This is a genomic window from Janthinobacterium violaceinigrum (genome assembly GCF_009208555.1).
Classification (GTDB): Bacteria; Pseudomonadota; Gammaproteobacteria; order Burkholderiales; family Burkholderiaceae_D; genus Janthinobacterium; species Janthinobacterium violaceinigrum.
In genome coordinates, this window is the sequence record NZ_WFLI01000003.1 from 165831 (window position 1) to 279797 (window position 113967).

The window sequence follows — 113967 nt, forward strand, 5'->3', positions numbered from 1 at the left end:
TACCGCCTTGCACAGCAATACCTCCGCGCCGCAAACCGAGACAGCCATGCCGGAAACGGGCAAGTGGCGCCTGGCGGCCGAGGACAAGTCCATCCTGACAGGGCTGGCGGACTTCAGCGCCTCCGTGTCGCAGGCCGTCAAGTTCAGCAATCCCATGCGGGGTACGGAAAAGGATGGCTTCAACTATGAAGTGTCGCAGAAGACGGCGCAGACCGGTGCCAGCCAGGACGCGCGCTCGATCCGCCAACAGCAGCAATCAAAGCTGAGCGCCAGCTTCCACCAGTCGCTGGTGGCCGGCGTGCCGCTGCGCCTGACGGACAACACGGAATCGCAGAACTATACCTACCACCAGATCGAGGATACGGCCAGCAGCGATGCGCAGGTCACGTACAAGGACGGCAAGCTGGTGCAGGCGAGCCTGCGGCAGGAAGCCAACCAGTCCACGCAGGTCAAGAAGTACTTCCTGGGCAAGCTGGAATCGGACAAGACCACGCCGGGCAATTATTCCGTGCTGCGCGACCTGCTGCCCGTGCTGGGATCGTACAAGTCGGGCGACAAGGACGCGACGTCCGAAGCGCGCATCGAGCAGCGCAAGCAGGCGCTGCTGGCCCTGAACGACGACGTGCTGCTGCAGTCGTATCCGGGCCAGACGATCAGCCTGTGGCAGGCCGATGTGCTGCCAGGGGAGGCGGTCAGTTAATTACCCGCGGCCTGATATCAAAAAAGCCCGTCTTCCTGCGAAGACGGGCTTTTTGTTTGATGCAGAGCAAACAGCTTATGCCTTGGCCTTGTTTTGTTTGATCCAGTAGCCGAGGCCCAGCGCAGCGAGCCACACGGGAATCAGGTAGACGGAGATGCGCAGGCCCGGCGTCAGGTACATGATCACCAGGATGCCGGCCAGGAAGACCAGGCACAGGTAGTTGGTGAACGGGTAGCCCAGGCTCTGGAACAAGGTCGTCTTGCCCTCGGCCTTCTTCTGTGCGCGGAAGCGCAGGTGGATCCAGCTGATCATGGCCCAGTTGATGATCAGCGCCGACACCACGAGTCCCATCAGCACTTCGAAGGCTTCGCCCGGCATGAAGTAATTGACCACCACGCAGGCGCCCGTGGCCAGGGCCGACACGCCCAGGGCCACCAGCGGCACGCCGCGGCGGTTCAGGTGCAGCAGCGCGCGCGGCGCATTGCCTTGCTTGGCCAGGCCGAACAGCATGCGCGTGTTGCAGTACACGCCGCTGTTGTAGACGGACAGGGCGGCCGTCAGCACCACCACGTTCAGGGCCGTGGCCACCAGGTTGCTGTCGAGCGCATGGAAGATCAGCACGAACGGGCTGCCGCCGGTGACGACGTTCTGCCACGGATACAGCGACAGCAGGATGCCCAGCGCGCCGATGTAAAAGATCAGGATGCGGTAGATGGCCTGGTTGGTGGCGCGCGGGATCGTCGTGCTCGGGTCATCCGCCTCGGCCGCCGTGATGCCCACCAGTTCCAGGCCGCCGAACGAAAACATGATGACGGCCATGGCCATCACCAGTCCCTGCCAGCCATTCGGGAAGAAGCCGCCGTGCTGCCACAGGTTGGCCACGGAGGCTTGCGGGCCCGCGTCGCCGGAGGCCAGCAGGTATGCGCCGAAGACGATCATGCCGATGATGGCGACCACCTTGATGATGGCGAACCAGAATTCCATTTCGCCGAAGGCTTTGACATTCAGCAAGCTGATGGCGTTGATGGCGCAAAAGAAGACGAGGGCCGAGACCCAGGTGGGCACGCCGGGCCACCAGTACTGCACGTAGATGCCGACGGCCGTCAGTTCGGCCATGCTGACGAGCACATACAGGACCCAGTAATTCCAGCCCGACAGGAAGCCGGGCAGGTGGCCGCAGTATTTGTCGGCAAAATAGCTGAAGGAGCCGGCGACGGGTTCGTCGACCACCATCTCGCCCAACTGGCGCATGATCATAAAGGCGATGACGCCGGCGATGCCATAGCCCAGCAGCACGGAGGGGCCGGCCATCTTGATGGTTTGCGCGATGCCCAGAAACAGGCCGGTGCCGATGGCGCCGCCCAGGGCGATGAGCTGGATGTGGCGGCTTTTCAGGCCGCGCTTGAGCTCTTGTGGTTCGGTATTCCCGACTGCCGTCATATGTTTTGTCCTGTTTTTACGGGGCTGAGGTCGCTGATTCTAAAGCATGGGCGCGCAAATCAGGAGCGAAATGCATGTTGCACTGCGGGGGCGCAAGAAAAGCACGGTATCTTCGCTGAACGGCGTGCAAAACCCCTGCCGTCCGCGGCGCCTGCTTGGTATGATGGCGGCAAATTTCAAGGAGAACGTATGAATGTTGCGCAGCGCAGCCGCTTGCAGGGCATCAGCCTGGGCTTTTTGGCCGGCTATGTCGATACCCTGGGCTTTGTCGCCCTGTTTGGCCTGTTCACGGCCCATGTGACGGGCAACTTCGTGCTGATCGGCGCGGCGCTGGCCAACGCCACGCATGCCTCGATCGCCCTCAAGCTGCTGGCGTTTCCCGCGTTTATCGTGGGCGTGGCGGCGGCGCGGCTGCTCAGCGTGGCGGCCGAACGCCGCGGCGGACCGGCGCTGCGCCTGACGCTGCTGCTGGAACTGGTGCTGCTGCTCGGTTTCATGGTGTTTGGCGTGCTGGCCGAACCGCTGGGGCCCGAGCCGGGCGCGCTGGCCATGGCGGCCGGCCTGTTCGGCGCGGCGGCCATGGGCGCGCACAGCGCCATCAGCCGGCTGCTGCTGGCCCACCTGGCGCCCACGTCCATGATGACGGGCAATGTCACGCAAGTGGTGATCGATACGGTCGACGTGCTGCGCGGCGCGGCCGACGGCGCCACGCGCGAACGCTGCGTCAAATTCTTCTGGCCCCTGCTGGGCTTTGCCGTGGGCGCCATCCTGGCCGCCTTTGCCTACCTGGCCGTGGGCTTCGCCGCGCTGGCCGTGCCGCTGGTGATCCTGCTGGCGCTGATCGCGCTGGAACCGGCGCGCCTGTCGGCCTAGTCCTGCGCCGGCTGACGTGCCGCGACGATGGCCGGTTCGTACACGGCCAGAAATTCCGCCGGCAAGCGGCGCGCGCGTCCGCTGCTCAATTCGATGCAGATCAATTCCCAGCGTCCGCGCACGACGGTGGCGCCGTCGCTGTCGCGGATCAGCTGGAAGCGCCGTTCCATGCTCGAGCGGCCGTCGCTGGCGCACAGCCAGGTGGCCAGGGTCAGCGCTTCGCCGGCCCGCGTGGGCAGCAGGTAGTCGTACTCGCCGCGGCGTATCGCCATGGCCCGGTCCAGGCGCCGGTAATCGTCCAGATCCAGTCCCAGGGTGGCCGAATGGTGCCAGCCGATATGCTCGCACCAGCGCACGTAGACGGCGTTGTTGGTGTGCTGCAAGCCATCGATGTCGGCCTCTTCGGGCGTGACGGGCAGGGTGTAGGCGTGCGGATAATCCCAGTTCAAGTGCGGTCCTTTCGATGCGGTGGCTGCCGATTGTACGTTCTTGCGGCGTTTCCTGCCTCCCGCGCACGCGGAGAAAAACGCTGTTTTTTGCATTGATGTATGATGCATCATAATTTATCGATTCTCAAGCCACCCATGAACCCATCCCTGGACAGCCTGGTGCACCTCAACCTGGGCAAGTCCGTGTACGCGACGCTGCGCGATGCGCTGGCGGCCGGACGCTTCCAGCCGAACGACCGGCTGCGCATCCGCGAGCTGGCGCTGCAGCTGGGCACCAGCGTGACCCCCGTGCGCGACGCCATGCTGCAGCTGGTGCAGGAAGAGGCGCTCGTGCTGCGCTCGCCGCGCGACTTCCGCGTGCCCGTGCTGAGCGTGGCGCGCTACCTGGAAATCCGCGCGCTGCGCCTGGAACTGGAAGGGCTGGGCGCGTTTGAAGCGGCGCAGCGCATCGACGACGCCACCCTGGCCGACCTGGAGCGCCTGCTGCAGGCGAACGAAGACGCCATCGCGCGGCACGACCTGGCGGCGGCCCTGCAATGCAACCAGGCGTTTCACCTGGGCCTGGCGCAGGCGGCCGGCATGCCGACCCTGAAGCGCTTCGTCGACCACTTGTGGATGCAGACGGCGCCCCTGATCGCCGCCGGCTACGCCAGCTTTTCGCCCGACATGCGGGTGGGCCACCACCATGCCATCCTCGTCGCTCTGCGCCAGCGCGACGGCGCGGCCGCGCGGCGCGCCATCGAGCAGGACATTCTCGACGGCGGGACGCAGATGCTGGCCTACGTGATGCGCCAGGAGCGCCTGCACGGCGCGGGTGGCGCGGAACAACATGCAGAACAGGACAAGGAAGAATATGACAAACACTGAACACGCGACCGAATTAAAAACCGCCATCGTCACGGGGGCCAGCCGCGGCATCGGCCATGCCGTGGCGGAACGCTTCCGCAGCCTGGGCTGGAGGGTCATCACCGTGTCGCGCAGCCCGATTCCGGGCGGCTGCCCGCGCAGCCAGGAGCACAACACGCATGTGTGCATGGATTTGTCGGACCTGAGCCAGATCGGCCAGATGGTCGATACCCTGCGCCCCATGCTGGGCGACTCCAAACTGCATGCGCTGGTGAACAATGCGGGCGTGTCGCCGAAGGGGCCGGGCGGTTCGCGCGTCAATTCGCTGACGACGGACATGCAGACCTGGCAGGAAATGTACAACACGAATTTCTTTGCGCCGCTGGCGCTGACGCGCGGCTTCGCGCAGGAATTGTCGAACGCGCACGGCTCCGTGGTGAACCTGTGCTCGATCGCCGGCTACCGCGTGCACCCGTTCGCCGGTTCCGCCTACGCCAGTTCGAAGGCGGCACTGGCCTCGCTGACGCGCGAAATGGCCAACGACATGGCGCCGCTGAACGTGCGCGTGAACGCCATCGCGCCGGGCGAAATCGACACGGCCATCCTGTCGCCCGGCACCTCGCACATCGTCGACACGCAAATCCCGCTGCGCCGCCTGGGCACGACGGCCGAAGTGGCCGACCTGGTGGAATTCCTGTGCAGCGAGCGCGCCTCGTACATCACGGGCGCGGAAATTCCCATCGATGGCGGCCAGCGCATTTGATTGAAAAGGAAGATCGCATGACTCGACATATCGGTATCGTCGGCTGCTCGGCCGAAGGTGCGGCCCTGTGCTACCGCACGATTTGCGAAGAGGGCGCGCATGCGCTGGGCGCGTATGAACATCCGGAAGTGACGCTGCACACGCCGCCGCTGGCGCGCTATGTGGAGTGCCTGGACGCGGGCGACCTGGCCGGTGTGGCCGAACTGATGCTGGCGTCGGCGCGCAAGCTGGCCGCCGCCGGCGCCGACTTCCTGATCTGCCCCGACAACACCATCCACCAGGCATTCGAGCTGATGGCGCCCCGTTCGCCGCTGCCCTGGCTGCATATCGCGGACGTCGTGGCCAGCGAGGCGGCCGCCCGCGCTTACCAACGCGTCGGCCTGACGGGCACGCGCTGGCTGGTCGACAGCGCCGTGTATCCGGACAGGCTGGCCGCGCGCGGCATCGCCTGCGTGCGGCCCGGCGAGGACGAACGCAGCGAGATCAACCGCATCATCATGGAGGAGCTGGTGCCGGGGATCGTCAAACAGGACAGCGTGGCGCGCTTCCAGGCCATCATCGCCGGCCTGCGCGAGCAGGGCTGCGACGCCGTCATCCTCGGCTGCACGGAAATCCCGCTGATCATCAGCGACGCCAATTCGCCGCTGCCGACTCTCGATTCCACGCGCTTGCTGGCGCGCGCCGCCCTGCGCCAGGCGCTGGCCGCCTGATTATTTGTCGAGTTGAGTATCGAGCTGCGCCTGCAGCGCGGCCACCACCAGCGCGTGGTCGTCCGCCTGGGCCAGACCGGACACGGTGACCGTGCCGACCAGTCCCACGCCCCGTATCAGCAGGGGAAAGGCGCCGCCATGGCCCGCGTACTCGATGTCGTCGAGGTATTTCACGTCTTCGAAGGTGCTGCCGCGGCTCTTATACGAAATGCCCATGTAGTAGGAACTGCGGCAAAAGCGCTGCACCGTGTTGTTCTTGCGGCGTATCCAGTCCGCCTGGTCCGCCGTGGCGCCCGTCATGGCGTGATGGAACAGGACGTGGCCGTTGCGCGTGATGTTGACGGTGACGGCCTTGCCCCGCTTGCGCACTTCCTCGACGATCCACAGGCCCACGGCCAGCGCCGCGTCGTTGTCGAAGCGTTCGAATTGCAGGGATTCTTCCTGTTGCGCCAGGGTTTGCAGCAAATCGGCGTAATGATCCATCGTGGCAGTCGGTGGTAGTGGCTGGAAGCGCTACTGTAGCGCACCCTGGGGCCGGCGCGCGCGCTTTTTCTGCGCGGCGGCTAAAATAGGCGGCATGAACCTGTCCCTGTTTGCCGATGACGATTACGCCCCGCTGGGGCCGGCGCCGCTGGCGCCCGGCGCGACGGCATCGGTGCTGCTGCGCGGTTTTGCCCTGCCATATCTGGACGAGATGCTGCCGGCGCTGGACGCCATCGTGCTGGCGGCGCCCCTGCGCCACATGGCCACGCCGGGCGGCTTGCGCATGTCCGTTGCCATGAGCAATTGCGGCGCGCTGGGTTGGGTCACGGACGCGCGCGGCTACCGCTATGCGGGCCTCGATCCCGTCAGCGGTCAGCCCTGGCCGCCCATGCCGCCGGTGTTCCTGCGCCTGGCGCAGGAGGTGGCGCTGGCGGCCGGCTATCCCGGTTTCACGCCCGACGCCTGCCTCGTCAACCGCTACGCGCCCGGTGCGCGCATGGCCCTGCACCAGGACCGCGACGAATGCGATTTCACGGCGCCCATCGTGTCCGTCTCGCTGGGCCTGCCCGCCACTTTTCTATTCGGCGGGGCGCAGCGGGCCGACAAGGCGGCGCGCATCGCGCTGCTGCACGGCGACGTGGTGGCGTGGGGCGGCGCCGACCGCCTGCGCTTCCACGGCGTGGCGCCCCTGAAGGAGGGCGAGCATGCGCTGCTGGGCGCGCAGCGCATCAATCTGACGTTTCGCAAGGCTGCCTGAGCTGGCGCCAGGCCGTTCCCCGCTTGAGTAGATAGTGCGCATGCACGTAGCGCCACGGAATGGCCAGGTAGACCAGCACCACGAACGCACATTCGAACGCCGTTGCCGCGGTGGCGGGATCGAGCTGGCCGTTCAGCCACTGGGGCAGCGGCACGAGCAGCAGCCAGAGGGTCTTCCACAGCGCTTCCCACAGCAGCACGGGCAGCATCTGCAGCGGATACCGCAGGCCCAGCAGGCATAGCAGCGAGAACGCGGCCAGCATGCAGTTCACCGTGCCACGCGCCAGTTCCCACGGCTGGTGCGGCGTGACGATGCCGGGCCACAGTACGCTCCCGAGACCCAGCACGACCAGCAGATACATGGCGCGCAGCGCATACAGGCGGGCGGTCGAGACGGTATTCATGGTGGACATGGTGCGTTCTCCTGCTTGTGGGGGGATGGCGAAAGGGGCTTACTCGACTTCCTTGAGGATTTTCTCCAGGCCGTCCAGGCGCGCCTGGATCTGCGCCGTGGCAGCGCTCAGCGCGGCCAGCGCCGCTGCCGTTGCCGCCTGCGAGGCAGCCATGGACCGGGCCAGTTCCTGGTAGGCGCCGTCCTGCGCCAGCCGGGCGCGCGCCTGCACGATGCCGGACGCATATTTGAAGGCGAAGATGATGACGGCGGCCGTGCAAGGGAAGAAGAAGGCGGCGAAAAAGATGTTTTCAGACATGATGACCTCTACAGTTCAGGATGGATCCGGGTTGGGAGTGAGCGTAGACGCGGCCGCGGCGATGCTGGCCGGCGTCAGCAGCAATTCGAAGGGACTGGCTTCGAAGTAATTGAGGGCCTTGCCGTCGTGCGACAGCTCCAGCTGGCTGGTGACCAGGCCCGCGTGTTCCAGCTTTTGCAAGTGCAGATGCAGCAGGGGACGGCTGATGCCCAGGTCGCGCGCCAGCTGGCTGATGTAGTTGCGCCCGCCGCTGGCCAGCGCCGCGATGATGCGCAGCCGGTGCGGATTGTCGAGCGCCGCCAGCATGGCCAGCAAGCGGTCGCCAGTGGGGGAGGTATGTGTATCTGTCATGTGTCAACATTATCTGACATGTGACAGGTCGTCAAGCGAAATTGCGATGCCGGTTTAATGCAAGGCACTTGCAAATGTGGTGATTTTTCTCCATGATATGCAACTTGTTTGCATATGGAGTGTCCAGCATGAAGCGCGATCCCCTTTCCTTATCCCTGCCCGATGTGGCGGCCGGTCCCCATCTGGGCAATCCCTTGCCGCTCGAGTGGGTGGGCATGCAGGGCATCGCCTTGCCGCTGTGGCTGGAAGAGGGCGGGCAGGCCCAGCAAGTGCATGCCTGGGCCGACGTGCAGGTCGATTTGCCCGACCCGCACATCAGGGGCATCCACATGTCGCGCCTGTATTTGCTGCTCGATGCGTTTGCCGCCGCCCAGCCGCTCGACGCGGGCGCGCTGGCCGCCGTGCTGCGGCGCATGGTGGACAGCCACGCCGATTGCGGCAGCACGCAGGCGCGCCTGGCGCTGGCTTTTCCCCTGCTGCGGCGCCAGCCGGCGTTGTTGACGGCAGGGCTGGCCGGCTGGAAATCCTATCCCGTGCGCCTGCAGGCCAGCTGCTCGCCGCAGGGGTTCGCCCTGTCGCTGACGGTGGAGGTCGGCTATTCGTCGACCTGTCCGTGCTCGGCGGCGCTGGCGCGGCAACTGCTGGCCGACGCCTTTGCGGCGCAGTTCGGCACTGGCCCCATCGACGGCGCCGCCGCCCGCCAGTGGCTGCAGGAACACGCGAGCCTGGCCACGCCGCACAGCCAGCGCAGCACGGCGACGGTCACCGTGCCATTGACGGAGCAGGCGGAGCTGGACCTGTTTCCCCTGATCGACCGGGTCGAGGCCGCGCTGGCGACGCCGCTGCAGACGGCCGTGAAACGGGCCGACGAACAGGCGTTCGCGCGCTTGAATGGTGCTAACCTGATGTACGTGGAAGACGCGGCCCGCCGCGTGCAGGCGGCGCTGGCGCCGCTTGGGCCGCATTATGGGCAGGCGTGTGTTACCGTGCGGCATATGGAAAGCTTGCATCCGCACGATGCCGTGGCGCAGGCGGGCAAGCTTGCCTGAACTTTTCAGTCAACCAGGGTGGAGGACGACAGCATGCCGGAGAAAATCGCGCACGAGCCTGACGAAGGCGACGTGGAAGAGGAGCTGGAGCGCGAACGGCGCGAACATGCGCTGATCGACGAGGAAAAGCTGGGAATGGACGAGCTGGAAGAGGAGCATTTGAAGCGGGAACGCCCGCCGGGCGGGCCGGCAGGGCGCTAGCCTGCGACGGGCGCGTTTCAGCGCTGGCATCGCGCCGCGCCGCCCGGTACAATTTCGCTTTTTCCTACTCTCCCCCAACCCCGGAGGCCCATGAAATATCGCGCATTCTTCCAGTTCCTCGCCGGCTTGGCGGGCGCCACGCTGGCCGCCTCGCATGTCCAGGCTGCCACCATCTGCACCGCTATGGCCGACGCCAAAACGGGCGCCGTCCTGCTGCAAGAGGGTAATTGCATCGACCGCGTCACTCCCGCATCCACGTTCAAGATCGCGCTCAGCCTGATGGGCTACGACGCGGGCTTCCTCAAGGATGAGCACAAGCCGCTCTTGCCCTACCGCCAGGGTTATGTGGACTGGGGCGGCGAAGCGTGGCGCCAGGATACGGACCCGTCGCGCTGGATGCAGTATTCCGTCGTCTGGTATTCGCAGCAGATCACGCAGGCGCTGGGCACCGAGCGTTTCCAGAAGTACACGCGGGCGCTCGGCTACGGCAACGCCGATGTGTCGGGCGACAAGGGCAAGGACAATAGCCTGGAGCGCTCGTGGATCAGTTCTTCGCTGAAGATATCGCCGCTGGAACAGCTGGGCTTTTTGCGCAAGCTGGTCAATTACCAGCTGCCCGTGACGAAACAGGCGATGCAGGAAACGCAGCGCCTGACGCGCCTGGCCGATGTGGGCGGCTGGCAAGTGCATGGCAAGACGGGCGCGGCCTTCCCGCGCAAGGCGGACGGCAGCTTTGACGAAGCGCATGGCTATGGCTGGTTCGTGGGCTGGGCCAGCAAGGGGGAAAAGTCGATCGTCTTCGCGCGCCTGGTGCAGGACGAACAGAAGGGCCAGCAGTCGGCGGGCTTGCGCACGCGCGACGCCATGCTGAAGGAATTGCCAGCCCTGCTGGAGCAGGCGCAGAAGTGACGCACTCGGTCGTCACGGCCACCTTCATCGCGACCGAGGGCGACTACCTGGAAGCCGTCATCGACGTGGACGGCCAGCGCCTGCACGTGATGGACGAGTTCGGCGGCGCGCAACTGGCCGTCGGCACGCAAGTGCGGCTCGCACTGTGGCCGCAAGCCAGCGAGCTGGACGATTGGGACGCGATGTTCAAGGCCAATCCCGGCCGGGAAAAAGGCGTATTGCGCCTCGATGGCTGGCGCTACCTGGCGCTGGGCGTCGTGGTCCAGATCGATCCCGTCGTCTGCGACTGCGGCTGGCTGCAAGTGGCCGACCCTTTCCACACGCGCGATGAACGCTGCGTGGGCGCGTACGTTGGCGTCACGCTGGCCCGCCTGGATGCTTGCCTGCCGTAAATTCCAGCCCGCTTTGTTGCCCGCCCTATATACTTGCTGAAACGGATCATCCGGCATCAGACAAGGTTACAAGCATGGCATCAGGCATGGAGCAGTTTCAGGAAAAAGCACGGCAGGCATGGACATGGGCGCGCGCGCAGGCATTGCGCGTGGCGGGTGTGGCGTGGGTGAGGGCGGTGGCGCTGTACCGGCGCGGCCATGCGCACTTGATGACCTTGCCGCCCGTGCGGCGCGCGCTGGTGCTGGGCCTGTGGTCGTTTCTGGCCCTGCTGGCGCTGCTGATCCTGTACATGCTGCTGCTGATCCCCCTGACGCCCAGCATCCACGACTTGCGCCAGGCGCGCGCGGCTGCGCCCAGCACCATGGTCAGCGCGGATGGCAAGGAACTGGCCCGTTTCGACCAGGGCTTGCAGGAACGCGTGACGCTGCAGCAGATTTCGCCGAACGTGATCAGCGCCCTGATCTCGACGGAAGACCACCGTTTCTATGAACATCACGGCGTCGATTTCACCCGCACGGCGGGCGCCATCGTGCATACGGCGGGCGGCAACCCGCAGGGCGGTTCCACCATCACGCAGCAGCTGGCGCGCAATATGTTCCCCGAGGAAATCGGCCGTTCGCGCAGCCTGAACCGCAAGCTGAAGGAGCTGATCACGGCCCTGAAGATCGAGGCCACCTACAGCAAGACGGAAATCCTGGAAGCGTATCTGAATACGGTACCGTTCCTGTACAACACCTACGGCATTGAAATGGCGGCCCGCACCTATTTCGACAAGCCCGCCTCGCGCCTCGATATCCTGGAAAGCGCCACCCTGGTCGGCATGCTCAAGGGCACGAATTACTACAATCCGGTCGGCAATCCCGAACGCTCCCTGCAGCGCCGCAATGTGGTGCTGGGCCAGATGCGCAAGCATGACGTCATCGACGAGGCGCGCTACAGGCAGCTGATCAAGCGTCCGCTGCGCCTGCATTTCGAGCGCCAGAGCGAGCGGGCGCAGTCGGACAGCCATTTCACGGCCTATGTGCGCAAATGGCTGATCGACTGGGCCGACGAGAACGATTACAACCTGGAACTGGACGCGCTGGTGGTGCACACCACGCTCGACTACGATTTGCAGCAGGGGGCCGAGCGCGCCGTCGAGCGCCAGGCAAATGCCTTGCAGGCGATTGCCGACGTGGAATGGAGCCGCGCAGGCGTGCCGTCGTCCACCTCGACGGGCATGTATGCGGGCATGCAGGCCGGCAGCGTGGCGTTCGATTATTTCTGGAAGTCGCATCCGGCCCTGCTGGACGCCTTCGTGCGCGAGTCGGCCGACTACCGCAAGCTGACGGCCGCCGGCAGCACGCCCGAGGCGGCGCTGGCCCAGCTGAAGGGCGACCGCGCCTTCATGGCCGCCCTGCGCAAGTCGAAGACGCGGCTGGAGGCGGGCTTTGCCGCCATGGACCCGGCCACGGGCGCCGTGCGCGCCTGGGTGGGCAGCCGCGACTTTGCGCGCGAACAATTCGACCACGTCTCGCAGGCGGCGCGCCAGCCCGGCTCCACCTTCAAGCCCATCGTGTATGGCGCGGCGCTGGAAAAGGGGCTCAGCCCCGACCACGTGTACCGCGACGCCGTGATGGATATCAAGGCGTCCGACGGCACGATATGGCGCCCGACGGACATGAGCGGCACGACGGGGCGCGACATGACTATGCGCGACGGCCTCGTGTACTCGAAAAACACGATCACGGCGCAGGTGATGCAGGACGTGGGCTTGCCGCCGATCATCAAGCTGGCACGGGCACTGGGCATCCGCGACAGCAAGCTGGAAAAAGTGCCGTCGCTGGCGCTGGGCACCAGTCCCGTCACCTTGCTGGAAATGGTCAACGCCTACGCCAGCATCGCGGCCCAGGGCGAGGCGCGCCTGCCGTTCGTCGTCACGCACATCACTGACCGCGAAGGCAAGATCATCGCCCGCTTCGGCGACGACAAGCCCAGGCGCGCCATGCAGGCCGCATCGGCGGCCACCCTGACGGACATGATGCGGGGCGTGATCGACCGCGGCACGGGCACGGCCATCCGCAGCCGCTTCGGCATCCGCTCCGACGTGGCCGGCAAGAGCGGCACCACGCAAAACAATGCGGACGGCTGGTTCATCCTGATGCACCCGGAACTGGTGGGCGGCGCCTGGGTCGGCTTCAACGATGCGCGCGTCACTATGCGCAGCAATTACTGGGGCCAGGGCGGCCACAACGCCGTGCTGGTGGTGGGCGACTTCTTCAAGACGGCGCTGGACACTGGCAAGCTGTCGCGCGACGCCATCTTCCCCGGCGGCAAGCCGCCGCCACCGCTGCGCCACGTGGAACCCGTCGAGGAACCGCAGGATGAGCCGGTGGAAGAGCCGGGCGACTTGCTGCAGGAGGGCGCACCGGCCGCGCCGCTGGCCATGCCGGCCGAAGCGGCCGATGGACAGGAGTCGCATGGCAAGGCGGTGCCGGAGGCGGCGCCTGCGCCTGTTCCGCAGCCTGCGCCCGTGCCCGTGCCGCAGGGTTAAAAGGACCCAAGGGAGCATTCCATGCTTAAAAAACTGCTGCCGTTGATGCTGTGTTGCGCGCTTGATTCCTCTGCGGAAGAATTGATCCAGGTCGGTTCGCCAACGGGCTATATTGAGCTAGCTCAAGTCGTCGAGAGCTCTTCCCTGGTGGCGCGGGTGACGGTCGTGTCCGCGACGGTGGTGCCGCACGAGGATGCTATGGATGGGAAACTCTGTGGCATTGTCTACCGGGCAAAAGTCGTGCAGGCATTGAAGGGCAGCCAGAACGGTGATGTGCAGTTTTTCCTGCCTGTGGAGACTTCTCCTCTCCAAGCGGGTCTCAAGTACCTGGTGTTCCTGGAACATCGAAGCGAGCGCCAGGCCAGAGACCTCTTTGCGTCCCTGAACGTGGCCTTGCCTTATGCAGAAAGCACGCGTTTGAAGTGTAAATTTCCAGCGGGATATTACGTTTCCCTGCATGCGGCCCCCCTGGCATTTGATGCAGATGCCGGGAGACAATTTGGTGGTGAGTGGCTGAGCCTGGGAAGAGGCGGGGTGCCATCGGGCCTCGTGCTTTGCGAAGTACCTGTAACCAATAGCGCTAACGTGGAAAGCCGGCACCATCGACAAAAAAAATCCGGCGGCGCGGTGGTCAGCTGGATGGAAATGGCCCGCCTGATCAAAAGGGCCGATAGCGTGTTGAGCTTCTTGAACAGGGGACTCGATGCGTGCGGCAAGTAAGCCGTGCCGCCGCCCGTTCCAGTCTCGGATTTAGGGCGTATTGCGCCTCAACCCCGCCTGCCGCACAAACACCTGCAGCGCGGGCATGGTCTGCTCGTGCAGCGCTTGCAGTTCCGCTTCCAGTGCTGGCGTGACGGCCAGGCTGCCATCCGCCTGCCGGCGCACGGGCAGGCCCAGCGCTTGCGCCATTTCTACCGGGTAATTCGTGAAGTTGCCATACGGCCGCTTGCCGTCCACGGACGGGGTGGGCCAATAGCCTTCGGCCAGGTAATCCTCCGCACTGCCCATGCCCAGCATTTCCACCGTCAGCCACGACTGCTGGCGCAGCAGCGTCAGATGCTGTGCCGTCAGGACGAACGGCGCCTTGCCGTGGGCATAGCTGCCCGGCTTCAGGTCGGCCATCTGCACGAAGCGGGGCAGCAGCTGCGCCGCTTCCATCAGGCGCTGCGCGGCCAGTGCCGCATCGCCGCTGGCGATCGCCTGCATGGCCAGTGTCAGGGTGTCGCCCGTGCCCAGCGGGTGGGCCGGATTGAGCATGGGCGCGCCGCTTTCCACGGGCGACCAGCCGATGTCGAAGCGCCGTATCAGCGCCAGGTGGTGCACATTGAGGATTTTCGGCAGGGGCGCGTCGAGGGTAGCCACGATGCGCTGGCGCACGGCGCGGGGCAGGCCGCCGCCGGCCGCGCGCGCCAGCACGGGTGAGCACAGCAGGGCGCCGGCAAGGCGCAGCAGCTGGCGCCGCATGGGCTGGATACGGCCCGGCATCACGGCGTCGTCACGTCCTGGCGCTGGAATTCGATGCGGTTTTCCTGGTAATCCCACTTCGTGTAGGGCCCGAACACGCGCCGGTTTTCCTTGCTGTCGGCATTCGATTGCTCGCGCTTCATGCGCCGCACCAGGGCGGGGTCCGTGAGCGGGGCGGTCGTCGTGCCGAACACTTCGTGCCGCACGCTTTGCTTGGCATCGGCGCCGCGCGAGATGATGGTGAGCTTGCGCGAGGCGGGATCGAAGTACAGGCGCATGGCAAACGTATTCATGTCCTGCAGATACAGGCCGTCGTCGCGCCACTGGGCATAGAAATAGTCGCCGCAGACGGCCTTCGGCTCGCGCTTCCATTCGCAGGCGAGCAGGATCAGCAAATGATGGTCATCGAGCTGCTTGATGGACACACGGGCCTTGGAATAGCCCCAGGTGCTGGGCGGCACGGTCGTCGACGAGAGCAGGTTGTATTCGCCCACGAGCTTGGGCATGGGTGCTTGCGCAAAGGCGCCGGTGCACAGGGCAAGGGCGGCTGCCGCGGCGGCGCCGCGTATCGGGAAAAAGGGTGTCATGATGGCCATAAAGAAAAGTTGCCACATTATAGATGGCAACTTGCCAAGATGGCCGCGCGCTTGAACGCGCTGCCGGCCGTTACTTCAGCTTGCTCAACTCCGCCACGTCGATCTTGACGACCTTGCCGTCCGTGGCGGCCACCAGGGTCAGGAAATGGGGCGTCGCGTAGTGCGCCGTCAGGGCCGCCTCGCCGGTCCATTCTTCCAGCATGATGAAGCGTGTGGGAATCTTGTTGTCGAGGTGCAGCTCGTAGCGCAGGCAGCCGCTTTCGGCACGGCTGGGCGGCACGACGGCTTCCAGGGCGGCGCGCACGGCGTCGATATGGTCGGCTTGGGCATCGATGGTGGCGACGACGGTCAGGGTCATGGTGGTCCTTGTAAAGTGATGGGGCGGATGCAGCTTAGCGCATCCTGGACGTTCATGCCGGCCATGTCCAGTCTGGCTGCGCCGAAACAGTTTCCGCCGCAGCCAGAAAATCCGCCGCCCCTTACGCGGCCTGCAGCGCCCCGATCTGCTCGAACGCGGCCGTCAATGCCTGCGCCCTGGCAGCATCGCTGACCTTGACGCCTTCGGCGCGCACGATATCGATTTGCGTGACGCCGAGGAAGCCGAGGAAGGCGCGCAGATGGCTTTCCTGGTGCTCCAGGCTGGCCATCGGCGTGTCGGCGCCGTAATAGCCGCCGCGCGTCGAGGCGATGATCACGCGCTTGCTACCCAGCAAGCCTTCCGGGCCGTTGGCGCCGTACTGGAAAGTCTTGCCCGGCACGGCCAGCGCGTCCAGCCACGATTTGAGCTGGCTGGGGAGGGCGAAGTTGTACATGGGGGCGCCGACGACGATGACGTCGGCCGCCAGCACCTGCTCCAGCGCGCCGGCCAGCGCTGCGCCGTCGCTGGCACTGGGCGCCGCCGTGAATTGCGGCAACGGCTGGGCCGCCAGGTCGCGGTAGTGGACGGCGGCGCCGGGCGCGGCCGCCTGCAGGCGGGCCACGATGGCGGCGGACAGCTGGCGGCTGATGGAATGCTCGCCGAGGATGCTGGAATCGATGTGCAGGATGTTCATGGGTGCCTTCTTGGGTGGTATGATCGGGTGGTATGTTTTTGTAACCGAGTTAAATATAGTGACTATCAAATGAACGCACAAGAAGGCACTTTTTCCACACTGGGGCACACGGATGTGACTATTGGTGATGCCGCCGCGCAAGGGGCCGAGCTGGAACGGCGCATGCGCGACGAGGGAGGCCATGCGGGCGTGGCCGATTCCTGCCGCCCCATCACGGACATCCTCACGCGCGTGGGCGACAAATGGAGCGTGATGGTGGTGATTTTGCTGGGCAATGGCACCAAGCGCTTCAACGAGATGCGCCGCCTGATCGGCGGCATCTCCCAGCGCATGCTGACCCTGACCCTGCGCGGGCTGGAACGCGACGGCCTCGTGACGCGCACCGTGTTTCCCACTGTGCCGCCGCGCGTCGACTACGCGTTGACGGACCTGGGCCGCTCGCTCCTCGTCCCCATCAGCGCGCTGGGCGCCTGGGCCCATGGCCACCGCGACGCCATCGATGCGGCGCGGCTGGCGTTCGATGCCAAGGCAGGGAACCAGCTCCCCGCGGACGATTAAGCTATGTCGATGATGGCCAGCATGTCACAGCCATCGGCATCCATGCCTGTTTCCACGAAACCCATGCTGGCATAGAATCGCTGCGCGTTGGTATTGCCCGGTTTGTAGCAAATCTTGATGCTGCGCGCATCGGGCCGGGCGCGGATTTCCGCCAGCGCCAGGCCGAGGGCAGCCCTGCCATGGCCTTGTCCCTGGCGCCGGTGGTCGACCATGAAACGCCAGATCTGGTAGTGGCCGGGCGGGTCTTCCTCGTCCGGCGAAACGAACATCAGGAAACCGATCACCTCTTCATCGCAATATACGGCGCGCGTATGCATGGTAGCGGGGTAAAAGCTGGCCTGCGCGATGGAGTAGTCGTTGCTGGCCCGATAATCGCGTTGCTGTGGCAGCAGGGGCAATTCGCTGATGATGTCAAAATTGTCGGCGGTGACGGCGCGCAGGCTGATGGTCATGGTCGAAGGTGATGAAAAGTCGGGTGTGGAAGTATGGGGAAAAGTTGCGCAACTGGCAATACCGTGCCATCGCTCGGCGCAGCCAGCGCTTCGATCATCGTCATGGCAGGGCCTGTGTCTGAACGAATTCCGATGAACTGCCTTGCACGTCGTGCCGGTAGCGCGCCGGCGGCAGTTCGAACTGGGTCTTGAAGAAGCGGGTGAACGCGCTTTGCGAGGAAAAGCCCAGGCGGTCGCCGATTTCCGCCACGCTCATGCTCGTTTCGCGCAGCAGCCGGCGCGATTCGCGGCTCTTGGCGCGCAGTTCCAGCGCGCGGAACGAGGTCTGCTCCTGCTGCAGCTGGCGCTGCAAGGTCCAGCGGTTCATCGCCAGGCCGTCGCACAGGGCCGGCAGCAGCGCGGCGCCGTCGGCGTCCGCCTGCCGGCTCAATAAATCGATGATGGCTTGCTCCACGCGGGCCGAAAACAGCTGCGCCCCCTGCAGCTGCTGCAATTGCCCCTGCGCGTGGCGCAGCGCGTGCGGCGCCAGCATGGCGTTGAACTGGGCAAAAGGCCGGTCCAGCGCCGGCGCGTCAAACGTCAGCGTGTTGCGTCCCTGGCCAAAGGTGGCGGCGGCGCCGAAGCACTCGGCAATGGCGGGCGCGAACCACGGCGCCTTGCCCTGGAAGCCGGCATGGAAGGCGGTGGCCGCGCCATCGTCGTAGGCGCGCGCCACCAGCGACAGCATGCGGAAATTGGCCAGCGCCTGCATGGCGCCGCCCACGGGGCAGAATTCGGACAGGTATTCGATCTCGATGCGCGTGCCGCTTTCGCTCATCAGCATGAAATCGAATTCGCCGATCAAGCCACGCAAATGCAGCAGTTCGTGCAGCGCGCTGCGCAGGGTGGGGCGGTTGAAGCAGACGTGGGCGATGCCGGAAAAATGGGCGAACCAGTGCGTCACGTCGATGTCGAGAATGGCCCGGTGCTGCGGCAGCTGCTGGGCGTAGGCCGTCATGCGGCGGTGCCGCTCGGCGTTGATGCGGCCGCCCGGTTCGTCCAGCTGCGCCGGCGTGATGCCGGTCTGCCGGAAGAAGTCGGCGGGGTCGTGGCCATCGGCCTGCAAGGCGCGCGCGCATTGCTGCGCAATCCGGTTCGAAACCGTGCGCGTGTCGGGTTTGTGCAAGGGTGTCTCCTGCTTGTTGTAGTAATTTTTCACAAATATTAGCACTTTGTAGGAAATTGTTGGTTGTCGTGCCGCCTAACCAAAAATTGTTTTCGCGGGTATAAAACGCGTGCTGCGCGGTCAAGAAACTCACGCATTCTCACGCTATATTGTTTTCGGCCGGCCTTGCTGCCGCGCCTTGATACCTACAAAAACAGTCTTGGAGATAATGATGAATTGCACTTTGAAACCGATGGCCCGCGTGGTCGCCGGCTGCGTCGCCACGCTTGCCCTGGCCGCCTGCGGCAACGACACCGGCAGCGAGGGATATACGCAGCCCGTGTTCGGCGCCACCACCTACGCCCAGCTCAAGTCCGACGGCTATACCTTCAAGGACATGAACCGCAACGGCAAGGTCGATCCGTACGAAGACTGGCGCCTGCCGGCCGAGGCGCGGGCCGACGACCTGCTGTCGCGCATGAGCCTTGATGAAAAGGCCGGCTTGATGATGCATGGCACGGCGCCCACCGTGTCCGACCCTTCCGGCATCGGCCTGGGCGGCGCGTATGACCTGGCGGCGCTGCAGGACCTGGTCGTCAAGCAGTACGTCAACACCTTCATTACCCGCATGGCGGGCGACACGGCAAATATGGCGGCCCAGTACAACAAGCTGCAGGCGCTGAGCGAAACGTCGCGCCACGGCATTCCTGTGTCCATCAGCACGGACCCGCGCCACCATTTCCAGTACACGGTGGGCGCCAGCGCCGGTACCAAGGGTTTCTCGCAGTGGCCGGAAACCCTGGGCCTGGCCGCCATCGGCGACGATGCGCTGGTGCGCCGCTTCGGCGACATCGCGCGCCAGGAATACCTGGCCGTGGGCATCACGCAAGCGCTGTCGCCGCAGGCGGACCTGGCCACGGAGCCGCGCTGGTCGCGCATCAACGGCACGTTCGGCGAAGATGCGGACCTGGCCAAGCGCATGGTGCAGCACTATATCGAGGGCTTCCAGGATGGCAATACGGGCCTGCATGACGGCAGCGTGGTGGCCGTCGTCAAGCACTGGGTCGGCTACGGCGCCACGAAAGAGGGCTTCGACGGCCATAATTACTATGGCCGCTACATGACTTACCCGGGCAATAATTTTGCCTACCACGTCAAGCCGTTCGAGGGCGCCTTCACGGCCAAGGCGGCCTCCGTCATGCCCACCTATGCGCTGCCGGACGGCAATATCACCATCGACGGTATCACGCTGGAGCAGGTAGCGGCCGGCTTCAGCAAGACCATGCTGACGGATCTGCTGCGCGGCAAATACGGCTTCGAAGGCGTGATCCTGTCCGACTGGGGCATCACTTCCGACTGCGACGCCAACTGCCGCAACGGCACGCCGCCTGGCGTGGCGCCGTCGTTCATCGGCTTCGGCACGCCGTGGGGCATGGAAGACGCCACCAAGGCCGAGCGCTACGTGAAAGCCGTCACGGCGGGGATGGACCAGTTTGGCGGCGTGACGGAAGCGCCGTATCTGACGCAAGCCGTGCAGCGGGGCCAGTTGACGGAAGCGCGCATCAACGCGTCGGCGCGGCGCATCCTGGTGCAGAAATTCAAGCAGGGCCTGTTCGAGCATCCGTTCGTCGATGCTGCCAAGGCGGCCACCACGGTGGGCAAGGCGGACTTCATCGAGGCGGGCCTGGAAGCCCAGCGCCGTTCGCTGGTCCTGCTGGAAAACAAGGACAAGACCTTGCCGCTGGCGGCCACCGTCAAGAAGGTTTACCTGTACGGCATCGACGCGGCCGTGGCGAAGCAGTATGGCTACACGGTGGTCGCCACGCCGCAGGAAGCGGACGTGGCCCTGCTGCGCGTGGCCGCGCCGTATGAAACCCTGCACCCGAACTACATCTTCGGCAGCATGCAGCACGAAGGGCGCCTGAACTATGTCGATGGCGACGCCGACTACGAGGCCATCAAGAACGCGGCCAAATATGCGCCGAAGACGGTGGTGACGGTGTACCTGGACCGCCCGGCCATCCTTGGCAACGTGCAGGACAAGGCCAGCGCCATACTCGCCAACTTCGGCGTGAGCGACGGCGCGCTGTTCGATGTCCTGACGGGCAAGGCCAAGCCGCAAGGCAAGCTGCCGTTCGAACTGCCATCGTCGATGGCCGAAGTGCAGGTGCAGAAATCGGACGTGCCGTATGACACGGCCCATCCGCTGTACAAGTTCGGTTACGGCCTGGGGTACTGACAACGCTCCTGCTGTCAGCGCACGGTAATCCAGCTGCGCTCCTGCACGGAGCGCAGCGCGGCGTCGACCAGCCGGTCCACCTCGTAGCCGTCGCGGAAGGTGGGCCAGACTGGCTCGCCGCCGGCGATCGCCTGCAGAAAATCGCGCGCCTCGATGACGATTTGCTCGTTGTAGCCCGTGCCGTGCCCGGCTCCCTGGCTGAATGCCAGGTAGTCGGGGTGGGCGGGGCCCATCAGCAGGCGCTGGAAACCCTGGCGCTGCGCGGGGCGGCTGGCGTCGTACAGCCACAGCTCGTTCTGGTTTTCCTGATCAAAGGCGATCGCGCCTTTCGTTCCCGTGATGCGGTAGGTATAGCCCATCTTGCGCCCGGCCGCCACGCGGCTGAAGGTCAGCGCGCCCAGCGCGCCGCTGGCAAAGCGCAGCATCACATTCCCCTGATCGTCGTTGTCCACCGCTTCCATGCCGTGCGGGCCGTCGCGCCGCGCATGCACGGTATTCATGTCGGCCACCAGCGAGTCGACGGGACCGCCCAGGCGCAGGGCCAGGTTGAGCAGGTGCGACCCCACGTCGGCCAGCGCGCCGGCACGCGTTGCCGTGGCCTCCCGCGTGCGCCACGAGGCGGGCGCGCGCGGGTCGTGCAGGTAGTCTTCCACGTGCTCGGCGGCGACGTGGATGATGTCGCCGATTTCTCCGGACGCGATGATCTGGCGCGCCAGCTGGCTGGCGGGCGTGCGGATGTAGTTGTAGCCGACCATGTTGGCCACGCCCGCGTCTTCCGCCGCCTGCGCCAGCTGCAGCGATTCGGCGGCGGAAAATCCCAGCGGCTTTTCGCAGAACACGGGCTTGCCCAGGGCCAGCGCCGCCAGCACGATGTCCTTGTGCGTGGCGGGCGGCGTGGCGACGACGATGGCGTCGATGGCGGGGTCATTGACCAGCGTGCGCCAGTCGCCCGTGGAGCTGTTCCAGCCCAGTTCCCGCGCGCTGCGGGCCGCGCCTTCTTCGCTGCTGGTGGCGATGCATGCGCAGACGGGGTTGCGGGACGTGGGAAAGATGCTGCGCACGGTCTTGTAGGCGATGGTGTGGGCCTTGCCCATGTAGCCGGCGCCGATCAGGCCGATGTGGATGTCTTGCATAGGGAGTCTCCGAGGTGGCGTGTATGGGATTCAGGCTTGCTGGCGCCAGGCATGGCCGTCCAGGGCGTCGAGCAAGCGGGCTGCTGGCCAGTCCTGCGCCAGCGCTTCGCGCATGAGCTGTTGCTGCGTGGGCGGCGCCATGCCATCGATGGGCTGGTCGCGGTCCAGGTTGCTGGGAAAGGCATAGCCTTCGGCGCAGGCGGCGATCGCGTGGCCGATGCCTGCGTCATCCAGCGCGCCCTGCGCGCGCAGCGCCTGCAAGGCGGGATACAGGGCGGCGCTCATGGCGCGGCGGTCCAGCGCTTCCATGGCGCGCCCGAATGGCGACGACACCTGCAGCAGGTTGGCCATGCGGCGGATGTCGGGCGAGCGGTTATGCCCGGCCGCATGGAACAGGGCGGGGTTGAAGAACACGGCGTCGCCTTGCGACAGCGGCAGCTGCACGCAATGCCGGGCGAAATAGTCGCGGAACGGCCGCTGCTGCCAGGCGAGAAAACCGGCCCGGTAGCGCTGCGACCAGGGCAGGTACAGGGTAGGGCCGGATTCGAGCGGCATGTCGCAATGGGCAACGGCGCCCTGCAAGGTCAGGAGGGCCGACATCTGGTGCACGGGCGCGGGATAGGCGGCGCAGGCGGCGGCGCTCTGGAAGCCCAGGTGATAGTCGCGGTGCGGCGCCTGGGCGGCCCCGCCGGGATTGACGACGTTCACTTGCGCCGTCATCTGGTAGGCGGGCCCCAGCCAGGCCTGCGATATCCAGGCAAAGACGGGGTTGGCGTAGTAGCGCGCGAACGTTTCGGGCGCGCGCAGGCAAAGCTTTTGCTGGGCGTTCCAGATGCGGTCGTTCGCGCCCGGCCTGGCGAAATGGTCGCCGGCCGTCTGGCCGCTGGCATGCTGCCCGGCGATCAGGTCGCGGAACACGCGATTGGCCTGCTCCAGCGTTTCCATGTCGGTGACGGCCCGTTTGAGCACGATGACGCCGGGGCCGTCCATCAGCGCCTGGCCCCACTCGGCCTGCAGCGCGTGCAGCGCGGCCGGATTGGCGGCCAGTTCGCGCACGGCATCGCAGTCGTAGACGAGGATATTTTCCTGTACCGCGGCGGCGTGCGGATAGTCGGCCAGCGCCGTGCGGCAGCTGACGGTGTCGATGAAGTCTTGCAGGTCGCAGCTTTCCGGCGTCAGCCAATACGGGGCGGGCGGCGCGGCGCCGGCGTTGGTGGTGTGCATGCGGTGTCTCCTGATTATTTAAGTTGTAGAATCAGTATAGGGATGAAAATCCGCATTTTTGATCAGAAAATCCATCAAAAAACCATCAAACCGAAATGGAGGGCACGTGACGCATCCTTTCCCCGTCAAGGTCGTGGCGCTGCAGGCCGGCGTCAGTGTGGCCACGGTCGACCGCGTGATCAGGCAGCGCGGCGGCGTGCACGCCAATACGGTGCGCCGCGTGATGCAGGCGCTCGACGAGCTGGCGCGGCAAAGCACGCAGGTGGGCCTGGCCGGCAGAAAATTCATGCTCGACGTGCTGATGGTGGCGCCGCGCCGTTTTACCGATGCCGTGCGCGCCGCGCTGGAGGCGGAGCTGCCGTCCCTGCATCCGGCCGTGCTGCGTTCGCGCTTTCACCTGCATGAAACCCTGGAGGTGGACGGCATCGTCGACCTGCTGGAACGCATCCGCAAGAACGGCAGCCACGGCGTGCTGCTCAAGGCGCCGGACGTGCCGCCCGTGGCCGACGCCGTTGCGCGGCTGGCGGCGGCCGGCATCCCCGTGGTGACCCTGGTGACGGACCTGCCCGCGTCCGCGCGCCGCAGCTATGTGGGCATGGATAACCGGGCGGCGGGCGAGACGGCCGCCTACCTGATCGGCCAGTGGCTGGGCGGCGCGAGAAAGAAACGGCAGGTGCTGGTGACCCTGAGCAGCAACCGTTTTCACGGCGAGGAAGAGCGCGAGATCGGTTTTCGCCGCGCGCTGCGCGAACGGCACCGGCATTTATCGATCGTCGAAGTGAGCGAAGGCCACGGCATCGACGGCGCCACGGGCGCGCTGGTGCGGCAAGCGCTGGCCGGGCATCCCGATATCGCCGCCGTGTATTCCATCGGCGGCGGCAATGCCGCCATCGTGCAGGCGTTCGCCAAAGCGGGCCGGCCCTGCCAGGTCTTCATCGGCCATGACCTCGATGCGGACAACCTGGCGCTGCTCCGTTCGGGCGCCATCCACGCCGTGCTGCACCACGACCTGGGCCAGGACATGCGCCGCGCCTGCCAGGAAATCCTGCGGGCGCAGGGCGCGCTGCCGGCCCTGGCGCAGCCCGCCTCGCTGTCCGCCATCCAGATCGTCACGCCGTGGAACCTGCCCGCGCTGAACGGACTGAATTGACAGCCGCCCGGGCCTGGCCGATACTCGCCGCTTCGCTCATCGCTCACCTTTGAAGGAAATCCCCGATGTCCGTCATCCCGAAATTGCATCAGACCGTGCTGGCTGCCTTGCTCTCCGCCGCGTTTGCCATGCCGGCCATGGCCGCCGCCCCCGCAGCTGCGGCAGCTGCCGCCGCCCCATCGGCCTGGGTCGAGGCCAGCAACCGCAACGCGGCCATCGTGCTGGCGGCGCAGGCGCAGTTCTCGCCCGAAGACGCTTCCGATACGGGCCTGGCGCAGTACGACGGCCTGGCTGCCGACCTGGGGCCGAACATCACCGAGCGCCATGTGGCGGCCATGCAGAAGGCGCGCGCGCAATTGCAGCAAAAGCTGGCGGCGGAAAAGGATGAATGCATCCGCCAGGATCTGCAAATTCTGACGAACGCCGTCGACCAGGAAATCAGCGGCGCCCGGCTGGAAGCCAAATACGCCTTGCCGTGGGTCGACGTGCCGCAGATGGTCTTTGGCAGCATGCAAAGCCTGCTGCAGGAACAGCGTCCGGCCGCGCGCCGCGCCAAGGCGCTGGAACGCCTGCAGCGCTATGTGGGCCAGTTCCCGGGCAGCACGCCGATCACGCAGCAGGCCAAGGCCCGCTTCACGGAAAAAATCGGCAAGCCCGGCCTGGCCGGACCCGTGCGCCTGCAGGTGGAGCAGTCGCTGGAAAACGTGCCCACGTATATCGCCGGTATCCGTAAGCTGTTTGCCGACATGCAGATCGCGGGCGCCGAAGCCGCGCTGGCGGCCATGGAGCAGCAGCTGAACGAGTATGCGGCATGGGAAAAACAGGTGGTGCTGCCCCTGTCGCGCACGGATTTCCGCATGGCGCCCGAGCTGTATGCGTTCCGCCTGAAACAGGTGGGCATCGACATCGAGCCGCGCGCGCTGGTCGAACGGGCGCAGGTGGCTTATCTGGAAACGCGCGCCGCCATGCAGGCGCTGGCGCCCGTGGTGGCGGCGAAAATGTCGCTCAAGGGTGTCGACGGCAGTGATTACCGCCAGGTGCTGCGCGCGCTGAAAGCGGACTCCATCCCCGACGAGCAGCTCGAGGCGCACTACAAGGGCGTCAATACGCAGCTCGAAGCACGCATCCGCCAGCAGCGCGTGGTCGATATTCCGGCGCGCGCCATGACCATGCGCCTGGCGTCCGACGCCGAATCTGCCGCCCAGCCGGCGCCGCATATGCGTCCGCCTCCGCTGATCGGCAATACGGGGGAGCACGGCCAGTTCGTCCTGCCCGTCAGTAATCCGGCCGCCAGCGGCAAGGGCGAGGCGTATGACGATTTCAATTTCGCGGGCGCCGCCTGGACCCTGAGCGCGCATGAGGGCCGTCCCGGCCACGAACTGCAGTTCAGCGCCATGGTGGAGCGGGGCGTGTCGCAGGCGCGCAGCCTGTATGCGTTCAACAGCGTCAACGTGGAAGGCTGGGCCCTGTACGCGGAAGCGGAGATGATTCCCTACGAGCCGGCCGAAGGCCAGTTCATCGCGCTGCAGTTCCGCATGCTGCGCGCGGCGCGCGCCATGCTCGACCCGATGCTGAACCTGGGCCAGGTCACGCGCGAGGAAGCAGGGCGCATCCTGACGGACGAAGTGATGCTGTCGAAAGCGATGGCGCGCCAGGAACTGGACCGCTACACCTTCAATTCGCCGGGCCAGGCGGGCAGCTATTTCTACGGCTATACGCGCATCCTGCAGCTGCGCGCGGAAACGGAGCTGGCGCTGGGCGAGAAATTCGACCGCCTGGCCTTCAACAACTTCCTGCTGGGCCAGGGCTTGCTGCCGCCTGGCTTGCTGGCCAAGGCCGTGCGCGAGCACTTCATTCCCGAGCAGAGAAAAGCCAGGGGCTGAAGCGATCGCACGATGCGCCGCGTCGCGCTGTTCCGCATACCCTATACTGGCGTCTTTGAATGAAGACGCGGGTGTGGCTGCATGTGGCGTGGGATCGTATCGGGTTTGCTTGCCGGCGCCTTCTGGGGCGCCGTTTTTATTGTGCCCGTCTTGCTGCCCGATTTTTCACCGGTCGAGCTGATGGTGGGCCGCTACATCTGCTACGGCGCGCTGGCGGCGGGACTGATGCTGCCGCGCCTCCTGCCCCTGCTGCGGCGCCTGCGGGGCGGCGACTGGCTGGCCATGCTGCGCCAGGCGCTGGCCGGCAATGTCGTGTACTACCTGCTGCTGGCCTACGGCGTCAAGCTGGCCGGTGTGGCGCCCACCTCGCTGATCATCGGCCTGCTGCCCTTGAGCGTGACGGTCTTCGGCCACAAGGACCACGGCGCGCTGCCTTTGCGCCGCCTGGCCCTGCCGCTGCTGGTGGTGGCCCTGGGCATCGCCTGCATCAATCTTGATATCTTCAGCCATGCCGGCGGCGCGGGCGGCGCCGGCATGGCGCACAAGCTGGCCGGCGTGCTGTGCGCCATCTGCGCGCTCGCGTGCTGGACCTGGTATGCGCTCGACAATGCCCGCTTCCTCAAGCGCCACACGCATTTCAGTGCCGTGGAATGGGCCATGCTGTATGGCCTGGCCAGCGGCGTCATTGCCCTGGCCGTGGGCGCCGCGGCGCTGGCGCTGCAGCCGGCGGGCGGCCCCGATGGCGGGCCGGCGCGCGACTGGACCCATTTCTGGCTCGTGTGCTTGCTGCTGGCGCTGGGCGCTTCCGTGATCGGCAACTACCTGTGGAACCTGGCGTCGCGCCTGGTGCCCGTCACCTTGTCGGGCCAGCTGATCCTGTCGGAGACGCTGTTCGCGCTGCTGTACGGCTTCGTCTACGCGCAGCACATGCCGCGGCCGCTGGAATGGGCGGCCATGGTCTTGCTGACGGCGGGCGTGCTGTGGTCCGTGCACGCGCATGCGGGGCAAGGGGAGGATGGCGGGGAGGGGTGGGCGTAGCGAAAAATACATCGTTGCCAGCCTGCCGTTTGCAGTGGACGGGCCGTATAATTACGCTAATTTTTCCGCGCGCCGAGGGAGTTCCGCTTGCAGCTACCGATCCGTTATCCGAACATGCCGCAATTGCTGCTGAAGGCCCGCGACAGCCTGCTCCAGCATTTCCGCCCCATCCTCAACCACTTCGGCGTCACGGAGCAGCAGTGGCGCATCATGCGCGCGCTGAACGAAAGCCCCACGCTGGAACCGCGCGAGCTGTGCGACATCTGCCAGATTTCCAGTCCCAGCATGAGCGGCATCCTGGCGCGCATGGAGGAAATCGGCCTGATCGGGCGCAGCAAGTTCGAAGGCGACCAGCGGCGCCGCAAGGTGCACCTGTCGGAAGCGGGCGCCAGCCTGCTGCTGCAGATGGGCAAGCTGATCGACTTGCAATATGAACACCTGGAAGCGGCCTACGGCAAGCAAGTGTTCGAAGACATGCGCCGCACCCTGGAAGCCTTCATTGCCCTGGAAACCCTGCCGGTGGCGCCCGCCATCCTGCGCTGACCTTTCCGTTCCTTCCCGCATTCTTTCCCGTTTTCCCGCCTGCCTGATTGCCCACCGGCGCGTGTTTTCCCACACGCGCCGCCGCTGCCTTTCCCATGCCTGTTCCGCGTATTTCCGCATCCTGCCGGGCGTGCGCCCGCGCGCCAGCCCGTTTTACTATAAGACACAAGAAAGTTTTGCTATAAGACTACGCCTTACAGTCAATCACTTACATGTGAGTAAATAAGCGTATAATTTGCGTCACTTGATCCAAATCAAGAACAAAAGCGGACGCCCCACGCGCTGGACGGGGCCGCAACGCGGCGCCACAGCCGGTTTGTCGCCCATGCGGCGGCAATACTTGTCGGGCGTACAATAAAACAGGAAAATCAGGAAAAATAATGAACAATACTTGCATGCGCGCTGCGGCGCTGGCCGTCTCCACGCTCATCGGCGCAAACGTTTGCGCCCAAAGCAATGTCAGCATCTATGGCGTGGTCGACGCGGCCACCGCCTACGCGAGCAACCAGGGCGGCAATTCGAATACCTATATGCGCAGCGGCAGCTTGTCCGCAAGTAAGATCGGCTTCCAGGGCGTGGAAGACCTGGGCGGCGACCTGAAGGCGCTGTTCCTGCTGGAAAATGGCTTTGAAAGCGATACGGGCGCGCAAAGTTCCGCCAGCTCCCTGTTCAACCGCCAGGCTTACGTGGGCTTGCAATCGGCAGCCTACGGCACCGTGACGGCCGGCCGCCAGTACACGCCGTACTACCTGCTGGTGGGCTCCCTGGCGTCCAGCAACGTCTTGACGGGCGCCACCGGCGCCCATCCGGGCGATATCGACGGCCTCGATACGACCGTGCGCATCAGCAATTCCATCACCTACAGCATGCCTGCCTGGCGCGGCCTGCAGGCCAGCGCCCAGTACGGCTTCGGCGAAGCGGCCGACGGCAATGCCGCGGGCAGCAGCTTCAGCGCCGCCGTCAAGTACAGCACGTCGCCGGCCGAATTCGCGCTCGGCTACCTGAAACTGAAAAATGGACAGAATGGCACCGGCTGGAGCGACAACGCTTCGGGCAGCTTCGGCATCTCGGCCATCAACCAGGGCTACGCCTCGGCGGACAGCATAGCGTTCATCGCCGCCAGCGCGCGCTACACCATGGGCAAGTGGATGGTGGGCGCCAATGCCAGCAATGTGCAATACCAGGCGGGCAGCCGCTCGGCCTTCCGCGACACGGCCATCTTCAACACGGCCGGCCTGATCTCCAGCTACCAGTTGACGCCGCAGTGGTTCCTGGCCGCCGGCTACAGCGACACCTTCGCCAGCCGCGCCAACGGCATCGCCGACCGCGCGCGCTACCGCCAGCTGTCGTTCGAACAGACGTATGCGCTGTCGAAGCGCACCGCCATCTACCTGATCGAAGCGCGCCAGCTGGCGCGCGGCCAGACCCTGGCTCAGAACGGCGCCATCGCCGATGCCGTCGCCTCGGTGGGCGATTCGCAGAACGGCACGCCGTCGTCGAACGGCGGCCAGACGGTGGTGATGGTCGGTCTCAAGCATTCTTTCTGAACGGTTGCTGAACTCACGGGAGCTTCAATTGGACGCTACACATAACAAGGAGGGCCGCGGCCCTCTGAATCCCGGCCGCCGCATGGTGCTGGCCGGCTTGCTGTCGGCTTCGGCGGCGGCGCTGATTCCCTGGGCGCTGGCCGAGCCGGTCGCCAATGCGGAGCAGGGCGCCTTCCTCGGTGTGTCGGCCATGCTGGTGGGACGGCAGGTGCTCGACCCCGTGCTGGCCAGGCGCCTGTACGACGCGCTGGTGGCGCAGGACGCCGCTTTTCCCGCCAACGTGCGCGCGCTGCTGGCCCTGATCAATGCGCAAGGCTTGCAGGCGGCCGGGCTGCAGGAAGCGCTCGACGCGCTCGCTCCCGCCCAATCGCCGCTGGCCGCCTTGCCGCGCCAGATCGCCAGCGCCTGGTACCTGGGCATCGTGGGCACGGGCGAGGCGGCCGTCTGCGTCGCCTACGAGCAGGCGCTGAACGCGGCCGTCGTGGCCGACGTGCTCAAGCCACCCACGTATTCCTACGGCGCCTACGGCAGCTGGGCCAGAAAACCAATTTAAGGAGCCATCATGGCTGAAGAACTCTCTGCCGATTACCTCGTGATCGGCTCCGGCATCATCGGCTCCCTGGCCGCGCGCAAGCTGGCGCTGGCAGGCGCCTCGGTGCTGATCCTGGAAGCGGGACCGCGCGTGTCGCGCGGCGAAATCGTCGCCCGTTTCCGCAACACGACGCGCCGCAGCGACTGGATGTCGCCGTATCCGTCCGTCGCCACCGCGCCGCACCCGATCTACCAGCCCAAGGATAACGGCTATCTGGTGCAGGCCGGCCCGTATCCGTATCCGGCCGAATACATCCGCCAGTTCGGCGGCACGTCGTGGCACTGGGCCGCGCAGGCGTGGCGCAACGTGCCGAACGATTTCCGCATCCATACCCTGTATGGCGTGGGCGTCGACTGGCCCATCAGCTACGAAGACCTGGAGCCGTTCTACCAGGAAGCGGAGGAGATCATGGGCGTCTCGGGCGCGGAAAACACGGGTTCGCCGCGCAAGCAGCCGTTCCCGATGGCATCCGTGACGGAGCCGTACGCCATGCGCCGCATCCGCGAGCGCCTCGACCCCGCGTTCAAGGTGGTGGGCAACACGGTGGCGCGCAACAGCGTCGGCTACGATGGCCGCCCGGCCTGCTGCGGCAACAACAGCTGCCAGCCGATCTGCCCCATCGATGCGCAATACCATGGCGGCATCGCCGCGCAGCAGGCCGAAGCGGCCGGCGTGAAGATCGTCTGCAATGCCAACGTCTACAAGCTGGAACACGACGCACAGGGCCGCATCACGGCCGCGCTGTACTACGACGTGGACAAGAAAAGCCACCGCGTCACGGCCAAGACTTTCATCCTCGCCGCCAACGGCATCGAAAGCCCCCGCTTGCTGCTCGTTTCCGCCTCGGACAAATACCCGAACGGCCTGGCCAACAGCAGCGACATGGTGGGCCGCAACCTGATGGACCACCCGAGCACCTCGATCACCTTCGACGCCGATGAAGACCTGTGGCTGGGCCGGGGCCCGCAAAGCCCCAATTCCATCAACACCATGCGCGATGGCGATTTCCGCGGCCAGCATTCGCCGTACCGCCTGGACTTCACGAACATCTCGCGCGTCGACGGCGCCACCAAGGAGCTGATCGGCAAGGGCGTGTTTGGCGAGGCATTCGAACAGCAGCTGCGTTTCCGCTCGGCCCGCGAAATGAGCTTGAAAAACGTGCTGGAAGTGCTGCCGAATCCGGAGAACCGCATTGCCCTGAGCAGCGAAAAGGATGCCATGGGCATCCCCAAGCCGCAGGCGCACTACTCGATCGACGAGTACACGAAGCGGGGCCACGAGCGTTCGAAGCAGGATTTCGAGAAGATCGCCAAGCTGATGGGCGGCACCAATCTGCGCCATAGCAAGGAAGGCGTGTTTGCCAACAACCAGCACATCTGCGGCACCCTGTCGATGGGTTCCGACCCCGCCAAGGCCGTGTGCGACCAGTGGGGCCGCACCTTCGACCACGCCAACCTGTTCCTGTGCAGCACCGGCGTGCTGCCCACGTCCGGTACCTGCAACTCGACGGAAAACGGCCTGGCCGTGGCGCTGCGCACCGTCAAGCACATCCTCGACGAACAAGCGGGAGGCACAGCATGATGGCGACCTTCAGAATGGCAGCCGGCGCCGCCTTGCTGTCCCTGGCCCTGCCCGTGCTGGCGGCGGGCCCGGATGCGGCGGCCATCGAGCGTGGCCGCTACCTGGCCACGGCCGGCGACTGCATCGCCTGCCACAGCGTGCCTGGCGGCAAACCGATGGCGGGCGGCCTGTCCCTGGCCACGCCATTGGGCGCCATCGTCGCCACCAACATCACGCCGTCGACCACGCACGGCATCGGCAACTACACGCTCAAGCAGTTTTCCGATGCCGTGCGCCATGGCGTGCGCGCCGACGGCGCCAACCTGTACCCGGCCATGCCGTACACGGCCTACGCCAAGGTGACGGACGAGGACACGGCCGCCCTGTATGACTACTTCATGCACGGCGTGGCGGCCGTGGATGCGGCGCCGGCGCAAACGACGGACTTGCCGTTCCCGTTCAATATCCGCCTGTCGATGGCGGGCTGGAATATGCTTTTCCTCGACAAGAAGCCCTTCGTGGCCGATACGGCCAAGAGCATGGAGTGGAACCGGGGCGCCTACCTGGCGCAAGGCCTGGCCCACTGCACCACCTGCCACACGCCGCGCAATGCGCTGATGGCCGAGCAGCTGTCGAAGGAACTGGGCGGCGCCGACCTGGGCACCTGGCATGCCCCGAACATCACGTCGGACAGCAACAGCGGCGTGGGCGGCTGGAGCCAGCAGGAGCTGGTCGATTACCTGCGCACGGGCCGTGCCGCGAACAAGGCGCAGGCGGCAGGACCGATGGCCGAAGCCATCGACCATAGCCTGAAGCACCTGAGCGACGCGGACCTGAACGCCATCGCCCACTACGTCAAGAGCGTGCCGGCCATCCGCGACAAGGCCGATACGCGGCCGGTGACGCAATGGGGCAAGGCGGGCGACGAGCTGGCTGCCATCCGCGGCGTGCCCCTGCCGCAAAACCTGAACAAGATGTCGGGTGCGCAGCTGTACGATGCGCAGTGCGCCAGCTGCCACCAGGCCAGGGGCGAGGGCAGTTTCGACGGCAGCCTGCCGCCCCTGTTCCACAACTCGGTGACGGGCCGCAGCAACAGCAACAACCTGGTGATGGCCATCCTCGATGGCGTGGAGCGGCAGGATGGCAACGGTAGTCATGCTGCAGGACACCTGATGCCCGCCTTCCGCCAGACCCTGTCGGACGAGCAGATCGTCACCCTGGGTAATTACGTACAGAAGATGTACGGCAATCCCGATGCCAAGGTGACGGCGGAGCAGGTGACGACCCTGCGCAATGGCGGCGCGCCGTCCAACCTGATCGGCCTGGCCCGCGCAGGCATCATCGTCGGCGTGCTGGTGCTGCTGGCACTGCTGCTGTGGTGGCGGGGACGCCGGCGCAAGGATGCATAGGCACGTTAACAATACACCCTGAAGCAACGGCTGGGGTCAGACCCAAAGGGTCTGACCCTTTTTTTATGCCGCAAAAATGCAACTTGCTTGCATATGTGAATTTCATGTACTATCATTGGTTACATGAGACGCGACAGCAAACTATCATCGATCCTCCATGTGCTGCTGCACATGGCCCACGCGGGACGCCCGATGACGTCCGACGAACTCTCCGCCTACCTCGATACCAACCCCGTGCTGGTGCGGCGCGTGATGGCCGGCTTGCGCGAGCGGGGCTACGTGGCCTCGGTCAAGGGCCATGGCGGCGGCTGGCGCATCGTCTGCGACCTGCACCGCGTCACCCTGCACGATATTTACGTGGCCGTGGGTTCGCCCACCATCTTCGCCATGGGCAACCGCGTCGACCAGCCGGGCTGCCTGGTCGAGCAGGTGGTCAACCAGTCGCTGGCCGGCGCCTTCGACGAAGCGCAGGCGCTGCTGATGCAGCGCTTTGGCGCCGTCACCCTGGCCGACCTGGCCGAACGCTTCAGCCAACAATACGCCACACATCAAGGAGCAATGCATGAGCAATCCTGAATTCCAAGGCGCCGCCGCGTCTTCCGCCCCGTTCGACGCCATCATCGTCGGCGGCAGCTACGCTGGCCTGTCGGCCGCCACGCAACTGGCGCGCGCCCGCCGCCGCGTGCTGGTCGTCGATGGCGGCCAGCGCCGTAACCGCTACGCCAGCCATTCCCACGGATTTCTCACCCGCGACGGTAGCGGGACGGCCGCCATCGTGGCCGAGGGCAAGGCGCAGCTGATGGCGTATGCCACCGTGTCCTGGCTGGACGGCACGGCCGTGCGGGCGGCGGCCAGCAGCGAGGGCGATGGCTACGACGTGACCCTGGCAGACGGCACGCTCGTCCGGGGCCGCCGGCTGGTGCTGGCCACCGGGGTGATCGACGAATTGCCGCCCGTCGATGGCCTGGCCGAGCGCTGGGGCCGCAGCGTCTTCCACTGCCCGTACTGCCACGGCTATGAACTGGAGCAGGGCGCCATCGGCGTGCTGGCCACCGGTCCCCTCTCCATGCACCATGCGCTGATGCTGCCCGACTGGGGCACGGTCACTTTCTTTCTCAATGGCGCGTTCGAGCCCGATGGCGCGCAGCTGGAGCAGCTGGCCGCGCGCGGCGTGACGGTGGTGCGCGCGCCCGTGGCGCAGATCGCCGGTGTGGCCGACGTGGTCATGCAGGATGGCAGCCGCCATGCGATGGCCGGCCTGTTCGTGGCGACCCGCGCCCGCCCGGCCAGTTCCCTGGCCGGTGAGCTGGGCTGCGCGCTGGAAGAGGGGCCCATGGGCCCGTTCGTGCGCACTGACGAGCAAAAGGCCAGCAGCGTGCCTGGCGTCTTTTGCTGCGGCGATGCGGGCCGCATGGCCGGCAGCGTGGCGTTCGCGGTGGCCGATGGCGCCATGGCTGGCGTGGCAGCGCACCGCTCGCTGATGTTCGGACTGGCCCCGGCGGCGTAATGCCGGGACCGTGGCGCATGCCGGGGCTCAGGCGGCAAAACCGCCGTCGATCTTCAGTCCGGCGCCCGTGACGAACGCTGCTTCTTCGCTGGCCAGGTAGGCGACCATGCCGGCGATTTCATCGGCGCTGCCGTGGCGGGGCAGGGCCATCAGACCGTGCATCAGGTCGGCGAAGTCGCCCGTGGGCGGGTTCATGTCGGTGGCCACGGGGCCCGGTTCCACGTTGTTGATGGTGATGCCGCGCGGACCCAGGTCGCGCGACAGGCCTTGCGTCAGGCCGCTCAGCGCCGATTTGCTCATGGCGTAGGCGGCCGCGCCGCCGAACGGCATGCGGTGCGCATTCGTGCTGCCGATGTTGATGATGCGTCCGCCCGTCTGCATGTGGGCCACGGCCGCCTTGATGGCCACGAACACGGCGCGCACGTTGACGGCCACGGTCTTGTCGAAGTCTGCCAGCGAAAAATCGTCGATGGAACCGGGCAGGAACACGCCCGCGTTGTTGACGAGGATATCAAGCTTGCCAAACTGCGCCGCCACCTTGTCGATGGCCGCCGTCAGTGCGTCGGCATCGGCCGCATCGGCCTGCACGCCCAGGGCCTTGCCGCCGCTGGCCTCCACATTGGCGGCCAGCGCCTGCGCTTCGGCGGCGGAACTTTGATACGTGAAGACGACGGTGGCGCCCTGGCGTGCCAGGCGCTGGACGATGGCGGCGCCGATGCCGCGCGAGCCGCCCGTCACAAAAGCGATCTTGTCTTGCAGTGACAGGGAGGTGCTGGTGGTGGCTTGGGTTTGCATGATGTGCTTTCTGAGTGAGGAGTCGAGGAATTCAGTATCTGCCTTTCATTCCTGCCGCGCTAGCCATGAATCATTACAATCACTTTCAACCATTGTTATCAAATGAGCGGGTAGAATAGGCGCATGGAAGCCCTCAATCACTTGCAATCTTTCGTGCTGTCTGCCGAACTGGGCAGCTTTTCGTCGGCCGCGCGCCGCCTGGGATTGACGCCGGCCGCCGTCAGCAAGAACGTGGCGCGGCTGGAAGCGAGCCTGGGACTGCGGCTGTTCCAGCGCAGTACGCGCAAGCTGACGTTGACGGAAGGGGGCGAGCGTTTCCTGCTGCAGATAGGCGGCGCCCTGTCCACCTTGCAGGAAGCGATCGCCGGCGTGGCGGAAGAGGGCGGCCAGCCGGCAGGCATATTAAAAATCAGCATGGCGCCGTCGTTCGGCCGCAGCTACGTGGTTCCCCTTCTGGGCGACTTCATCGCGCGCTATCCGGGCGTCATCCCCGACTGCCATTTCGACAACCGGCAAGTGGACCTGATCGGCGAGGGATTTGACGTGGCCATCGGCGGCGGCATCGAGCTGACGCCTGGCGTGGTGGCGCGCGAACTGGGCCACGCCCACATCGTCGCCACGGCGTCGCCCGCCTTCATGCGGGACAAAGCCATGCCCGCGCATCCGCTTGACCTGGCGCATTTCGACGGCGTGGCGCGCCGCTCGGCCGGCAGCGGCAGGCTGCGCAGCTGGATACTGCGCGATGGCCGGGGCGGCGAAGGCGTGGCCGAATGCCGGCCCCGCGCCATCTTTGACGATCCGGAAGCGATGGCGCAGGCGGCCATCCTGGGCGTGGGCGTGGCGCTCTTGCCCATGCCGCACGCGCTGGCACACTTGCGCAGCGGCGCCCTGATCCGGTTGCTGCCCGGCTGGCATGCCGATTCCGGCCCCCTGTCCGTGTACTATCCCAGCAAGAAGCTGCTGCCCGCGAAAACGCGCGTGTTCGTCGATTTTTTGCTGGAGCAGTTCCGCCAGCGCGATTTCGCCGCACAGATACGGCCCGATTAAACGATGAAAAAATCCATGCATAGCAACTACAGCCTGTTTTACACCTTCGACGGCGACCAGCCGGCCCGTTTCCGGGAAGCGCGCGTATTCGGCACGACCGTCTGGACGGCCAGCGGCGCGGCCATGACGTGGGGCGAGGAGACGCGCACGCAGTACGCCAGCGAAGCCGCAGCGCATGCCGCGTACGCGGCCCATGGCCAGGCCGCGCTGGCCGATGGCTATGCGCTGGCGCGTGCCACGACCATCGACCCGGCCGTGTTTGATTTCGCGCTGCTGCAAAGCCTGGTGGCGGACGCCGCGCGCCTGGCAGTCGATGCCGTGCGCCGCGCGCATCCGGAGCAGCACATCGACGCTGTCGCGCTGGTGAGCGACGACAGTGCCATGACCATCGCTTTCATGGCGAATAGCCGCGAGGCGCTGGCCGCCTCGGAGTATGGCGAGGAAATGCTGTGGAATCCCGCCGAGTGGGCGTTCGAGGATGGCGGCGCGTACTTCGACAGCGCCTATCGCCTGCTGTTGCAGGCGCACCGCGACCTGCCGTTCGACGTGGACTTCACCACCTTGCGCAGCGGCGTGTTCAACGCCTGCATCGCGGCGCTGGCGCAGCTCGATGCCGAGGGATGCTTCGGCACGGGCGCGCAGCGCGACGCGAGCGTGCTGCTGTTCGAGGTCAGCGACAGTGAGCCGGTGGAAGGCGCGCTGGCGCGTTTGAATCCGCCGGCGGTGGTGGCGCGTTACGAGGCGTGGATGGCCAGCTGGGCGGAGCAGGGGTGAATAAAATGCCTAAAACCAAAAAGATATTTTTTGTGTCCGTATTGGCCATTGCAATATTCATCGATGTACATTTTTTAGCTGGCTGCGGAAAGTTAAGCCCTGAGTTCTCATGGGGCTGGGTTATTGCAGGCACATTTCTTCAGTTGTATGGCGCGCGAAAGCTCTTCCGCACATTAAGAAGTGATGCCGCCGTTGGCGCAGATATCGTCCCTGACGATTATGTCAGGGACGGTTTTTTTCGTTCAAAATGGTTCTATGCGGTGCTTGTCATCTACATGGGCTGCATGGTCTTTTCTTACGGGGTAAGCCATCCGGACTCGCGAACTGCATTGAAACTTGGCACGAAAATAAGCAGCTGCCCTGGAGGGGGAGCTGAGTTCGTGCAACTGTCTATGAGCAAGCGCGTCTCCGACGGGCTGTCTGCCATGAAGCCGACTTACGCCGCCACCAGCCTGATTCTCGTAATCTCCGCCGGTGCGCCGATGCGTTTTGGCGGGCCCCAGTAACCGGTGCCGCGGCTGACATAGATCCACAGCCGGCCTTGCCGGTGCAGTCCCGCCACGTAGGGCTGCTGCAGCGGCACGAACAGGTTCCATGGCCAGAACTGGCCGCCGTGCGTGTGGCCCGACAACTGCAGGTCGTAGCCGGCCGCTTCGGCCTCGGGTGCGCTGCGCGGCTGGTGCGCCAGCAGGATGCGGGGGATGCCGGCGGGGGCGCCGGCGATGGCCGCTTGCGGGTCGCTTTTCTGGGCCGGGTCGAATGCGCCCGCGCTGTAGTCGGTGACGCCAGCGACGGCCACGCGCGCGCCGGCGTGCTCGATGACCGCATGTTCGTTCATCAGCACGCGCAGTCCCAGGCGGCGAAATTCCGCCACCCACGGCGCGGCGCCCGAATAGTATTCGTGGTTGCCCGTCACCAGAAACACGCCGTGGCGCGCGCGCAGCTCGCCCAGCGGCGCCGTATGGCTGGCCAGCTGCGCCACCGTGCCGTCGACCACGTCGCCCGTGATGGCGATGAGGTCCGCCTGCAAGCCGTTGGCGCGCGCGACGATGGCTTCCACATAGGCGCGCTGGATGGTGGCGCCCACGTGGATGTCGCTCAACTGCACGATGGTGTAACCGTGCAGTGCCGGCGGCAAGCCGGCGATGGGCACGTCGATCTCGCGCACGCGCGCCACCCTGCGGGCGTTGACGAAGCCGACGAAGGTGGCCAGCAGCGCCAGGACCAGGGTCGCCACGGCGGACGCCTGCGCGTGCTGGCGCACGGCGGGAATCAGCATCAGCAGCTCGCGCAGCACGGTGAGCACGAACAGCGAGGAAAAAAAGCCCATGCACAGCGAACCGGCCCAGACCAGACGGTCGGCCAGGCGCGCATCATTCGTGACGGCGCGGGCGAAGATGGTCATCGGCATGAGCATGGTCGACGCCAGCAGCACCAGGCCGCCCAGCAGCCAGCCGGCCAGGCCCACGGGCAGGGCAGGCAGCAGCAGCCAGCCCAGCAGGGCGTGCAGGGCGCCCAGTATCATGGTGATGCGCAGCAGCGGCGTGCGGGTTTTCATGTCATGGTTCCAGTGGTGGGGTGCCCGGAGCGGCGGACGCGCCGACAGCATGGCGGCATGGCCGAACCTGTCGCGCCTGGCATCGGCCGATTATAGCCGACGCCTGGTCAACGGATGGCCGGCCCCGCTCATGGGGCGATATGCAGTCCCAGCATGGCCAGCTTGCCGAAATCGACGGGCTTGGCGAAGTGCTCGTTGAAACCGGCCTGCAGGGCGGCCTGGCGGTCGTGTTCCTGGCCATAGCCGGTCAGCGCCACGAGCAGGAATTGCTGAGGTATCGGCAACTGGCGCAATTGCACGGCCACCTCGTAGCCGCTCATGTCGGGCAGGCCGATGTCGAGAAAGATGATGTCGGGCTTGAATTCCAGGGTGCGCTCGGTTGCTTGCGCGCCCGTGTAGGCCGTGCGCACCGTGTGGCCGTACATTTCCAGCAATTCGGCCAGGGTGTCGGCCGCATCGCGGTTGTCGTCGACGACGAGGATGCGCTGGCTGCCGCCGGTGGCCGCTGCCGGCGCCGGCGCCGGCGCGGCGGCCGGCAGCGGCACGTTCGCGTCCAGCGGCAGGGTGACTTCGAAGGTGCTGCCCAGCCCCACGCCGGGACTGCACACGCTGACCTGGCCGCCGTGCAGGGTCACCAGGTTGCGCACCAGCGACAGGCCGATGCCCAGGCCGTCCTGCACCCGGTCGGGCGCGTGGCCGCTTTGCTCGAACAGGCCGAAGATGCTGTCGATGCTGGCCGCGGCAATGCCGATGCCGTTGTCGCTGAGGCGGATACGCACGTTGTCGCCTTCGCGCGCGGCGGAAATCGCGATGCGCCCGCCCGGCGCCGTGAACTTGGCCGCGTTGAGCAGCAGGTTGGCGACGATCTGCGACAGGCGCACGGCGTCGCCGCAGACCCACAGTTCTTCCCTGGGCAGGTTCACGTCCAGCGCATGGCCGCGCGCCTCGACGCTGTGCGAACTCGTTTCCAGCGCGCTGCGGATGACGCTGGCCAGGCTCACGCTTTCCCATTGCAGCGAGATTTTTCCCTGCGAAATGCGCGATACGTCGAGCAGGTCGTCCACCAGACGTACCAGATGGTCCGTGTGGCGGGCGATGGTGCGGCGCGCATTGTCCTGCGCGGCCGGCACGACGGGATCGAGTTTGCACAGCAGGGCCAGCGCTGTGCGGATTGGGCCCAGCGGGTTGCGCAGTTCGTGCGCCAGGGTGGCCAGGAATTCATCCTTGCGGCGGTCCACGTCGCGCAGCGCGCGCTCGACGCGGCCCAGCCGCAGCAGCGCCTTGACGTTGGCGATCAATTCGTCCGCCTCGATCGGCTCGACCAGGTAATTGTCGGCGCCGCCGTCGAGCGCGCGTATCTTGTCGGCCGAGCCGATGCAGGAAGCGGACGTCTGCAGCACGAGGATGGTGTTCGTCTCGGCGCCGCCCTTCAACTGGCGGCACACTTCCAGGCCGTTGATGTCGGGCAGTTTGACGTCGAGCAGGATCAGGTTGGGGCGGTCCTGGCGCGCGCGCAGCAGGGCGTCGCCTCCGTTCGACGCTTCGATGACCTTGAAGCCGGCGCGCTGGAGGATGCGCGACTTGGCGTAGCGGGCGCCGTCGCTGTCATCGACGTTGAGGATCAGAGCATCGCTATTGTTATCCGGTCGCATGCGCATTGTCCTCGGTGGTTGTGCCTTGCGGCGGAACCGGCTCTTGCCGGTGATGTTGATTGCCGATCAGCGCGCGCAGGGTCGCCAGCAGTTGCTGGCGCGGCAGTGGCTTGACGTAATAGGCGTCGGCGCCCAGGGCCAGGCCCTTGCGCACGTCGTCGATCTCGGTGGCGACGATGACGGGCACCTGGCGCCGCAGCGGGTCGTTTTTCAGCTCGGCCAGCCAGTGCCAGGCCGTTTCGCCGTGCAGCAGGATGTCGAGGATGACGGCGGCAGGGCGCTGCTGTTCCCAGCGTTCCTGTGCTTCGCGTACGCTGCGCGCGGGGACCACGCGAAATTCGCTGCCGGCCAGGAATTTTTCATACAGCAGGCGGACGGGCGGATTGTCTTCCACCACCAGCACGGGGATGCGCTGGTCGTTGCCGTTGTCGTTGGCGGGTGCGCACGGCGGCAGGCTGCCTTCAGGCGCATGGTAGCTGGCGGGCAGGATCACGGAAAACAGCGAACCCTGGCCCGGCGTGCTTTCCACGGCCACCGTGCCGTTGAGCAGGGTGGCCAGGTTGCGGCACAGGGGCAGGCCCAGGCCCGTGCCCTTGACCTTGCGCTGCATGTGGTTTTCCACCTGGCTGAATTCCTCGAAGATCAGCTGCACGTCTTCGGCGGCGATGCCCAGACCCGTGTCGGAGACGGAAAAGCAGATGGCATCCTGCTCCGGCAACGGCGTGGCGCTGACGATGATGGCGCCCGCTTCCGTGAACTTGAGGGCGTTGGAGATGAAGTTGCGCAGGATTTGCGACAGCTTGCCTTCATCCGTGTGGATGTGCAGCGCCGGATCGGGGTCGATGAAGGTGAGCGTGAGCGAATCGGACACCAGCAGCGGGCGCAGCATGCCGCGCAGGGCACTGAACAGGTCGGCGACCAGCACGCTGTTGGCGTGCACGTCGACCTTGCCCGCCTCGATCTTGGCCAGGTCCAGCAAGTCGTTGACCAGGTCGCTCAGGCTGACGGCGCTTTGCAGGATGAACATCACCTGCTTTTCCTGCTCCTCCGACAGCTCGCCATCGATGCGGTCGAGCAGCAGCTTGGACAGGGCGCGGATGGAGCTGAGCGGCGTGCGGAATTCATGGCTCATGTTCGACAGGAAGCGCGATTTCATCTGGTCGGCGCGGCGCAGGTGGTCGGCCTTTTCGTCCAGTTCCGCGAACAGCGCCACCACGCCCCGGTTGGTGTCTTCCAGTTCGCGCGTCAGCTGCAGCAGGTCGTCCTGGCGCGTTTTCAGTTCGGCCAGGGTGCTCAGCAGTTCACGGTTCTGCTGCTGCACTTCGGCGAGCGTGATATCCGAAGGCAGCGCCTGCAGGCTGCCGGACAGGGTGCCGATGCTTTGCCCGTCGAGCAGGGGCGCGTCGCGCGGGAACAGCTTGTGCAGGGTGATCTGCGTGCCGTCGCCCGGTGCGCTGCGGATGTGGCAGCGGTCCATCAGGCGCTGCGCGCCCAGGATGCCCAGTCCCATGCCCGTGTGCGAGCGGTAGGTGCCGGCCAGTATCTGATCCAGGTGCGCGATGCCGGGGCCCTGGTCTTCGATGCGGATGCTCAGCACCTGCGGCGCCGTCAAGCCGTCGATGGCGAAATGCACCTTGCCGCTGCCGGCGTAGTTGTAGACGTTGCGCGCCAGTTCCGAGACGGCCGTGGCGATGCGCACCTGGTCCTGCACGCCGAAGCCGCACAGGGCGGCGATCTGCCGCGCGCGCTGGCGCGCACCCACCACATCGAGTTCGCTGCCGATATGGGCCGTCAATATGCGTTGCGTCATGCTGCACCTGTCCCTTCTGCTGTCATAGCCTGGTGTTCCTCGTGCTCGCGCAGCACCACCACCGTGACGTCGTCGCGTCCGCGCGCAAAATCGCGGTACAGCACGGCGGCGACCAGGCTGGGATGGCAGTGCGCCAGGCCCGGATACTGTTCCAGGTCCCAGCGCGTATGCAGGCCGTCCGTATGCATGATCAAGGTCGTGCCCAGCTGCCATGGAAAGCGGAATTCCTGCACCTTGCGCAGATTGCTGCCGACGATGCCGTTATGCGACAGCAGATGCCGGCGCTGCCGCGCATCGAAGGCGCAGGCGGCGATATTGCCCACGCCCGCATAGCGCAATTCGCGCTGCATGGTGTCGATATGCGCCACCGCCATGGCCGCGCCGCGCGTGGCGCGCAGGGCGCCGTGGGCCAGTTCGATGAAGGGGGCGGGCAGGGGCGGCAGGCCGGGCGTGTCGTGTTCCAGCAGCGCGCTGGCGCATTCCGAGGCGCGCGCCGCCAGCGGGCCGTGGCCCAGGCCATCGGCCACCATCAGGCTCAGTTCGTGGCCTTCGCACACGACGTTCCAGGCGTCGCCGCATACCTGTTCCGAGGCCAGCGGCAAGCACACGGCGCCGATCTGCCAGTTCGGCCTGGCGGGAATGGCGCTGCTGGCGTGCTGTCCCCATATCACCATCATCAGCGCCGTGCCCTTGCCGGGCGCCGTGTACAGGTCGAATTCCTGGCTCAATCGGCGTATCGCGCCCAGTCCCACGCCATAGGTGCCCGTGGTGGAATGGCCGTCCTGCATGTGCTGGCGCACGTTCGCCATGCCGGGGCCGTTGTCGATGGCCAGCACTTCGATGCCGCTGGTGCCGCCGCGCAGCACCTTGCGCAGCAGGATTTCACCGCGCTGCGCATGCTTGACGATATTGGTGGCCGCTTCGCTGATGATGATGGCCAGCTGGCCCGTGCGCACGTCGTCGAAGCCGATGTGACGCGCCAGTTCGTTGCCGGCGCGGCGGGCCGCGGCGATTTCGCTCGGTTCGCCGATGGGAAAACTGCGTTGCCTGGCAATGTCAGGGTACGGCTCTTGGTGGTTCAAAACAGCTTCCATTTCGCGATGGTGACGGTGGTGCCCGCGCCGGGCGCCGTGTCGATGTGAAATGCGTCGGCCAGGCGCTTGGCGCCACCCAGCCCCAGTCCCAGTCCGCCGCCGCTGGTGTAGCCATCGGTCAGCGCCAGGGTGATATCCTCGATGCCCGGTCCCGCATCGACAAAGCGCAGTTCCAGCCCCAGCCGCGCGCCATCGCTGACGCGCGCGATGTGCGCTTCGCCGCCGCCGCCGTAGCGCAGGGTGTTGCGCGCCAGTTCGCTGGCCGCCGTGATGATCTTGGTCTGTTCGATCAGGCCAAAACCCATGGCGACCATGCTGTCGCGTACCTGCTTGCGCAGCCGCACGACGTCTTCATCGCTGTGCAGGGGCAGGATTTGCTGCGTCGGCTGGGCCGCTGCCTGCCCTTGCGCGCCTAGCACGGCGCCTCCGTCATGCGCATGCGCCGCCCCGTTCCAGCAGCTTGATCCCCCGTTCCACGTTCAGGGCCGTGCTCACGCCTTCCAGGGTCAGTCCCAGTTCCACCAGGGTGATGGCGACGGCGGGCTGCATGCCCACGACCACGGTGCGCGCGTCGAGGATTTTTGCCATCGCTGCCGTATTGCTGATCATGCGGCCTATGAAGGAGTCGACGATGTCGAGCGCGGAAATGTCGATCAGCACGCCCGTGGCGCGGTCCGTCACGATGCGCGTGGTCAGGTCGTCCTGCAAGGTCATCGCCAGGCGGTCATGCATGTCCACCTGGATCGTCACCAGCAGCAGCCGGCCCATGCGTAAGATGGGGATTCTCTCCATGGGCGCCTCAGTGCTGCTGCGGGTAGGTGATGCTGGAGCCCGTGCGTTTCAGGGCCACGACGAAGGCGTCGGCCAGGGTGGCCTTGGTCATCACGTCTTCCAGGTTCACGCCCAGGTGCACGATGGTTTGCGCGATCTGGGGGCGGATGCCGCTGATGATGCAGTCGGCGCCCATCAGGCGCGCGGCGGCGATGGTTTTCAGCAGGTGCTGCGCCACCAGGGTGTCGACGGTGGGCACGCCCGTGATGTCGATGATGGCGATCAGGGCGCCCGTGTCGACGATCTTTTGCAGCAGGCTTTCCATCACCACCTGCGTGCGGGCGCTGTCGAGCGTGCCGATCAGGGGCAGGGCCAGCACGTTTTGCCACAGCTGCACCACGGGCGTGGACAGTTCCAGCAATTCCTGCTGCTGGCGCAGGATCACCTGTTCGCGCGCCTTCTGGTAGATGGCGATGGTCAGCAGGCCCAGTTCATCGAACAGCTTGCTGGTGCTGACGATGGCGTCGCCCAGCTGCTGCGGCTGGGCCGTGATTTCCTTGCGCAGATAGCCGAACAGCGGCTCCTTGAGGGAAAACATGAAGCTGGCCGTGTCGATCGGCGAATAGCCCTGGCGCACGCGCGACTGCGATATTTCAGCGAGCAGCTGGCGCGTGTCGTCCCAGGCGCCGCCTTCGATGTCGAACGAGTCGCCGCTTTCCAGCGCGCCTGCCAGCAGCGGCAGGAATTGCGAGGCCTGCTGGCGCAACTCGTTTTCGGCAATCTTGTCGCGCCGCACCAGGCGGGAGATCAGGCCGGCCATCCAGCCGTCCAGCAGTTCCGTGTGGTGTTGGCTGATGATGCCGGCCAGTTGTTGCGCCTGGCCCGCGCCCGTCTTGACCGTGTCCGTCTTCATACTCATGCTCATCCTTGGCTGGAGTGGAGGGTGCGGCGCGGCCGCAAGCGGGCACGCGCTGTGATGAATAAATTATAGGCAGGCATGGCCATAGCTTATGTTCTGTGCCGCACATAGTGGCGTAATCAGTGCATATTTCCGCAAGAAACTGTCGCCATTTAAAGATGTATATGATTTGCATGTTTATGTGAATTCCGCTACACTGGCTGCACTCAACAAGAGAAACACGCCATGAATATCGACAAATTCAAACAACAGCACCTGGCCATCCTGGCCGCCATCGATGACTTGCGCCAGCTGGCGCGCGGCGGTGTTGCCGCGCAGGCGCAGGCCATAGCCGAACAGATCATTGCCATGAGCGGCTTGATCAAGCTGCACCTGGCCGTCGAGCAGCGCTATCTGTACCCGGCCGCGCAAGCGTGCGGCGTGGCCAGCGTAGCCCAGCTGGGCCGCCAGTACGAAAACGAGATGCACGGCATCGCGGGCGCCTACCTGGATTTTGCGGGCCGCTGGAATACGCCCGTGCGCCTGGCAGCCGAACCGGAAGCGTTCCGCAGCGAAGCCAATACCGTGCTGCACGCGCTATTCCAGCGCATGCGGCGCGAAGACCATGATCTTTATCCCGCCATAGAATCTCTCGCCTGAGACCGCTTACTGATAGATACACAGGAGTTTTACATGCTGACCCAGCAACAACGCACCATCATCACCGCCACCGTCCCCATCCTCGAGCAGGGCGGCGAAGCGCTGACCCGCCATTTCTACAAGAACCTGTTCCGCGACCATCCCGAAGTGCTGCCGTACTTTAACCAGGCGCACCAGCACAGCGGCGACCAGCAGCGGGCGCTGGCCAATGGCGTGCTGATGTATGCCAAGCATATCGACCGGCTCGAAGCGCTGGGCGACCTGGTGGCCACCATCGTCAACAAGCACGTGGCCCTGCAGATTCGCGCCGAACACTATCCGCTGGTGGGCGCCAGCCTGCTGCAAGCGATCCGCGAAGTGCTGGGCGCCGAGGTGGCCAGCGACGCCGTCATCGACGCCTGGGGCGCGGCCTACGGCCAGCTGGCCGATATCCTGGCCGGCGAAGAAGGGCGCATCTACAAAGCGCAGGCGGCCGCACCCGGTGGCTGGAGCGGCGCGCGCGACTTTACCGTGCGCAGCAAGACGGTGGAAAGCGGCGAGATCACGTCCTTCCTGCTGGCGCCCGCCGATGGCCGGCCCGTGCTCGACTTTGCGCCAGGTCAATACATCGGCGTGCTGGCCACCGTCGATGGCGTGCCCATGCGCCGCCAGTATTCGCTGTCGGCCGCCAGCAATGGCCAGACGTACCGCATCAGCGTCAAGCGCGAAGAGGGCGGCAAGGTGTCGAATTTCTTCCATGACGGCGTGCAGGCGGGAGACACAGTGCAGCTGACGCCGCCATCGGGCGACTTCGTGCTGACGCAGAGCGACAAGCCGCTGGTGCTGATCAGCGGCGGCGTGGGCATCACGCCCACCCTGGCCATGCTGGCGACGGCCCTGCGCGGCAAGCGACCCGTGCATTTCATCCACGCGGCGCGCAACCGGGGCGTGCATGCATTCCGCGCGCAGATCGACGCACTGGCCGCCCAGCATCCGCAACTGCAGCGCTATTACTGCTACGCGGAACATGAAGGCGAACACGATGCGCCGGACGCCGTCGGCTTGCTGGACAAGGAGCAGCTGGCGCACTGGCTGCCGGCCTCGCGCGACGTCGATGCCTACTTCCTGGGGCCGCAGCCATTCATGCGGGCCGTCAAGCAATACTTGCGCGAACTGGGCGTGCCGGAACAGCAGACGCACCATGAATTCTTCGGACCGGCCGCCGCACTGAATTGATGGTGCCGCCTGCCGCGTGTTGCCGCCGCGAGAAAAAACCGCTGCCGTAAGGGGCGGGTAAGCCTCGCGCTGTACTGTGAAGCCAAGCTCGAAAATAACAGAGCAGCTTTTACATAACAGGAGGCAACACAATGCATGACGATCTCGTTCAAAAAATCAAGAGCGACCCCAACTATCATCAGCTGGTCAAGGTACGTTCCCGCTTCGGCTGGGCGCTGACGGGCCTGATGATGCTGGTGTACTACGGCTACATCCTGCTCATCGCCTTCGACAAGGAATTCCTCGCCACAAAAACGGGCACCGGCGTGATGACCTGGGGCATGCCGATCGGCCTGTTCGTCATCGTGTTTACCGTGCTGGTCACGGGTATCTATGTGCGCCGCGCCAACAAGCAATTCGACGACCTGAGCAACGCCATCCAGGCACGGGTGCAAGCATGAGCGGCGCCCCATCGACGCAACGCACATGCGCCTGCCTGGCAGCCCTGGCCGTGCTGGCGGGCGCCAGCAGCAGCGTGCTGGCGGCCGGCGCCGACCTGGGCCAGGCAGTCAAGCAGCCCACCAACTGGACGGCGATCATCATGTTCGCCGCCTTCGTCATCTTCACCCTGTTCGTCACCAAGTGGGCGGCCGCGAAGACAAAGTCGGCCTCCGATTTCTACACGGCCGGCGGCGGCATCACGGGTTTCCAGAATGGCCTGGCCATCGCGGGCGACTATATGTCGGCCGCTTCCTTCCTCGGCATTTCCGCCGCCGTCTTTTTGAACGGCTACGATGGCCTGATCTATGCCATCGGCTTTCTCGTCGGCTGGCCCGTCATCACCTTTCTGATGGCCGAGCGCCTGCGCAACCTGGGCCGCTTCACCTTTGCCGACGTGGCCGCCTACCGCTTCAAGCAGGCGCCGATCCGCATCTTTTCCGCGTCCGGCACCCTGGTCGTCGTGGCGTTCTACCTGATCGCGCAGATGGTGGGCGCGGGCCAGCTGATCAAGCTGCTGTTCGGCCTCGAATACTGGATCGCCGTCGTGCTGGTGGGCACCCTGATGATGATCTACGTGCTGTTTGGCGGCATGACGGCCACCACCTGGGTGCAGATCATCAAGGCCGTGATGCTGCTGGGCGGCGCCACCTTCATGGCCGTGGCCGTGCTGGCGCAATTCAATTTCAGCCCGGAAGCGCTGTTCGCCAAGTCGGTGGACGTGCATGCCACCAAGGAAGCCATCATGGGCCCCGGTTCCTTCATCAAGGACCCGATCTCGGCCATCTCGTTCGGCATGGCGCTGATGTTTGGTACGGCTGGCTTGCCGCACATCCTGATGCGTTTCTTCACGGTGCCCAGCGCCAAGGAAGCGCGCAAGTCCGTGTTCTGGGCCACCACCTGGATCGCTTATTTCTATATCCTGACCTTCATCATCGGCTTTGGCGCCATCGTGCTGGTGAGCACCAATCCCGAGTTCAAGGATGCGGCTGGCAAGCTGCTGGGCGGTAACAACATGGCGGCCGTGCACCTGGCCAAGGCCGTGGGCGGCAACGTCTTCCTCGGCTTCATGTCGGCCGTCGCCTTTGCCACCATCCTCGCCGTCGTGGCGGGCTTGACCCTGTCGGGCGCGTCGGCCGTGTCGCACGATCTGTATGCCACCGTCATCAAGAAGGGCAAGGCCACGGGCGCCAACGAATTGAAGGTGTCGCGCGTGACGACGATCGTGCTGGGCATCATTGCCGTGGTGCTGGGCATTGCGTTCGAGAAGCAGAACATCGCCTTCATGGTCTCGCTGGCCTTTGCCATCGCCGCTTCGGCCAACTTCCCCGTGCTGTTCATGTCGGTGCTGTGGAAAGACTGCACCACGCGGGGCGCCACCATCGGTGGCTTCCTGGGCTTGATCACGGCCGTCGCGCTGACGGTGGTGTCGAAGTCCGTGTGGGTGGACGTGCTGGGCCATGGCGAAGCGCTGTTCCCGTATGCGTCGCCGGCGCTGTTCTCGATGACGGCAGGCTTCGTCGGCATCTGGCTGTTCTCGGTGCTCGACAAGAGCCCCCGCGCGCGCATCGACCGCGCCGGTTACGAAGCGCAGCAGATGCGCTCGGAAACGGGCATCGGCGCGGCAGGCGCCAGCGCGCACTGATTGATCAGCTAGTCCTTGCAGAAAACAATGCCCGGTTCGCCGGGCATTGTTGTTTTTGTGCACCTGCTACTGTGCCAGGTGCAGGGGAATCACGCCCGCCGCCAGCGCCGGCGCGCCCGGCGCCGCGTCGAGTATCGATGCCAGGGTCACCGTGTCGAGCACGGCCAGGAAGGCGGCCGTGGCCTGGCCCAGCCTGGCCTTCAGCAGGCAATCGGGTGTCAGCGGGCAAGTGTTGCTGTCCTTGTTGAAACATTCCGCCATAAAGAAATCGCTTTCCGTCTCGCGCACCACGGTGCCGATATTGATCTCGGCCGGGTCGCGCGCCAGGCGCAGGCCGCCATTCCTTCCGCGCACGGTTTCCACGATGCCGGACAGGCCCAGCTGGTGTACGACCTTCATCAGGTGATTCTTCGAGATGGCATGCAGGTCGGCAATGTCCTGGATGGTCACGAGGCGGTCGCGGTGCACGCCCAGGTACATCAGGGTGCGCAGGGTGTAGTCGGTGTAGGCAGTCAGTCGCATCGCTAGTCGGGTCGGTAAAGATGTGGATTACATCCTTGTTTCAGCCGCCAGCATACAGGAGAGTGCCTTGCCGCAGCGGGTCTGCTGCGCATTTTCACGCCACATTTCAGCCTCGAAAGGCAAAAGGTGATTGCCTTTCGATCAAATGCGTAGTAAATTTTCATATTGTTGCCCTGGTAAATAGCTTGCAAGCCCTTTATAACCCTTTGAGCATGGATTTTTCTGATGAAAATCAAGAGGATGGTGAAACAATAAGGTAAATTTACTACAAATTGGATGATGAGCGTTTCCCGGGCCGGGGAGCGCGTACGACGCAATCTGTGCGGTGCCGCCGTGGCCGCTCCAGGAAATGAATACCATGCAAATGAATGAAGTGAAAGACGAGCTGCTGAGCAGCGATATCCGCCAGCTGGGCCGTCTCTTGGGCGACGCCATCCGCAACCACCTGGGCGACCCCGCCTTCGAACGTATCGAACATGTGCGCCAGCTGGCCATCCGTTTCCGCCGCGACAATGATGAAGCGGCGCGCGCGCAGCTGTCCGCTGCGCTGCAAGCGCTGTCGCAGGAAGAAACCACGCAATTGACGCGCGCTTTCAGCTATTTTTCGCTGCTGGCCAACATTGCGGAAGACCAGCACCATATCCGCCGCACGCGCGCCCATCTGATCGCCGGTTCGCCGCCGCGCCAGGGTAGCCTCAGCCATGCCGTCGGCAACGTGTTCGACGCGGGCAAGGCCGATGCGCTGGCGTCGTTCTTTGACGATGCCTTCGTCAGCCCCGTGTTCACGGCCCACCCGACGGAAGTGCAGCGCAAGAGCATCCAGAATTGCCAGATGGCCATCGCGCGCCTGTTGAGCGAGCGCGACCGCGTACAAATGACGCCGGAAGAGGCGGAGCAGAATGAAGAGGCGCTGGGCCGCGGCATCGTCACCCTGTGGCAGACGCGCCTGCTGCGCACGAGCAAGCTGTCCGTCATGGATGAAGTGGCCAATGGCCTGTCGTTCTATGACCACACGATCCTGCGTGAACTGCCGAAACTGTATTCATCGCTGGAAACCATGCTGGCCCAGCGCGATGCCCGCTGGGAAGATGTGGAATTGCCCAACTTCATGAAAGTGGGCAGCTGGATAGGCGGCGACCGCGACGGCAACCCGTTCGTGATGGCCGACATCCTGCGCAGCACCTTGCAGACGCAGGCCGACAAGGCACTCGATTTCTACCTCGGTGAATTGCGCAAGCTCGCGTCGCAACTGTCGCTGGCGCAGATACTCAATGGCTGCAGCGAGCCGCTGCGCGCGCTGGCCGAGCGCTCGGCCGACGCGTCGCCGCACAGGGTTGACGAGCCGTACCGCCGCGCCTTGCACGGCATCCATGCGCGCCTGGAAAACACGCGCGTCGTGCTCTCCGGCAAGGGCAAGCAAGCCGACGGCGTGCAGCCCTACGCTGCGGCAGCCGAGCTGCTGGCCGACCTGGACGTGGTCCAGCATTCGCTCGTCAGCAATGGCTTGCGCGCGCTGGCGCGGGGCCGGCTGCGCCAGCTGCGCCGCGCCGTCAAGGTCTTCGGCTTCTCGCTGGCGCCGCTGGACTTGCGCCAGAATTCCGACGTGCACGAGCGCGTCGTGGGCGAACTGTTCGCGGGCGCCCAGCCGGGCCTCGTTTACCTGGACCTTGATGAAGAGCAGCGCATCGCCTTGCTGCTGGCCGAGCTGCAGTCGCCGCGCCTGCTGACGTCGCCGTATGCGCAGTACTCGGAAGAAACCACATCCGAACTCGACATCTTCCGCGCCGTGCGCGAAGCCCACGTCAAGTACGGCCAGGAATCGGTGCCGAATTGCATCATCTCGAAGGCGGCCAGCGTCTCGGACTTGCTGGAAGTGGCCTTGCTGCTCAAGGAAGTGGGCTTGCTGCGCCAGGACAGCCGCGAAGTCGACGTCAATATCATTCCCCTGTTTGAAACCATCGACGACTTGCGCGCCGGTCCCGCCATCATGGCGCGCGCGTTCGGCTTGCCGTTCTACCGGGGCTTGCTGGCGTCGCGCGCGGACCAGCAGGAAGTCATGCTCGGCTATTCGGACAGCAACAAGGACGGCGGTTTCCTGACGTCCGGCTGGGAACTCTACAAGGCCGAGATCGAACTGGTGACGGTCTTCAAGCAGGAACAGATCAAGCTGCGCCTGTTCCATGGCCGCGGCGGTTCCGTGGGCCGCGGCGGCGGACCCAGCTATGAAGCCATCCTGGCCCAGCCGGCCGGCGCCGTGCAGGGACAGATCCGTTTGACGGAGCAGGGCGAAGTCATCACGGCCAAGTATGCGAACCCGGAAGTAGGGCGCCGCAACCTGGAAGTGCTGGTGGCCGCCACCATCCAGTCGACCCTGCTGCCGCAGGCGCACCTCCAGCCGAAGGCCTCGGCCGGCGCGGGCCACCTGGCAGCCATGGAAGAGCTGTCCGGCACGGCCCTGAATGCCTACCGCGACCTCGTCTACGGCACGGAGGGCTTCGAGCAGTATTTCTGGGAATCGACGGTGATCGCGGAAATTGCCGCACTGAACATCGGTAGTCGTCCCGCCTCGCGCAAGAAATCCACGTCCATCGAGGATTTGCGCGCGATCCCGTGGGTCTTGAGCTGGGCGCAATGCCGCTTGATGCTGCCGGGCTGGTTCGGCTTCGGTTCCGCCGTGCAAGCCTACCTGGCCGCCCATCCGGACGGCGGCGCGGATGTGCTGCGCGGCATGTACACGGATTGGCCATTCTTCACGTCCCTGCTGTCGAACATGGACATGGTGCTGGCCAAGAGCGACATCGCCATTGCCGGCAAGTATGCGGAACTGGTCAAGGACAAGACCTTGCGCGATGCCATCTTTACGCGTATCCGCGCCGAATATGCGGCTACCCTGGACGCCCTGAAACTGATCACGGGCCAGGAAGAGTTGCAGCAATCCAATCCGCTGATGCAGCGCTCGATACGCAACCGTTTCCCGTACATCGATCCGCTCAACCACGTGCAGGTGGAATTGCTGAAACGCTTCCGCGAAGGCAAGCAGGATGCTGCCGCGCGCACGGGGATTCATTTGTCGATCAATGGCATTGCGGCGGGGTTGCGCAACAGCGGTTAATTTTTGGGGTCAGACCCGCCGGGTCTGACCCCAGCTTTGCACTTGGCTTAGTTTTAAGTAAAACAACAAGGAGACAGCATGACCATCAAAGTTGCCATCAATGGCTATGGCCGCATCGGCCGCAATGTCTTGCGCGCGTTTTATGAAGGCGGCAAGCAGCAGGATATCGAAATCGTCGCCATCAACGACCTGGGCGACGCCAAGTCGAATGCGCATCTGACGCGCTACGATACGGTGCACGGCAAGTTTCCCGGCGTCGTTACCATCGACGGCGACAACATGATCGTCAACGGCGACCGCATCCGCGTGTTCGCGCAGCGCGACCCGGCCCTGATACCGTGGGGCGAACTCGGCGTCGACGTGGTGCTCGAGTGCACGGGTTTCTTCACGACCAAGGAAAAAGCCTCGGCCCATCTGAAGGGCGGCGCAAAGAAAGTCATCATCTCGGCGCCGGGTGGCAAGGATGTCGATGCCACCATCGTGTTCGGCGTCAACCAGCACGTCTTGAAAGCCTCGGATACGGTCATTTCGAATGCCTCGTGCACGACGAATTGCCTCGCGCCACTGGTCAAGCCGCTCAACGACGCCATCGGCATCGAATCGGGCCTGATGACCACCGTGCACGCCTACACGAATGACCAGGTGCTGTCCGACGTGATGCATGAAGACTTGCGCCGCGCCCGTTCGGCCACGCATTCGATGATTCCCACCAAGACGGGAGCGGCAGCGGCCGTGGGCCTGGTCTTGCCGGAACTCAATGGCAAGCTCGATGGCTTTGCCGTGCGCGTGCCGACGATCAACGTCTCGCTGGTCGACCTGTCCTTCATCGCCAAGCGCGACACGACGGTGGACGAGGTGAATGCGCTGCTGAAAGCGGCATCGGAAGGCGCGCTGAAAGGCATCCTCACGTACCAGACGGAACCGCTCGTTTCCATCGATTTCAACCACAACCCGGCTTCGTCGAACTTCGATTCGACCCTGACCAAGGTGTCGGGCCGCCTCGTGAAAGTGTCGTCGTGGTACGACAACGAATGGGGCTTCTCGAACCGCATGCTCGACACCACGGTCGCCCTGATGGCGGCTCAATAACAAGGTTTTACCGCTGATCCAGCGCACCAGGACGGCCGGCCCACAAGGCTGGCCCTTGTAGCAACTTATTATAGAAAGCAGCACACCATGACCATGCAAGTACAGCAACGCGCCACCAAGATCGTTTCCACCATCGGCCCCGCTTCGAACGATATCGATACCCTGGTCCGCATGTTCAAGGCCGGCGTCGACGTCGTGCGCCTGAACTTCTCGCATGGCAAGGCGCAAGACCATATCGACCGCGCCCGCATGGTGCGCGAAGCAGCAGCCCTGTGCGGCCGCGAAGTGGCCATCATGGCCGACTTGCAAGGTCCGAAAATTCGCGTCGGCAAGTTTGAAGAAGGCAAGATTTTCCTGGAAAACGGCGCCAAGTTCATCCTCGATGCCAAGTGGGGCGAGAACGGCGAACTGGGCAACATCGAGCGCTGCGGCCTCGACTACAAGGAATTGCCGCGCGACTTGCGCACCGCCGACGTGCTGCTGCTCAATGACGGCTTGATCGTCTTGACGGTCGACAAGGTCGTCGGCAGCGAAATCCACACGACAGTGAAAATCGGCGGCGAGTTGTCGAACAACAAGGGCATCAACCGCCAGGGCGGCGGCTTGTCGGCTCCGGCCCTGACGGCCAAAGACATGGAAGACGTGAAGACGGCGATGAGTTTCCAGGCCGACTACGTGGCCGTGTCTTTCCCGAAAAACGCCACCGACATGGTCATGGCGCGCCAGCTGGCCAATATCGCGGGCGAAGCGTGGGACCACAAGCCGATGATGATCGCCAAGATCGAACGCGCGGAAGCCATTCCTGCACTGCAGGAAATCCTCGACGCGTCCGACGGCATCATGGTGGCGCGCGGCGACCTGGCGGTCGAGGTGGGCAATGCGGCCGTGCCGGCCTTGCAAAAGCGCATGATCAAGATGGCGCGCGCGTCGAACAAGCTGGCGATCACGGCCACGCAGATGATGGAATCGATGATCGTCAACGCCGTGCCCACGCGCGCGGAAGTGTCGGACGTGGCCAATGCCGTGCTGGACGGCACGGATGCCGTGATGACGTCGGCGGAAACGGCCTCGGGCCGCTATCCGATCGAAACGGTGGAAGCGATGGCCGCCATCTGCCTGGACGCGGAAAAGTGGGATACCTGCAAGCTCGATGCCGATTTCCTCAACGCCACGTTCTCGCGCATCGACCAGTCGATCGCGTATGGCGCCCTGTTTACGGCCCACCACCTGCGCGTGAAAGCCATCGCCACCCTGACGGAGTCGGGTTCCACGGCGCTGTGGATGAGCCGCTGCAACATCGACATCCCCATCGTGGCCCTGACCCCGAGCGTGGGCACGCGCCGCAAGCTGGCCCTGTACCGCAACGTCAGCACCCTGGAACTGACGTCCGGCACGGACCGCGACAAGGTCTTGCAACAGGCGGAAGATTTGCTGGTGGAACATAAGGTGGTGGCCAAGGGCGACACCGTCGTGCTGACCTGGGGCGAGCCGATGGGCAAGGTGGGCGGCACGAATGCGCTGAAAATCATGAAGATCGGCCAGCACTGACCGATGACCGGGGGGCGTCCGCCTGCCGGACGTCGCCCGCTGCAGGTGACCGGTCGCGGCCGGCCCTGATCCTGCCCGTCCTGGGCGCGCTGGCGCAGTCCTGCTCATTATTCCAGCTTATTATTCCTGTTTGTTCTCTGATATAAATCATGGCCGTCCTGGCGGCCTTGCCACGCCCGTGCCCGGCCAGCTGGCGCTATCGGCTTCCGCGTGAGAAGATGGGGGCTTTCCCATTTGGCAATTCCAAGCCGATACGGACAACGATGTCAGAGAGAGTCGCGTCAAGATGAAACCTGGATATGCTGCCGTACTGATGGTCATGCTGGCGTGCCCGGCCCAGTCCCGCGCGCAGGACGCGACATGCGATGCGGACGACAGGGCGGCAGTGACTACGCTCGACGCACTGCCTGCCCAGGTGCAGTACTTGCTGGGGCGCGCCAGGCCGGGCATCGCGGGGATCGCGGATATCGGTGGAAAATTCAACCCCAGCGACGTTATTCTCGATGACACCGTGCCCATGCGCAGGCTGGTCGGCGGCGTCGCGGGCCATCGCTGTATCTGGCTGACGGTCGAATACGGCGGCGTGGGGCATTATCAAAAGAAACTGGAATACCGCCTGATCGCCGATATCTGGATGCAGCGGAAGGGGGCGGACGTCGAGAGGGCGCCAGCCGTCTTGCCCCCTGCGATGCGCTGATGTTGATACCGGTGCTGCCGTGCACCGGCTCTTGCAGGAGTGACCGTGAAACCCAATGACATGCGCATTGCCTTATTGATCGATTGCGATAACGTGAGCAGCACGGCGGTGGAAGGCGTGCTGGCCGAGCTGGCCAAGCATGGCACGGTTAATGTGCGGCATGCGCATGGCGACTGGAAGAGCAGCTATCTGAGCGGCTGGGTGGAAAAACTGCACCCTAACGCGATACGCCCGTTGCAGCAGTTCGCGTACACCAGCGGCAAGAACGCGACGGACGCGGCGATGATCATCGATGCGATGGACTTGTTGTACAGCAAGAATGTCGATGGCTTTGCCCTGATGACGAGCGACAGCGATTTCACGCCCCTCGTCATGCGCATCCTGGAAAGCGGCTTGCCCGTCTTCGGTTTCGGCGAACGCAAAACGCCGCTGGCGTTCGTGCAGGCGTGTTCCCAGTTCATCTACATCGAAAACCTGGTGCCTGCGGCGCAAGCCGCGACGGGGCAGGCTGCGGCGGAACCTGTTCGCGACAGCATGCTGACCGAGGACCCTGTCTTGAGGCAACTGCTGGTCAATGCCGTGAACCAGACGTCGGAAATCGACGGCTGGTCCCATTTGAGCAAGGTGGGCAAGTACGTTTCCAATACCAGTTCCTTTTCGCCCATCAATTACGGCTACAAAAAGCTCAGCGAAGTCCTGCGCGCGAGCGGCATGTTCGATATCGAGATGCGCAGCGATAATACCGCGATGTACGTCAAGCCCAGCGTGCCGCGCCCGGTGCCGGCGGCAGCGAAGCCCGCGCCAAAACGTTAAGCCGGCGTAGGCGCGGAGTGCGGGACAGGCTGCAGCGTAGCGTGCGGGCGGCTCCCCGATGGCGCGCCACGCTGAAACAACAGTTTGCCAGGCTGGGCAGGCGCCGGCATTGACGCCGGCGGCAATGATTTGTGATAATGAGAATTATTATCAATTGAGTCGCTTGCCTTGCGGCCGGCCGCCATCGCGGCCGCGCCTTGCCTTGAGCGCATCGGAGTCCCTAGTGAACATTGCGCAATCCGGCGAATCGATCGCAGTCATTTACAGCAATCATCATGGCTGGCTGATGCGCTGGCTGCGCGCCAAGCTGCAGTGCGCCGACCACGCGGCCGACCTGGCGCAGGATACCTTCGTGCGCCTGCTGACGGTGCCGCCTGAAGGCCGGCAGACCCTGCGCGAACCGCGCGCCTACCTGACGACCGTGGCGCAGCGCCTGCTGATCGACCATTACCGGCGCGTGTCGCTGGAGCAGGCGTGGCTGGAAACCCTGGCGCAGCAGCCCGATCTGCTGATGCAGTCGCCGGAAGAGCGGCTGCTCGTGCGCGAAGCCCTGCAGCGCATCGATACCATGCTGGACGGCTTGCCGCCGCTGGTGCGCAGCGCCTTCCTGCTGGCCCATGTCGATGGCCTCGGCTATGGGGAAATCGCCGGGCGCCTGGCCGTGAGCGAGCGCAGCATCAAGCGCTACATGGTGCAGGCGTTCGAGCGCTGCATCCTGCTGATCCTGTGAACCGGGCCATCGACCCGCGCGCGGCGCGCGCCGCAGCGCAATGGCTGGTGCGCCTGCATGCGGGCCCCTTGACTGCAGCCGAGCAACAGGCGTTCGAGGCCTGGCGCGCCGGCGATCCCGCGCACGAAACGGCCTGGCAGCGGGCCGAGCTCGTGTGCAGCACCCTGGCCAGCGTGCCCCCCGCGCTGCGCCAGGCGGCGGACGGGGCGCCCCAGTCGCCGCAGCGGCGTGCCGTACTCTACGGCCTGGCGGGGCTGATCGCGGCCGGCCCGGCCCTGTGGCTGGCCAGTCAGTCAGAGCCCTGGCAAGCGTGGCGCGCCGCCATCCGCACGGCCAGGGGCGAAATCCGCCATATGAACTTGCCTGATGGCACGCAACTGGTGCTCAACACGGACACGGCCATCGACGTGCGCTTTGACGACGGGGCGCGGCTCGTGGTCTTGCATGCGGGTGAAATCCACGTTGGCACGGCGCACGATGGCGCCGTGCCGGCGCGCCCGTTCCTCGTGCGCAGCAACAATGGCGCCGTACGCGCGCTGGGCACGCATTTCAGCGTGCGCCACCTAGGCAGCGTGCTGGCGTCGCGCACGCAGGTGAGCGTCAGCGAGGGCGCCGTCGAAATCCAGCCATCGCAGGCGTCCGGGGCCGTTCGCAGGGTCGATGCGGGCCAGCAGGGCAGTTTCGATGATCGTGCCGTTTCGGCCTTGACGCCGCTGGCGCCGCACGCCGCCGGCTGGCTGCAGGGCGTGCTGATCGCCGAGCGCATGCCGCTGGGCGAGGTGCTCGACCACGTGGCGCGCTACCGCTACGGCGTGCTGCGCTGCGATCCCGCGCTGGCCGCCATGCCCGTGGACGGCATCTTCCAGCTGAGCGACCCGGACAACATCCTGCTCTTGCTGCAGCGTTCCCTGCCGATCCGGCTGGTACGCCGCACGCGCTACTGGATCAGCGTCGAGGCGGTCTGAAGAAATTATTTGCCGCCCGCCTGTCCCTTTTTGGGGATTGCTTCGTCATACAAGGTAGAGAACGAACAATCCGAACCATCGAAAGGGTTTTACATGGCTGTGCAGCACCGCATATTTTCACCGTGGACGCCACTCGCGCTCCATCCCACCACGGGCGCCGTGCGCGCCGCGCTGATCCTGCTGCTGACCGTGGGCGCCGCTGGCGCCGGCTTGCCGCACACGGCGCTGGCCGCCGAGGCCAGCCCATCCGCGAGCGTGCGCGACTACAATATTCCCGCCGGCAGCCTGCGCGGCGCGTTGTCCACGTTTGCCATCGCCGCCGGCATCAACCTGTCCACGCAGGGCGTGGCGCTGGACGGCCTGGCCACGCCAGGCTTGCAGGGCCGCCATGGCGTTGCCGCGGGCCTGCAAAAACTGCTGCAAGGCAGCGGGCTGGAAGTGACGGACGGTGGCAACGGTAATTACCTGTTGCGCAAGATCAATACGAGCACGGCCGATGGCGGCATGGAGAGCATGCCCGCCGTCGTCGTCAGCGCCGAGGCGGACCGCGCCACGGAAGGCACGGGACTTTATACGTCGCGCAATCTGTCGACGGCCACGGGCTTGAACCTGTCGCAGCGCCACACGCCGCAAACGGTCAGCGTCATTTCGCGCCAGCAAATGGAGGATTTCGATCTGACCACCTTGCAGGACGTGGCGCGGGCCACGCCCGGCATCTATGGCAAGACGCAGGGCGTGTCCGATCAGGAAACCACGTATTTCGCGCGCGGTTTTGCCTTGAGCCACGTCAATGTCGATGGCTTGCCGCTCGATGTGACGGGTTTTAATGAACGCAATGTCTCCGCCGACATGCTGATGTACGACCGCGTGGAAGTGGTGCGCGGCGCCACGGGGCTGATGGAAGGGGCGGGCGCGCCGTCGGGCAGCATCAACATGATACGCAAGCGCCCCACGGCCACGCCCTTGCTGAACGCGTCCGCCCACTTGGGCAGCTGGAAGGACCGGCAATTGACGGTGGACGCCAGCAATGCGCTGAACGAGTCGGGCAGCGTGCGCGGGCGCGTGGCGGCCAGCTGGCGCGACAGCGACAGCTTCGTCGACGTGGTCAACAACAGGAACAGCACCGTGTATGCGATCGTCGAGGCGGACCTGACGCCATCGACCACGGCCGGCATCGGTTTTTCGCGCCAGCACAGCCGCACCGACGGCGTGTTCGTCGGCTTGCCCACGTTTACCGATGGCAGCCACATGCCCTTGCCCCGCTCGACCTTCCTGAATAATGCGGACTCGTTCCAGAAACGCGACAACAACGTCGTCTTTGCCGACCTGGAAACCAGGCTGGAGAAGGGCTGGCGCAGCCGCTTCGCCATCACGCATATCGATGCCTCGTCCAGCACGCGCAACACCACCAACAGCCGCATCGATGGCGAAGTATACAAGCTGAGCCAGTCGGAAACGGGCTGGAAGTACAATACGGAACAAGTGGTGGCCGACTGGCGCCTGAGCGGCCCCGTCACGTGGTTCGGCCGCCAGCACGACGTGATCGTGGGCGCCAGCTACCGCCACGACGATTCGGACGCGGGCCAGAGCTGGGAGGGCGCGGGCACGCGCGTGATCGACATCCGTAGCTGGAATCCGTACGCCTACCCGATGCGCGGCACGGCGTTCGAGCCCTACAACTGGGGCCGCAAGACGAACGAGAAGGGCTTGTATGCGGCCGGCAACTTCAGCCTGGCCGATCCCCTGCGCCTGGTGCTGGGCGGGCGCTTCGGCTGGTACGCGCAGGACGTGACGGGCTGGTATTCCTCCAATCCCGCATGGCGCCGCAGCCTGACGGAAAACGCGAAGTTCACGCCGTATGCGGGCCTCGTCTACGATGTGGACCAGCACCATTCCGTGTATGCGAGCGGCACGCAGATTTTCGAGCCGCAAAGCTCGCTGGATGTGCGCGGCAATACCTTGCCGCCGCTGAGCGGCACCAACCTGGAAGTGGGCGTCAAGGGCGAGTATTTCGGCGGCAGGCTCAATGCCAGCGGCGCCTTGTTCCGCATCAGGCAGAACAACCGCGCCATGGCCGATGAAGTCAATTGCCCCACGGGCGGCGCCATCTACTGCGCCCGCGCGGCGGGGCAGGTGCAGAGCGAGGGTGTCGACCTGCAATTGTCGGGTTCGCCATTGCCGGGCTGGCAGATCGCGGGCGGCTACACCTATGTGCTGGCCAAGTACACGAAGGACAGCGTGGCGGCGAATATCGGCCAGCGCATCGCCACGGACGAGCCGAAGCAGCTGTTCAAGCTGATGACGAATGTGCAGCTGAACGGCAGCCTGGCGCGCTGGAACCTGGGCGCCTCCGTCTACGCGCAGGACAAGATCTACCGCCGCGATCCCGGCTACCTGACGCGGCAGGGCGGCTATGCGCTGGTCGGCCTGACGGCCGGCTACCGCCTCAGCGAGCAGCTGCAGCTGCGCGTAAACGTCGATAATGTGCTCGATCGCCGCTACTACCAGGGACTCGGCTATTCCTGGTCGGGCGGGCTGGAACGCTACGGCGCGCCGCGCAGCGTGCTGGTCTCGCTGAACTACAAGATGTAACGGCTGCGCCAGCGGAGCGCGCCCGTCCGGGCGCCTCTGCTACACTGCCGCCGTCTTTATCTTTCCAATTTGCCATGACCGCCACGCCTGCATCGACTCCCCTGAAAAATGCTTTCCAACAATCGCGCGCCGAGAACAACATCGAGCTGATCCTGCCCGAGCTGCTGGCCGCGCAATTGCACGTCGTGATCGGCGGACAAAGCGAGCAGATCGACCTGTTCCTCGTGCCGTCGCCCAATCCCGAGCGCCGCTGCGTGACGGTGGCGGAAGATCCCGCTTTCCTGGCCGGCATCGCGTTTCCCAACATTCCCGTGACGGGCGCGCAATTGCTTGCCTCGATCCCGGCCGAGATCGAGATCGTCATCCTGCATGGCGACGGCGCCAATTACCTGACGCGCGAGCAGCTGGCCTGGTTCCGCGCCATGCTGGCGCAGAACGCTTGAGCGGAGAACCGGCGCGCACCCTGAAACCGGTGCGCGCCGAATGGATCTGCTTTGCGCCGGCCGACGATGCTGCGGCCCAGGCGGCGCTGATGGCGGATATGCGTCCCGTGCTGTCGCGCAGCGTGCTGCTGGGCGGTTGCGCGCTGATCCTCGCCTTCATGCTGCAAGCCGTCTGGCGCAACGTGCCGTATGCGGGCGAGGCAGTGTTGTTCGGTCCGCTGGCGCTGGCCGCCTGGGTGGCTGGCCTGGTACTGTTTCCCGGACGGGGCCTGCTCTTTCATGCGGAGCTGGGCGACGGGGGCCTGTTGCTGCGGCGACAGGCGCGACGCTTGCCCGGCTGGGATAAAAGCGTGCTGCTGGACTTGACGCAGCTGCAGCGGCTGGAAGTGGTCACGTATGGGGGCGCGTTGCAGGTCTACCGGACCGCGGCGCCGCTGGCGCGCGTGGAGCTGCTGCTCTACACGACCTTGGGGGACTGTCCGCTGATCCGCGTGGTGGGCCTGAACTTGCCCGTGCCGCAACGCTGGTCCTTGTGCCAGATCAAGGAGGAGCTCGTCCGCCGTTGTAAACTGGCCGGTATCCCTGTCAGCGAGACGTTCGGCCCGCTGAGCCAGCAATCCGAGGCCATCCGCGCGCGCTGGCCGCAGGCGTAGGAGGGCATTGTCGCATCGCCGCCGCAATAAATATCAGTTTTGATAACTGTATTGCTGAAGTCCTATGAATATTTTCGCAAAGCAACTATACTCATGGCTCTTTAAAAAATCATCGTCACGCTGGCGGCCAGCCATCCGCGCCAGAGTTCGTACGCATTCCGCTTGTTCTCTCTGAACGAGCACCTTTCCCCCGCGCGGCAGGCGCGGGCGTGATGACCGAGCCTTGCCCTGGTCGACTGCTACCGTTGTCATTTTCGCTGTGTTGCCGCTTTACTAAAAAGCCTGGCACCGGCGCGCGGTGCACAGTCATGTTTTGCGACGTTAGGTTTCACTCTCTTATGCCACGACAGTATGTTTAGTTCCATCTTTACCGCATCGACCGATACCATGCCGTACATCTACGGCACGCACGATGTCGGGCTGGTGCTGTTTTCCATCGGTATCGCCATCTTTGCCTCGTTCATGGCCTTGCAGATCGCCGGCATGGCGCGCAGCAGCGAGCGGGGCTTCCAGCGCCAGACGGCCATCATCACGGGCGCCATCGCGCTCGGCGGCGGCATCTGGTCCATGCATTTCATCGGCATGCTGGCCTTCGACATCTGCACGCGCGTGTCCTTCGACCCCAGCCTGACCCTGCTGTCGATGCTGCCCGGCGTGGCGGCGTCGTGGGTGGCGCTGCACTTGCTGGCGCGCCCGCGCATCAGCTGGCGCCAGCTGGTGGTGGGCGGCGTGCTGGTGGGGCTGGGCATCGGCTCCATGCATTACAGCGGCATGGCCGCCATGCAGACCTCGCTGACCCTGCATTACCAGCCGTGGCTGTTTGCCCTGTCGCTGCTGGTGGCCGTCGTCATGGCCATGCTGGCGCTGTGGATACGCTTCGGCCTGCATGCCTTGCGCCAGCGCCTCAGCCCGCTGGCGGCGCTGCTGGTCAGCAGTGTCGTTATGGGCCTGGCCATTTCCGGCATGCATTACACGGGCATGCTGGCCGCGCGCTTTTCCGGCACCCCCACCGTGGGCGACAACACGATCACGGTGCAAGCCTCGTTCGTGGCCCTGGCCGTGGCCTTGATCACCGTCACCCTGACCGTTTTCGTGGCGGCCGCGAACGGTTTGCTGCGCTACCGCCAGCTGCTGCGCCATGCCAGTGCCAGCGAGTCGCGCCTGCGCGCCATCGTCGATACGGCGGCCGATGGCCTGATCACCATCGACGGCCAGGGCAAGGTGCGCTCCTTCAATCCCGCCGCGGAAAGCCTGTTCGGCTGGCGCGAAGCCGAGATCGTGGGACGCGACGCCAGCGTGCTGCTGCAGCCGGCCGACGCGGCCGAATACGAGGGCTATCTGCGCGACTACCTGGAAACGGGCGCCTCGCGCATCCTCGACAGCGGACGCGAACTCGATGGTTGCCACAAGGACGGCGCCGTGCTGCCCATGCGCGTGGCCATCGGCAAGATCGACACGCCGGGCCAGCCCCTGTTCGTGGCGTTTGTCACGGACATGCGCTCGTCGCGCAGCATGGAGCAGGCGCTCAAGGACAGCGAGCGCCAGTACCGCACCTTGATCCGCAATATCCCCGGCGTCTCGTTCCACTGCAGCTTCGCGCCCGAATGGAAGATGATCTTCATCAGCGACGCCGTCTTCAACCTGACGGGCTGGATGCCGCAGGACTTCGTCGACGGGCGGGTCAGGCTGTTCGACCTCGTGCACCCGGACGACCGCCAGCGCGTCAACGACACCTGCGTGCAGGCGGCCGGCGAAAAGCGCGACTTCGAGAACGTCTACCGCCTGATCCACCGCGACGGGCGCGAGCGCTGGGTGCGCGAAAGCAGCGGCCCCGTGCTCGACAACGACGGCGTTGTGCGCTGGATCGACGGCGTCATCCTCGACATCACGGAAAGCGAATTGCGCAATGCCGAGTACGAAGGCAAGGTGACGGCCATCTCGCGCGCGACGGCCGTCGCGGAATTCGACCTGCAGGGGCGCATCCTGGCGGTCAACGAGAACTTCCTCGACCTGGTCGGCTACCGGCCCGACGACGTGCTGGGCCTGCACCACAGCATCTTCTGCGAGCCGGGCTATGTGACTTCGCCCGATTACATCGCGTTCTGGCAGCACCTGGCGCAGGGCGAATTCAATACGGGCGAGTACAAGCGCATCTGCAAGGATGGCCGGGAAGTGTGGATACAGGCTTCCTACAACCCCATCTTCAATACGGACGGCAAGCCGTTCAAGGTGGTCAAGCTGGCCACCGACGTGAGCGAACGGCGCGCCATGCAGGAAAACCTGCGCGCGGCCAAGGACCGCGCCGAGCTGGCGGCCGAATCGAAGACCAGCTTCCTGGCCAACATGAGCCATGAAATCCGCACGCCGATGAACGCCATCATCGGCTTCACGGAAGTGCTGCTGGGGACCGCCCTGGACAGCCTGCAGCGCCGCCATCTGGGCACGGTGCGCCAGTCGGCCCGTTCCCTGCTCGATCTGCTCAACGACATCCTCGACACGGCCAAGCTGGAAAAAGGCGCGACCGAGCTGGAACTGGTGGACTTTTCGCTGCCGGACCTGGTCGACCATGTCGCCGCGTCGCTGCGCATCACGGCGCATGCGCGCGACCTGGTGCTGCATGTGGATGTCGACCCTGGCATGGGCCAGTTCTTCCTGGGCGATGCGCGCCGGGTGCAGCAGGTGCTGACGAATTTGATCGGCAACGCCGTCAAGTTCACGGAGGTGGGCCATGTGCGCGTGGCCGTCGGCATGCAGGGCGAGCAGGTGCATATCGCCGTGCACGACACGGGCATCGGCATTCCCGCCGACCGCCTGGACAAGATTTTCGCCCCATTTACGCAAGCCGATTCGTCCATGAGCCGCCGCTTTGGCGGCACGGGCCTGGGCACGACGATTTCGCTGCAGCTGGTCGAACTGATGGGGGGCACCATCACGGTGGAAAGCACTCTGGGCGTGGGCAGCGTGTTCCACGTGCTGCTGCCGCTGGCGCCGGGCAAGGCCGTGGCGCGCCGCAGCGAGCAGCCCGTGGTGGCCTTGCCGCCGCTGCGCATCCTGGCGGCCGACGACGTGCCGCAGAACGTGGAGCTGCTGCTGATCAGCCTGGGCGCGGCCGGCCACCAGGTGATCGCCGCCAGCGACGGCGAGAGCGCCGTGCGCGAATTCGGCAAGGGCGGTTTCGATATTGTGCTGATGGACGTGCAGATGCCGCGCATGGATGGCCTGGAAGCGGCGCGCCTGATCCGCGTGCACGAGCGCGAGCAGGGCTTGAAGGCGACACCCATCATCGCGCTGACGGCCAGCGTGCTGGAACAGGACCGGCGTGCCGCGCAGACAGCCGGCATGAACGGCTTTGCCTCGAAACCGCTGGAAATGCACAAGCTGACGGCGGAAATCGCCCGCCTGCTCGATATCGCCGTGGCCATGCCGCCGCCGGCGGCCGGTTCGGCGGCGCGTGCCGCCGCCGGCCAGGTGGATTGGCAGCGCGGCATCGCCCTGTGGGGCGGCCGCGAAACCTTGCAGCGGGCTATCGCCCGTTTCGTGCAGGCCAATGGCGATTGCGCCGCCATGCTGGCGGCCGAGATGGAGCGGGGCGGCAGCAGCGTGGCGGGCCACCTGCTGCACCGTATCAAGGGCGCGGCGGGCAATCTGTGCCTGGTGCAGGTGGAAAGCCTGCTGGGACGCATCGAGCAAGCCATCGCGCGTCAGCTGCCGGCGACCGAATTGCTGGTGCAGCTGGCGGCCGCCTTCATGGCGCTGGCAGCCGAGCTGGAAGCGGACATCGGGGCGCTGCCGGCATCGGCCGGTGCCGCGCCGGCCGCCAGCGCTCCCCTCGATGCGGCCGCCGCCGGTGCCTTGCTGCGGCAAGCCATCGCCAGCCTGGAAGGCGGGCAGCTCGACGATGCCTTGATGGCGCAGATCGCCGCCTTGCTGGCGCCGCACGGCCAGCAGCAGCGCCTGCAAACGCTGGCCAGCGCCATCGACGACTTTGAATTTGCGCGTGCCGCGGGCGTGCTGCGCCAGATGCTGGCGTGGCTGGAAGCGCCGGCGCCGGCCGACCTTTCCTGATTCCTGATATTGGGCTGACGATGACCTTACACGAAGACAAACCGATCCTGCTGCTGGTCGACGACGAAGCGACGAACCTGCAGGTGCTGCGCCAGATCCTGCAGGACGATTACCGCCTGCTGTACGCGAAGGATGGCGAGAAGGCGCTGGAGCTGGCGCAGAACAATCCCGTCGAACTGATCCTGCTCGACATCATGATGCCCGCCATGACGGGCTACGAAGTGTGCCGCCAGCTCAAGGCCATGCCGCTCACCGCTTCCATCCCCGTCATTTTTGTGACGGCCCTGTGCGACGTGAAGGACGAGGCGGACGGCTTTGACGCGGGCGCCGTCGACTACATCACGAAACCCGTCAGCCCGCCCATCGTGCGGGCCCGCGTGCGCACGCATCTGTCGCTGGTCGACGCCGAGGAATTGCGCCGCTCGCGCCTGCAGGTGATCCAGACCCTGGGGCAGGCGGCCGAATACAAGGACAACGAGACGGGCATGCACGTCATCCGCATGAGCTATTACGCGCGCCAGCTGGCGCTGGCGGCCGGCTACAGCGCCGGCAGGGCGGAAGACCTGCTCAACGCGGCGCCCATGCACGACGTGGGCAAGATCGGCATCCCCGACGCCATCCTGCAAAAGCCGGGCAAGCTCGATGCGGACGAATGGAAAGTCATGCGCAGCCACGCGGAAATCGGCGCGGCCATCATCGGCGAGCACGCGGGCGGCCTCTTGAAAATGGCGCGCACCATCGCCTTGACGCACCACGAAAAATGGGATGGCAGCGGCTATCCGCACGGTTTGAAAGGCGAGGAAATCCCCCACGAAGGCCGCATCGTCGCCATCGCCGACGTCTTCGACGCGCTCACCAGCGAACGCCCGTACAAGCCCGCCTGGACGGTGCCGGACGCGATCGCCACCATGCAGCGCGACAGCGGCACGCACTTCGACCCGGCCTTGCTGGCCTTGTTCATCGAGCAACTGCCGGCCATGCTGGAGATCAAGGACCAGTGGCGCGAGCCGGCGTGAACTGGCTGCGCGTTGTCCTGTCCCGTATAGTGGCGCCTTGACCTTCACCCGGGGATTGCCCATGGATTACCAGGACCGCCTTGCCAACTACCTTGAGCTATGGTCATTGCAGGCCGATGGCGCCCCCCTGCACACGCACGCGGCAAGTCTGCTGCCCGTGCTGCGGAGCGGCCAGCCGGCTATGCTGAAGCTGTCGACGGGCGACGACGAACGGCGCGCCGGCGTCGTGCTGCGCTGGTGGGATGGTGATGCCGCCGTGTGCGTGCTGGCCGCTTCCACGGATGGCGATGCGCTGCTGCTCGAATGGGCCAGGGGTACCCGTTCACTGGCCGCGCTGGCGCGCACGGGCGAGGAGGGCGATGCGGCGGCCACCGCTATCCTGTGCGCCGTGGCGTCGCGGCTGCATGCGCCGCGGCCCATGGCGCCGCCACTTCCTTCCTTGTCCGGCTGCTTCGCCGCTCTGGGCGCCGCCGCCGCGCACGGCGGCGTATTTTCCGCATGCCAGGCCGTGGCGCGGGATTTGCTTGCGGCGCCGCAGGACAGCGTCGTGCTGCATGGCGACCTGCATCACGGTAACGTGCTCGATGGCGGTGCGCGCGGCTGGCTGGCCATAGACCCGAAAGGCTATATGGGCGAGCGGGGCTTTGACTTCGCCAATATCCTGTGCAACCCGGATGGCGCGCTGGCCATGGCGCCGGGCCGGCTGCAACGGCAGGTCGCGCTGATCGCCGATGCGGCGGGGCTGGAGCGTGTACGCCTGCTGGCATGGTGCGCCGCCTGGGCGGGCCTGTCGGCGGCCTGGCACCTCGAGGACGGCACGCCGCCGGAAACGGCGCTGGCAGTGGCCGCCATGGCGCTGGAAGCGCTGCAAGCCTGATGCGGCTCAGGGCAGGCTGTCCGGCAGCCGCAAAATCCGCCGTATCTCCAGGATCGCCTGCGGGCTTTCCTGCACGCTGTGCCACGAAGGGATGACTTTTTCCGACTGCGCGCCGTCGAGGTGGGCGCTGGCGTAGGGCACCACGCCGTCGCTCGATTCCGCCAGCGGCAGGTCCGGCGTGTCGTTGCCCATGATGGAGTAATAGCGCACTTTCGGGCTGATGGGCAGGTCTGCCACCAGGCGCACGAACGGGTCCTTGTCGCTGAGATTATCGATGCTGTTGGGGATGCGCAGCGGTTCGCTGCTGCCCGTGTCGAGCTGCGCCAGGCTGCCGGCCGCGTCCGACAGCTGGTCGAGCATGGTGATGGGCAGCGTCACCAGGTTGGCGATCCAGCGCGCCACCTTGTGGTTGGCGAACGAGGTGCCGCGGTGGGGCGCGGCGATGAAGATGGCGCGGTTCACCTGCGGCATGGCCGTGAAATTCAGGTAGGGCGCCAGGCCGGCGCGTACTTTTTCCGCCTTCTTGCCCTTCAAATTGTATTCTTCCGTGATGGCGTCGAGCAGGGTGTTGCTGGCGTCGGACACCATCAGGCGCGCCAGCACGCCGCCCATGCTGTGGCCGATCAAGACCATGTCGTTCGCGGCGGCGGCCTTGGCCGACGGGTCGAACTGGGCCAGGGTGGCGGCAAGCGCCTGGCGGATGGCGGCATTGTTGGCCGCCAGCGGCGCATTGCTCGGATAATAGACCTGCCAGATCTGGTAGCGGCGGCGCAGCTGCTCGTCGCCCATCAGTTCATTTGCCACGTTGATCCACGCTTCCGGGCTGCTGGCCAGGCCGTGCAGCATGACGATGGTGCGCTTGGCCGGGTCGTAGGGCTGCATCAGGTGCACCTGCGGGCGGGATATGCCGTCGGCGCGGCCGAACAGGGTGCGCAGCGCCTGCACGCCGAAGCCGGAGCGGGCCAGCCACAGGCCGTAGCCGGCCGTGAAATTGGCCGCCACGGGCAGTTCCTGGTCCGCCATGCGCGTCGATTCGCTGCGCGTCGGGTCGACCAGCATCACCAGCAGCTGCTGCGTGGCCAGCACTTCCTGCAGGCTGTTGCCGTCGAAGCGGATCAGCGCCGTGACGACGGGGAAGCGGGTTTCCTGGTAGGGCACGTACTCGCCTTTTTGCGCGCCGGGCTTGGGCATGACGGCCACCAGGTCGGCGCCGAAACCGTCGCGCCGGTACACATTGCGCAGGCCGGAAAACGACAGCGAGGTGGCCGGCAGCAATTCTTCGGGCAGGGTGCCGTCCTCGGGCAGGCGCAGGGCCGACAATTCGCTGTCGATCTGCCAGCCGGCGACGCGGATCACATGGCCGTCGGGGCGGTATTCGCCGCGGTGGCGGAACAGGTTGCCGACGGCCTTTTGCACGGCGTAGTTGTAGTAGTCGCGGATTTGCGTCTGGCGCTCCTCGAAGGCGCGCTGGCCCGGCGTGCGCGTCGTGTAGAACAGGTAGGCATAGGCGTAGCGGGCCGATTCCAGCCAGGCGGCCAGCAGTTCGGCGCTGGCGTGGCCGCCTTGCTTTTCTTCTGCCAGCGCGCTTTCCAGCCACAGTTCGGACAGGGTGGCCAGGCGCTGCTCGTCGCTGAGCAGCTCGGAGCGGGCCAGGTCGGCGCGGCAGCTGCCCGTATTGGCTTCGCAGGTGGCGATGTCGCTGCCGATGATGCGCAGCACTTCGCTGGCGGCGGCACTCAATTTCCCCGTGGTGAGGATGTCGCCGCGCCGCTGCTGCAGGTAGTCGGCCGGCGAGATCGCGCTGACGGTGACGGCGGCGCAGCCGCTCAGCAGCGCCGCGGCGCACACGAGGGCGCAGGCGCGCAGGCGCCGCATCAGCGTCGGCATGGTCGGGCGCGTCCTAGAACGAGTAGACCAGGGTCAGCGACGTTTGCGTATCCGTGTTCTTCTTGTCGTCCGGTACGCGCGTATCGTTGCGGGCGCTGAAGGCGGCCTTCATCTGCATGGTGCCGTTGATCTTGGTGCTGAGGGCCGTCTCGGCGATCGAGTGGGTGTTCGAGGTGCCCCGTTCCACGCTGACGGTCTGTGTGAACATCGCCGACTGGCTGATCTTCCACTTCATGGCGGCCGCGCCGCGCACCGTCAGGCCGTGTTCCGATTCGCCCGTGTCGTTGGTGCCGCTGAAATAGCCAGGACCGACTTCCACGTCGACGCTCTTGTCGCTCGACTGGTACCAGCGCGACCCATGACCGACGGCCAGGGTCGAGTACTTGGTGTAGGCGCCGAACTTGTCGTTCACGTGCGAGGCGAGCACGAACAGTTTTTCATGGTCGGCCATCAGCTTGTAGGCGGCCTTGGCGGAGGCGGAAAAACGCTCGGCCGAGCGTTCGCGGATCTTCTGGCCGTCGTCGTTGGTCGTTTCGTCTTCCTTGAAGTAACCGCTGAAGATGTACTGGTTGCTCCAGTCATCGAGTTCCTGGCGCGCGTCGATCTTGCCCGTGACGGAAGTGCCCACCGTATTGCCCGAGGTGGTGATGGCACCCAGTTCGGCGGACGTGCTCCAGCTGCCGATGGGAATTTCATCGAACAGCATGCTTTGTTTGGTGTCTGCGGCGGCGGCGCTGCCGCAGGCGATGGCCAGCGCCAGTGCGAGAGAGTGGGTCGATTTCATGGCTGTATTTGTCTGTGGCGCGCGCCAGGCGCGCCTGCTGTTCGTTAGTGGCAGTGGTAGGCTATGCAGGCTGCGGCAAGCGGGGCGGCGCCATATAAATATGCGCGCAAACATGCGCGCGCGGGCGCGACCAAACATTGTCGAGGCTGTATTGTACCCGACCCTGCCATCGTTTGCCGCACGCGACGGGACTGGCAAGTGGCGCGCGCCTGGCGTATGCTGCGCATGTTTACTGTCCCGCTCTTTACAAGGAATTCCCCGTGCGCTGCCTGGTCATCGAAGACGAAGCCGAAACTTCCCGCTATATCTGTGCCGGCCTGCGCGAGGCGGGCCACGACGTGACCGCTTGCGACAACGGCATCGACGGCATGCGCCTGGCCTGCGGCGAAGACTGGGATGCGCTGGTGCTCGACCGCCTGCTGCCCGGCGAGATCGATGGCCTGGCCATCGTCGCGCGCCTGCGCGGCATGGGCCGCAACACGCCCGTGTTGGTGCTGTCGGCCCTGTCCAGCGTCGACGAGCGCGTGCGCGGCTTGCGCAGCGGCGGCGACGACTACCTGTCGAAACCGTTCGCCATCGCCGAACTGCTGGCGCGCATCGAGGCGCTGCTGCGGCGCGCCGCGCCCGTGCCCGAATCGACGCAGCTGCAGGTGGCCGACCTGGTGCTCGACATGCGCACCATGCGCGTGACGCGCGCCAACCGGCAAATCGCCCTGCAGCCGCGCGAATTCCGCCTGCTGGAATACCTGATGCGCCACCAGGGCCAGTCCGTCACGCGCGCCATGCTGCTCGAAGCCGTGTGGGACTACCATTTCGACCCGCAGACGAACGTCATCGATGTGCAGGTGAGCCGCTTGCGCACCAAGGTCGACAAGGAATTTTCGCCGCCGCTGATCCACACGGTGCGCGGCGTCGGCTACACCCTGGGCGTGCTCGACGGTGCGTAATTTGCACCGCTCGATCGCGGCCCGCCTGGCGCTCGGCTACGGCGTGCTGGTGGTCGTCTCGATCAGCATCGTCTGCGCCGTGTTCTATTTCGGCACCATCGGCGTGCTGGACCGCAGCGTGGACCGCAAGCTGGTCCTGCTGTCGGAACGCCTTGCCGCGCTGTACGAGCAGGGCGATGCCAGCCGCACGACGGCGGAAATTGCCCATTTGCTCACGGACCGCACCGACAGCGACACGGAGATTTTCTTGCTGGTGGACGCCGATGGCCGCCGCGTGGCCGGCAACCTGTCGTCCTGGCCCGATGCGGGCAGCCCCGTGGGCCGGCTGCTGCACCGCGACGTCACGCGCGAAGGGCGCAGGGTGCCCGCGCGCATGCTGATCCGCGACCTGGCGGGCGGCGCGCGCCTGTTCGTGGGGCGCGACATGGAAGAGGGCAAGTCGATCCGCACCCTGGTGCTGCGCTCGCTGGCCTATGGCGGCGGGGTGGCCATCCTGCTCGTGGTGGCGGGCGCCTGGCTGTTCCGCCGCCAGCTCGAGGCGCGCATCGGGCAGATCCGGCGCACGGCGGGCGAAATCGAGGCGGGAGACCTGAGCCGGCGCATTCCCGTCTCCAGCGAGGATGAATTCGGCTTGCTGAGCCGCGATATCAACCGCATGCTCGACCGCATCGAGCACCTGATGGAAGGCGTGCGCCACGTGTCGAACGCCATTGCGCACGACTTGCGCACGCCGCTGGCGCGCATCCGCAACAAGCTCGACGGCGCCTTGCGCCAGCAGCAGAGCGTGGCGGGCTTTGAGGCTGCGTCGCAGGCGGCCATCGACGACATCGACGACCTGACGCGCGTGTTCGACAAGCTGCTGCAGATCGCGGCGGCCGAATCGGGCATGCGTCCCGAGAATTTCAATGACATCGACCTGCACCAGATCGGCGCCGACATCGTGGAAATGTACGAGGCCACGGCCGACGAGCAGGGCGTGCTGCTGGTGCAGATGTATGGCGAGGGCGTGCCGGCGCGCGGCGATCGCAACCTGCTGGGCAGCGCGCTGGCCAGCCTGGTCGACAACGCCATCAAGTATGCGGGGCCGGGCGCCACGGTGGAAGTGTCGGCCGGCAGCGACGCGCAGGGCAGCTGGCTGGCCGTGCGCGACAACGGCCCCGGCGTGCCCAGCGAAGAATTGCCGAAGCTGACGCAGCGCTTCTACCGCCTCGACAAGAGCCGCCATTTGCCCGGCAATGGCCTGGGCCTGTCCATCGTGGCGGCCATCGCAGCCCTGCACGGGGGCAGCCTGGAAATCGAGGATGCGGCGCCGGGCTTGCGCCTGCGCCTGCGTCTGCTGCGCTAGGCCGTCGGAGCCGGCAGCGGGCCGGTGTGGCATATCGGCACATTACCAACTTGTAACCCCCTTCGTTTTCACCTCCCCCTATCATCCCCTCTACCCGGCGCAAAGCGGCTGCCAGCGTACAGCCGCCGGCCCCGGGCTGCCAGCGGCCGTCGCCGCGTCCCGTTCATCCAGACCCGTCGTAGAGCTGTTCGCATGCATACTTTTACCGCCATCGGCGACAACGCCGCGCCGCAGCCGGCGCCACTGCGCCAGCATGGCCACCGCATCAAGGCTGCGCTGGGTGCGCTCGTCTTTCCCGTGCAGCGCGCGCGCTGGCAAGCCTTCATCGCCGGCACGCCGGGCCTGACGGCGCTGGCGCAAGCCCATCCCAGTCTGCTGTACAAGATCTACCGTCCCTACGCCAGCCGCCGCTTCGGCTGTGCGGCCCGCGTGGACCTGCTGTGCGGACATTACCGCTTCCTGTGGCAGGCAGGTGCCCGTGCGCTGGTGGACCACGTGGCGCGGCGCGCGCTGGTGCTGGCCGCCATCGAAGGCAAGGACGGCGCCACCTACCGCCTGCAGCTGACGGCCATCCACGACAGCCACCGCGAAGGGGAGCTGTGCCTGCGCCTGACGCGCGACGGCGTCTCGCTGTACCTGGCCAGCTTCCTGTTCCGGCCTCAGCCTGGCGGTAACGCCATCCAGCTGGGCGCCTTGCAGGGCTTGCGCTCGCAGGCGGGCGCGCAGGCCGTGAAAGAGGCCACGCGGGCGCTGCACGGCTGCCGGCCGAAAAACCTGATGGTGGCCGCCTTGCGCGACCTCGGCGATTTTTTCGGCTGCAGCCACCTGGACCTGGTCAGCAACGCCAACCGCATCGCGCTGAACTGGCGCCGGCGCCGCCACATCTCCTGCGATTACGACCTGGCGTGGCGGGAACTGCACGCGCTGCCCACCAGCGACGGCAATTACCGCCTGCCATGCGGCCCTTGCCGGATGCCGGACCTGGAGCAGGTGCCGTCGAAAAAACGCGCGGACGCGCGTCGCCGCGGCGCCATGCTGGTGCAGCTGGCGGCGGACATGCGCTGGCAAGTGGCGGCCCTGCTGCACGCGCAATGAAGGCACCGGGCGGCATTTTTTGACCTGCGCGGCTTTTTTGCCGGGCAGCCCGGCGCAATCGGCGCGATCGGCGTATACTTGCGGGCGTTCTCAACCTGAAGCCAGTCATACCATGCCAGCACAATTTCCCACTTCGCGCATGCGCCGCCTGCGCGCGACACCGCAACTGCGCGAGCTGTTCCGCGAAACCGAGATCAATCCGCGCGACCTGGTCCTGCCGATCTTCGTCGACGAAGGTTCCAGCGATTTCATCGACATCAAGTCCATGCCCGGCGTGCGCCGCATTCCCGAAGCGAAGCTGGCGCAGGAAGTGGAACGCTATGCGCGCGCCGGCCTGCGCTCCGTCATGACCTTCGGCATTTCGCACCACAAGGACAGCCACGGCACGGATACCCTGAACCCGGACGGCCTGGTGGCCCGCATGTCGCGTATCATCAAGGACGCCGTGCCGGAAATGGTGGTCATGTCCGACACCTGCTTCTGCGAATACACGGACCACGGCCATTGCGGCATCCTGCATGGCGACACGGTCGACAATGACAGCACGGTGCTGAACCTGGGCAAGCAAGCCGTCATCGCGGCCCAGGCGGGCGCCGACATCATCGCCCCGTCGGCCGCCATGGATGGCCAGGTGGCGGCCATCCGCAGCGCGCTGGACGCGGCCGGCTTCCACGATACGCCCGTGATGGCGTATTCCACCAAATTCGCTTCCGGCCTGTACGGCCCGTTCCGCGACGCGGCCGGCAGCACCCTGAAGGGCGACCGCAAGACCTACCAGATGGACCCGATGAACCGCCGCGAAGCGGTGCGCGAATCCCTGATCGACGAAGCGGAAGGCGCCGACGCGCTGATGGTGAAACCGGCCGGCGCTTACCTGGACATCATCCGCGACCTGCGCGAAGCGACGCGCCTGCCGATCGGCGCCTACCAGGTCAGCGGCGAATACGCGATGATCAAGTTCGCCGCGCAGGCAGGCGCCATCGACGAGCGCCGCGTGGTGCAGGAAACCCTGGGCGCCATCAAGCGCGCAGGCGCGGACATGATCTTCACGTATTTTGCGATGGATGTGCTGAACAATCCATACTGAGGCAAGTTGGCGGCGTACCGCTAGCAATCCTTCTTCAACCCAAAAGCAAATTCCGGGGTCGGACCCTCAGGGGCCGACCCCGGTACCCGCTGTTGGGTCTACTCCGATTTCCCCATGCCCCTGAAAATCTCCCGCATCCTGCACGCCGGCTATGTCTTCGAATGCGAAGGCACGGCCATCGCCTTCGACCCCATCGTCGAAAACCCGTTCAGCCGCAACTGCCACGCGTTTCCGCCCGTGCGCTTCGACCTGGACGCCGTGCGCCGGCTGCGCTGGGATGCCGTCTTCATCTCGCACTTCCACGACGACCACTGCTCGCTCGACAGTCTCGATACGCTCGACCGCGCCACGCCCATCTACCTGTACTGCGTCTTCGACGAACTGTTCGCCATGCTGCGCGCGCTCGGCTTTACGCAGGTGGAGAAGCTGCATGTGGACGTGCCCGTGCGGGTGGGCGCCATCGAGGTGATTCCGCGCCGCGCGCTGGACGACGACGTCGATTCGCTGTTCCAGGTACGCGCCGCCGGCTTGAACGTGTTGAATGTCGTCGATTCCTGGATCGGCCCCGAGACGCTCGAACAGCTGGCCGCGTTCGCGCCCTGGGATATGGTGCTGTGGCCGTTCCAGACCATGCGCGAGATCGCCGTCATTGCGCCGTCGCAGGCGGCGCGCGGCCACGTCGATTTTCCGGACGACTGGGTGCCGCAGCTGCGCGCGCTCGCTCCCCGCTACCTCGTGCCCAGCTCCTGCCAGTTCGTGCAGGAAGACTGGTCCTGGTACAACCACGCGATGTTCCCCATCACCTACCGGCGCTTTGCCGAGGAAATGGGCGCCGCGCTGCCGGACGCGCATATCTTCCAGCTCGACCCGTCCACGTCCGTGCTGCTCGATGCGCAGGGCTTGACGCCGGCCGCGCCGCTGCCCTGGGTCGTGCCCGTGGGCCCGCAGGATGTGGATTTCGATTACCGGCCAGAGGCGCCGCCTCCCGCCACGGCGGACATCGCGCGGCGTTTCGCGCCCTTGAACGCAGCCGATGCCGCGTTGGTGCTCGATTTCTGCAGCAACGGCTTGCTCGAACGCTACCGCGACATGGAGCTGTCCGACGACAGCTATTTCCAGGCGCCGCGGCTGTGGCGCCTGTCGCTGTACGGCCATGACGGCGCGGCCACCGTCCTGCATTACCGCACGCACGGCGACTTGATCGACCTCGTGCCCGCCACGGACGAGGCGCCGGGCTGGACGACGGAAGTGCCGCTGGTGAAATGCCATGCGGCGCTGGTGCTGGGCGAATCGCTGACGTCGATGTACATGCGCATCAACGATGGCGATTTCGACGGGGCCACGCAGGCTGCATTAAGCGAGGCCGACATCGTCGACGACCCCTTGATCCGCTGCCTGTTCAACGACGCCATCGGCGCCTACCAGGCGGCGCAGCTCAAGCGCTTGCTGGCCCGCTGAAGAAAATCGCGCGACAGGGTAAGATGAACGATTCCGTATCTCAGATCAAGGAATGATCAACATGACACAAAACAACGAAATCGCGATCCTGGCCGGCGGCTGCTTCTGGGGCGTGCAAGACTTGCTGCGCCGCTATCCGGGCGTGATCGCCACGCGCGTGGGCTACAGCGGCGGCGACGTGGCCAACGCCACCTACCGCAACCATGGCACGCACGCGGAAGCGATTGAAATCATTATCGACCCGAACACCATCAGCTACCGCAAGATCCTGGAGTTTTTCTTCCAGATCCACGACCCCAGCACGGAAAACCGCCAGGGCAACGACCGCGGCACCAGCTACCGCTCGGCCATCTATTACACGAGCGAAGCGCAACGGCTGGTGGCCGAGGACACCATCCGCGACGTCGACGCCTCCGGCCTGTGGCCAGGCAAGGTGGTGACGGAAGTGGCGCCGGCCGGCCCATTTTGGGAAGCGGAACCGGAGCACCAGGACTATCTGCAGCGCTTGCCGCACGGCTATACCTGCCACTACATCCGGCCGGACTGGGTCTTGCCGCAGCGGCAGCAATAAGACCTGGCGGGCAGGGGAGGCGGCATGCGCTATTGGCAGGTGGAACGGCGGCAGGCGGAAGGGCAGCTGGATCTGGGACGCGCCCTCGATCTGGTGGCTGCCATCGGCCATGCGGACGTCAATGCCATGGCGGGCGCCATCCTGAAAACGGCCAGCACGGCCGCGCCCATCGCCCAGTGCACGATCTTTGCCTATGAATTCGGCAACCGGCCCCGCACGGTGGCCGTGGCCGACCGGCGCGGCGGGCGGTTCTTGCAGGATATCGCGGACAGCTACGCGCGCCATTACTATGCGCTCGACGGCAACCAGAGCATCATCGCGCCCTCTGCGCGGCCCAGGCGCGACCCCGCCATCGTGCTGCACCAGCAAGCCAGCGACGAGATCCGCCACCCCGGCTACCGCGCCGCCTGCTACCAGAGGCCGAATGTGTCGGACCGGCTGGCCCTGCTGGTGCAGCCGGCCAGCGATATCTGGCTGTCTGTCAATTTCTACCGCGACAGCAGCCAGGGCCAGTTCCAGCCCGGCGAAATTGCCGCCATCGAAACCCTGTCGCCGCTGCTCGCGTATGCGGCCAGACACCACTACAGCCTGAACGGCCAGCCCCCGCAAGGCGTCTCGCCCATGATGCTGGCCCGGTTGCGCCAGCACGGTCCGCAACTGAGCAAGCGCGAGCTCGACGTGCTGCGCGGCGTGCTCGAGGGACTGACGGCCGTGGAGATTGCCGACACCATGGGCGTCCAGCCATCGAGCGTCACCACGTATCAGAAGCGCGCCTATAAACGCCTGGGTATTTCCAGCCAGCGACAATTGTTTGCGCTATGTCTAGGGCCGCGAGCAATATAAATGCTAGCTGACCCCACCCAGGGGGCACAGCATAAAATTGCTGAAATTCAAGGCAATAATGTGAGCATATTGACACGAAAATAGCGGCTATGCTATCTGCAGAGTGTCGATGCGCCGATGCATGGCCGCCATCGGCAAGGCTGATAGCCAATGCCTGTCGCGTCCCGCGATCTCCGTTGTCCATGGCTCATAAATCATTCCAAGAAGGAGTAGATTGTGTCCACATCTGAATTGAATGCGGTAGAACACGTGTATCTGACGGCCGGCAATCTCGGCTTGCCTGGCGCACCAATCCTGAATCTGGCCCTGTTTTACAATCCCGACGACGGTACCGTCAGCGGCGAAGCGCTGATTACGCAATCGATCGCGCCACCGCACGGCCGCGTGGTGATCCGTCCCGTCAGCGGCCCCGTGCACGGCCTGGGCTTGGGCAAGGCCACGCGCGTATTCAGCCTGAGCGGCGAATATGTCGTGTCCGCGACGCCACCTGCCATTGGCAGCTACCTGGCCAAGTTTGAAGCTACCTTTGTCACCGACAACAACTGGAGCGGTCACGGCTCCTTCAGCTACGACCAACAGAAGGTCGATAACGTGCCGATCAAGAAACGCGGCTAAGCTTGCCCGCTGACGGCAGCCTGCCTGGGCGGCGGCGCTCTTTCCGGGAGCGCCGCCGTTTTTGCGTCTGCTGCCTAGTTCTTCCGGCCGGCGTTTGTCCTCAAAATGGGGACAGCCGTCGGCGTAGTCGTCTGCATACTGTGTCTCAAGCCGGAGCATCCGGCCACTCTCACCCAATAAAATCAACAAGGGGAGAGCGACACCTTATGGAGACCAGCATGACCATCGCCCAAGCGGCCAGCCCCGCCACGTCCGCCACCACGGCGCCCGTCCCCGACGCTGCCACCTTGCAACTGGAACAGCAGGTGATGCGCAAGGTTTCGCGCCATCTGCTGGGATTTTTGTTCCTGCTGTTCGTGTTTTCCTTTCTGGACCGCATCAATATCGGCTTTGCCGGCCTGACCATGATGCAAGACCTGGGCCTGTCCGGCACCCAGTTTGGTTTTGCCACCACCCTGTTCTACATCGCCTACATCGCTTGCAGCATTCCCAGCAACATCGTGCTGGCCCGTATCGGCGCCCGTAAATGGATAGGCTCCATGATGATCGCCTGGGGCCTGGCCTCGACGGCGACCCTGTTTGCCAGCGGCCCGGCCAGCCTGTATGCGCTGCGCTTTCTGGTGGGCGTGACGGAGGCGGGCTTCCTGCCCGGCATGCTGCTATACCTGACGTACTGGTTTCCCAGCGCCTACCGGGCGCGGGCCAATGCCCTGTTCATGATCGCCATGCCGGTGACGGCCGCCATCGGTTCGGCCCTGTCGGGCCTGATCCTGGGCCTGGACGGCCACTGGGGCTTGAAGGGCTGGCAATGGCTGTTCTTGCTCGAAGGCATGCCTTCCGTTCTGCTGGGCCTGGCCGTGTACGGCTACCTGGACGATTCGCCCGCCAAGGCCAGCTGGCTGGGCAAGCTGGAACGGCAAGTGCTGGCGCGCATGCTGGCGGCCGAGCAAAAAACCGTGGCGCCCCGGCAAAATACCTCGGTGCTGGCGGAAATGTGCTCGCCCACCGTATTGAAATTCGGCGTCGCCTACTTTTGCCTGGTGAATACCCTGGCGATGGTGGCCGTGTGGACGCCATTGATCGTGAAAAGTTTCAGCGGCGACGCCAGCAATACGAAAATCGGTTTATTGGCCGCCATCCCCCAAGTGTGCACCGTCATCGGCATGATTGCCTGGGGCCGCCGCTCGGACCGCTTGCAGGAACGCCGCTGGCACATCGTCTGGCCCATGCTGCTGTCGGCGCTTGGCTGGCTGCTCACCGCGTATGCGGGCAATCCCGTCGTGCAACTGCTGGGCGTGTGCATGGCCTCGACGGGCGCCTACACGGCCATGTCCGTCTTCTGGACGACGCCGGACCGGGCCCTGAGCCTGGGCGCGCGCGCCATCGGCATCGCCGTCATCAATGCCACGGGCAATATCGGCTCGGCCCTGAATCCCGTCGTCGTGGGCTGGCTGAAGGATTTCACGCACAGCTTTGCCACGGGTTTGCTGTACGCCAGCGTGCTGCTGGTGGCCGGTGCGGCCATCGTGCTGACCCTGCCCATCGCGCGCAGTGCCGGCAAAGAACAATCTTGAAGAGGACACCATCATGAGCGACACGTTTCACCCTTACCCCCATGTGCCGAAGGTGTATCCGCCAGGCAAACCGGCCGGCGCAGGCACGCAGCACGTGCCCGTCCTGATCGTGGGCGGCGGCCCCGTGGGCCTGGCCACGGCCCTGGGCCTGGCCCGCCACGGCGTGCGCAGCGTGCTGATCGAGGCGGACGACGGCGTCTGCACGGGCAGCCGCGCCATCTGCATCTCGCGGCGCAGCCTGGAAATCATCGAACGCCTGGGCGCGCTCGACGGTTTCCTGTCCAAGGGCTTGCCGTGGGCGGGCGGGCGCAGCTTTTACCGCGAGGAAGAAGTGCTGCACTTCACGATGCCGCAGGACGCGAACCAGAAGCTGCCGCCCATGGTCAACCTGGCGCAATACCATATCGAGCAATTCCTGCTCGACGCGGCCGAACGCCAGCCCGGACTGATCGATATCCGCTGGCAGACGCGGGTCACCGGCGTGCAGCAGCGCGCCGACGGCGCCACCGTCACCGTGGCGACGCCGCACGAGACCTACAATATCGACACGGACTGGCTGGTGGCGGCCGATGGGGGGCGCAGCGTGGTGCGCGAGGCGCTGGGTCTGAAACTGCAGGGCACCAGCTATGAAGGCCGCTATGTGATCGTCGACATCCACCTGAAAAGCAGCCGTCCCACGGAGCGCCTCGCGTATTTCGACCCGCCGTCGAATCCCGGCTCGACCGTGCTGGTGCACAAGCAGCCCGACGATATCTGGCGCATCGATTACCAGTTGCGCGACGACGAGGATGCGCAGGCGGCCGTGCTGCTGGAAAACGTGGCGCCCCGCGTGGACAGCCTGCTGGCCATGATGGGGGAAACGGCGCCGTGGCATCCCGTGTGGATCACCATCTATAAAGCCAACGCCCTGACCCTGGACAGATACCGGCACGGTTGCGTGCTGTTCGCGGGCGATGCGGCCCACCTGGTGCCCATCTTCGGCGTGCGCGGAGCGAACTCGGGCATCGACGATGCGGACAACCTGGCCTGGAAACTCGCCTACGTGGTCAAGGGCCAGGCGCCCCATGCCTTGCTGGACAGTTATTCGGACGAGCGCGTGTACGCCGCCCGTGAAAACCTGCGCCACGGCACGAAAAGCACGGAATTCATGGCGCCGCCCACGTTCGCCTTCGATCTCATGCGCACGGCCGTGCTGGGCCTGGCAAGCAAGCATGCGCACGTGCGCTCGCTGATCAACCCGCGCCAGACGAGCGCCATCGCGTATGCGCAGTCGGCCCTGAATGCGCCGGACCTTGACACGTTTGCCGCCGGCCCCGCGCCGGGCACGGTCTTGCCCGAATGTCCGCTGGCGCTGCTGCACGACGGCGCGCAAAAAGCGGGGTATATTACCGGTCTGGTGACACGCGCGGATGGCCATTTCACGGGACTGTACTTCAGCGAGGATGGGTCTGTACCATCCGCACTGGCGGCGCTGGGCGACACCTTGCCGCTGGCGACCGTGGCGATTTGCCGCAGCGGGGCGCAAGAGTGCGCCTGGGACCACACGGCGCAGGTATTCTCGCTGTTTGACGCGCAGCCCGGCACGTTTTACCTCGTGCGTCCGGACGGCCACATGCTGGGACGCTGGCGGCAGGTGCGGGCAGGGCAGGTGGCGGCGGCACTGGCGGCGGCCGGCATCGTCGAATACAAGTAACAAGGAGACAATATGACCGACATCGAACTGGATAATCTGTACACGGAGCTGTGCCACACCATGGGCGGCCTGGGCGAGCAGCGCTCGCCCTTGTTCCTGGCCCGTTTCGCCTTGCTGGCCATGGGGGCCATCGGCAAGGCCGACGTGGTGCACGGTTTGCTGCGCGACGCGGCCGACGGGCTGGCGGAGCCGGCATGATAGGCGCCGGCTACCAAAGCGGCTTCGGCAACGAATTTGCCACGGAAGCCGTGCCCGGCGCCTTGCCGCACGGGCAAAATTCGCCGCAGCAGGTGCCCCTGGGCCTGTACGCGGAGCAATTGTCGGGCACGGCCTTTACGGCGCCGCGCGCGCAGAACCGGCGCTCGTGGCTGTACCGCATCCGTCCCGCCAGCCAGCACCCGCCATTCACCGTGCTGCACAATACGCGCATCGTCAGCGATTTCCACGCCATGCCGCCTACGCCGCCGAACCAGCTGCGCTGGGACCCGCTGCCGCTGCCCGACGGCACCGCGCCGGTGGACTTCATCGACGGCTGGCAGACGATGGCCGGCAATGGCAGTGCCGAAGCGATGAGCGGCTGCGCCATCCACGTGTATGCGGCCAACCGTTCCATGCAGCGCTTCTTTTACTCGGCCGATGGCGAATTGCTGGTCGTGCCGCAGGAAGGCCGGCTGGCGATTGCCACGGAACTGGGCCTGATCGAACTGGAACCGCAGGAAATCGCCGTGATTCCCCGCGGCGTGCGCTTCCGCGTGACCCTGCCGGACGGGCAGGCGCGCGGCTATGTGTGCGAAAACTTCGGCACGGCCTTCCGCCTGCCCGACATGGGACCCATCGGCTCGAACGGCCTGGCGAACGCCCGCGATTTCCTCACGCCGCACGCGGCCTATGAAGACATCGATGGCGAGTGCGAACTGGTGGCCAAGTTCGGCGGCCATCTGTGGCGCACGACCCTGGACCATTCGCCGCTGGACGTGGTGGCCTGGCATGGCAATTATGCACCGTATAAATACGATCTGCGCCGCTTCAACACCATCGGCTCGATCAGCTACGACCACCCGGACCCGTCGATCTTCCTCGTGCTGCAGGCGCCCAGCGAAAATCCGCTGCTGGGCGCCATCGACTTCGCCATCTTCCCGCCCCGCTGGCTGGCCGCCGAACACACGTTCCGGCCGCCCTGGTTCCATCGCAACGTGGCCAGCGAATTCATGGGACTGATCCACGGCGTGTACGACGCCAAGGCGGCCGGCTTCGTGCCGGGCGGCGCCAGCCTGCATAACTGCATGTCCGGCCACGGCCCCGATGCGCAGACGTTCGAAAAAGCCTCGCACAGCGACACGTCCGCGCCCGTGAAAGTGGGCGACACCATGGCCTTCATGTTCGAGACGCGCACCATCCTCAAGCCCACGCCGTTCGCCTTGAACAGCGAATTGCTGCAACAGGATTACTACACGTGCTGGCAGGGCTTGCGCAAGCATTTCGACCCGGACCAGGGATGATCGTCAGGCGGCCCGCGCCTGCGCCGCCGTGTGCGGGTTGGCGGGCCGCGCCAGGCCCAGGTGGCCGCGCAGGGTGCTGGCCGCGTATTCCGTGCGGAACAGGCCGCGCCGCTGCAGTTCCGGCACCACGAGCCGGGTGAAATCCTCGAAGCCTTGCGGCAGCAGGGGCGGTACGACATTGAAGCCATCCGCGCCCCGTTCCACGAACCATTGCTCCATCAGGTCGGCCACCGTCCTGACGGAGCCGATGGCCTGCAGGTGGCCGCGCGCGACCCTGAAGCGCAGCACCAGCTGGCGCAAGCTCAGGTTTTCGCGGCGCGCCAGCTCCAGCTGCTGCTGGAAACGCCCCTTGCCGTTGTCGCCCGCCTGGTAGGGCAGGTCGGGCAGGGGACCATCGAGCGGATAGCCGGACAGATCGAAACCGCCGAATTCCAGGTTGCCGAAGTCGACCAGCGCCTGCAGTTCGCCGAACCGGTCCTGCGCCTGCTGGTCGCTTTCCGCCACCACCACGGACAGCCCCGGCGTGACCTTCAACTGGTCTTGCGCGCGGCCGTATTTCGCCATGCGGCCTTTCACGTCCCCGTAATACGCCTGCGCGACGGGCAGCGAAGTGGCCGAGCAGTAAACCATCTCGGCCTGGCGCGCGGCAAATTCGCGGCCCGTCTCGGAATTGCCCGCCTGGACCAGCACGGGGTGGCCTTGCACGGGACGGGGCAAGTCCAGCAAGCCTTGCGAGGCAAAGTACTGGCCCTGGAAGTCCAGCGGGTGGCCAGCTTCGGGCCGGTAGAACTGGCCGGCGGCGTGGTCGGGCCGGTCGAACGCCTCGTCATCCCAGCTATCCCACAGCATCTTGGACAAGGCGACGAATTCATCGGCGCGCGCATAGCGGTCCGCGTGGCTACGCGCTGCATCGATGCCGAAATTGCGCGCCGTGTGGTCGCCAAACGAGGAGACGACGTTCCAGCCCGCGCGCCCGCCGCTCAGGTGGTCGAGCGAACTGAATTTGCGCGCCACGTGATACGGGTGCTCGTAATTGGTGTTGACGGTCGCGATCAGGCCGATATGGCTGGTGACGGCGGCAATCGCCGACAGCAGGGTGTAAGGTTCGAAGGGCAGGCCGATGGCGGCGCGGCCCGTGTCGGGCGTGACGTCGCCGGAGCGGCCGATGAAGTCGGCGATGAAAAAGCTGTCGAACTTGGCCGCCTCGGCCAGCCTGGCGGCGTGCAGCCACCAGGCCAGGTCGGGCCGCCCGCTGGCGCTGGCGGAAGGATGGCGCCAGGCGGCCGGATGGTGGCCGTGGCGTTGCAAAAAAACGTTCAGGACGAGCTGGCGTGCTGGCATGGGAGGAACTCCGTGGTGGATTGGCGACATCGCGCGTTTCAAATAACTATGCAAGGTTCGGGCCAGCACTGGACGCGCGTGCGCATATGCAAATTCCGGATAAGCTAGCGCGGCACCATTCGTTCACGCCTGAAGATGGCGCGCGGTATAGTCGGCCCATGGAACTCTTAGCCCACAACTTCAGCAGCGATTTCGCGCGCAGCGCCCACCTGGCCCGCGGCGCGGGCGATGACGGCGACAGCGAGGCGCTGGTCGCCTTCCGCGATCCGCAGCAAATGAGCTTGCTGGTGCGCGCCACGGCTTTTGTCTTTGCCGACCCCCGTTCGCGCCAGCTGCACGAACTGATCGAGCGCATCGCCCCCAGCGAGGCGACGGTGCTGATCACGGGCGAAACGGGGACGGGAAAGGAACTGATCGCGCGCCACGTGCACGGTTTGAGCGGGCGCGCCGAGCAGACCTTCGTGGCGATCAACTGCGGCGCGTTTTCCGAAACCCTGGTCGAGAGTGAACTGTTTGGCTATGAAAAGGGCGCGTTTACGGGCGCGCAGCAGGGCAAGCCCGGCTGGTTCGAGACGGCCAGCGGCGGCACCCTGTTCCTCGATGAAATCGGCGACCTGCCGCTGGCGATGCAGGTCAAGCTGCTGCGCGTGCTGCAGGAGCGCGAAGTGGTGCGCCTGGGCGCGCGGCGCGCCATCCCCATCGACGTGCGCCTGATCGCGGCCACCAACGTGGACCTGGCCGAAGCCGTGCGGGCCGGGCGCTTCCGCGAAGACCTGTATTACCGCCTGCAGGTGATCGGCCTGCCGCTGCGCCCCCTGCGCGAGCGCCCGGGCGACATCATGCCGCTGACGCGCCACTTCATGGCCATCTATGCGCAGCGCCTGCACCTGGGCGAAGTGGAGCTGGACCAGGATGCGCAGCAGGCCTTGCTCGCCTACCCGTGGCCGGGCAATATCCGCGAACTGGAAAACGTCATCCACCGCGCGCTGCTCGTGTGCCGCAGCGGCGCGGTGCGCGCCGAGGACCTGAGCCTGTCGGGCTGGCACAGGCCGATGGCTGCCGTCCCCGCAGCGGCCCCCGGGCCCGCGCCCGACGCGTGGGCGGGCGGCGCCGATATCGCCTACGCGGCCCACGGCGCAGGGGGCCAGGACGACTTGCTGGCGGCCGAACGCTTCGCCCGCGCCTGGCAAGCCTTGCTCGACTCGGGCGAGGCCGTGGAATTCGAGGCCATGCAGCAGGAACTGGTGCGCGCCGCGTGGGAGCGCAATGAGCGCAACCAGGTGCGCACGGCCAAACACCTGAACCTGAGCCGCAACATCCTGCGCACCTTCCTGAAAAAGGCGGGCGCCATCGACTAGGCGCCTGAGCGCTTCCCGGAGCCGGACCCGCAGCGATGCGGCTCCGGCTTTTTTCATGGCTGCTGCGCGCGCAGCACATTGCTGCCATGGGGGCAGCTGATTGCTGCCAAATCAACAGCGGCGGGCAGCGGCGGGCATCCTGGGCATGGCATGTTTTCTGCGAGGAGGGTGGGGCAGGCTGCTGCGCGATGCGCGTACGGCCTTTTCTTCGACCCACGACAGGAGTCCATGCATGACCATTGAATTCATCTGGCAATTGCCCACCGGCGGCGATGGCCGCCATGCGGCGCCCGGCATCACGCGCCGCGGCGAACGGGCCGCCGGCGCGCCCAGTCCCCTGCAGGCGGGCGTGAGTGACCCGCGCGGTGCGCGTCCGCCGTTCAACTATTTCGATTACCTGCACCAGATCGCCCGCGCGGCAGATCTCTCGGGCTTCGACGGCATCCAGATACGCCACGATACGCAGGGCGATGAAAGCTGGATCGTCGCCGGCTACCTGGCCCGCAGCACGCGCCATCTGAAACTGATCGCCGAATTCGACGCGGCCTGGGGTTCGGCCGTGTATGCGGCAAAGAACGCCGTCAGCTTCCAGCGCTTCACGGGCGGACGCTTCGCCTGGCAGATCGGCCATGGCGGCGATGCGGCAGAACGCCGGCGCCAGGGCGATGCGGCGCCGGACGCCGACATCTTGCCGCGCATCGATGAATTCATCACGGTGGCGCGCGGCGTGCAGAGCACCTCGCCGTTCAGCTTCAAGGGCAAGTTCTTCGAAGTGCAGGACGGCGGCTTCAAGGGGCCGCTGGCAAACCATCCTGTCAACGGCATCTACCTGACGGGCGAGTCGCCCGAGGCGCTGGCCCTGTCGGCGCGCCAGGCCGACGTGCACGTGTTCGATGCGGCGCCCGTGGCGGACCTGCAGCCTGCCATCGACAGTCTGCATACGCAGGCGCACCAGCTGGGCCGCGGCGTGGTAGCGGGCTTGCGCATCGACGTGCTGGCGCGGGAAACGTTCGACGAAGCCTTGCGCGATGCGCGCCGCTACCGCAGCGGTGCGGGGCTGCCCGACGATGCGGCGTTCGATGGCAGTGCCGCAGCCTTCTGGCCCGGCTTCGCGCAGGCGCAAACGGGCGCCCGCGGCGCCCTGGTCGGCAGCTACGCGCAAGTGGCCGCGGCGCTGCAGGCGTATGCGCAGGCGGGCGTAGCCAGCTTCGTGCTGGCGGCCATCCCCCATTTCGAGGAAGCCTACCGCATCGGCGAACACGTGCTGCCGGCCGTGCGCGCCGCGTTGAATGCCCCGGCCCTGCAAGCGGCCTGAATCCCCCTATTTCGAAGGAGTACCCTGATGGCTATCGACTTTTTCTGGCGCATCCCCACGCATGGCGAACCGAGTTCGCACCGCGCCCGCACGCCGTTTCGCGGCGACTGGTTTCCCGGCAATGACAACCTGCGCCAGGCCGGCCTCGGTGGCGGCGGCGCCGACGGCTTTACTTACATCGACTACCTGGCGGAAATCGCCCGCGCGGCTGAAATATCGGGTTTCCAGGGCGGCTTGATTCCCTCGTTTCCCATGACGGACGAGCCGTGGGCCATTTCCGCGCTGCTGGCGCGCGAAACGCGCACCTTCCGCTTCATGATCCCGTTCCAGCCCGGCTTTTTGAATCCCGTGGTGGCCGCGCGCATGACGGCCAGCCTGCAGCGGGCCACGGGCGGGCGTGCCCTGTACAACGTGATCACGGGTGGCGGCGGTCCGGCGCAGCTGTGGTGGGGCGATTCGGCTGGCCACGACGACCGCTACACGCGCACGACAGAGTTCCTCGACGTGGTGCGCGGCGTGTGGCGCGGCGGACCGTTTTCCTACCAGGGCAAGTTCTACCAGGTGGAGGATGCGGGCCTGGCCACGCCCCTGTCGGAGCAGGACTTCCCCGAGATCTATTTTTCCGGTTCGTCCGACGCGGCCCTCGGCTCCGCCTCGAAGCATGCCGATTACTACCTGACGTGGCTGGAGCCGTTCGAGCAGCTGCGCGAGAAATTCGCCCGCGTGCATGAAAAGACGGCGCTGCTGGGCCGCAAGATCAAGTGCGCCGTGCGCGTCGACATCGTGGCCCGCGCCACGGAAGAAGAGGCGTGGGACGAGGTGCGCAAGGGTTTCGAGGCCGTCGATGCGGCCACCCTGCGCCAGTTCCTGGGCGCCGATGGCGGCGATTCCGTGGGCGCGGCGCGCCAGCGGGGCAATCGCCCGACCACCCTGAACAGCTACAAGGACCTGATCACGGCGCCGAATATCTGGTCCGGCTTCAACCTGCTGCGGGGCGGGCAGACGCAGGGCATCGTGGGCAGCTACCAGCAGGTGGCCGAACGCCTCGACGAGCTGGTGCAGCTGGGCGCCGACGCCTTCATCCTGGCCAGCACGCCGCACCTGGAAGAGGCGTACCGGGTGGGCGAGGAAGTGCTGCCCCTCGTGCGCGGACATACGGCGGCGCTCTTGCGCGCCGCCTGACCCCCACACCTGTTGCCGCGACAGCAGCGCCACCGCCTGCTGTCGCGCAGGCAGCACGCGGCGGCGCCGCTGCTGCCAAATCAACAGCGCTATCGTGATGATAGTCTTCCTTTGAAATCAAGCACTTGAGTCGTATTTTGCTGCGCTGCGGCAGCGGGCATGCGCCTTGCAATGACAGTCATCACCATCTCGCGTTTTGACTTTCATCAAGGATAATCACCCATGCGCCGTCCGACTGCCCCCGCCGCCGTTTCCGTACTCTCTTCCCCATTTCCGTTTCACTTGACGCCGCTGCGCCGCGCGCTGCGCTCGGCCTTTGCCATCGGCGGCTTGTGCCTGGCGCCCGGCATGGCGTGGGCCGATGCGCCGGCCGACACGGCGCCCGCCGATGTCGTCGCAATTGCCGACGCCAGCGGCGCCGGCGAAGGCGCCTCGCTGCAATCGGTGACGGTGACGGCGCAAAAGCGCGAGGAATCGGCGCAAAAAGTACCGAGCGCGATCACCGTCCTGGGCGGCAAGGAGCTGCTCGACACGGGCATCGGCCGCTCGGCCAGCGAAATCCTCAACTATGTGCCCAATGCGTCGGCCGGCACGCAGCAGCATGGCCGTCCGCGCTGGTGGATACGGGGCGTGGGCGCGGGCCAGCAGCAGATCGATTTTCCCAATCCCGTGGGCTTTTACCTCGACGACGTCTACATCAGCAATTCCAGCGCCACGGGCTTTCCCCTGTTCGACCTGGACCGGGTGGAAGTGCTGCGTGGCCCGCAGGGCACCTTGTGGGGCAAGAACACGACGGGCGGCGCCATCAACGTGATTTCGCGCAAACCGTCGTTCAAGTCCAGCGGCTACGCCAAGTTTGACTACAGCAGCTACGACACCAAGCTGGCCGAAGGGGCCATCGGCGGCGCGCTGGTCGACGAGGTGCTGGCGGGGCGCTTGTCCTTCCACACGGAGCAGCAAGGCGAGGGCCGCTTCCACAACCAATTTACGGGCGAGCGCGATGGAAAACTCAAGGACAGCGCCATCCGCGGCCAGCTCAAGGCCCTGATCGGGCGCGACCTGACGGCCAATCTGAACCTGCATTACCGCGACTACACGACCAAGGGCGCGACTACCACCGTGGCCAGCTACGGCGCTAATGGCGTGTACCGCAACGGCTACGTCCCCAGCACCAATCCCGACGACGTGAGCACGAATGCGCCGGCCGACAGCGACGTGAAACAGGGCGGCGCCCAGCTGAACCTCGAATATGCGCTGGGCGAGCTGACCCTCACTTCCATCACGGGCTATGAAAACTTCCGCAACGAGGCCACGGGCGACAGCGACAACACGCCGCTGGAAGTGGGCCGCAGCCGTTCGAAGGCCAGCAGCCGGCAGGTGTCGCAGGAGCTGCGATTGACGTCGCCGCAAAACGGCACGGTGAGCTGGGTGGCGGGCCTGTTCTACTTCAATGAAAAGATCGACTCCGATTCGGCCGGCGCGCGCCTGCCCAACGGCACTGTGCCGGCGCTGGCGGGCAGCACGCAGCCCGTCGGCTATAACCGCACCGTCTACCAGCACAAGGCGCGCAGCGCGGCCATCTTCGGCAGCACGACCGTCAACTTCAGCGAGCAGCTGCTGTCCACGTTTGGCTTGCGCTGGACCACGGAAACCAAGGACCTCGACTTGCAGCGCGTGCAGGCCGCATCGAACACGGTGACGTTCGGCGATGCGTCGAACTGGTGGAACACGGTCAAGGGCGGCAATTACACGGCCGTCGCGGTCGCCAACAACAATTTCACGTCGAATCCGTCGACCACGTGGAATGCGCTCACGTATGACGTGACGCCCGAATACCGCTTCAGCCGCACCCTGCGCGGTTATCTGAAGTACGCGCACGGCATCAAGTCGGGCGGCTACAACACGAGCGCCACGGATGTGCGCGCGCTCAATACGGTGAAGCCGGAAACCCTGAACTCGTTCGAGGCGGGCATCAAGTCCGAATGGCTGGACGGGCGCCTCAATTTCAACGCCAACGTCTTCCATTACGATTACAAGAACGTGCAGGTCAATATCACGGGCGTGTACAACGGCGACCCCACGCAAAGCGTGAACTACCTGCAGAACGTGCGCAAGGCCCACGTGAACGGCGCGGAATTCGAAATCGAGGCGCAGCCGACGGACAACCTGCACATCAACGCCAACGTGGGCCTGCTGCGCACGGAATTCGACGACTTCGCCATCCAGAACAATGGCGGCGACCGCTCCGGCAATGAATTCGTGCGCTCGCCCCACGTGACGGCCCTGCTGGCGGCCGACTACCGCTACCCGTTGGGCAATGGCGCGCAGCTGGTGTTGAGCGGCGACGTGCGCTACACGTCGAAGCAGTACTACTATGTGGACCCGCAAAGCGCGGCGCGCGACCTGCTGAACCAGGGCGGCTTCGCGCTGGCCAATGCGCGCCTGTCGTATGTGCTCCCGGGCGGCAAGCAGCGCATCACGGCGTATGCCAACAACCTGGCCGACAAGGTCTACCGCAACCACACCTTGACCAGCTTCGTGCCGGGCGCCGTCAACGGCGACACGGTGATCATCGGCCAGGGCCGCACGGTGGGCGCTTCGTACACGGTGCAGTTCTGATCGCGCGGGGCAGGGACAGGGGCGATATGCTATAGTCGCCGGGCTTGGCTGCCGCACCCGGTGCGGCGGCCACGCAACGTTCTCAGGGCGGGGTGCGATTCCCCACCGGCGGTAATGGCATGCGTGCCTAGCCCGCGAGCGCTTGCCGGCGCGGTCTTCGGACCTGGCCGGCAAGGTCAGCAGACCTGGTGTGATTCCGGGGCCGACGGTATAGTCCGGATAAAGAGAGAGCGGGATGCATCATTGTGTTGGTGCCGGCATACGCCCGGCGCATGGACGGCCTTGCCGTCGGTGCGCGGGCGCGCGTGCCTGCATGCGCAGTTGGGCGTGGCTTTCATGCGCCTGCGATATCCCCTTCGATCCCATGCCCTGTTTTTTGTTATTTTTAAAAACAGGAGTCTTTTGTATGTCACAAGCACACGCAGCACCAGGCAAGCGCATCGCCTTCATCCAGGCGGGCTGGCACCGCGACATCGTCGCGCAATGCCGCTTGTCCTTCATCGCCGACATGGCGGCCCTGGGCTTTGCCGAGAGCGAGATCGATATCGTCGATGTCGCCGGCGCCTTTGAAATCCCCCTGCACGCGCAAGTGCTGGCCAGGAGCGGCCGGTACGCGGCGATTGCCGCCTCGGCGCTGGTGGTCGACGGCGGCATCTACCGCCATGACTTCGTGGCCGATGCCGTCATCTCCGGCATGATGCAGGTGCAGCTGGCGACGGGCGTGCCCGTGCTGTCGGCCGTGCTGACCCCGCACCACTTCCACGCGGGCCACGAGCACCAGGAATTCTACTTCCAGCATTTCAAGGTCAAGGGCGCGGAACTGGCCGCCGCATGTGCGGCCACCATCCGCTCGCTGCAGCGGCTGGCGCAACCGGCCGCCGCACCGCACGAAGCCCTGGCTGCCTAGGGCGCGTTTGCCTTGATGCCGTAGTCTCCGGGGCCAGCGCCTGTTCGTGCGCTGGCCCCGTTTCTTTATGCGGCCTGCCGCAGCAGCGCGTCCAGCCGCCGCTGCGCTTCTTCCAGGGGGCGGCGGTCTATCCAGTCATCGATATCGACGTCGCGGTCCAGGAAGCCTTGCCGCAGCTGGAAATCCTTCTGCTGGCGGAACAGCGCCACTTTTTCCTCCGACAGGTCGGGCGCCAGGGTCAGGTGAAAACCGTCGCGGTAGGCTTCGGCCACGGCGTCGGCGCCGGCCCGTGTTTCACCCTGCAGGATGGCCAGCACGTCTTCCTTGTGGCTGCGCGCCCAGTGCGCGGCGCGCAGGGTCTGCGTCAAAAAGCGCACGACCAGCTCGAAATGCTGCTCCAGCATCGTTGCATGCACGGTGATCGGCCGTGGCGTGCCGTTATTCACGCGGAAGCGCCGGTCGGGCAGGGCGTCGATATCGATGCCCACTGCCAGCCCCGCCGCGCGGGCCGCTTCGGCCGCCGCCGCGCCTTTCACGTAGACGGCATCGACTTCGCCGCGCAGCAGCGGCGCGATGCCCTGCCACAGGCCTGCGCCCAGATTGGCTTGCGCTGGCGCGTCGGCCCCCACTTCCACCAGTTGCACATCGTCCAGCGTCAAGCCGGCGGACGCCAGCACGCCCTTGTAGCCGGCCAGGCTCATGCCGCGCGCGATGCTGCGTCCGCGCCGGTTGTCGCGCAAGTCTTCGGCGCGGAATACGGGTAGCGCCAGGCGCTTGCCCTGCAGCTGCGCGGGCTTCGTGATGCCGGAACCGGGGCGCACGAGGATGGCTTGCCACTCGTCGATCCAGGTCAGGCCGATCAGGCGCGTGGGCGCCCCTTGCGCGCGGGCGGGCAGGGCCAGCAGGTTGCCCCCTTCGCGCACGAGCGTGGACAGGCCATGGTCGTAATGGTGACGCGCCAGTTCGCCGCCCACTTCCTGCAGGGTCTTTAACGCGATGCCGTCGCGGGCGAATTCTTCGTCCAGCCAGCCCAGTTTGTAGGCCAGGCCCGTGGCCGTGGGCACGGGGCAGCGGGTAAACCAGACGGTATCGACGGCGGGGGCGGTTGCGGTAGTCATGGGATGCTTTCGTGGTGGGTGGAGCCTTGCACCGTGCAGGAAACGTGCCCGCGCCGCTTGCTGGCTGGCCGACAGCGCGTGCCGGCAGCGCTGCTGCCGCGCCAGCAGCCGCTGTTGCGCAGGCAGCAGCGCCCCACCATTTTCCCCGGCCCCGGCCCTGGCACGCGTCTTGCGAAACTAGGGACAGGACTGACCCGTATCCCAACCCCACAGAATGGAGCATGACATGACGGACGTGGCACAAGCAGAAGCACAACAAGTACAGGTGCAGGATTTGACGGCGGCCGAACTGGCCTTCGTGGAACAGGTGCGCCGCGATGCGCAGATCGCCTTCGACGGCTTGCGCGAGACGGGCAGCCTGACGGCCAACGGCACGGTGGGCTTCGTCGAGCGCACGCCGGGCGGCGACAAGGTCGTGGTGGTCAACGATCCCGGCCCGTTCCGCCGCGGCCAGCCCCTGAAGGCGGCCGTGCTGGCGCTGGACGGCACGGTGCTCGTGGGCGACGCGAACAACGGCGGCGCGCGCTACCTGAAGCTGTTCCGCGAGCGGCCCGAGGTCAGCTCGATTTCGCACGTGCATTCGCCGTCGCTGGGCGCGTGGGCGCAGACGCACCGCACCCTGCCGATCCGCTATGTGCCCGTGCAGCGCTACCAGCTGGTGCGCGAAATTCCCATCTATATCGACCGCCGCCAGCCGGAAGTCGATTTCATCCTCGGCGAAATCGCCCGCAACACGCATGCCACGGCCATCCTGGAAGCGAATGGCGGCGCCACCGTGTGGGGCAAGCAGGGCTTGCTGAAGCTGGCTGAATTCATCCTGCTGCTGGAAGAGGGCGCGAAGATCCAGATCGCGGCCGAAGCCATCGGCGGTTCGCGCGATTTCGGTCCCGGCGTGCTGCTGCAGCAATGGAAGATGAGCAAGCTGATCGATACGGCGCGCGCGCTGTCTTTGTTACCTGCCACCGACCTGGTATAACTTTCAAGAACAGGCCCCAGATGTCATTGCAATCATTACGTTTGAGCTGGCGCAAGCTGTCTGCCGCCATCGTGGCGGCCAGCCTGCTGGCGCCAGCCTTCGCGGCCGCCGTCGAGCCGCTGCCGGCCGCCGTGCGCATCGCCGTCGTGGCCCGCACGGCACCGTCCGGCAAGACCGTGTTTGCCGGCTCCGCCGCCCAGGTGGCCGCGCAGGGCTGGCTGGCGGCCGAACTGGGCAAGCTGGGCGTGAAGCTGGAATGGGTGCCCGTCACCACCAATTCCGTGGCGACGCAAGTCAACGAGGCGTTTGCCAACCGCTCGATCGACCTGGCCCAGTATGGCGACTTGCCGTCGATTATCGCCAATGCCTCGGGCTTGCAGACGCGGCTGATCCTGCCCGGCGGCAGCGCCAACAACACCTACCTGGTGGTGCCGAACGGTTCCACGGCCCGCTCGATCAAGGACTTGAAGGGCAAGAAGATTGCCTTGCACCGGGGCCGGCCGTGGGAATACCCGTTCGCGCGCCTGCTGGAAGCGAACGGCATGACTTTGCGCGACGTCAAAATCCTCAACCTGAATCCGCAGGCGGGTGCGGCAGCCGTGGCGACGGGTGGCGCGGACGCCTTCTTTACCCTCAGCGACGCCTTCCTGCTGGAAGATAAAAAAGTGGGCAAGATCATCTGGTCCAGCAAGGCGCCGCCGCAGGACTGGAAGATGCGGGCCGAATTGTGGGCCGACAGCGGTTTCCTGCAGCGCTATCCGCAGCTGGCCCAGCTGGTGGTGACGGCCTATGTGCGCGAGCACCACCGTGCCGCCGGCGCGGGCGGCGAAGAGGAATACGTGCGCACGGAGGCGGCTGCGGGCCAGGTGGAAAGCGTGGTACGGCGCGAACTGGCGGGCGACCACACGCCGTGGCAGGCGCGCTGGTCGCCGTTGTTTACGGCCAGCCTGCGCCAGCATTACGTGGGCGAGGCGGCCTATGCGAAGAGCGCGGGCCTGATCGGGCGGCCCCTGCAAGTGGACAGCCTGTTCGCGCCCCAGTTCGTCAACCAGGCGCTGGCGCAGCTGAAATTGCAAACGTACTGGACGCCATGACTTCCCTCGTCAACGCCGTCGCCTTGCCGCGCGCCGCCGCACCAGCGCGTGCAGCCTCTGTCCCTTTGCTGCAGCGCTTCGTGCGCTCGCCCTGGTCCGTGTGGACCTCGCCGCTGGCCTTGCTCCTGCTGTGGACGGCGGCCACCACCTTCGAGTGGATGCCCGCGCACATCTTGATGTCGCCCTGGCAAGTACTGCTGACGGCCGCCGACCTGGCCGAAAGCGGCGAGCTGGGCCAGCACCTGGGCATCAGCCTGTTCCGCCTGCTGGCCGGTTTCGGCCTGGGTGCCAGCGGTGGCCTGGCGTTCGGCGTCGTGCTGGGCCTGTCCCCCGGCTTGCGCAGCTACGTCGATCCCACTTTCAATATCTTGCGCCAGTTGCCCACCGTCGCCCTGATCCCCCTGTTTATCCTGCTGTTCGGCATCGGCGAGAGTTTCAAGGTGTTTATCGTCGCCAAGGCCAGTTTCTTCATCGTCGCGCTGGCCGTGCATGACGCCATCCGCAACCTGTCGCAGCGCTATTTCGAGGTGGCGCACGTGTATTGTTTCTCGCGCTGGCAGCGCATCCGCCTGATCGTCTTGCCCGCCATCGTGCCGGCCGCATTGACGGGCATGCGCATCGCCCTGTCGCGTTCGTGGATGGTGCTGGTGGGCGCGGAGTTGCTGGCCGCCGACAGCGGCCTGGGCCAGATGATGGAAATGGGCCGGCAAATGTTCCGCCTCGACGTGGTGATGGTGGGCGTGGTGCTGACGGGCGTGATCGGCTTCGGCCTGGACCGCGCTTGCCACGCGCTGGAATCGCGGCTGATGCGCTGGAAGCGTAGTGGCGATGGTAAGGGAGGCGCCACATGAAACAGCGTTTGATCCAGATCATCAAGGGCGCGCTGCTGCCGCTGGCCTTGCTGGGGGCCTGGCAATGGGCGTCCGGCCAGGGCGCGGCCGCCGCGTATATCTTCGTGTCGCTGGGCGACCTGGCGCACAGCCTGCGCGACTTGCTCGTCACGGGCGAGCTGTGGGTGCATCTGCGCGCCAGCCTGGGCCGCACTGTGGCGGGCTTGCTGCTGGGCGGCAGCGCCGGCATCGTCACGGGCGCGCTGATGGCGCAGTCGCCGCTGGCGGACCGCCTGATCGGCCCCTTGTTCCACAGCATCCGCCAAGTTCCGTTGCTGGGCCTGATCCCCTTGCTGGGCTTGTGGGTGGGCAATGGCGACGGCGCGAAGCTGCTGGTGATCGCCATCGCCGCCTTTTATCCCACCGTGCTCAACACGTATGCGGGCATGCGCCAGGTGGATGGGCGCTTGCGCGAAGTGGGGCAGGTGCTGACCCTGACGCGCGCCCAGACCTTGCGCCAGGTGTTGCTGCCGGGCGCCATGCCGGCCATCGTCACCGGTGTCACGCATGCGCTGGCGTTCGCCTGGCTGGCGTGTTTGGGCGGCGAGCTGCTGTTTGCGGCCGGTCCCGGCATGGGGTCATTGCTGCTCAACGGCGAGGTATCGGGCCGCATGGATGTCGTGCTGCTGGCCGTGCTCGTGATCGCCTTGCTGGCGCAGGCGATGAACGTGGCGTTTGCGCGTCTCGCGCGCCTGCTGGTGAAGGGGCGCAGCAGTGAGTGAATCCTTGCCATTCCAGCCTGACGCAGCCGTCACTGCCCGCGACGGCGAGCTGCGCGCCTTTTTGCTGCGCTTTATCGGCTTGACCCTGCTGTCGGGCGTGATCATCGGCATGAACAAGGTGCTGGCCACCTTGCTGGGTTTGCATTTACATGTGAGCAATTTCCAGCTGGCCACGATCAGCAGCGCGGAAACCCTGGCCATGGCGCTGGGCACCATTCCGGCCGGCTACATTCTTTCGCGCGGCAACCCGAAGCATCTGTATGCCGGTGTCAGCCTGAGCCTGGCGTTGGCCTTTTGCGTGCTGCCGTGGCTGCCCGGCTGGCAATGGGTGGCCCTGCTGATGTTTTTGGTGGGGCTGTGCATTTCGCTGCGCATCGTGGCCATGAGCACCGTGTTTCTCGTGCGCTTGCCGGAACTGGGGCAGGGCAAGGCGGGCTGGTACAAGGGCACCTTGATCCTCGGCATGCAGTTCCTGGGCCCCCTGTGCGGCAATTACCTGATCGCGCAGCTGGGACTGAAAGCGGGCTTTTTGATCTCGGCCCTGATGTTCGCCATCCTGGCCGTGCTGGGCTGGCACGTATTACCCAACAATACGTTGCCAGACAACACGGCGCCCCGCAAGCAGGCTGGCCATGCGTCGCAGCCGGGCGCGGCCAGCCTGCGCGCACTGCTGCACCTGCCTGTCGTGCGCGTTACTTATCTGTTCGAAATCCTCGCCAGCTTCACGGCGTCCAGCGTGGGCGTGTTTTCCATCTTGCTGGCCATCCGCGTGCTGCACTGGCCTGCGCACCACTCCGTCTGGCTGATGGCCGTGCAGGGATTGAGCTGCGTGCTCGTGCTGCTGTTCCTGGGACGCTTCGTGCTGGCCAGCCGCTACCGCGAGCAACTGTATGGCGGCGCCCACCTGGCCATCATGGGCGCCTTGCTGATCCTGGGCTTGTGGCCGGACAGCATCGCCTACCTGGCCGCGTCCGTGCTGCTGGGACTGGGCCTGGGCGTGAATAACCTCGTCAATACGGACAATATCGCCCGCGCGCCCGTCGACAAGGCCCGTGTTTCCGCCCATTTGACCCTGTTCGGCATGGTGGGCGGCACGGCCGGCGCGCTGGCGGCGGGCCGCCTGGCCGACCTGACGGGCTTGCGCAATGTGTTCCTGATCTGGCTGTTTCCCTGGCTGGCCGCCTGGCTGGTTTTCCACGGCAGCCGCTGGCTGCGCCGGGCGCCGCCCGCCGCCGTTTCTTCCCTCGCCCCCACCGCAGAGAGTGCGCCATGAATGATTTCGTTTCCCCCTCGGCCCTGTTGCCGCAACGCCCGCAGCTGAGCGGCGGCCTGCAGGTGCAGCACGTGAGCAAGTCGTTTGCGCTGAAAGGCGCGCCGCTGCCCGTGCTCGACGACATTTCCCTGACCATCGCACCCGGTGAATTCGTCGCCATCGTGGGCGCTTCCGGCTGCGGAAAATCCACCCTGCTGCGCCTGTTGGCGGGCCTGGACACGGACTACGCGGGCTTGCTGCTGCACGATGGCGTGCCTATCCGTGGCACGGATCTGCGAAGGGGCCTCGTGTTCCAGGACCACCGGCTGTTCCCGTGGCTGACGGTGCAGCAGAACGTGGCCGTGGCTTTCAGCAACACCAAAGTGCCGTTGGCCGAGCGCGAAGCGCGCGTGGCGGCGGAAATCGCGCGCGTGGGCCTCGATGGCTATGCGGATGCGTATCCGCATCAATTGTCGGGCGGCATGTCGCAGCGGGCCGCGATTGCCCGCGCCCTCGTGGGACGGCCCGATGTGCTGCTGCTGGACGAGCCGCTGGGCGCGCTCGACGCGCTGACCCGCTTGCGCCTGCAGCAGGAATTGCGCCGATTGTGGCAGGACGAGGGCATCACCATGGTGATGGTCACGCATGACATCGACGAAGCCGTCTACCTGGCCGACCGCATCGTCGTGCTCGACGCGCGCCCGGGCAAGGTGCGCCGCGTGCAGGACGTGCCGCTGGCCCACCCGCGCCAGCGGGGATCTCCGGGCTTTGTCGCCATCCGCGACGGCTTGCATGGGGATTTCAGCGACCTCGACGAATCGCATGCGCCCGTGGTGCAGGAAGAACACCCCAGCAGCTTATGGGATGGCAATGAATGGGCGCGCAGGATGGCGCTGTAGTTTTTTTGATATTCATCAACCTGGAGAGACAAGATGAGCAATAACAATGCACTCGACACCCTGTGGTACACGCGCTGCCCCGTCCCGACGGGCCTGGGGATCGCCTTGCAGCAGGGCTGGCTGGAAGAGGCCTTGCGCGCGGACGGCACCAGCTTGCGCTCCTTGCGCGAATCGGAGCAGGAAGCCGTGCGCGAATCGCATTTCGACCATACCTTGCAAAATTCCGTGCGCCACGGCGGCAATATCCCCGCCCTGTGGGCGCGCGCGGCGGGACGCGAGACGCGCGTGATCGGCCTGTCGTGGTCGGACGAGACGCAGCTGATACTGACCTTGCCCGGCAGCGGCATCGCCACGGTGCGCGACTTGAAGGGCCGGCGTTTCGGCTTGCCACTATGGCGCAAGGCACAGATCGACTTTGCGCGCGCGCAAGCGTTGCGGGGGCTGGAAAATGCGCTGAGCCTGGAAGGGCTGGCGGTTGCCGACGTGGAACTGGTCGATTATGTGGTCAACACGGGCCAGAGTGTAGCGCCGCCGGAAAAGGGCGCGGCAACGAATCTGTTCAGCGGCGCGCGGCGGGGCGGGCAAAGCCCGGAATTGCTGGGCCTTTTGCGGGGCGAGGTGGATGCCATTTTCCTCAAGGGCGCCTCGGCCGCCCAGCTGGCGCAGCAGTTCGGCTTGCACACGGTGATTGACACGGGTAGCCATCCCGAACCTTTGATCCGCGCTAACAACGGCACGCCGCGCACCCTGAGCGTCGATGCGCACTTGCTGGACAACCATTTTTCTTCCGCCGTGACCCTGGTGGAGCAGGTGCTGCGGGCCGAAGCGTGGGCGCGGGGCCACGCGGACGACACGCGGCGCTTCCTCGCGCGCGAATCGAATGCCAGCGAGCACTGGGTGCACGTGGCTTACGGCAAGGATGCGCATTTGCGCCTGGACACGGACCTGGCGGAAACGTCGGTCGCGGGCTTGCAGGATTTCAGCGATTTCCTGTTCCGCTGGAACTTCTTGCCCAGCAAGGTCGACGTGCGCGCGTGGATCGATCCCCGTCCTTTCGAAGCGGCGCTGGCGCTGACGCGCCGCGCAACCTGAGCGGGAAGCACGTCAACGGTGGCCATGCTCGATGATGAGGAGAATGCGATGCGGCGACGCACGGTGATGGGCGGGCTGGCTTTGCTGCCCCTGGCGGGAAAGGCGGCCGCGGCCGCGGTGAAAGCGACGCGGGCGCCGCCGGCGGCCCTGCGCATCGCCTCGACGGGCTTTGCGGAAAACGGCAAGGCGGAACTGGGCGGCATCGCTTACCGGGTGCAGCAGGAAGGCTGGCTGGCGCGCGAACTCAGGCAGCGAGGCGTGCGGCTGGAATGGCTGCCCGTCACGGGCGACACGGGCGCCACCATGAACGAAGCGTTCGCCAGCGGGCGCATCGACATGGCCGCGTACGGCGACTTGCCGTCCGTGATACTGAACGCTGGCGGCGTGCGCACGCAGGTGATCGTGCCGGCGGGGCGGGGTACGGACCAGTTCCTGCTGGTGCCCACCAGTTCGCGCGCCACGTCATTGGCCGAGTTGAAAGGCAAACGCATCAGCGTGCACCGGGGCCGGCCGTGGGAACTGGGCTTGCGCCAGCTGATCGCCGACCAGCGCATGTCGCCCACGGATTTTCGGCTGATTAATATGGACTTGAAACCGGGCACGGCGGCCCTGGCCACGGGCGCCGTCGACGCCTTGTTCATGATCAATGGCTATCCGCTGGAAGACAAGGGCATCGGCCGCATCATCTGGTCCAGCAAGGGCTTGCCCGAGCGTAAAATGCGCGCGGAACTGTGGGCGCGGCGCGACTTTACGCAAGCCCATCCCGACATCGCCGAGCTGGTGGCCACGGCCTGGCTGCGGGCCCAGCACTGGGCGGCGCTCGATGGCAACCGCGAAGCCGTGATCAAGGATGGCACGCGCAACGGCACGCCCGACAGCGTGGTGCGGCGCAGCTATGACGATCCCGGCTTGCAGTGGAAGGAACGCTGGTCGCCCCTGTACGACGATGCCGTGTACCGCCATTACCGCCGGGTGCTGGCGTTTGCGCAGGAACAAAAGCTGATCCGCCAGCCGTTGACGGCGGAAGAGTTGCTGGAACCGCGTTTCGTGGCGGCGGGCTTGAAAAAACTGGGGCTGGCCAGTTACTGGGAGCCGGCCAAGGTGTAGTGCAGCAAGAGGAGAGGGTGGTTCACTGCGGGGCGCAGCTTAGTGGGGCAGGCACACGCGCCCCACCAGTTTCACCACGCCATCGCCCGCATGCGCGCGCAATTGCAGCAGCATCAGGGCCATTCCCAGCATCAGCGCAGCGGCGCAGAGTTTCTTGTGCATCGTCTTTCCTGTTTTTATGCTCGATGGAGCTTGGTTGTCATCTTTATAGCCATATTATTGCCGAAATTCAGCGTGCGGATGAGCATTTTGCCAAGCGTGCTCTACAATTATGCATCTCGCGCATCCGCGCCATCTGAATTCTATGCATAGTATGTGAAGGGAATGACAAGCCTGTGACTTCCAAGCCGATCAAGATCGCCGCCACCGTTGTCGTGGCACTCGCCGCTGGGGCCGGCATTTATACGTACACCCGTCCAGCCGCCACCGCCACCCCGGGTACTCCCGCCAGCGCGCCCGGCAGCCAGGGCGCCGCGCCGCAGGCCGGTGCCGACACGGCCGCCGTGGCCAGCCAGTTCCGCGACCTGCTGGGCAATTTCCGCAAGATCATCGTGCTGCTGGCCGACGAGCAAAGCTTGTCCGAAGGCGCGCGCGATGAAGCCCGTAAAGTGGGGCAAGCGCTGTTCCATGAAAACCAGGAACGCATCGCCAGGCTGGACGCAGCGCTGGACCAGCTGACGGCGCCCACGAATCCGGGCCGCTTCGAGGCGCTCGACAGCCTTCTCACCTATATCGAATCCGATCCCGGCCTGTACGATGCGGATCGCCTGGCTTTCCGCGAGCTGCTGCAAAGCATGCTGGCCGACGTGGCCAAGGATTCCTCCTTGCCAGCGATCAAGCTGCACAAGCGCATTTCGGAAGATCTCGATGCGCTGGGCGAGATCGAGCGCAATTACGAGAAGGAAATCCGGCAAATCTTCGGCAACCTGGGCCAGCGCGCCATCGAACTCAAGCGCGAACGGTGGGACGATTATGTGGCGCAGCTGAAAAAGCTGTACAGCCGCGAACAGATCCTCAAGGAAAACGGCATCGTCGTGCCCTATGCAACACCGCCGGCCGGTTCCATACCCGACGCCAAGCCTGCGGCCAAGAAGGACGAGGCGGAAATCTTCGGCCTCGGTTTGCCGAAGAAAACCATCGTGCTGACCTTTGACGACGGCCCGCACCGCCGCTACACGGAAGAAATCAGCGCCATCCTGAAACAGTATGGCGTGCCGGCCGTGTTCTTCAACGTGGGCCGCAACCTGGGCAGCCTGGACGCGGAAGGCCACGCCAAGCTGGGCGCAGGCGCGGAAGTGAGCCGCAAGCTGATGAAAGAAGGCTATGCCGTGGGCAACCACAGTTTCAGCCACGCCCAGCTGTCGAAACAGACGGGCGACAAGCTGAAAGGCGAAATCCTCGGCACCGACACTTTATTGAAGGCCATCAGCCCCGAGCGGGCCGCGCTGTTCCGTTTTCCATATGGCGCGCGCAACAGCGAAGGCATGGCCGCACTGGCCGATGCGCATTTGAAATCCGTGATGTGGAATATCGATTCGCTGGACTGGGCCGACCCCGTGCCCAGCTCCATCACGAACCGGGTGCTGGCGTCCGTCGACAAGGCGGGACGGGGCATCGTCCTGTTCCACGACATTCATGAACGCACGGTGAAAGCCTTGCCTGCCGTGCTCGACAAGCTGATCGCCGAAGGCTATCAATTCGCGGGCTGGGATGGCACGAGTTTCCAGGTGGCGAAAAGCACAGCGCCCGCGCCCGAGAAAGTGCCCGTCACCACGGGTTACGCGAATTCCTGGGCCGTCGTGATCGGCATCGACGATTATGCGAAATGGCCGAAATTGCAGTATGCGGTGCGCGATGCGCAGGGCATCCGCGAAACCCTGATCGAGAAATTCGCGTTCGCGCCCGAGCGCGTCGTGACCCTGAAAAATGGCGAAGCGACGCGCAACAATATCCTGGCCGCCTTCCATGACAAGCTGGCCCATGGCGGCGTGCAAAAGAATGACCGCATCTTCGTGTTCTTCGCGGGCCACGGCGCCACGCGCAAGCTCAGTTCCGGGCGCGACCTCGGCTATATCGTGCCCGTGGATTCCGATCCGGCCCAGTTCGCCACGGATGCGATCCCGATGACGGAAATCCAGAATATCGCGGAGAGCCTCACGGCCAAGCATGCGTTCTTCGTCATGGATGCCTGCTACAGCGGCCTGGGCCTGACGCGCGGCGCCGGTTCCAGCTCCTTCCTGCGCGACAACGCCAAGCGCATCGGCCGGCAAATGCTGACGGCGGGCGGCGGCGACCAGCTGGTGGCCGATGGCGGGCCGAACGGCCACTCCGTGTTCACGTGGACCTTGCTGCAAGGCCTGGCAGGCAAGGGCGACCTGAACGGCGACGGCTTGATCACGGCCACGGAACTGGCTGCCTATGTGGCACCGGCCGTGTCCAGCGTATCGAACCAGACGCCCGCGTTCGGCAGCCTGCCCGGCTCGGAAGGGGGCGATTTCGTCTTCGAATTGCCGGGCGAAACGGAGTTCCTCAGCCCGAACACGACGCAGCTGTCGACGGAAGCCATCGCCCTCAATAGCAAATTGGACGCCAAGCCGGCAGCGGCCAGCGTCACGGTGAAGGATTTGCAGGGCGGCGAACAGAAGATCGTCACGCCGGGCGCCGTGCCCAGCTCCACGCGCCAGCTGGCGCAGCGGGCCAACGACCGGGGCTTGCAGCTGTACAAGGAGAAACAATATGCGGCGGCGGAAGCGCAGTTTACGGAAGCGCTGAAATTGCGGCCCGACTTTGCGCTGGCGGCCAACAACCTGGGTTTTGTCTTCTACAAGCAGGAAAAATACCGCGAAGCGGCCCGCTGGTTTGAAAACACGGTCAAGATGGACCCGTCGCGCGCCATTGCCTACTTGAACCTGGGCGACGCGTATGCCAAGGCCGGCGACGCCGCCAAGGCAAAAGCCGCGTATAAAACCTATCTGGAACTGGCGCCGACGGCCTCGACGGCGCCGGCCGTGCGGCAAAAGATGGAAAAGCTGTAAGCATGGCCGACAGCGTGCCCATCGTCCACGTGTTTGCCTGCAGCGGCCGCTTCCCCGACTGGGAAGCGCTGCAGGCGTATCTGTCGCCCACGTACACGGACGATGGGGATGCCGTGCCGTCGCCGTTTTTCCTGGAAACGGGTCTCACGCACTACGAGCCCGCCTGCATGGAAAGCGCGATGCTGGCGGCGCCCGCGCCGCTGGCGCAGCTGCTCGATGGCGTGTCGTATGGCGACAGCTGGCTGGCGCAGGCATGCGCGGACGGCGATGCGCAAGGCGTGCTGGCCGACACGGGCATCTGCGTGTTTGCGCCCAACCGGCTGGCGCATCCGCAGCGCTGTTCGCTGCACCACGTGGGCAGCTATACCTACGGCGCTGACTGAGCGCCATCTTCGCGCTCTTCGTGCAATAGCTTGTTGACGCTGGCCAGCAGGCTGGTGCCCGAGGTGGTGATGAAGCGGGCGCCCGCCGCTTCCGCTTCCGTGCCGTAGCTGGCGACTGTATCTTTGCTGCAATACACGACGATGGGCAGCGCGGGCTGGACCTGCCGCACTTCGCGCACCGTGCGCACGCCCGCATCCTTGATGCGCCGGCGGTTTTCCACCCGCGCCATGTCCGTGATCAGCAGCGCATAGTGTTTCTGTTGCAGCATGGCCAGCGCTTGCCGCATCGACACGGCCTGGTCCACCTTGATGTTTTCCCGTTCCAGCTGTTCCACCAGCAAGGTATTGTTGCGCGGGTGGTCGTCCAGCCACAGCACCAGGCTGGCCGGTTTTTGCGCCGTCGGCATGCCGGCCAGGGCCGTGACGGCGGCGCCCCCGTCCGGCGGATGGGCCAGCAACAGCTGCGTGACGGCTTCCTGCATGTCGTCGAGCGACTTTTGCTGCAAGCGGCTCAGTTCCGTCACTTCGATTTCCTTGCCGCTTTCCAGGCGCACGGACTCGTTCTTGACCATGCTGTCGGCGCGCTTGATCATGATGGACAGATAGATGCGCGTGAGCAGGTAGCCGATCAAAAAGCCATGCACGGAAAAGAACAGCATGATGCCGCCCACCACGGCCATGGCCGTGGGCGTGTCGGTGTCCAGGCTGGGCGCGATGAAGGCGGCCATGCTGCGCGCGCTGCCGGGCAGGCTTTTGAGCTCGATCAAGCCCACGCCGACGATGATCTTCGTCAGCCAGTCCGATACCTCCACCAGGTTGGAATTGATTTCCATGGGCGTGGGCGTGCCCAGGAACAGGGTGTTGCTGGCGCTGCTGGCGGCCGCATCGGCCGCTGCGGCAGGTGGCTCGTCCGTGGGACGGCCCTTGGCATTCGTCCGCTCGTCGGGCGGCGCCATGTTGACGGTGCCCGAGGGCAGGGTGCGGGGGATGCCGAACAGAAATCCCAGCAGCATGCCGCTGACGCAAAAGCCCAGGCTCCATAGCAGGGCCGGCACGGCGTGGTAGTAGGGCGGCAGCAGGGCGCCCGCCAGCACGGCCAGCAAGCCCGCCAGCAGGATGAACAGCAGGATGTACGGCAGCACGTCGCGCTTGCGCACGGCGGCGGTAGTTGCTGCCTTGCCAACGCTGTCGTTCGGGTCCACGGCGGCTCCTTGAAAAATGCTGAATCCAGGCACCAACCCGCAGCGTATATAGTCCGTAGGAGCCTCTACTGACATCATAAAAACTGGAGATGCGATGCTATTGAGAAAACGCAAACTGGTGGCAGCTTGTGCACTGGCATTGTTGGGCATGGGGCGCCAGGTGGCGGCGCAGGGGCCGGCCGATGCCGCCGCAGGGGCCGAAGAAGCGCGCACCGTGCGCGTGACGGGCCACTACGACAACGCCGTCGGCACGTCGGATGCGGCCAGCCAAGGCGTCATCACGACCGAATTGATCGTCAACCGGCCCGCCTTGCGCACGGGCGAATTGCTGGAATTCGTGCCGGGGCTGATCGTCACCCAGCATAGCGGCGACGGCAAGGCCAACCAGTATTTCCTGCGCGGCTTCAACCTGGACCACGGCACGGATTTCGCCACGTATGTGGACGGCATGCCCGTCAACATGCGCACCCACGCCCATGGGCAGGGCTATTCCGACCTCAATTTCCTCATTCCCGAGCTGGTGCAGCGCATCGACTACAAAAAAGGCCCGTATTTCGCGGGCGAAGGCGATTTCGCCTCGGCCGGGGCGGCGCGCATCCGCCTGGCCGACAAATTGCCGCAAGGCCAGGCCAGCATGTCCGTGGGCCAGCATGGCTATGTGCGCGGCGTCGTGGCCGATTCGCTCGGCGCCGGTCCCGGCACCTTGCTGTACGGCCTGGAAGTGAACCGCAACAATGGCCCCTGGGACGTGCCGGAACACGTGCGTAAATACAGCGGCGTGCTGCGCTACAGCCAGGGCACGGCGGACGACGGGTTCAGCGTGACGGGCATGGCGTACAAGAACAGCTGGAATGCCACGGACCAGGTGCCGCTGCGCGCCGTGGAATCGGGCCAGATCGGCCGTTTCGGCTCGCTGGCGCCCAGCGACGGCGGCGACACCTCGCGCTACAGCCTGTCCTACGCCATGCGCAAGCGCACGGAGAACCGCCTGTTCGAGTTCGACGCCTACCTGATCCGCTCGCAGCTGGAACTGGACAGCGATTTCACCTATTTCCTGGCCAACCCGGCCGCAGGCGACCAGTTCCAGCAGAGCGAGCGGCGCACGGTGGCGGGCGTGAATGCCAGCGAAAGCTGGAACACGGAGCTGGCAGGGCTCGCCATGCGCAACAAGCTGGGCGTGCAGGCCCGCTACGACCGGCTGTCGCCCGTGGGCCTGTATAACACGGTGGAGCGCATCCGGCAAAGCACGGTGCGCGAAGACCGCGTGCGCGAGGCCAGTATCGGCCTGTACGGCGAAAACACCGTGCAATGGCTGCCCTGGCTGCGTTCCGTGGCGGGCTTGCGCTACGACGCCTACCGTTTCAAAGTCGACAGTAGTATCGACGGCAACAGCGGCACGGCAAGCGACCATGTGGTGTCGCCCAAGCTGTCATTGATTCTTGGTCCGTGGAGCAAGACGGAATTTTTTGTCAACTACGGCAAGGGGTTTCACAGCAACGATGCACGGGGCACGACGCAGACGCGCTTGCCCGACGGCACGCCATCGGCGCCCGTCACGCCCCTGGTGCCGACCAAAGGCGTGGAACTGGGGGCGCGCACGGAATGGCTGCCGGGCCTGCAAAGCTCGCTGGCCTTGTGGCGCCTCGATATCGCGTCCGAACTGCTGTTCGTGGGCGACGCAGGCGAAACGGAACCGAGCCGCGCCAGCCGCCGCCACGGCATCGAATGGAACAACCATTACATCGCCGCGCCATGGCTGCTGTTCGACCTGGACCTGGCCGCCTCGCGCTCGCGCTACACGCAAGATGACCCGGCAGGCAATTTCATTCCCGGCTCGATCGACAAGGTGGCTTCGTTCGGCGTGACGGTGACGGACCAGGGGCCATGGTCGGGCGCCTTCCAGCTGCGCTACTTCGGCCCCCGTCCCTTGATCGAAGACAATAGCGTGCGCTCCGCCTCGACGACGTTGGCGTACGCGCGCGTGGCGTATCAGCTCAACCGCAGGACGCGGCTGTCGCTCGACGTGTTCAACCTGTTCAACAAACGGGCCAGCGACATCGATTATTATTACGCGTCGCGCCTGCCCGGCGAAGCGCAGGAGGGCGTTAACGACCGGCATTTCCATCCCGTGGAACCCCGTTCCGCGCGCCTGACCTTGTCATATGCGTTTTAAAAGGGGTAGACTGCGGCCATGGCGCCCGCTGTGGGCGCCTGTCGTTACCCACAATATTGAATGACAGATAATTTAGTACACACCAGCAAATTCCTTTCCCTCATACTGCGCCACGCGCCTGAAAAAATCGGCCTCGCGCTCGATCCCCAGGGCTGGGCCGACATCGGCCAGCTGCTGGCCCAGGCGGCCCGGCATGGCCGGCGCCTTTCCCGTGAACAATTAGATGACGTGGTGGCGCGCGACAGCAAGACGCGCTATGCGATCAGCGCCGACGGCTTGCGCATCCGCGCCAACCAGGGCCACTCCTTGGCCGCCGTCGATATCGCTCTGCCGCCCGCCACGCCGCCTGCCGTCCTGTACCACGGCACGGCCAGCCGTTTCGTCGAGGCGATCCGCGCTGACGGCCTGCTGCCCGGATCGCGCAATCACGTGCACCTGTCTGCCAACCGCGAAACGGCCGTGGCCGTGGGCGCGCGCCACGGCAAGCCCGTCGTGCTGACGGTGGATGCGGCCGCCATGCAGCAGCACGGTCACATGTTCTACGTGGCGGACAATGGCGTGTGGCTGGCGGACGCCGTGCCGCAGGCCTTCATCGCTTTTCCCTGACGAGGAGGCGGACTGCCCCTGCTACGCGGGCTCAGATATCGAGCTTGCGTGCCGCCATCCACTGGACGATGGCCGGGTCGCGGTGCGAAAAGAAGCTGCTGGTGCCCGTTTCCAGGGTGGCGATGGCGGCCATGTCCGCTTCGTTCAGGTCGAAATCGTCGATCGCCAGGTTTTCCGCCATGCGCTCGGGGCGCACGGTCTTGGCCAGCACGGCGATGCCCCGGTGCGTCAGCCAGCGCAGCACCACCTGGCCCACGGACTTGCCGTGCCTGGCGGCGATGCCCAGCAGCAGTTCGTTATGGAACAGCTGGTTGCGGCCTTCGGCGAACGGCGCCCACGCCTGCGGCTGCACGCCGTGTTCGAGCATGAAGGCCACGCTGTCCGCCTGCTGGTGGAAGGGGTTGATCTCGATCTGGTTGACGGCGGGCGCGACGTCATTGAAGGCGATGAGGTCCATCAGGCGGTCCGTGTGGAAATTGCTCACGCCGATGGCGCGCAGCTTGCCGCTGCGATACGCGTCCTGCATGGCGCGCCACGATCCGTGCACGTCGCCGAACGGCTGGTGGATCAGGTACAAGTCCAGGTACTCGAGCTGCAAACGCTGCAGCGACTCGTCGATCGCTTGCGTGGTGCGCTCGTAGCCCGTGTGCTGCACCCACAGCTTGCTGGTGACGAACAGCTCCTCGCGCGCCACGCCGCCGTGGGCGATGCCTTGGCCGACGGCGGCCTCGTTCAGGTAGGACGCGGCCGTATCGATCAGGCGGTAGCCGGAAGCGATGGCCTCGATGACGCTGCGCTCGCATTCGGCGGGGTCCGGGATCTGGAAGACGCCGTAGCCGGCGACGGGCATGGCGATGCCGTTGTTCAGGGTGACGCGCTCCATGGCAAGCTCCTTCGGTAATAGACAGCAGCTACTCTACGGCCTAATCCACCCGTTGATAAGCGGCTGGAACCGGCATGGCCTCATTAGCCGTGCTAATGAATGAGGGCTTTCGCCCTGGCTTGCCCCTGGCGCTTGCGGCGCCAGACCAGCACGCCCGTCACGCTCAGGCCCGCCACCAGCACGCCCATGGCGCAGATGAACAGTTTGAAAGGCCAGCCCCACATCGAGGCCATGTGCAGGGCGCTGATCCAGCTGCGGATGGTGTCGCCGCTGGCGGCGCCCGTGGGCAGCCACGCGGCCAGCTGCCGGCCGCTGGCCGCATCGAAAAAGACGGTGGTCAGGCCCTTGTGGGCGCGCACGTCGCGGCTGCTGCGCACGTGGTAGCTGTACACGCCCAGTTCGCGTTCATACGCGAGCGCGTTTTCCTCGATGATGTCAAACGCGTGCCGGTGCGCCAGCTGCGCCATCAGCAGGCGGCCCTGCGCGCGCGCGGCCGGCCAGTCCAGCTGCGGCCCTGGCGACGGCGCGTGCCGGGCCACGATTTCCTCGGCGCCCTGGTGCGGGAACAGCGGTTGCATCACGGCCGCATACACGCCGTACAGGTTGAAGGCGACGCCGCTCCAGGCAAACACCAGCAGCATGGCCCACAGCCACAGGCCGCCCGCGCGGTGCAGGTCGAATACCAGTTTATAGCTGCCGCCATGGCGGCGCAGCAGCCACGAAGGACGCCAGCGCAGCAACCACGGCTTGCTGCCGGGCGAGCGTTTTTTCAGGCGCGCGGGGAAGGTCAGGGCGGCGCCGATGAAGCAGTCGACGGTCCACAGGATGGCGATCAGGCCGAACACGAGCAAGCCCGTATCGCCCAGCGCCAGCGCATAATGCAGGCGCTCGATGAAGGGCAGCAGGTTGATGGCGCCCTGGCCGATATCGCCCCACTGGCGCCGGCCCAGCAGCGCGCCCGTGTAGGGATCGACGAAGACTTCATTGCTGGCCAGCGGCGCCTCGCCAGCCGGGCGCAGGTAGAACTGCATGCTGCGGCCGGGCGGCGCCGACAGGGGCGCGTACGTGACGCTCGCCTGCGGGAAGCGCGCGGCCACCATGTCGCGCAGTTGCAGGGCATCGAGCGGCGCGGCGCCGGGCGCGGGCGGCGCTGCGCGGAAGACGGCGGGCAGCAGGGCCGCCTCCAGTTCATCCTTCCACGCCAGCGCGCTGCCCGTGACGCCGGCCACGATGAGGAAGCCGGCCATCAGCAGGCCCGCGTAGCGGTGCATGGCCGCCAGCGCGGGCCGCATGTGCAGCGCCGGCATCAGAACCTGTACATGGCGCTGACGTTGGCCGTGCGTTCGGCATTGCGGTAGCACAGGCCCGGCAGGTAGCCGCAGTCATACAGGGTCTGCTTGTTCAGCACATTGTTGACGTTGAGGGAAAACTGCCACGGTCCGCGCGACACGCCCAGCGCCGCATCCCACTGCGTCAGGCCGCCATTGCGGATGTTCAGGTTGTCGCCGTCCGAATTGGAGCGCATGGCGCCCAGGAAGCGCATGCCCAGCGCCGCATACGCGGGCAGGGCCTCGCCCATGCTGAACGACTGGCGCGCCCAGGCCGAGGCGCTGTGGCGCGGCGCGCCCGGCTGCTGCAGGCCCAGGTCGCCGTTATTGCTCTTCGTCACTTCCGTATCGAGATAGGTGTACTGGGCGATCAGGCTCAGACGGCTTGCCAATTCCGTGCGCGCTTCCAGTTCCACGCCGCGCGCCTTGACTTGTCCCGTCTGCAGCAGGAAGCCCGGGTTGCCGATGTCGGACGTGGAGACATTGTCGCGCACCAGGTCGAACACGGCGGCCGTGTAGCTGGCGCGCTGGCCCGCGGGTTCGTAGCGCACGCCCGCTTCCAGCTGCTTGCCGCGCGACGGTTTCAAGGCACCGCCGCCCGCCATCGTGCCCAGTTCGGGCGAGAACGAGCTGGCGTAGCTGACGTACGGCGCCCAGCCGCCATCGAACAGGTAGACGGCGCCCAGGCGGCCCGTGGTGGCCGATGGCGACTGGTGGTAATCGGGTTTGACGGCGCCGCTGGCCAGGTCGATGACGTCGCGCGCTTGCGTGGCCTTGTCGCGGCGCAGGCCGGCCGTCACCACCCAGCGCTCCCATTTCAATTGATCCTGCGCGTACAGGCCCAGCTGGCGCGACGGGGCGTCCGCGCGGGTCGGCGTTTTCGACGGCACCAGCGGCTGCTTGCCGTACACGGGGCGGTACAGGTCGAGCGGTTCGACAAAGCCTTTCTGGTAGCGGTATTCGTCCGTGTTGCGGATATGGGCGTAATCGACGCCCAGCAGCACCTGGTGCGCCAGGGCACCCGTGGCGAAGCGCGCCTGCAGCTGCGTGTCGGCGAACAGGCTTTTCGAATCCGTGTCGACGGGCCAGAAATAGCGCTCCACCGTGCCGTCATCGTTCAGGCCGCCGGGGAACATGTCCGTGCGGTCGTTGTTCAGGCGCGTGTAGCGCAGGTTCTGGCGCAGCGACCAGGTGTCGTTGAACGCATGCTCGAACTCGTAGCCCAGCATGGTGTTGCGGCGCTTGAAGCGGTTGTCGTCGCCCATCAGGTTGACCCCGGGGTCCACCTGGCCCCGCGGGCCCGGTTGCAGCAGCTGGTTCGGGAATGCGTACTGCTGGTTGTCCTTTTCGTAGCGGGCCAGCAGGGTCAGACGCGTGGCGGGACCCGCCTGCCATGTGAGCGAGGGGGCAACATACAGGCGGTTGTCGCGGTCGCGGGCCAGCCGCGTCCGGGCTTCGCGGCCCAGCATGACGATCCTCCAGGTCCAGGCGCCGGGCGCATCGAGCGTGCCGCCCACGTCGGCTTTCAGCTGGCGGCGCTGGTAGCTGCCGTATTCCACGCCCGCTTCGCGCACGGCGTCCGCGCTGGGACGCTTGCTGACGGCGTTGACCATGCCGCCCGGCGGTATCTGCCCGTACAGCACGGAGGCGGGGCCGCGCAGCACTTCCAGGCGCTCCAGCCCATATGGCTCGATGGAAGCGCCAAAGGTGCGGCCCGAATTGCGCAAGCCGTCCTGCAGGATGCCCGTCGTCTCGATGGTGAAACCGCGCAGCAGCGAGGAATCGTCGCTGCCCAGCGGGCGCTGGTTCGGCGTCACGCCGGCCGTGTAGCGCAGGGTTTCATCGAGCGATTCGGCATTGCGGTCGCTGATTTCATCGGCCGTGACGACGGACACGGATTGCGGGTTTTCATTCAGGGCCGTATCTGTCTTGGTGGCCGAGGCGGCGCGCCGCGCCACATAGCCGCGCACGGGGCCGGTGGCCGTCTCGCGGTCGGCAGCGGCACTGATGGTGATGGCGGGCAGGGTGGCGCTGGCCTGCGCCGGTGCGCCCGGCTGCGGCTGCGTGGCCGTGGCCTCGGCCCGCAGCGCATACGCGCCATTGGCGCCATCGACCACGCGCACGCCCTGGCCGCGCAGCAGTTCCTCGAAGCCCTGGCGCACGGTATAGCTGCCCGCCAGGCCGGCGCTGCGCTTGCCCTGCAGGAGGGTGGCATCGGCCGACAGTTCCACGCCGGCCGCGCTGGCGAACGTGGTCAGGACCCGCTCCAGCGGCCCCGCGGGGATTGCGTACTGGCGCTTGGCTTGCGTATTCTCAAGCGCCTGGGCGCGGGCGGCAGGGGCCGCGATGGCCAGGGTTCCCGCCGCGGCGCCTGCCAGGAACAGGGCCTGGATGGCGGCGGCAAGGGGAAACGGACGCAGTTTGCGGGCGGGCGCGGTGGAGCGGTGGGGCATGGTGCATATCCTTGGGAATGGGGAGAAAAATTTTGTTCTTCCCGTATTCCGAACGAAAAGCAAAAACCCTCAACGTTTTTTCACTTATTTTGAATTTATTTTTGACGGTGCCGCTCAAGAGGCGGGGCGCGGCCCCACGCTGACCCAGTAGCGCGTGCGGTAGGCCAGCTGCACGGGCAGGCTGGCGGCCAGGTTGGCCAGCGAGCGGTCCGTATGGCGCAGGGAAAACACGCCCGTCACGCGCAGGCCGGAGACGGACTCGTCGCAGCGCAGTACGCCATGGCGGTAGCGCCCCAGTTCCGCCAGCAGCTCGCCCAGCGGCATGCGCTCGGCCACCAGGCTGCCATGCGCCCAGGCGGCGGCGCTGTCTTCCACCGTGCCGATATCGTGCACGGCGTGGCGCGTATAGCCGGCGCGCTGGCCCGCCTGCAGGTGCACGGGCGCGGCGCCGTCCTGCGACGGTTGCAGGGCCACGGCGCCCTGGAACACGGCCACGCGGCTGGCGCCATCGCCGAGGCGCACGGAAAAGCGCGTGCCCAGCGCCGTGGCCGTGCCTTGCGGCGTTTCCACCAGCAGCGGACGATAGACTGCCGCCGCTTCATGCGCGCTGGTGACGAGGATGGCGCCCGCGCGCAGCACGATACGCCGCTCGTTGGCGCCATAGTGCACGTCGATGGCGCTGGCCGTGTCCAGCACCAGCTGCGTGCCGTCGGCCAGCACGATGGCGCGCGTCTCGCCAACAGCCGTGCGGTAGTCGCTGGCGGTGCGCTGCCACAGCGGCGAGTCGTGCGCCAGCAGCGCCGTGCCGCCGCCCGCCGCGATCAGGCCCAGCAGCTGCAAGGCGCGCCGGCGGCCCGTG

Annotated in this window: 106 protein-coding genes and 1 riboswitch (1 of these 107 cut by a window edge); of the genes, 73 read left to right on the top strand and 33 right to left on the bottom strand. The window is 65.8% G+C overall.

The genetic code is table 11. From position 1 onward, the window contains the following. On the top strand, positions 1 to 700 hold the 3' portion of the coding sequence (locus GCN75_RS03790) for a hypothetical protein (protein WP_152281419.1). 914 nt of this gene lie to the left of the window's left edge; the window shows 700 of its 1614 coding nt (coding positions 915-1614); the start codon falls outside the window, past its left edge; the stop codon is at positions 698 to 700. A 75-nt stretch (positions 701 to 775) separates the two neighbouring features. Here GCN75_RS03790 and GCN75_RS03795 read toward each other — a convergent pair whose 3' ends face one another. Further along, entirely contained in the window at positions 776 to 2140 is a 1365-nt protein-coding gene (locus GCN75_RS03795) for an amino acid permease (protein WP_152281420.1), read from the bottom strand. Positions 2141 to 2329: 189 nt separating this feature from the next. On the opposite strand from GCN75_RS03795, the gene GCN75_RS03800 reads away from it, so the two are divergent. Next, entirely contained in the window at positions 2330 to 3013 is a 684-nt protein-coding gene (locus GCN75_RS03800) for a YoaK family protein (protein ID WP_152281421.1), read from the top strand. Here the strand turns inward: GCN75_RS03800 and GCN75_RS03805 are convergent. Then, the gene (locus GCN75_RS03805) at positions 3010 to 3462 is read right to left on the bottom strand and encodes an acyl-CoA thioesterase (RefSeq protein WP_226941064.1); all 453 of its coding nucleotides are present in this window, start codon (positions 3460 to 3462) and stop codon (positions 3010 to 3012) included. The two genes, GCN75_RS03800 and GCN75_RS03805, sit on opposite strands and share 4 nt — an antisense overlap. 135 nt (positions 3463 to 3597) lie before the next feature. Here GCN75_RS03805 and GCN75_RS03810 point away from each other — a divergent pair, with 135 nt between their 5' ends. From GCN75_RS03810 to GCN75_RS03820, 3 genes are read left to right on the top strand one after another with little or no spacing between them, the layout of a single operon-like run. Beyond that, on the top strand, positions 3598 to 4329 hold the full coding sequence (locus tag GCN75_RS03810) for a GntR family transcriptional regulator (protein WP_152281423.1): 732 nt from the start codon (positions 3598 to 3600) through the stop codon (positions 4327 to 4329). After that, complete coding sequence (locus GCN75_RS03815) at positions 4316 to 5071, top strand: SDR family NAD(P)-dependent oxidoreductase (RefSeq protein ID WP_152281424.1); 756 nt, start codon at positions 4316 to 4318, stop codon at positions 5069 to 5071. The genes GCN75_RS03810 and GCN75_RS03815 overlap by 14 nt, the downstream gene beginning before the upstream one ends. A gap of 17 nt (positions 5072 to 5088) precedes the next feature. Continuing rightward, complete coding sequence (locus tag GCN75_RS03820) at positions 5089 to 5781, top strand: aspartate/glutamate racemase family protein (RefSeq protein WP_152281425.1); 693 nt, start codon at positions 5089 to 5091, stop codon at positions 5779 to 5781. Here GCN75_RS03820 and GCN75_RS03825 read toward each other — a convergent pair whose 3' ends face one another. Then, entirely contained in the window at positions 5782 to 6264 is a 483-nt protein-coding gene (locus tag GCN75_RS03825; protein WP_152281426.1) for a heme-degrading domain-containing protein, read from the bottom strand. A 94-nt stretch (positions 6265 to 6358) separates the two neighbouring features. Between GCN75_RS03825 and alkB the strand changes: the two genes are divergently transcribed. Then, entirely contained in the window at positions 6359 to 7021 is a 663-nt protein-coding gene (gene alkB, locus GCN75_RS03830) for a DNA oxidative demethylase AlkB (RefSeq protein ID WP_152281427.1), read from the top strand. Here alkB and GCN75_RS03835 read toward each other — a convergent pair. From GCN75_RS03835 to GCN75_RS03845, 3 genes are read right to left on the bottom strand one after another with little or no spacing between them, the layout of a single operon-like run. Continuing rightward, positions 6993 to 7433, bottom strand: a complete 441-nt coding sequence (locus GCN75_RS03835; RefSeq protein WP_152281428.1) for a hypothetical protein — start codon at positions 7431 to 7433, stop codon at positions 6993 to 6995. The two genes, alkB and GCN75_RS03835, sit on opposite strands and share 29 nt — an antisense overlap. 39 nt (positions 7434 to 7472) lie before the next feature. Continuing rightward, entirely contained in the window at positions 7473 to 7730 is a 258-nt protein-coding gene (locus tag GCN75_RS03840) for a hypothetical protein (protein WP_152281429.1), read from the bottom strand. A gap of 15 nt (positions 7731 to 7745) precedes the next feature. After that, positions 7746 to 8081 carry an ArsR/SmtB family transcription factor gene (locus GCN75_RS03845; RefSeq protein WP_152281430.1) on the bottom strand — a complete coding sequence of 112 codons (336 nt, stop codon included), beginning with the start codon at positions 8079 to 8081 and terminating at the stop codon, positions 7746 to 7748. A 128-nt stretch (positions 8082 to 8209) separates the two neighbouring features. On the opposite strand from GCN75_RS03845, the gene folE2 reads away from it, so the two are divergent. The 6 genes from folE2 to GCN75_RS03870 all read left to right on the top strand — a co-directional run bounded on the left by folE2 (position 8210) and on the right by GCN75_RS03870 (position 13886). Next, on the top strand, positions 8210 to 9130 hold the full coding sequence (gene folE2 / locus GCN75_RS03850) for a GTP cyclohydrolase FolE2 (RefSeq protein ID WP_226941066.1): 921 nt from the start codon (positions 8210 to 8212) through the stop codon (positions 9128 to 9130). A gap of 33 nt (positions 9131 to 9163) precedes the next feature. Beyond that, positions 9164 to 9331, top strand: a complete 168-nt coding sequence (locus GCN75_RS29100) for a hypothetical protein (protein WP_193317370.1) — start codon at positions 9164 to 9166, stop codon at positions 9329 to 9331. Positions 9332 to 9421: 90 nt separating this feature from the next. Beyond that, complete coding sequence (blaOXA, locus tag GCN75_RS03855) at positions 9422 to 10240, top strand: class D beta-lactamase (protein WP_152281432.1); 819 nt, start codon at positions 9422 to 9424, stop codon at positions 10238 to 10240. Next, complete coding sequence (locus GCN75_RS03860; protein ID WP_152281433.1) at positions 10237 to 10632, top strand: hypothetical protein; 396 nt, start codon at positions 10237 to 10239, stop codon at positions 10630 to 10632. The genes blaOXA and GCN75_RS03860 overlap by 4 nt, the downstream gene beginning before the upstream one ends. 86 nt (positions 10633 to 10718) lie before the next feature. Next, positions 10719 to 13166, top strand: a complete 2448-nt coding sequence (locus GCN75_RS03865; RefSeq protein ID WP_226941067.1) for a penicillin-binding protein 1A — start codon at positions 10719 to 10721, stop codon at positions 13164 to 13166. A 21-nt stretch (positions 13167 to 13187) separates the two neighbouring features. Next, positions 13188 to 13886, top strand: coding sequence for a hypothetical protein (locus tag GCN75_RS03870; protein WP_152281435.1), 699 nt, complete (start codon positions 13188 to 13190; stop codon positions 13884 to 13886). Between the two features lie 30 nt (positions 13887 to 13916). Here GCN75_RS03870 and GCN75_RS03875 read toward each other — a convergent pair whose 3' ends face one another. From GCN75_RS03875 to GCN75_RS03890, 4 genes are all read right to left on the bottom strand, one after another. After that, a complete protein-coding gene (locus GCN75_RS03875; protein WP_152281436.1) occupies positions 13917 to 14651 on the bottom strand; it encodes a hypothetical protein in 735 nt (244 codons plus the stop codon). Beyond that, entirely contained in the window at positions 14651 to 15217 is a 567-nt protein-coding gene (locus GCN75_RS03880) for a hypothetical protein (RefSeq protein ID WP_152281437.1), read from the bottom strand. Before GCN75_RS03880 ends, GCN75_RS03875 begins: the two co-directional genes overlap by 1 nt. Positions 15218 to 15296: 79 nt before the next feature. Next, positions 15297 to 15584, bottom strand: coding sequence for a putative quinol monooxygenase (locus tag GCN75_RS03885; RefSeq protein ID WP_152281438.1), 288 nt, complete (start codon positions 15582 to 15584; stop codon positions 15297 to 15299). A gap of 121 nt (positions 15585 to 15705) precedes the next feature. After that, positions 15706 to 16278: an FMN-dependent NADH-azoreductase gene (locus GCN75_RS03890; protein WP_152281439.1), complete on the bottom strand. Its 573-nt coding sequence runs from the start codon at positions 16276 to 16278 to the stop codon at positions 15706 to 15708. A gap of 162 nt (positions 16279 to 16440) precedes the next feature. Between GCN75_RS03890 and GCN75_RS03895 the strand changes: the two genes are divergently transcribed. Beyond that, a complete protein-coding gene (locus GCN75_RS03895) occupies positions 16441 to 16836 on the top strand; it encodes a winged helix-turn-helix transcriptional regulator (RefSeq protein ID WP_152281517.1) in 396 nt (131 codons plus the stop codon). Here GCN75_RS03895 and GCN75_RS03900 read toward each other — a convergent pair. Next, complete coding sequence (locus GCN75_RS03900) at positions 16833 to 17288, bottom strand: GNAT family N-acetyltransferase (protein WP_152281440.1); 456 nt, start codon at positions 17286 to 17288, stop codon at positions 16833 to 16835. The two genes, GCN75_RS03895 and GCN75_RS03900, sit on opposite strands and share 4 nt — an antisense overlap. Positions 17289 to 17388: 100 nt before the next feature. Beyond that, positions 17389 to 18453 (bottom strand): helix-turn-helix transcriptional regulator, encoded by a 1065-nt coding sequence (locus GCN75_RS03905; protein ID WP_152281441.1) that lies wholly within the window; start codon positions 18451 to 18453, stop codon positions 17389 to 17391. Positions 18454 to 18661: 208 nt separating this feature from the next. Here GCN75_RS03905 and GCN75_RS03910 point away from each other — a divergent pair, with 208 nt between their 5' ends. Next, positions 18662 to 20671 (top strand): glycoside hydrolase family 3 protein, encoded by a 2010-nt coding sequence (locus GCN75_RS03910; RefSeq protein ID WP_226941068.1) that lies wholly within the window; start codon positions 18662 to 18664, stop codon positions 20669 to 20671. A gap of 14 nt (positions 20672 to 20685) precedes the next feature. Here the strand turns inward: GCN75_RS03910 and GCN75_RS03915 are convergent, their stop codons facing one another. Next, complete coding sequence (locus GCN75_RS03915; RefSeq protein ID WP_152281442.1) at positions 20686 to 21804, bottom strand: Gfo/Idh/MocA family protein; 1119 nt, start codon at positions 21802 to 21804, stop codon at positions 20686 to 20688. A gap of 30 nt (positions 21805 to 21834) precedes the next feature. Further along, positions 21835 to 23028, bottom strand: a complete 1194-nt coding sequence (locus GCN75_RS03920; protein WP_152281443.1) for a phytanoyl-CoA dioxygenase family protein — start codon at positions 23026 to 23028, stop codon at positions 21835 to 21837. A gap of 106 nt (positions 23029 to 23134) precedes the next feature. On the opposite strand from GCN75_RS03920, the gene GCN75_RS03925 reads away from it, so the two are divergent. From GCN75_RS03925 to GCN75_RS03970, 10 genes are all read left to right on the top strand, one after another. Further along, a complete protein-coding gene (locus GCN75_RS03925; RefSeq protein WP_152281444.1) occupies positions 23135 to 24178 on the top strand; it encodes a LacI family DNA-binding transcriptional regulator in 1044 nt (347 codons plus the stop codon). Between the two features lie 65 nt (positions 24179 to 24243). Beyond that, positions 24244 to 26061, top strand: coding sequence for a DUF885 domain-containing protein (locus GCN75_RS03930; protein ID WP_226941069.1), 1818 nt, complete (start codon positions 24244 to 24246; stop codon positions 26059 to 26061). A gap of 81 nt (positions 26062 to 26142) precedes the next feature. Next, positions 26143 to 27099: a DMT family transporter gene (locus GCN75_RS03935; protein WP_152281445.1), complete on the top strand. Its 957-nt coding sequence runs from the start codon at positions 26143 to 26145 to the stop codon at positions 27097 to 27099. An 87-nt stretch (positions 27100 to 27186) separates the two neighbouring features. Then, positions 27187 to 27642, top strand: a complete 456-nt coding sequence (hpaR, locus tag GCN75_RS03940; RefSeq protein WP_226938963.1) for a homoprotocatechuate degradation operon regulator HpaR — start codon at positions 27187 to 27189, stop codon at positions 27640 to 27642. Between the two features lie 380 nt (positions 27643 to 28022). Then, positions 28023 to 29189 (top strand): porin, encoded by a 1167-nt coding sequence (locus GCN75_RS03945; RefSeq protein WP_226941070.1) that lies wholly within the window; start codon positions 28023 to 28025, stop codon positions 29187 to 29189. Between the two features lie 28 nt (positions 29190 to 29217). After that, on the top strand, positions 29218 to 29742 hold the full coding sequence (locus tag GCN75_RS03950) for a sorbitol dehydrogenase family protein (protein WP_226941072.1): 525 nt from the start codon (positions 29218 to 29220) through the stop codon (positions 29740 to 29742). 9 nt (positions 29743 to 29751) lie between these two features. After that, entirely contained in the window at positions 29752 to 31362 is a 1611-nt protein-coding gene (locus tag GCN75_RS03955) for a GMC family oxidoreductase (RefSeq protein WP_152281446.1), read from the top strand. After that, entirely contained in the window at positions 31359 to 32750 is a 1392-nt protein-coding gene (locus GCN75_RS03960) for a cytochrome c (protein WP_152281447.1), read from the top strand. Before GCN75_RS03955 ends, GCN75_RS03960 begins: the two co-directional genes overlap by 4 nt. Before the next feature lie 123 nt (positions 32751 to 32873). Then, complete coding sequence (locus tag GCN75_RS03965; protein ID WP_152281448.1) at positions 32874 to 33326, top strand: RrF2 family transcriptional regulator; 453 nt, start codon at positions 32874 to 32876, stop codon at positions 33324 to 33326. Beyond that, a complete protein-coding gene (locus tag GCN75_RS03970; RefSeq protein ID WP_152281449.1) occupies positions 33313 to 34257 on the top strand; it encodes an NAD(P)/FAD-dependent oxidoreductase in 945 nt (314 codons plus the stop codon). The genes GCN75_RS03965 and GCN75_RS03970 overlap by 14 nt, the downstream gene beginning before the upstream one ends. A 27-nt stretch (positions 34258 to 34284) precedes the next feature. Here the strand turns inward: GCN75_RS03970 and GCN75_RS03975 are convergent, their stop codons facing one another. Continuing rightward, entirely contained in the window at positions 34285 to 35052 is a 768-nt protein-coding gene (locus tag GCN75_RS03975) for an SDR family oxidoreductase (protein WP_152281450.1), read from the bottom strand. A 123-nt stretch (positions 35053 to 35175) separates the two neighbouring features. Here GCN75_RS03975 and GCN75_RS03980 point away from each other — a divergent pair, with 123 nt between their 5' ends. From GCN75_RS03980 to GCN75_RS03990, 3 genes are read left to right on the top strand one after another with little or no spacing between them, the layout of a single operon-like run. Continuing rightward, positions 35176 to 36099: a LysR family transcriptional regulator gene (locus tag GCN75_RS03980; RefSeq protein WP_152281451.1), complete on the top strand. Its 924-nt coding sequence runs from the start codon at positions 35176 to 35178 to the stop codon at positions 36097 to 36099. Between the two features lie 15 nt (positions 36100 to 36114). After that, positions 36115 to 36873 (top strand): DUF4303 domain-containing protein, encoded by a 759-nt coding sequence (locus GCN75_RS03985; RefSeq protein WP_193317371.1) that lies wholly within the window; start codon positions 36115 to 36117, stop codon positions 36871 to 36873. A gap of 5 nt (positions 36874 to 36878) precedes the next feature. Beyond that, on the top strand, positions 36879 to 37379 hold the full coding sequence (locus GCN75_RS03990) for a hypothetical protein (protein ID WP_152281453.1): 501 nt from the start codon (positions 36879 to 36881) through the stop codon (positions 37377 to 37379). Here the strand turns inward: GCN75_RS03990 and GCN75_RS03995 are convergent. The 7 genes from GCN75_RS03995 to GCN75_RS04025 form a co-directional block, all read right to left on the bottom strand. Continuing rightward, positions 37310 to 38431, bottom strand: coding sequence for a metallophosphoesterase (locus tag GCN75_RS03995; protein ID WP_152281454.1), 1122 nt, complete (start codon positions 38429 to 38431; stop codon positions 37310 to 37312). The genes GCN75_RS03990 and GCN75_RS03995 overlap by 70 nt on opposite strands. Positions 38432 to 38559: 128 nt before the next feature. Then, complete coding sequence (locus tag GCN75_RS04000) at positions 38560 to 40083, bottom strand: ATP-binding response regulator (protein WP_152281455.1); 1524 nt, start codon at positions 40081 to 40083, stop codon at positions 38560 to 38562. Then, positions 40070 to 41893, bottom strand: coding sequence for an ATP-binding protein (locus GCN75_RS04005; RefSeq protein ID WP_152281456.1), 1824 nt, complete (start codon positions 41891 to 41893; stop codon positions 40070 to 40072). The genes GCN75_RS04000 and GCN75_RS04005 overlap by 14 nt, the downstream gene beginning before the upstream one ends. Beyond that, positions 41890 to 42975: an ATP-binding SpoIIE family protein phosphatase gene (locus tag GCN75_RS04010; RefSeq protein WP_226941074.1), complete on the bottom strand. Its 1086-nt coding sequence runs from the start codon at positions 42973 to 42975 to the stop codon at positions 41890 to 41892. The genes GCN75_RS04005 and GCN75_RS04010 overlap by 4 nt, the downstream gene beginning before the upstream one ends. Then, positions 42972 to 43406: an ATP-binding protein gene (locus tag GCN75_RS04015; protein WP_193317372.1), complete on the bottom strand. Its 435-nt coding sequence runs from the start codon at positions 43404 to 43406 to the stop codon at positions 42972 to 42974. Before GCN75_RS04015 ends, GCN75_RS04010 begins: the two co-directional genes overlap by 4 nt. Before the next feature lie 10 nt (positions 43407 to 43416). Next, positions 43417 to 43779, bottom strand: coding sequence for an STAS domain-containing protein (locus GCN75_RS04020; RefSeq protein ID WP_099667758.1), 363 nt, complete (start codon positions 43777 to 43779; stop codon positions 43417 to 43419). A gap of 7 nt (positions 43780 to 43786) precedes the next feature. Further along, positions 43787 to 44677: an STAS domain-containing protein gene (locus GCN75_RS04025; protein WP_226941075.1), complete on the bottom strand. Its 891-nt coding sequence runs from the start codon at positions 44675 to 44677 to the stop codon at positions 43787 to 43789. A gap of 225 nt (positions 44678 to 44902) precedes the next feature. Here GCN75_RS04025 and GCN75_RS04030 point away from each other — a divergent pair, with 225 nt between their 5' ends. The 4 genes from GCN75_RS04030 (at position 44903) to GCN75_RS04045 (ending at position 48653) form a co-directional block, all read left to right on the top strand. Further along, positions 44903 to 45316 carry a hemerythrin domain-containing protein gene (locus GCN75_RS04030; protein ID WP_152281458.1) on the top strand — a complete coding sequence of 138 codons (414 nt, stop codon included), beginning with the start codon at positions 44903 to 44905 and terminating at the stop codon, positions 45314 to 45316. Between the two features lie 33 nt (positions 45317 to 45349). Beyond that, positions 45350 to 46531 (top strand): NO-inducible flavohemoprotein, encoded by a 1182-nt coding sequence (gene hmpA / locus GCN75_RS04035; protein WP_152281459.1) that lies wholly within the window; start codon positions 45350 to 45352, stop codon positions 46529 to 46531. Between the two features lie 131 nt (positions 46532 to 46662). Then, complete coding sequence (locus GCN75_RS04040) at positions 46663 to 46971, top strand: DUF485 domain-containing protein (RefSeq protein WP_152281460.1); 309 nt, start codon at positions 46663 to 46665, stop codon at positions 46969 to 46971. Further along, the gene (locus tag GCN75_RS04045) at positions 46968 to 48653 is read left to right on the top strand and encodes a cation acetate symporter (protein ID WP_152281461.1); all 1686 of its coding nucleotides are present in this window, start codon (positions 46968 to 46970) and stop codon (positions 48651 to 48653) included. The genes GCN75_RS04040 and GCN75_RS04045 overlap by 4 nt, the downstream gene beginning before the upstream one ends. Before the next feature lie 66 nt (positions 48654 to 48719). Here GCN75_RS04045 and GCN75_RS04050 read toward each other — a convergent pair whose 3' ends face one another. Beyond that, a complete protein-coding gene (locus GCN75_RS04050; RefSeq protein ID WP_152281462.1) occupies positions 48720 to 49175 on the bottom strand; it encodes an RrF2 family transcriptional regulator in 456 nt (151 codons plus the stop codon). A gap of 358 nt (positions 49176 to 49533) precedes the next feature. Here GCN75_RS04050 and ppc point away from each other — a divergent pair, with 358 nt between their 5' ends. From ppc to GCN75_RS04115, 13 genes are all read left to right on the top strand, one after another. After that, positions 49534 to 52287 (top strand): phosphoenolpyruvate carboxylase, encoded by a 2754-nt coding sequence (ppc, locus tag GCN75_RS04055; protein ID WP_226941077.1) that lies wholly within the window; start codon positions 49534 to 49536, stop codon positions 52285 to 52287. 78 nt (positions 52288 to 52365) lie between these two features. Then, positions 52366 to 53376, top strand: a complete 1011-nt coding sequence (gap, locus tag GCN75_RS04060) for a type I glyceraldehyde-3-phosphate dehydrogenase (protein ID WP_152281463.1) — start codon at positions 52366 to 52368, stop codon at positions 53374 to 53376. Positions 53377 to 53463: 87 nt separating this feature from the next. After that, a complete protein-coding gene (pyk, locus tag GCN75_RS04065) occupies positions 53464 to 54924 on the top strand; it encodes a pyruvate kinase (protein ID WP_080698726.1) in 1461 nt (486 codons plus the stop codon). A 286-nt stretch (positions 54925 to 55210) separates the two neighbouring features. Continuing rightward, complete coding sequence (locus tag GCN75_RS04070) at positions 55211 to 55621, top strand: hypothetical protein (RefSeq protein ID WP_152281464.1); 411 nt, start codon at positions 55211 to 55213, stop codon at positions 55619 to 55621. Between the two features lie 45 nt (positions 55622 to 55666). Beyond that, positions 55667 to 56434: an NYN domain-containing protein gene (locus GCN75_RS04075; RefSeq protein ID WP_226941078.1), complete on the top strand. Its 768-nt coding sequence runs from the start codon at positions 55667 to 55669 to the stop codon at positions 56432 to 56434. A 223-nt stretch (positions 56435 to 56657) separates the two neighbouring features. Further along, on the top strand, positions 56658 to 57164 hold the full coding sequence (locus GCN75_RS04080) for a sigma-70 family RNA polymerase sigma factor (RefSeq protein ID WP_226941080.1): 507 nt from the start codon (positions 56658 to 56660) through the stop codon (positions 57162 to 57164). Continuing rightward, positions 57161 to 58129 (top strand): FecR domain-containing protein, encoded by a 969-nt coding sequence (locus GCN75_RS04085; protein ID WP_193317373.1) that lies wholly within the window; start codon positions 57161 to 57163, stop codon positions 58127 to 58129. Before GCN75_RS04080 ends, GCN75_RS04085 begins: the two co-directional genes overlap by 4 nt. A gap of 93 nt (positions 58130 to 58222) precedes the next feature. After that, positions 58223 to 60721, top strand: a complete 2499-nt coding sequence (locus GCN75_RS04090; RefSeq protein WP_152281467.1) for a TonB-dependent siderophore receptor — start codon at positions 58223 to 58225, stop codon at positions 60719 to 60721. A 74-nt stretch (positions 60722 to 60795) separates the two neighbouring features. Continuing rightward, positions 60796 to 61164 carry a hypothetical protein gene (locus tag GCN75_RS04095; protein WP_152281468.1) on the top strand — a complete coding sequence of 123 codons (369 nt, stop codon included), beginning with the start codon at positions 60796 to 60798 and terminating at the stop codon, positions 61162 to 61164. Further along, positions 61161 to 61817 (top strand): hypothetical protein, encoded by a 657-nt coding sequence (locus tag GCN75_RS04100; protein WP_152281469.1) that lies wholly within the window; start codon positions 61161 to 61163, stop codon positions 61815 to 61817. The genes GCN75_RS04095 and GCN75_RS04100 overlap by 4 nt, the downstream gene beginning before the upstream one ends. Before the next feature lie 351 nt (positions 61818 to 62168). After that, positions 62169 to 65882, top strand: a complete 3714-nt coding sequence (locus GCN75_RS04105) for a PAS domain S-box protein (protein ID WP_152281470.1) — start codon at positions 62169 to 62171, stop codon at positions 65880 to 65882. A gap of 20 nt (positions 65883 to 65902) precedes the next feature. Next, entirely contained in the window at positions 65903 to 66898 is a 996-nt protein-coding gene (locus GCN75_RS04110) for a response regulator (protein WP_152281471.1), read from the top strand. A gap of 61 nt (positions 66899 to 66959) precedes the next feature. Further along, positions 66960 to 67775, top strand: coding sequence for an aminoglycoside phosphotransferase family protein (locus GCN75_RS04115; RefSeq protein ID WP_152281472.1), 816 nt, complete (start codon positions 66960 to 66962; stop codon positions 67773 to 67775). A 6-nt stretch (positions 67776 to 67781) separates the two neighbouring features. Here the strand turns inward: GCN75_RS04115 and GCN75_RS04120 are convergent, their stop codons facing one another. Then, entirely contained in the window at positions 67782 to 69662 is a 1881-nt protein-coding gene (locus GCN75_RS04120; protein ID WP_152281473.1) for an esterase/lipase family protein, read from the bottom strand. Between the two features lie 13 nt (positions 69663 to 69675). Further along, a complete protein-coding gene (locus GCN75_RS04125) occupies positions 69676 to 70446 on the bottom strand; it encodes a DUF481 domain-containing protein (protein WP_152256439.1) in 771 nt (256 codons plus the stop codon). Between the two features lie 260 nt (positions 70447 to 70706). Between GCN75_RS04125 and GCN75_RS04130 the strand changes: the two genes are divergently transcribed. From GCN75_RS04130 to hmgA, 12 genes are all read left to right on the top strand, one after another. Further along, the gene (locus tag GCN75_RS04130; protein ID WP_071077124.1) at positions 70707 to 71393 is read left to right on the top strand and encodes a winged helix-turn-helix domain-containing protein; all 687 of its coding nucleotides are present in this window, start codon (positions 70707 to 70709) and stop codon (positions 71391 to 71393) included. Next, entirely contained in the window at positions 71386 to 72738 is a 1353-nt protein-coding gene (locus GCN75_RS04135; protein WP_152281474.1) for a sensor histidine kinase, read from the top strand. Before GCN75_RS04130 ends, GCN75_RS04135 begins: the two co-directional genes overlap by 8 nt. Before the next feature lie 192 nt (positions 72739 to 72930). Next, a complete protein-coding gene (locus GCN75_RS04140; protein ID WP_152281475.1) occupies positions 72931 to 73833 on the top strand; it encodes a VirK/YbjX family protein in 903 nt (300 codons plus the stop codon). Between the two features lie 112 nt (positions 73834 to 73945). Next, positions 73946 to 74920, top strand: a complete 975-nt coding sequence (gene hemB / locus GCN75_RS04145; RefSeq protein WP_152256436.1) for a porphobilinogen synthase — start codon at positions 73946 to 73948, stop codon at positions 74918 to 74920. Between the two features lie 114 nt (positions 74921 to 75034). After that, positions 75035 to 76378, top strand: coding sequence for an MBL fold metallo-hydrolase (locus GCN75_RS04150; protein WP_152281476.1), 1344 nt, complete (start codon positions 75035 to 75037; stop codon positions 76376 to 76378). 61 nt (positions 76379 to 76439) lie between these two features. Then, a complete protein-coding gene (msrA, locus tag GCN75_RS04155) occupies positions 76440 to 76949 on the top strand; it encodes a peptide-methionine (S)-S-oxide reductase MsrA (RefSeq protein WP_152281477.1) in 510 nt (169 codons plus the stop codon). Positions 76950 to 76973: 24 nt separating this feature from the next. Continuing rightward, positions 76974 to 77792 (top strand): helix-turn-helix transcriptional regulator, encoded by an 819-nt coding sequence (locus GCN75_RS04160; RefSeq protein ID WP_152281478.1) that lies wholly within the window; start codon positions 76974 to 76976, stop codon positions 77790 to 77792. A gap of 216 nt (positions 77793 to 78008) precedes the next feature. Then, positions 78009 to 78407, top strand: coding sequence for a DUF1842 domain-containing protein (locus GCN75_RS04165; protein ID WP_152281479.1), 399 nt, complete (start codon positions 78009 to 78011; stop codon positions 78405 to 78407). 218 nt (positions 78408 to 78625) lie between these two features. Beyond that, the gene (locus GCN75_RS04170; protein WP_226941081.1) at positions 78626 to 79981 is read left to right on the top strand and encodes an MFS transporter; all 1356 of its coding nucleotides are present in this window, start codon (positions 78626 to 78628) and stop codon (positions 79979 to 79981) included. A 13-nt stretch (positions 79982 to 79994) separates the two neighbouring features. After that, on the top strand, positions 79995 to 81674 hold the full coding sequence (locus tag GCN75_RS04175; RefSeq protein ID WP_152281480.1) for an FAD-dependent oxidoreductase: 1680 nt from the start codon (positions 79995 to 79997) through the stop codon (positions 81672 to 81674). Positions 81675 to 81686: 12 nt separating this feature from the next. Then, positions 81687 to 81872, top strand: coding sequence for a hypothetical protein (locus GCN75_RS04180; protein WP_152281481.1), 186 nt, complete (start codon positions 81687 to 81689; stop codon positions 81870 to 81872). After that, complete coding sequence (gene hmgA / locus GCN75_RS04185) at positions 81869 to 83173, top strand: homogentisate 1,2-dioxygenase (protein WP_152281482.1); 1305 nt, start codon at positions 81869 to 81871, stop codon at positions 83171 to 83173. The genes GCN75_RS04180 and hmgA overlap by 4 nt, the downstream gene beginning before the upstream one ends. A 3-nt stretch (positions 83174 to 83176) precedes the next feature. On the opposite strand, the gene GCN75_RS04190 is transcribed toward hmgA, so the two are convergent. Then, positions 83177 to 84514, bottom strand: coding sequence for an LLM class flavin-dependent oxidoreductase (locus GCN75_RS04190; protein WP_152281483.1), 1338 nt, complete (start codon positions 84512 to 84514; stop codon positions 83177 to 83179). A 158-nt stretch (positions 84515 to 84672) separates the two neighbouring features. On the opposite strand from GCN75_RS04190, the gene GCN75_RS04195 reads away from it, so the two are divergent. The 5 genes from GCN75_RS04195 to GCN75_RS04215 all read left to right on the top strand — a co-directional run bounded on the left by GCN75_RS04195 (position 84673) and on the right by GCN75_RS04215 (position 91895). After that, complete coding sequence (locus GCN75_RS04195) at positions 84673 to 85872, top strand: sigma-54 interaction domain-containing protein (protein ID WP_152281484.1); 1200 nt, start codon at positions 84673 to 84675, stop codon at positions 85870 to 85872. 232 nt (positions 85873 to 86104) lie between these two features. Further along, positions 86105 to 87187 (top strand): LLM class flavin-dependent oxidoreductase, encoded by a 1083-nt coding sequence (locus GCN75_RS04200; protein WP_152281485.1) that lies wholly within the window; start codon positions 86105 to 86107, stop codon positions 87185 to 87187. A 27-nt stretch (positions 87188 to 87214) separates the two neighbouring features. Next, positions 87215 to 88369: an LLM class flavin-dependent oxidoreductase gene (locus GCN75_RS04205; RefSeq protein WP_152281486.1), complete on the top strand. Its 1155-nt coding sequence runs from the start codon at positions 87215 to 87217 to the stop codon at positions 88367 to 88369. Between the two features lie 222 nt (positions 88370 to 88591). Next, positions 88592 to 90988 (top strand): TonB-dependent receptor, encoded by a 2397-nt coding sequence (locus GCN75_RS04210; protein ID WP_152281487.1) that lies wholly within the window; start codon positions 88592 to 88594, stop codon positions 90986 to 90988. A 74-nt stretch (positions 90989 to 91062) separates the two neighbouring features. Beyond that, positions 91063 to 91224: riboswitch (FMN riboswitch) on the top strand. A gap of 170 nt (positions 91225 to 91394) precedes the next feature. Beyond that, positions 91395 to 91895, top strand: a complete 501-nt coding sequence (locus GCN75_RS04215; protein WP_152281488.1) for a 6,7-dimethyl-8-ribityllumazine synthase — start codon at positions 91395 to 91397, stop codon at positions 91893 to 91895. Between the two features lie 65 nt (positions 91896 to 91960). On the opposite strand, the gene GCN75_RS04220 is transcribed toward GCN75_RS04215, so the two are convergent. Further along, positions 91961 to 93013 (bottom strand): ABC transporter substrate-binding protein, encoded by a 1053-nt coding sequence (locus GCN75_RS04220; protein ID WP_152281489.1) that lies wholly within the window; start codon positions 93011 to 93013, stop codon positions 91961 to 91963. Positions 93014 to 93239: 226 nt separating this feature from the next. Between GCN75_RS04220 and GCN75_RS04225 the strand changes: the two genes are divergently transcribed. Genes GCN75_RS04225 through GCN75_RS04260 form a run of 8 tightly spaced genes read left to right on the top strand, consistent with a single transcriptional unit; the run spans position 93240 to position 101045 of the window. Then, the gene (locus GCN75_RS04225; RefSeq protein WP_152281490.1) at positions 93240 to 93989 is read left to right on the top strand and encodes a class II aldolase/adducin family protein; all 750 of its coding nucleotides are present in this window, start codon (positions 93240 to 93242) and stop codon (positions 93987 to 93989) included. 20 nt (positions 93990 to 94009) lie between these two features. Continuing rightward, positions 94010 to 95083, top strand: coding sequence for an ABC transporter substrate-binding protein (locus tag GCN75_RS04230; protein ID WP_152281491.1), 1074 nt, complete (start codon positions 94010 to 94012; stop codon positions 95081 to 95083). Beyond that, complete coding sequence (locus tag GCN75_RS04235) at positions 95080 to 95934, top strand: ABC transporter permease (protein WP_152281492.1); 855 nt, start codon at positions 95080 to 95082, stop codon at positions 95932 to 95934. The genes GCN75_RS04230 and GCN75_RS04235 overlap by 4 nt, the downstream gene beginning before the upstream one ends. Continuing rightward, entirely contained in the window at positions 95931 to 96695 is a 765-nt protein-coding gene (locus GCN75_RS04240; RefSeq protein WP_152281493.1) for an ABC transporter permease, read from the top strand. The genes GCN75_RS04235 and GCN75_RS04240 overlap by 4 nt, the downstream gene beginning before the upstream one ends. Then, positions 96688 to 97968 (top strand): MFS transporter, encoded by a 1281-nt coding sequence (locus GCN75_RS04245; RefSeq protein ID WP_152281494.1) that lies wholly within the window; start codon positions 96688 to 96690, stop codon positions 97966 to 97968. Before GCN75_RS04240 ends, GCN75_RS04245 begins: the two co-directional genes overlap by 8 nt. After that, positions 97965 to 98846: an ABC transporter ATP-binding protein gene (locus GCN75_RS04250; RefSeq protein ID WP_152281495.1), complete on the top strand. Its 882-nt coding sequence runs from the start codon at positions 97965 to 97967 to the stop codon at positions 98844 to 98846. The genes GCN75_RS04245 and GCN75_RS04250 overlap by 4 nt, the downstream gene beginning before the upstream one ends. A gap of 33 nt (positions 98847 to 98879) precedes the next feature. Continuing rightward, positions 98880 to 99938 (top strand): ABC transporter substrate-binding protein, encoded by a 1059-nt coding sequence (locus GCN75_RS04255; RefSeq protein ID WP_152281496.1) that lies wholly within the window; start codon positions 98880 to 98882, stop codon positions 99936 to 99938. A 48-nt stretch (positions 99939 to 99986) separates the two neighbouring features. Continuing rightward, positions 99987 to 101045, top strand: a complete 1059-nt coding sequence (locus GCN75_RS04260) for an ABC transporter substrate-binding protein (protein ID WP_193317374.1) — start codon at positions 99987 to 99989, stop codon at positions 101043 to 101045. A 39-nt stretch (positions 101046 to 101084) separates the two neighbouring features. Here the strand turns inward: GCN75_RS04260 and GCN75_RS29815 are convergent, their stop codons facing one another. Then, positions 101085 to 101207, bottom strand: coding sequence for a hypothetical protein (locus GCN75_RS29815; RefSeq protein WP_264372532.1), 123 nt, complete (start codon positions 101205 to 101207; stop codon positions 101085 to 101087). Positions 101208 to 101380: 173 nt separating this feature from the next. Here GCN75_RS29815 and GCN75_RS04265 point away from each other — a divergent pair, with 173 nt between their 5' ends. After that, entirely contained in the window at positions 101381 to 104080 is a 2700-nt protein-coding gene (locus tag GCN75_RS04265; RefSeq protein WP_152281498.1) for a polysaccharide deacetylase family protein, read from the top strand. Between the two features lie 2 nt (positions 104081 to 104082). Then, positions 104083 to 104463 (top strand): immunity 22 family protein, encoded by a 381-nt coding sequence (locus GCN75_RS04270; RefSeq protein ID WP_152281499.1) that lies wholly within the window; start codon positions 104083 to 104085, stop codon positions 104461 to 104463. On the opposite strand, the gene GCN75_RS04275 is transcribed toward GCN75_RS04270, so the two are convergent. Then, on the bottom strand, positions 104448 to 105665 hold the full coding sequence (locus tag GCN75_RS04275; RefSeq protein ID WP_193317375.1) for a response regulator: 1218 nt from the start codon (positions 105663 to 105665) through the stop codon (positions 104448 to 104450). The genes GCN75_RS04270 and GCN75_RS04275 overlap by 16 nt on opposite strands. A 94-nt stretch (positions 105666 to 105759) precedes the next feature. Here GCN75_RS04275 and GCN75_RS04280 point away from each other — a divergent pair, with 94 nt between their 5' ends. Then, entirely contained in the window at positions 105760 to 107838 is a 2079-nt protein-coding gene (locus GCN75_RS04280) for a TonB-dependent receptor (protein ID WP_152281501.1), read from the top strand. Positions 107839 to 107898: 60 nt separating this feature from the next. After that, positions 107899 to 108444, top strand: coding sequence for an RNA 2'-phosphotransferase (locus GCN75_RS04285; RefSeq protein ID WP_152281502.1), 546 nt, complete (start codon positions 107899 to 107901; stop codon positions 108442 to 108444). A gap of 31 nt (positions 108445 to 108475) precedes the next feature. On the opposite strand, the gene GCN75_RS04290 is transcribed toward GCN75_RS04285, so the two are convergent. The 4 genes from GCN75_RS04290 to GCN75_RS04305 form a co-directional block, all read right to left on the bottom strand. Next, positions 108476 to 109327: an aldo/keto reductase gene (locus GCN75_RS04290; protein WP_152281503.1), complete on the bottom strand. Its 852-nt coding sequence runs from the start codon at positions 109325 to 109327 to the stop codon at positions 108476 to 108478. Positions 109328 to 109419: 92 nt separating this feature from the next. Continuing rightward, a complete protein-coding gene (locus tag GCN75_RS04295) occupies positions 109420 to 110634 on the bottom strand; it encodes a PepSY-associated TM helix domain-containing protein (protein WP_226941082.1) in 1215 nt (404 codons plus the stop codon). Further along, positions 110634 to 113108: a TonB-dependent siderophore receptor gene (locus tag GCN75_RS04300; RefSeq protein WP_152281504.1), complete on the bottom strand. Its 2475-nt coding sequence runs from the start codon at positions 113106 to 113108 to the stop codon at positions 110634 to 110636. The genes GCN75_RS04295 and GCN75_RS04300 overlap by 1 nt, the downstream gene beginning before the upstream one ends. A gap of 114 nt (positions 113109 to 113222) precedes the next feature. Continuing rightward, a partial coding sequence (locus tag GCN75_RS04305) for a FecR domain-containing protein (protein ID WP_152281505.1) occupies positions 113223 to 113967 on the bottom strand: 745 nt, incomplete at its 5' end.

Coding starts and splice junctions, on each gene's coding strand:
- GCN75_RS03795 (WP_152281420.1), bottom strand. CDS start 2,140: ATGACGGCAGTCGGGAATACCGAACCACAAGAGCTCAAGCGCGGCCTG.
- GCN75_RS03800 (WP_152281421.1), top strand. CDS start 2,330: ATGAATGTTGCGCAGCGCAGCCGCTTGCAGGGCATCAGCCTGGGCTTT.
- GCN75_RS03810 (WP_152281423.1), top strand. CDS start 3,598: ATGAACCCATCCCTGGACAGCCTGGTGCACCTCAACCTGGGCAAGTCC.
- GCN75_RS03815 (WP_152281424.1), top strand. CDS start 4,316: ATGACAAACACTGAACACGCGACCGAATTAAAAACCGCCATCGTCACG.
- GCN75_RS03820 (WP_152281425.1), top strand. CDS start 5,089: ATGACTCGACATATCGGTATCGTCGGCTGCTCGGCCGAAGGTGCGGCC.
- GCN75_RS03825 (WP_152281426.1), bottom strand. CDS start 6,264: ATGGATCATTACGCCGATTTGCTGCAAACCCTGGCGCAACAGGAAGAA.
- alkB (WP_152281427.1), top strand. CDS start 6,359: ATGAACCTGTCCCTGTTTGCCGATGACGATTACGCCCCGCTGGGGCCG.
- GCN75_RS03835 (WP_152281428.1), bottom strand. CDS start 7,433: ATGTCCACCATGAATACCGTCTCGACCGCCCGCCTGTATGCGCTGCGC.
- GCN75_RS03840 (WP_152281429.1), bottom strand. CDS start 7,730: ATGTCTGAAAACATCTTTTTCGCCGCCTTCTTCTTCCCTTGCACGGCC.
- GCN75_RS03845 (WP_152281430.1), bottom strand. CDS start 8,081: ATGACAGATACACATACCTCCCCCACTGGCGACCGCTTGCTGGCCATG.
- folE2 (WP_226941066.1), top strand. CDS start 8,210: ATGAAGCGCGATCCCCTTTCCTTATCCCTGCCCGATGTGGCGGCCGGT.
- GCN75_RS29100 (WP_193317370.1), top strand. CDS start 9,164: ATGCCGGAGAAAATCGCGCACGAGCCTGACGAAGGCGACGTGGAAGAG.
- blaOXA (WP_152281432.1), top strand. CDS start 9,422: ATGAAATATCGCGCATTCTTCCAGTTCCTCGCCGGCTTGGCGGGCGCC.
- GCN75_RS03865 (WP_226941067.1), top strand. CDS start 10,719: ATGGAGCAGTTTCAGGAAAAAGCACGGCAGGCATGGACATGGGCGCGC.
- GCN75_RS03870 (WP_152281435.1), top strand. CDS start 13,188: ATGCTTAAAAAACTGCTGCCGTTGATGCTGTGTTGCGCGCTTGATTCC.
- GCN75_RS03875 (WP_152281436.1), bottom strand. CDS start 14,651: ATGCCGGGCCGTATCCAGCCCATGCGGCGCCAGCTGCTGCGCCTTGCC.
- GCN75_RS03880 (WP_152281437.1), bottom strand. CDS start 15,217: ATGACACCCTTTTTCCCGATACGCGGCGCCGCCGCGGCAGCCGCCCTT.
- GCN75_RS03885 (WP_152281438.1), bottom strand. CDS start 15,584: ATGACCCTGACCGTCGTCGCCACCATCGATGCCCAAGCCGACCATATC.
- GCN75_RS03890 (WP_152281439.1), bottom strand. CDS start 16,278: ATGAACATCCTGCACATCGATTCCAGCATCCTCGGCGAGCATTCCATC.
- GCN75_RS03895 (WP_152281517.1), top strand. CDS start 16,441: ATGCGCGACGAGGGAGGCCATGCGGGCGTGGCCGATTCCTGCCGCCCC.
- GCN75_RS03900 (WP_152281440.1), bottom strand. CDS start 17,288: ATGACCATCAGCCTGCGCGCCGTCACCGCCGACAATTTTGACATCATC.
- GCN75_RS03910 (WP_226941068.1), top strand. CDS start 18,662: ATGATGAATTGCACTTTGAAACCGATGGCCCGCGTGGTCGCCGGCTGC.
- GCN75_RS03915 (WP_152281442.1), bottom strand. CDS start 21,804: ATGCAAGACATCCACATCGGCCTGATCGGCGCCGGCTACATGGGCAAG.
- GCN75_RS03920 (WP_152281443.1), bottom strand. CDS start 23,028: ATGCACACCACCAACGCCGGCGCCGCGCCGCCCGCCCCGTATTGGCTG.
- GCN75_RS03930 (WP_226941069.1), top strand. CDS start 24,244: ATGTCCGTCATCCCGAAATTGCATCAGACCGTGCTGGCTGCCTTGCTC.
- GCN75_RS03935 (WP_152281445.1), top strand. CDS start 26,143: ATGTGGCGTGGGATCGTATCGGGTTTGCTTGCCGGCGCCTTCTGGGGC.
- GCN75_RS03945 (WP_226941070.1), top strand. CDS start 28,023: ATGAACAATACTTGCATGCGCGCTGCGGCGCTGGCCGTCTCCACGCTC.
- GCN75_RS03955 (WP_152281446.1), top strand. CDS start 29,752: ATGGCTGAAGAACTCTCTGCCGATTACCTCGTGATCGGCTCCGGCATC.
- GCN75_RS03960 (WP_152281447.1), top strand. CDS start 31,359: ATGATGGCGACCTTCAGAATGGCAGCCGGCGCCGCCTTGCTGTCCCTG.
- GCN75_RS03965 (WP_152281448.1), top strand. CDS start 32,874: ATGAGACGCGACAGCAAACTATCATCGATCCTCCATGTGCTGCTGCAC.
- GCN75_RS03970 (WP_152281449.1), top strand. CDS start 33,313: ATGAGCAATCCTGAATTCCAAGGCGCCGCCGCGTCTTCCGCCCCGTTC.
- GCN75_RS03975 (WP_152281450.1), bottom strand. CDS start 35,052: ATGCAAACCCAAGCCACCACCAGCACCTCCCTGTCACTGCAAGACAAG.
- GCN75_RS03980 (WP_152281451.1), top strand. CDS start 35,176: ATGGAAGCCCTCAATCACTTGCAATCTTTCGTGCTGTCTGCCGAACTG.
- GCN75_RS03985 (WP_193317371.1), top strand. CDS start 36,115: ATGCATAGCAACTACAGCCTGTTTTACACCTTCGACGGCGACCAGCCG.
- GCN75_RS03990 (WP_152281453.1), top strand. CDS start 36,879: ATGCCTAAAACCAAAAAGATATTTTTTGTGTCCGTATTGGCCATTGCA.
- GCN75_RS03995 (WP_152281454.1), bottom strand. CDS start 38,431: ATGAAAACCCGCACGCCGCTGCTGCGCATCACCATGATACTGGGCGCC.
- GCN75_RS04000 (WP_152281455.1), bottom strand. CDS start 40,083: ATGCGACCGGATAACAATAGCGATGCTCTGATCCTCAACGTCGATGAC.
- GCN75_RS04005 (WP_152281456.1), bottom strand. CDS start 41,893: ATGACGCAACGCATATTGACGGCCCATATCGGCAGCGAACTCGATGTG.
- GCN75_RS04020 (WP_099667758.1), bottom strand. CDS start 43,779: ATGGAGAGAATCCCCATCTTACGCATGGGCCGGCTGCTGCTGGTGACG.
- GCN75_RS04025 (WP_226941075.1), bottom strand. CDS start 44,677: ATGAGTATGAAGACGGACACGGTCAAGACGGGCGCGGGCCAGGCGCAA.
- GCN75_RS04030 (WP_152281458.1), top strand. CDS start 44,903: ATGAATATCGACAAATTCAAACAACAGCACCTGGCCATCCTGGCCGCC.
- hmpA (WP_152281459.1), top strand. CDS start 45,350: ATGCTGACCCAGCAACAACGCACCATCATCACCGCCACCGTCCCCATC.
- GCN75_RS04040 (WP_152281460.1), top strand. CDS start 46,663: ATGCATGACGATCTCGTTCAAAAAATCAAGAGCGACCCCAACTATCAT.
- GCN75_RS04045 (WP_152281461.1), top strand. CDS start 46,968: ATGAGCGGCGCCCCATCGACGCAACGCACATGCGCCTGCCTGGCAGCC.
- GCN75_RS04050 (WP_152281462.1), bottom strand. CDS start 49,175: ATGCGACTGACTGCCTACACCGACTACACCCTGCGCACCCTGATGTAC.
- ppc (WP_226941077.1), top strand. CDS start 49,534: ATGCAAATGAATGAAGTGAAAGACGAGCTGCTGAGCAGCGATATCCGC.
- gap (WP_152281463.1), top strand. CDS start 52,366: ATGACCATCAAAGTTGCCATCAATGGCTATGGCCGCATCGGCCGCAAT.
- pyk (WP_080698726.1), top strand. CDS start 53,464: ATGACCATGCAAGTACAGCAACGCGCCACCAAGATCGTTTCCACCATC.
- GCN75_RS04070 (WP_152281464.1), top strand. CDS start 55,211: ATGAAACCTGGATATGCTGCCGTACTGATGGTCATGCTGGCGTGCCCG.
- GCN75_RS04090 (WP_152281467.1), top strand. CDS start 58,223: ATGGCTGTGCAGCACCGCATATTTTCACCGTGGACGCCACTCGCGCTC.
- GCN75_RS04095 (WP_152281468.1), top strand. CDS start 60,796: ATGACCGCCACGCCTGCATCGACTCCCCTGAAAAATGCTTTCCAACAA.
- GCN75_RS04105 (WP_152281470.1), top strand. CDS start 62,169: ATGTTTAGTTCCATCTTTACCGCATCGACCGATACCATGCCGTACATC.
- GCN75_RS04110 (WP_152281471.1), top strand. CDS start 65,903: ATGACCTTACACGAAGACAAACCGATCCTGCTGCTGGTCGACGACGAA.
- GCN75_RS04115 (WP_152281472.1), top strand. CDS start 66,960: ATGGATTACCAGGACCGCCTTGCCAACTACCTTGAGCTATGGTCATTG.
- GCN75_RS04120 (WP_152281473.1), bottom strand. CDS start 69,662: ATGCCGACGCTGATGCGGCGCCTGCGCGCCTGCGCCCTCGTGTGCGCC.
- GCN75_RS04125 (WP_152256439.1), bottom strand. CDS start 70,446: ATGAAATCGACCCACTCTCTCGCACTGGCGCTGGCCATCGCCTGCGGC.
- GCN75_RS04140 (WP_152281475.1), top strand. CDS start 72,931: ATGCATACTTTTACCGCCATCGGCGACAACGCCGCGCCGCAGCCGGCG.
- hemB (WP_152256436.1), top strand. CDS start 73,946: ATGCCAGCACAATTTCCCACTTCGCGCATGCGCCGCCTGCGCGCGACA.
- GCN75_RS04150 (WP_152281476.1), top strand. CDS start 75,035: ATGCCCCTGAAAATCTCCCGCATCCTGCACGCCGGCTATGTCTTCGAA.
- msrA (WP_152281477.1), top strand. CDS start 76,440: ATGACACAAAACAACGAAATCGCGATCCTGGCCGGCGGCTGCTTCTGG.
- GCN75_RS04160 (WP_152281478.1), top strand. CDS start 76,974: ATGCGCTATTGGCAGGTGGAACGGCGGCAGGCGGAAGGGCAGCTGGAT.
- GCN75_RS04170 (WP_226941081.1), top strand. CDS start 78,626: ATGACCATCGCCCAAGCGGCCAGCCCCGCCACGTCCGCCACCACGGCG.
- GCN75_RS04175 (WP_152281480.1), top strand. CDS start 79,995: ATGAGCGACACGTTTCACCCTTACCCCCATGTGCCGAAGGTGTATCCG.
- GCN75_RS04180 (WP_152281481.1), top strand. CDS start 81,687: ATGACCGACATCGAACTGGATAATCTGTACACGGAGCTGTGCCACACC.
- hmgA (WP_152281482.1), top strand. CDS start 81,869: ATGATAGGCGCCGGCTACCAAAGCGGCTTCGGCAACGAATTTGCCACG.
- GCN75_RS04190 (WP_152281483.1), bottom strand. CDS start 84,514: ATGCCAGCACGCCAGCTCGTCCTGAACGTTTTTTTGCAACGCCACGGC.
- GCN75_RS04195 (WP_152281484.1), top strand. CDS start 84,673: ATGGAACTCTTAGCCCACAACTTCAGCAGCGATTTCGCGCGCAGCGCC.
- GCN75_RS04200 (WP_152281485.1), top strand. CDS start 86,105: ATGACCATTGAATTCATCTGGCAATTGCCCACCGGCGGCGATGGCCGC.
- GCN75_RS04205 (WP_152281486.1), top strand. CDS start 87,215: ATGGCTATCGACTTTTTCTGGCGCATCCCCACGCATGGCGAACCGAGT.
- GCN75_RS04210 (WP_152281487.1), top strand. CDS start 88,592: ATGCGCCGTCCGACTGCCCCCGCCGCCGTTTCCGTACTCTCTTCCCCA.
- GCN75_RS04215 (WP_152281488.1), top strand. CDS start 91,395: ATGTCACAAGCACACGCAGCACCAGGCAAGCGCATCGCCTTCATCCAG.
- GCN75_RS04220 (WP_152281489.1), bottom strand. CDS start 93,013: ATGACTACCGCAACCGCCCCCGCCGTCGATACCGTCTGGTTTACCCGC.
- GCN75_RS04225 (WP_152281490.1), top strand. CDS start 93,240: ATGACGGACGTGGCACAAGCAGAAGCACAACAAGTACAGGTGCAGGAT.
- GCN75_RS04230 (WP_152281491.1), top strand. CDS start 94,010: ATGTCATTGCAATCATTACGTTTGAGCTGGCGCAAGCTGTCTGCCGCC.
- GCN75_RS04235 (WP_152281492.1), top strand. CDS start 95,080: ATGACTTCCCTCGTCAACGCCGTCGCCTTGCCGCGCGCCGCCGCACCA.
- GCN75_RS04240 (WP_152281493.1), top strand. CDS start 95,931: ATGAAACAGCGTTTGATCCAGATCATCAAGGGCGCGCTGCTGCCGCTG.
- GCN75_RS04250 (WP_152281495.1), top strand. CDS start 97,965: ATGAATGATTTCGTTTCCCCCTCGGCCCTGTTGCCGCAACGCCCGCAG.
- GCN75_RS04255 (WP_152281496.1), top strand. CDS start 98,880: ATGAGCAATAACAATGCACTCGACACCCTGTGGTACACGCGCTGCCCC.
- GCN75_RS04260 (WP_193317374.1), top strand. CDS start 99,987: ATGCGGCGACGCACGGTGATGGGCGGGCTGGCTTTGCTGCCCCTGGCG.
- GCN75_RS29815 (WP_264372532.1), bottom strand. CDS start 101,207: ATGCACAAGAAACTCTGCGCCGCTGCGCTGATGCTGGGAATGGCCCTG.
- GCN75_RS04270 (WP_152281499.1), top strand. CDS start 104,083: ATGGCCGACAGCGTGCCCATCGTCCACGTGTTTGCCTGCAGCGGCCGC.
- GCN75_RS04280 (WP_152281501.1), top strand. CDS start 105,760: ATGCTATTGAGAAAACGCAAACTGGTGGCAGCTTGTGCACTGGCATTG.
- GCN75_RS04285 (WP_152281502.1), top strand. CDS start 107,899: ATGACAGATAATTTAGTACACACCAGCAAATTCCTTTCCCTCATACTG.
- GCN75_RS04290 (WP_152281503.1), bottom strand. CDS start 109,327: ATGGAGCGCGTCACCCTGAACAACGGCATCGCCATGCCCGTCGCCGGC.
- GCN75_RS04295 (WP_226941082.1), bottom strand. CDS start 110,634: ATGCCGGCGCTGCACATGCGGCCCGCGCTGGCGGCCATGCACCGCTAC.
- GCN75_RS04300 (WP_152281504.1), bottom strand. CDS start 113,108: ATGCCCCACCGCTCCACCGCGCCCGCCCGCAAACTGCGTCCGTTTCCC.